The organism is Paenibacillus sp. GP183 (genome assembly GCF_900104695.1).
In the GTDB taxonomy this organism is placed as follows: Bacteria; Bacillota; Bacilli; order Paenibacillales; family NBRC-103111; genus Paenibacillus_AI.
Genome location: NZ_FNSW01000001.1, coordinates 57,672 through 173,014 on the forward strand (window position 1 = coordinate 57,672; position 115,343 = coordinate 173,014).

Annotated in this window: 112 protein-coding genes, 1 other RNA gene and 1 other annotated feature (2 of these 114 cut by a window edge); of the genes, 100 read left to right on the plus strand and 13 right to left on the minus strand. The window is 47.2% G+C overall.

All coding sequences use genetic code 11. The annotated features are described in order from the left end of the window. The 5 genes from yqeK to leuS form a co-directional block, all read left to right on the plus strand. Positions 1–46, plus strand: partial view of a bis(5'-nucleosyl)-tetraphosphatase (symmetrical) YqeK gene (yqeK, locus tag BLV33_RS00280; RefSeq protein ID WP_090786766.1) — the 3' portion only. Its footprint begins 548 nt before the window's first position; the window shows 46 of its 594 coding nt (coding positions 549–594); the start codon falls outside the window, past its left edge; it ends in the stop codon at positions 44–46. Positions 47–70: 24 nt separating this feature from the next. Then, positions 71–418, plus strand: a complete 348-nt coding sequence (gene rsfS / locus BLV33_RS00285; RefSeq protein ID WP_090786769.1) for a ribosome silencing factor — start codon at positions 71–73, stop codon at positions 416–418. Further along, positions 415–1,317 (plus strand): CvfB family protein, encoded by a 903-nt coding sequence (locus BLV33_RS00290; protein ID WP_090786773.1) that lies wholly within the window; start codon positions 415–417, stop codon positions 1,315–1,317. Before rsfS ends, BLV33_RS00290 begins: the two co-directional genes overlap by 4 nt. A 77-nt stretch (positions 1,318–1,394) precedes the next feature. Continuing rightward, positions 1,395–2,153 carry a class I SAM-dependent DNA methyltransferase gene (locus BLV33_RS00295; RefSeq protein WP_090786775.1) on the plus strand — a complete coding sequence of 253 codons (759 nt, stop codon included), beginning with the start codon at positions 1,395–1,397 and terminating at the stop codon, positions 2,151–2,153. A 63-nt stretch (positions 2,154–2,216) separates the two neighbouring features. Then, positions 2,217–2,482: a binding site (T-box leader), on the plus strand. A gap of 70 nt (positions 2,483–2,552) precedes the next feature. Further along, positions 2,553–5,012, plus strand: coding sequence for a leucine--tRNA ligase (leuS, locus tag BLV33_RS00300; protein ID WP_090786778.1), 2,460 nt, complete (start codon positions 2,553–2,555; stop codon positions 5,010–5,012). A gap of 4 nt (positions 5,013–5,016) precedes the next feature. Here the strand turns inward: leuS and comER are convergent, their stop codons facing one another. Next, complete coding sequence (gene comER / locus BLV33_RS00305; RefSeq protein WP_090786780.1) at positions 5,017–5,844, minus strand: late competence protein ComER; 828 nt, start codon at positions 5,842–5,844, stop codon at positions 5,017–5,019. A 114-nt stretch (positions 5,845–5,958) separates the two neighbouring features. Here comER and BLV33_RS00310 point away from each other — a divergent pair, with 114 nt between their 5' ends. The 7 genes from BLV33_RS00310 (at position 5,959) to holA (ending at position 13,473) form a co-directional block, all read left to right on the plus strand. Further along, positions 5,959–6,558: a ComEA family DNA-binding protein gene (locus BLV33_RS00310; RefSeq protein WP_090786783.1), complete on the plus strand. Its 600-nt coding sequence runs from the start codon at positions 5,959–5,961 to the stop codon at positions 6,556–6,558. A gap of 141 nt (positions 6,559–6,699) precedes the next feature. Next, entirely contained in the window at positions 6,700–7,212 is a 513-nt protein-coding gene (locus BLV33_RS00315; RefSeq protein ID WP_090786787.1) for a deoxycytidylate deaminase, read from the plus strand. A 456-nt stretch (positions 7,213–7,668) separates the two neighbouring features. Next, a complete protein-coding gene (locus BLV33_RS29755; RefSeq protein WP_253186923.1) occupies positions 7,669–8,982 on the plus strand; it encodes a ComEC/Rec2 family competence protein in 1,314 nt (437 codons plus the stop codon). Then, complete coding sequence (locus BLV33_RS29760; protein WP_253186924.1) at positions 8,921–10,192, plus strand: ComEC/Rec2 family competence protein; 1,272 nt, start codon at positions 8,921–8,923, stop codon at positions 10,190–10,192. The genes BLV33_RS29755 and BLV33_RS29760 overlap by 62 nt, the downstream gene beginning before the upstream one ends. A gap of 296 nt (positions 10,193–10,488) precedes the next feature. Next, positions 10,489–11,037, plus strand: coding sequence for an RNA polymerase sigma factor (locus tag BLV33_RS00330; protein WP_090786793.1), 549 nt, complete (start codon positions 10,489–10,491; stop codon positions 11,035–11,037). After that, positions 11,034–12,251: a zf-HC2 domain-containing protein gene (locus BLV33_RS00335; RefSeq protein ID WP_090786795.1), complete on the plus strand. Its 1,218-nt coding sequence runs from the start codon at positions 11,034–11,036 to the stop codon at positions 12,249–12,251. Before BLV33_RS00330 ends, BLV33_RS00335 begins: the two co-directional genes overlap by 4 nt. 202 nt (positions 12,252–12,453) lie before the next feature. Continuing rightward, positions 12,454–13,473, plus strand: a complete 1,020-nt coding sequence (gene holA / locus BLV33_RS00340; RefSeq protein WP_090786798.1) for a DNA polymerase III subunit delta — start codon at positions 12,454–12,456, stop codon at positions 13,471–13,473. Between the two features lie 74 nt (positions 13,474–13,547). On the opposite strand, the gene rpsT is transcribed toward holA, so the two are convergent. Further along, complete coding sequence (rpsT, locus tag BLV33_RS00345) at positions 13,548–13,820, minus strand: 30S ribosomal protein S20 (RefSeq protein ID WP_090786801.1); 273 nt, start codon at positions 13,818–13,820, stop codon at positions 13,548–13,550. 192 nt (positions 13,821–14,012) lie between these two features. Here rpsT and BLV33_RS00350 point away from each other — a divergent pair, with 192 nt between their 5' ends. From BLV33_RS00350 to BLV33_RS00435, 19 genes are all read left to right on the plus strand, one after another. Then, a complete protein-coding gene (locus BLV33_RS00350; RefSeq protein WP_090786804.1) occupies positions 14,013–14,603 on the plus strand; it encodes a TetR/AcrR family transcriptional regulator in 591 nt (196 codons plus the stop codon). 318 nt (positions 14,604–14,921) lie between these two features. Continuing rightward, a complete protein-coding gene (locus tag BLV33_RS00355; RefSeq protein WP_090786806.1) occupies positions 14,922–15,269 on the plus strand; it encodes a DoxX family protein in 348 nt (115 codons plus the stop codon). A 109-nt stretch (positions 15,270–15,378) separates the two neighbouring features. Then, positions 15,379–16,203: an SDR family oxidoreductase gene (locus BLV33_RS00360; RefSeq protein WP_171908960.1), complete on the plus strand. Its 825-nt coding sequence runs from the start codon at positions 15,379–15,381 to the stop codon at positions 16,201–16,203. Between the two features lie 78 nt (positions 16,204–16,281). Further along, positions 16,282–16,395 carry a DUF6526 family protein gene (locus tag BLV33_RS30370; RefSeq protein WP_290439068.1) on the plus strand — a complete coding sequence of 38 codons (114 nt, stop codon included), beginning with the start codon at positions 16,282–16,284 and terminating at the stop codon, positions 16,393–16,395. 85 nt (positions 16,396–16,480) lie between these two features. Beyond that, positions 16,481–17,485, plus strand: a complete 1,005-nt coding sequence (gpr, locus tag BLV33_RS00365; protein WP_090786811.1) for a GPR endopeptidase — start codon at positions 16,481–16,483, stop codon at positions 17,483–17,485. A gap of 256 nt (positions 17,486–17,741) precedes the next feature. Then, positions 17,742–18,152, plus strand: a complete 411-nt coding sequence (gene tnpA, locus BLV33_RS00370; protein WP_171909321.1) for an IS200/IS605 family transposase — start codon at positions 17,742–17,744, stop codon at positions 18,150–18,152. A 2-nt stretch (positions 18,153–18,154) separates the two neighbouring features. Beyond that, positions 18,155–19,240, plus strand: coding sequence for an RNA-guided endonuclease InsQ/TnpB family protein (locus tag BLV33_RS00375; protein WP_090786817.1), 1,086 nt, complete (start codon positions 18,155–18,157; stop codon positions 19,238–19,240). Between the two features lie 506 nt (positions 19,241–19,746). Beyond that, on the plus strand, positions 19,747–20,958 hold the full coding sequence (locus BLV33_RS00380) for a stage II sporulation protein P (protein WP_090786820.1): 1,212 nt from the start codon (positions 19,747–19,749) through the stop codon (positions 20,956–20,958). 11 nt (positions 20,959–20,969) lie between these two features. Continuing rightward, positions 20,970–21,347: a DUF3679 domain-containing protein gene (locus tag BLV33_RS00385; RefSeq protein ID WP_090786823.1), complete on the plus strand. Its 378-nt coding sequence runs from the start codon at positions 20,970–20,972 to the stop codon at positions 21,345–21,347. 92 nt (positions 21,348–21,439) lie between these two features. Further along, positions 21,440–23,254 carry a translation elongation factor 4 gene (gene lepA / locus BLV33_RS00390; RefSeq protein WP_090786826.1) on the plus strand — a complete coding sequence of 605 codons (1,815 nt, stop codon included), beginning with the start codon at positions 21,440–21,442 and terminating at the stop codon, positions 23,252–23,254. A 38-nt stretch (positions 23,255–23,292) separates the two neighbouring features. Beyond that, positions 23,293–24,444, plus strand: a complete 1,152-nt coding sequence (gene hemW / locus BLV33_RS00395) for a radical SAM family heme chaperone HemW (protein ID WP_090786829.1) — start codon at positions 23,293–23,295, stop codon at positions 24,442–24,444. A gap of 129 nt (positions 24,445–24,573) precedes the next feature. Then, positions 24,574–25,041, plus strand: coding sequence for an N-acetyltransferase (locus BLV33_RS00400; RefSeq protein ID WP_090786831.1), 468 nt, complete (start codon positions 24,574–24,576; stop codon positions 25,039–25,041). A 96-nt stretch (positions 25,042–25,137) separates the two neighbouring features. Continuing rightward, positions 25,138–26,166, plus strand: a complete 1,029-nt coding sequence (hrcA, locus tag BLV33_RS00405) for a heat-inducible transcriptional repressor HrcA (RefSeq protein ID WP_090786834.1) — start codon at positions 25,138–25,140, stop codon at positions 26,164–26,166. A gap of 32 nt (positions 26,167–26,198) precedes the next feature. Further along, on the plus strand, positions 26,199–27,740 hold the full coding sequence (locus BLV33_RS00410; RefSeq protein WP_090786837.1) for a TCP-1/cpn60 chaperonin family protein: 1,542 nt from the start codon (positions 26,199–26,201) through the stop codon (positions 27,738–27,740). A 93-nt stretch (positions 27,741–27,833) separates the two neighbouring features. After that, positions 27,834–28,451, plus strand: a complete 618-nt coding sequence (gene grpE, locus BLV33_RS00415; RefSeq protein ID WP_090786840.1) for a nucleotide exchange factor GrpE — start codon at positions 27,834–27,836, stop codon at positions 28,449–28,451. 49 nt (positions 28,452–28,500) lie between these two features. Next, positions 28,501–30,339: a molecular chaperone DnaK gene (dnaK, locus tag BLV33_RS00420; protein ID WP_090786843.1), complete on the plus strand. Its 1,839-nt coding sequence runs from the start codon at positions 28,501–28,503 to the stop codon at positions 30,337–30,339. A gap of 101 nt (positions 30,340–30,440) precedes the next feature. Next, positions 30,441–31,562 (plus strand): molecular chaperone DnaJ, encoded by a 1,122-nt coding sequence (dnaJ, locus tag BLV33_RS00425; RefSeq protein WP_090786846.1) that lies wholly within the window; start codon positions 30,441–30,443, stop codon positions 31,560–31,562. Positions 31,563–31,981: 419 nt separating this feature from the next. Next, positions 31,982–32,128, plus strand: a complete 147-nt coding sequence (locus tag BLV33_RS00430; protein WP_090786849.1) for a YfhD family protein — start codon at positions 31,982–31,984, stop codon at positions 32,126–32,128. A 12-nt stretch (positions 32,129–32,140) separates the two neighbouring features. Then, positions 32,141–32,521, plus strand: a complete 381-nt coding sequence (locus BLV33_RS00435; protein WP_090786852.1) for a hypothetical protein — start codon at positions 32,141–32,143, stop codon at positions 32,519–32,521. Between the two features lie 167 nt (positions 32,522–32,688). On the opposite strand, the gene BLV33_RS00440 is transcribed toward BLV33_RS00435, so the two are convergent. Both BLV33_RS00440 and BLV33_RS00445 read right to left on the minus strand, forming a co-directional pair. Then, entirely contained in the window at positions 32,689–33,270 is a 582-nt protein-coding gene (locus BLV33_RS00440; RefSeq protein ID WP_090786861.1) for a hypothetical protein, read from the minus strand. After that, a complete protein-coding gene (locus tag BLV33_RS00445; protein ID WP_253186925.1) occupies positions 33,251–34,354 on the minus strand; it encodes an ogr/Delta-like zinc finger family protein in 1,104 nt (367 codons plus the stop codon). Before BLV33_RS00445 ends, BLV33_RS00440 begins: the two co-directional genes overlap by 20 nt. Before the next feature lie 206 nt (positions 34,355–34,560). Here BLV33_RS00445 and prmA point away from each other — a divergent pair, with 206 nt between their 5' ends. From prmA to deoC, 6 genes are all read left to right on the plus strand, one after another. Further along, a complete protein-coding gene (prmA, locus tag BLV33_RS00450) occupies positions 34,561–35,535 on the plus strand; it encodes a 50S ribosomal protein L11 methyltransferase (RefSeq protein ID WP_090786864.1) in 975 nt (324 codons plus the stop codon). Between the two features lie 10 nt (positions 35,536–35,545). Beyond that, positions 35,546–36,223 carry a site-2 protease family protein gene (locus BLV33_RS00455; RefSeq protein ID WP_090786867.1) on the plus strand — a complete coding sequence of 226 codons (678 nt, stop codon included), beginning with the start codon at positions 35,546–35,548 and terminating at the stop codon, positions 36,221–36,223. A gap of 109 nt (positions 36,224–36,332) precedes the next feature. Then, positions 36,333–37,088 (plus strand): 16S rRNA (uracil(1498)-N(3))-methyltransferase, encoded by a 756-nt coding sequence (locus BLV33_RS00460; protein ID WP_090786870.1) that lies wholly within the window; start codon positions 36,333–36,335, stop codon positions 37,086–37,088. A 1-nt stretch (position 37,089) separates the two neighbouring features. Beyond that, complete coding sequence (gene mtaB / locus BLV33_RS00465) at positions 37,090–38,451, plus strand: tRNA (N(6)-L-threonylcarbamoyladenosine(37)-C(2))-methylthiotransferase MtaB (protein WP_090786873.1); 1,362 nt, start codon at positions 37,090–37,092, stop codon at positions 38,449–38,451. Between the two features lie 78 nt (positions 38,452–38,529). Beyond that, positions 38,530–38,958, plus strand: coding sequence for an NUDIX hydrolase (locus BLV33_RS00470; RefSeq protein WP_090786879.1), 429 nt, complete (start codon positions 38,530–38,532; stop codon positions 38,956–38,958). Between the two features lie 3 nt (positions 38,959–38,961). Then, positions 38,962–39,645, plus strand: coding sequence for a deoxyribose-phosphate aldolase (gene deoC / locus BLV33_RS00475; RefSeq protein WP_090786884.1), 684 nt, complete (start codon positions 38,962–38,964; stop codon positions 39,643–39,645). On the opposite strand, the gene BLV33_RS00480 is transcribed toward deoC, so the two are convergent. After that, complete coding sequence (locus BLV33_RS00480; protein WP_090786886.1) at positions 39,611–40,624, minus strand: Na/Pi cotransporter family protein; 1,014 nt, start codon at positions 40,622–40,624, stop codon at positions 39,611–39,613. The two genes, deoC and BLV33_RS00480, sit on opposite strands and share 35 nt — an antisense overlap. Positions 40,625–40,748: 124 nt before the next feature. Here BLV33_RS00480 and BLV33_RS00485 point away from each other — a divergent pair, with 124 nt between their 5' ends. The 5 genes from BLV33_RS00485 (at position 40,749) to addA (ending at position 50,915) form a co-directional block, all read left to right on the plus strand. Then, the gene (locus BLV33_RS00485; RefSeq protein ID WP_090798559.1) at positions 40,749–42,116 is read left to right on the plus strand and encodes a class I SAM-dependent rRNA methyltransferase; all 1,368 of its coding nucleotides are present in this window, start codon (positions 40,749–40,751) and stop codon (positions 42,114–42,116) included. Positions 42,117–42,266: 150 nt separating this feature from the next. Then, positions 42,267–42,320 carry a hypothetical protein gene (locus BLV33_RS29770; RefSeq protein ID WP_253187188.1) on the plus strand — a complete coding sequence of 18 codons (54 nt, stop codon included), beginning with the start codon at positions 42,267–42,269 and terminating at the stop codon, positions 42,318–42,320. A 181-nt stretch (positions 42,321–42,501) separates the two neighbouring features. Next, positions 42,502–43,221 (plus strand): HAD family hydrolase, encoded by a 720-nt coding sequence (locus BLV33_RS00490; RefSeq protein ID WP_090786889.1) that lies wholly within the window; start codon positions 42,502–42,504, stop codon positions 43,219–43,221. 90 nt (positions 43,222–43,311) lie between these two features. Next, positions 43,312–46,857 carry a helicase-exonuclease AddAB subunit AddB gene (gene addB, locus BLV33_RS00495; RefSeq protein ID WP_090786892.1) on the plus strand — a complete coding sequence of 1,182 codons (3,546 nt, stop codon included), beginning with the start codon at positions 43,312–43,314 and terminating at the stop codon, positions 46,855–46,857. A 122-nt stretch (positions 46,858–46,979) separates the two neighbouring features. Further along, the gene (gene addA, locus BLV33_RS00500) at positions 46,980–50,915 is read left to right on the plus strand and encodes a helicase-exonuclease AddAB subunit AddA (protein ID WP_090786895.1); all 3,936 of its coding nucleotides are present in this window, start codon (positions 46,980–46,982) and stop codon (positions 50,913–50,915) included. A gap of 286 nt (positions 50,916–51,201) precedes the next feature. Here the strand turns inward: addA and BLV33_RS00505 are convergent, their stop codons facing one another. Beyond that, complete coding sequence (locus BLV33_RS00505) at positions 51,202–52,326, minus strand: hypothetical protein (RefSeq protein ID WP_139305659.1); 1,125 nt, start codon at positions 52,324–52,326, stop codon at positions 51,202–51,204. An 87-nt stretch (positions 52,327–52,413) separates the two neighbouring features. Continuing rightward, on the minus strand, positions 52,414–54,336 hold the full coding sequence (locus tag BLV33_RS00510) for an FAD-dependent oxidoreductase (RefSeq protein WP_090786901.1): 1,923 nt from the start codon (positions 54,334–54,336) through the stop codon (positions 52,414–52,416). Between the two features lie 217 nt (positions 54,337–54,553). Here BLV33_RS00510 and rsgA point away from each other — a divergent pair, with 217 nt between their 5' ends. The 24 genes from rsgA (at position 54,554) to rnpB (ending at position 74,968) form a co-directional block, all read left to right on the plus strand. After that, positions 54,554–55,603 carry a ribosome small subunit-dependent GTPase A gene (rsgA, locus tag BLV33_RS00515; RefSeq protein WP_090798561.1) on the plus strand — a complete coding sequence of 350 codons (1,050 nt, stop codon included), beginning with the start codon at positions 54,554–54,556 and terminating at the stop codon, positions 55,601–55,603. An 81-nt stretch (positions 55,604–55,684) separates the two neighbouring features. After that, the gene (locus BLV33_RS00520) at positions 55,685–56,035 is read left to right on the plus strand and encodes a histidine triad nucleotide-binding protein (protein WP_090786904.1); all 351 of its coding nucleotides are present in this window, start codon (positions 55,685–55,687) and stop codon (positions 56,033–56,035) included. A gap of 110 nt (positions 56,036–56,145) precedes the next feature. After that, complete coding sequence (gene rpsU / locus BLV33_RS00525; protein WP_090786907.1) at positions 56,146–56,319, plus strand: 30S ribosomal protein S21; 174 nt, start codon at positions 56,146–56,148, stop codon at positions 56,317–56,319. A gap of 136 nt (positions 56,320–56,455) precedes the next feature. Further along, positions 56,456–56,899 carry a GatB/YqeY domain-containing protein gene (locus BLV33_RS00530; RefSeq protein ID WP_171908962.1) on the plus strand — a complete coding sequence of 148 codons (444 nt, stop codon included), beginning with the start codon at positions 56,456–56,458 and terminating at the stop codon, positions 56,897–56,899. Positions 56,900–57,034: 135 nt separating this feature from the next. Next, positions 57,035–57,697: an NfeD family protein gene (locus tag BLV33_RS00535; RefSeq protein WP_090786913.1), complete on the plus strand. Its 663-nt coding sequence runs from the start codon at positions 57,035–57,037 to the stop codon at positions 57,695–57,697. 21 nt (positions 57,698–57,718) lie between these two features. Further along, positions 57,719–58,705 (plus strand): flotillin-like protein FloA, encoded by a 987-nt coding sequence (gene floA / locus BLV33_RS00540; RefSeq protein ID WP_090786916.1) that lies wholly within the window; start codon positions 57,719–57,721, stop codon positions 58,703–58,705. Positions 58,706–58,719: 14 nt separating this feature from the next. After that, positions 58,720–59,190, plus strand: coding sequence for a hypothetical protein (locus BLV33_RS00545; RefSeq protein ID WP_090786919.1), 471 nt, complete (start codon positions 58,720–58,722; stop codon positions 59,188–59,190). Positions 59,191–59,349: 159 nt separating this feature from the next. Next, entirely contained in the window at positions 59,350–59,628 is a 279-nt protein-coding gene (gene yqfC / locus BLV33_RS00550) for a sporulation protein YqfC (RefSeq protein WP_090786922.1), read from the plus strand. An 88-nt stretch (positions 59,629–59,716) separates the two neighbouring features. Further along, positions 59,717–60,907: a sporulation protein YqfD gene (gene yqfD, locus BLV33_RS00555; RefSeq protein WP_090786925.1), complete on the plus strand. Its 1,191-nt coding sequence runs from the start codon at positions 59,717–59,719 to the stop codon at positions 60,905–60,907. A gap of 6 nt (positions 60,908–60,913) precedes the next feature. Continuing rightward, a complete protein-coding gene (locus BLV33_RS00560; RefSeq protein ID WP_090786928.1) occupies positions 60,914–61,879 on the plus strand; it encodes a PhoH family protein in 966 nt (321 codons plus the stop codon). 52 nt (positions 61,880–61,931) lie between these two features. Beyond that, entirely contained in the window at positions 61,932–64,175 is a 2,244-nt protein-coding gene (locus tag BLV33_RS00565) for an HD family phosphohydrolase (protein WP_090786931.1), read from the plus strand. Next, entirely contained in the window at positions 64,168–64,701 is a 534-nt protein-coding gene (ybeY, locus tag BLV33_RS00570) for an rRNA maturation RNase YbeY (RefSeq protein ID WP_090786934.1), read from the plus strand. The genes BLV33_RS00565 and ybeY overlap by 8 nt, the downstream gene beginning before the upstream one ends. Beyond that, positions 64,698–65,405, plus strand: coding sequence for a diacylglycerol kinase family protein (locus BLV33_RS00575; protein ID WP_253186926.1), 708 nt, complete (start codon positions 64,698–64,700; stop codon positions 65,403–65,405). Before ybeY ends, BLV33_RS00575 begins: the two co-directional genes overlap by 4 nt. A 22-nt stretch (positions 65,406–65,427) precedes the next feature. Continuing rightward, positions 65,428–65,844, plus strand: a complete 417-nt coding sequence (locus BLV33_RS00580; protein ID WP_090786937.1) for a cytidine deaminase — start codon at positions 65,428–65,430, stop codon at positions 65,842–65,844. Next, the gene (gene era, locus BLV33_RS00585; protein ID WP_090786940.1) at positions 65,841–66,746 is read left to right on the plus strand and encodes a GTPase Era; all 906 of its coding nucleotides are present in this window, start codon (positions 65,841–65,843) and stop codon (positions 66,744–66,746) included. The genes BLV33_RS00580 and era overlap by 4 nt, the downstream gene beginning before the upstream one ends. 86 nt (positions 66,747–66,832) lie before the next feature. Then, entirely contained in the window at positions 66,833–66,979 is a 147-nt protein-coding gene (locus BLV33_RS00590; protein WP_139305660.1) for a YqzL family protein, read from the plus strand. 35 nt (positions 66,980–67,014) lie between these two features. Continuing rightward, positions 67,015–67,764, plus strand: coding sequence for a DNA repair protein RecO (gene recO / locus BLV33_RS00595; protein WP_090786945.1), 750 nt, complete (start codon positions 67,015–67,017; stop codon positions 67,762–67,764). Positions 67,765–68,086: 322 nt separating this feature from the next. Then, a complete protein-coding gene (locus BLV33_RS00600) occupies positions 68,087–68,551 on the plus strand; it encodes a YaiI/YqxD family protein (RefSeq protein WP_090786947.1) in 465 nt (154 codons plus the stop codon). Between the two features lie 63 nt (positions 68,552–68,614). Further along, on the plus strand, positions 68,615–70,471 hold the full coding sequence (gene dnaG / locus BLV33_RS00605) for a DNA primase (protein ID WP_090786949.1): 1,857 nt from the start codon (positions 68,615–68,617) through the stop codon (positions 70,469–70,471). 39 nt (positions 70,472–70,510) lie between these two features. Beyond that, positions 70,511–71,629: an RNA polymerase sigma factor RpoD gene (gene rpoD, locus BLV33_RS00610; RefSeq protein ID WP_090786952.1), complete on the plus strand. Its 1,119-nt coding sequence runs from the start codon at positions 70,511–70,513 to the stop codon at positions 71,627–71,629. Between the two features lie 106 nt (positions 71,630–71,735). After that, the gene (locus tag BLV33_RS00615; protein ID WP_090786955.1) at positions 71,736–72,566 is read left to right on the plus strand and encodes a hypothetical protein; all 831 of its coding nucleotides are present in this window, start codon (positions 71,736–71,738) and stop codon (positions 72,564–72,566) included. Next, positions 72,567–73,346, plus strand: coding sequence for a tRNA (adenine(22)-N(1))-methyltransferase (locus tag BLV33_RS00620; protein ID WP_090786958.1), 780 nt, complete (start codon positions 72,567–72,569; stop codon positions 73,344–73,346). Beyond that, positions 73,322–74,431: a Nif3-like dinuclear metal center hexameric protein gene (locus BLV33_RS00625; RefSeq protein ID WP_090786960.1), complete on the plus strand. Its 1,110-nt coding sequence runs from the start codon at positions 73,322–73,324 to the stop codon at positions 74,429–74,431. The genes BLV33_RS00620 and BLV33_RS00625 overlap by 25 nt, the downstream gene beginning before the upstream one ends. A gap of 87 nt (positions 74,432–74,518) precedes the next feature. Further along, positions 74,519–74,968, plus strand: an RNA gene (gene rnpB / locus BLV33_RS00630) — RNase P RNA component class A. Positions 74,969–75,140: 172 nt separating this feature from the next. Here rnpB and BLV33_RS00635 read toward each other — a convergent pair. Beyond that, entirely contained in the window at positions 75,141–77,081 is a 1,941-nt protein-coding gene (locus tag BLV33_RS00635) for a S8 family peptidase (RefSeq protein ID WP_090786963.1), read from the minus strand. A gap of 139 nt (positions 77,082–77,220) precedes the next feature. Here BLV33_RS00635 and BLV33_RS00640 point away from each other — a divergent pair, with 139 nt between their 5' ends. The 14 genes from BLV33_RS00640 (at position 77,221) to BLV33_RS00705 (ending at position 88,351) form a co-directional block, all read left to right on the plus strand. After that, positions 77,221–77,721 (plus strand): DUF3907 family protein, encoded by a 501-nt coding sequence (locus tag BLV33_RS00640; RefSeq protein WP_090786967.1) that lies wholly within the window; start codon positions 77,221–77,223, stop codon positions 77,719–77,721. A 146-nt stretch (positions 77,722–77,867) separates the two neighbouring features. Then, entirely contained in the window at positions 77,868–78,077 is a 210-nt protein-coding gene (locus tag BLV33_RS00645) for a DUF1540 domain-containing protein (protein WP_090786970.1), read from the plus strand. Between the two features lie 29 nt (positions 78,078–78,106). Continuing rightward, positions 78,107–78,457 carry a UbiA prenyltransferase family protein gene (locus BLV33_RS00650; RefSeq protein WP_090786972.1) on the plus strand — a complete coding sequence of 117 codons (351 nt, stop codon included), beginning with the start codon at positions 78,107–78,109 and terminating at the stop codon, positions 78,455–78,457. 275 nt (positions 78,458–78,732) lie between these two features. Then, positions 78,733–80,067, plus strand: a complete 1,335-nt coding sequence (locus BLV33_RS00655) for a hemolysin family protein (RefSeq protein ID WP_253186927.1) — start codon at positions 78,733–78,735, stop codon at positions 80,065–80,067. Between the two features lie 82 nt (positions 80,068–80,149). Next, positions 80,150–80,824, plus strand: a complete 675-nt coding sequence (locus BLV33_RS00660) for a lytic transglycosylase domain-containing protein (protein WP_253186928.1) — start codon at positions 80,150–80,152, stop codon at positions 80,822–80,824. 122 nt (positions 80,825–80,946) lie between these two features. Then, entirely contained in the window at positions 80,947–82,131 is a 1,185-nt protein-coding gene (locus tag BLV33_RS00665) for a cysteine desulfurase family protein (RefSeq protein WP_090786981.1), read from the plus strand. Continuing rightward, positions 82,128–83,333, plus strand: coding sequence for a tRNA uracil 4-sulfurtransferase ThiI (gene thiI / locus BLV33_RS00670; RefSeq protein WP_090786983.1), 1,206 nt, complete (start codon positions 82,128–82,130; stop codon positions 83,331–83,333). The genes BLV33_RS00665 and thiI overlap by 4 nt, the downstream gene beginning before the upstream one ends. Before the next feature lie 53 nt (positions 83,334–83,386). Further along, entirely contained in the window at positions 83,387–84,049 is a 663-nt protein-coding gene (locus tag BLV33_RS00675; protein ID WP_090786986.1) for a TerC family protein, read from the plus strand. Between the two features lie 153 nt (positions 84,050–84,202). After that, entirely contained in the window at positions 84,203–84,685 is a 483-nt protein-coding gene (locus BLV33_RS00680; RefSeq protein ID WP_090786989.1) for a hypothetical protein, read from the plus strand. A 168-nt stretch (positions 84,686–84,853) separates the two neighbouring features. Further along, a complete protein-coding gene (typA, locus tag BLV33_RS00685) occupies positions 84,854–86,695 on the plus strand; it encodes a translational GTPase TypA (RefSeq protein ID WP_090798565.1) in 1,842 nt (613 codons plus the stop codon). Between the two features lie 96 nt (positions 86,696–86,791). Then, the gene (locus tag BLV33_RS00690) at positions 86,792–87,067 is read left to right on the plus strand and encodes a YlaH-like family protein (protein ID WP_366414700.1); all 276 of its coding nucleotides are present in this window, start codon (positions 86,792–86,794) and stop codon (positions 87,065–87,067) included. A gap of 14 nt (positions 87,068–87,081) precedes the next feature. Then, positions 87,082–87,516, plus strand: coding sequence for a hypothetical protein (locus BLV33_RS00695; protein WP_090786992.1), 435 nt, complete (start codon positions 87,082–87,084; stop codon positions 87,514–87,516). Between the two features lies 1 nt (position 87,517). Next, the gene (locus BLV33_RS00700; protein ID WP_090786995.1) at positions 87,518–87,796 is read left to right on the plus strand and encodes a hypothetical protein; all 279 of its coding nucleotides are present in this window, start codon (positions 87,518–87,520) and stop codon (positions 87,794–87,796) included. A 102-nt stretch (positions 87,797–87,898) separates the two neighbouring features. Beyond that, positions 87,899–88,351, plus strand: coding sequence for a pyridoxamine 5'-phosphate oxidase family protein (locus tag BLV33_RS00705; RefSeq protein WP_090786998.1), 453 nt, complete (start codon positions 87,899–87,901; stop codon positions 88,349–88,351). Positions 88,352–88,430: 79 nt separating this feature from the next. Here the strand turns inward: BLV33_RS00705 and BLV33_RS00710 are convergent, their stop codons facing one another. Beyond that, complete coding sequence (locus tag BLV33_RS00710) at positions 88,431–88,982, minus strand: YhcN/YlaJ family sporulation lipoprotein (RefSeq protein ID WP_253186929.1); 552 nt, start codon at positions 88,980–88,982, stop codon at positions 88,431–88,433. A gap of 107 nt (positions 88,983–89,089) precedes the next feature. Here BLV33_RS00710 and BLV33_RS00715 point away from each other — a divergent pair, with 107 nt between their 5' ends. Next, positions 89,090–90,421: a PhoH family protein gene (locus BLV33_RS00715; RefSeq protein ID WP_090787000.1), complete on the plus strand. Its 1,332-nt coding sequence runs from the start codon at positions 89,090–89,092 to the stop codon at positions 90,419–90,421. A 78-nt stretch (positions 90,422–90,499) separates the two neighbouring features. Here BLV33_RS00715 and BLV33_RS00720 read toward each other — a convergent pair whose 3' ends face one another. The 3 genes from BLV33_RS00720 to BLV33_RS00730 all read right to left on the minus strand — a co-directional run bounded on the left by BLV33_RS00720 (position 90,500) and on the right by BLV33_RS00730 (position 93,172). Further along, complete coding sequence (locus tag BLV33_RS00720) at positions 90,500–90,985, minus strand: hypothetical protein (RefSeq protein WP_090787003.1); 486 nt, start codon at positions 90,983–90,985, stop codon at positions 90,500–90,502. Between the two features lie 42 nt (positions 90,986–91,027). After that, a complete protein-coding gene (locus tag BLV33_RS00725) occupies positions 91,028–92,101 on the minus strand; it encodes a coiled-coil domain-containing protein (RefSeq protein WP_090787006.1) in 1,074 nt (357 codons plus the stop codon). Positions 92,102–92,200: 99 nt separating this feature from the next. After that, the gene (locus BLV33_RS00730) at positions 92,201–93,172 is read right to left on the minus strand and encodes a hypothetical protein (RefSeq protein ID WP_090787009.1); all 972 of its coding nucleotides are present in this window, start codon (positions 93,170–93,172) and stop codon (positions 92,201–92,203) included. Positions 93,173–93,274: 102 nt separating this feature from the next. Here BLV33_RS00730 and BLV33_RS00735 point away from each other — a divergent pair, with 102 nt between their 5' ends. Further along, positions 93,275–94,408, plus strand: coding sequence for a class I SAM-dependent methyltransferase (locus tag BLV33_RS00735; protein ID WP_090787012.1), 1,134 nt, complete (start codon positions 93,275–93,277; stop codon positions 94,406–94,408). 58 nt (positions 94,409–94,466) lie between these two features. Here BLV33_RS00735 and BLV33_RS00740 read toward each other — a convergent pair whose 3' ends face one another. After that, positions 94,467–94,697 (minus strand): DUF2626 domain-containing protein, encoded by a 231-nt coding sequence (locus BLV33_RS00740; protein ID WP_090787015.1) that lies wholly within the window; start codon positions 94,695–94,697, stop codon positions 94,467–94,469. A 271-nt stretch (positions 94,698–94,968) separates the two neighbouring features. Between BLV33_RS00740 and BLV33_RS00745 the strand changes: the two genes are divergently transcribed. From BLV33_RS00745 to BLV33_RS00830, 18 genes are all read left to right on the plus strand, one after another. Further along, a complete protein-coding gene (locus BLV33_RS00745; protein WP_090787018.1) occupies positions 94,969–95,619 on the plus strand; it encodes an RsfA family transcriptional regulator in 651 nt (216 codons plus the stop codon). A gap of 46 nt (positions 95,620–95,665) precedes the next feature. Continuing rightward, positions 95,666–96,691, plus strand: a complete 1,026-nt coding sequence (locus tag BLV33_RS00750; protein WP_090787021.1) for a ketopantoate reductase family protein — start codon at positions 95,666–95,668, stop codon at positions 96,689–96,691. Then, positions 96,681–97,073 (plus strand): DUF3397 domain-containing protein, encoded by a 393-nt coding sequence (locus BLV33_RS00755; protein ID WP_253187189.1) that lies wholly within the window; start codon positions 96,681–96,683, stop codon positions 97,071–97,073. The genes BLV33_RS00750 and BLV33_RS00755 overlap by 11 nt, the downstream gene beginning before the upstream one ends. Positions 97,074–97,094: 21 nt before the next feature. Then, a complete protein-coding gene (locus tag BLV33_RS00760; protein ID WP_090787027.1) occupies positions 97,095–97,373 on the plus strand; it encodes a late competence development ComFB family protein in 279 nt (92 codons plus the stop codon). A gap of 320 nt (positions 97,374–97,693) precedes the next feature. Beyond that, positions 97,694–99,391, plus strand: coding sequence for a peptide ABC transporter substrate-binding protein (locus tag BLV33_RS00765; protein WP_090787030.1), 1,698 nt, complete (start codon positions 97,694–97,696; stop codon positions 99,389–99,391). A 115-nt stretch (positions 99,392–99,506) separates the two neighbouring features. After that, a complete protein-coding gene (locus tag BLV33_RS00770; RefSeq protein ID WP_090787034.1) occupies positions 99,507–100,454 on the plus strand; it encodes an ABC transporter permease in 948 nt (315 codons plus the stop codon). Between the two features lie 3 nt (positions 100,455–100,457). Further along, the gene (locus BLV33_RS00775; RefSeq protein ID WP_090787037.1) at positions 100,458–101,390 is read left to right on the plus strand and encodes an ABC transporter permease; all 933 of its coding nucleotides are present in this window, start codon (positions 100,458–100,460) and stop codon (positions 101,388–101,390) included. 21 nt (positions 101,391–101,411) lie between these two features. Further along, complete coding sequence (locus BLV33_RS00780) at positions 101,412–102,446, plus strand: ABC transporter ATP-binding protein (RefSeq protein WP_090787040.1); 1,035 nt, start codon at positions 101,412–101,414, stop codon at positions 102,444–102,446. Then, a complete protein-coding gene (locus BLV33_RS00785; protein ID WP_090787044.1) occupies positions 102,439–103,395 on the plus strand; it encodes an ABC transporter ATP-binding protein in 957 nt (318 codons plus the stop codon). The genes BLV33_RS00780 and BLV33_RS00785 overlap by 8 nt, the downstream gene beginning before the upstream one ends. 142 nt (positions 103,396–103,537) lie before the next feature. Then, entirely contained in the window at positions 103,538–105,169 is a 1,632-nt protein-coding gene (bshC, locus tag BLV33_RS00790; RefSeq protein WP_090787047.1) for a bacillithiol biosynthesis cysteine-adding enzyme BshC, read from the plus strand. Positions 105,170–105,181: 12 nt separating this feature from the next. Next, entirely contained in the window at positions 105,182–106,444 is a 1,263-nt protein-coding gene (locus BLV33_RS00795) for an adenosylhomocysteinase (RefSeq protein ID WP_090787049.1), read from the plus strand. 225 nt (positions 106,445–106,669) lie between these two features. After that, a complete protein-coding gene (locus tag BLV33_RS00800) occupies positions 106,670–107,755 on the plus strand; it encodes a DUF4349 domain-containing protein (RefSeq protein WP_171908963.1) in 1,086 nt (361 codons plus the stop codon). A gap of 134 nt (positions 107,756–107,889) precedes the next feature. Then, the gene (mraZ, locus tag BLV33_RS00805) at positions 107,890–108,327 is read left to right on the plus strand and encodes a division/cell wall cluster transcriptional repressor MraZ (RefSeq protein WP_090787054.1); all 438 of its coding nucleotides are present in this window, start codon (positions 107,890–107,892) and stop codon (positions 108,325–108,327) included. A gap of 30 nt (positions 108,328–108,357) precedes the next feature. Continuing rightward, positions 108,358–109,308 (plus strand): 16S rRNA (cytosine(1402)-N(4))-methyltransferase RsmH, encoded by a 951-nt coding sequence (gene rsmH, locus BLV33_RS00810; RefSeq protein ID WP_090787056.1) that lies wholly within the window; start codon positions 108,358–108,360, stop codon positions 109,306–109,308. Between the two features lie 25 nt (positions 109,309–109,333). After that, positions 109,334–109,756, plus strand: coding sequence for a cell division protein FtsL (gene ftsL, locus BLV33_RS00815; protein WP_090787059.1), 423 nt, complete (start codon positions 109,334–109,336; stop codon positions 109,754–109,756). Positions 109,757–109,774: 18 nt separating this feature from the next. After that, on the plus strand, positions 109,775–112,069 hold the full coding sequence (locus BLV33_RS00820; protein WP_090787062.1) for a penicillin-binding transpeptidase domain-containing protein: 2,295 nt from the start codon (positions 109,775–109,777) through the stop codon (positions 112,067–112,069). A gap of 84 nt (positions 112,070–112,153) precedes the next feature. After that, positions 112,154–114,100, plus strand: coding sequence for a stage V sporulation protein D (locus BLV33_RS00825; protein ID WP_090787067.1), 1,947 nt, complete (start codon positions 112,154–112,156; stop codon positions 114,098–114,100). Positions 114,101–114,181: 81 nt separating this feature from the next. Beyond that, positions 114,182–115,343 carry the 5' portion of a UDP-N-acetylmuramoyl-L-alanyl-D-glutamate--2,6-diaminopimelate ligase gene (locus tag BLV33_RS00830; RefSeq protein ID WP_090787070.1) on the plus strand. 332 nt of this gene lie beyond the right edge of the window, so the window shows 1,162 of its 1,494 coding nt (coding positions 1–1,162); the start codon lies at positions 114,182–114,184; its stop codon lies beyond the right edge, outside the window.

The window sequence follows — 115,343 nt, forward strand, 5'->3', positions numbered from 1 at the left end:
GAGAGAAGGCAAAGCTGTAGATAAGACATTGCTGGAGAAGGAATGAGTAAAAAGGAGCTGGATGAGAAGCATGAGTTTAAACCCGGAAGAAGTTATGGCTTTGGTCGTTGATGCTGCAGAAGATAAAAAGGCCATGAATCTGATTACCTTGAATTTGCAAGGGATTTCCCTGATAGCCGATTACTTCGTGATTTGCCACGGAAACTCGGAAACTCAGGTACAAGCCATTGCCTCGGAGGCAAGAAAAAAAGCGCAAGAACATGGAGTTCATATCAGAGGGTATGAAGGCATTGATACGGCAAGGTGGGTACTGCTTGATCTAGGAGACGTCGTCATGCATGTTTTCCATCGGGATGACAGGGAGTATTACAATATTGAGCGGCTTTGGTCCGATGCCAAAATTGTGGAGCATGTATGAGTATGGAAGCGGGAACGCTTGTAAATCTTGAGATTGCCAGAGAAGTCCCGCCGAATGGGTTCTTTTTAACGGACGGTGAGGAGGATGTGCTCCTCCCCTATAGTGAAATCGTGAGTGAAGACCGGATTGCGGTCGGCGATCATGTGGAGGTATTCCTTTATTTTGATACGCTGGACCGATTGACGGCCACGATGAAGACCCCGCTGATTATTCTGGGCGAGGTAGGCCTGCTGGAAGTGGTCGATGTACATCCGCGGTTTGGTTATTTTCTGGAAATGGGGCTGGGCCGCCATCTTTTGCTGCCTTATAGACATGTTCCGGAAATGGAGGAGCTGCGGCCGCAAGTGGGTGACCGTCTTTATGTAACCTTGTCTCATGATAAGCAAGGTCGTTTAGTCGCTTTACTCGCAGGTGAAGAAGAGCTGGAGCAGCTGTGTATGAGAGCACCTGTCTCATGGAAAAACCTGTGGGTGGAGGCTCGAGTATACAAGCCGCTGCAAATGGGTTCTTTTGTCGTATGTGATGCTGGAGTGCTGGGGTTTGGGGTCATCGGCTTGATCCCATCCCATGAAAGAACAAGACTGCTGCGTGTAGGTGAACAAGTGAAGGTGCGGGTCACCTTTGTGCGTGAAGAAGACGGCAGGGTCAATCTATCTATGAGACTGCCCAAGGAGCTGGGGCTTGACGAAGATTCACAGCGCATTCTTGAGATGCTGAGGGAACGCCAGGATGGGGGAATGCCTTACTCGGACCAAACACCGGCAGATATCATCAATGACCGGTTCGGCATGAGCAAATCTGCATTCAAGAGAGCACTCGGCAAGCTTATGAAAGAAAATAAAATTGTTCAAAAAGAAAACTGGACTTATCTGAAGGAAGACGAAGAGGGGTCTCAATAAGGTTAAATAACCCAGAGGACCAAAGCATACCAAAGCAACCCGCAAAAAAAAGTTCAGGAAATGGAGCTGTCGCATCAATGAGCTACGAACGATTTGCCTATGCATATGACCGCTTGATGCGAGAAATGCCTTACAGTGATTGGCTTCGTTTCGCTGGAGAAGCCTGGAACCAGTACGGACTAAAGCCGAGAACTATCGTGGATCTGGGATGTGGAACTGGCAATATCGCTATTCCTCTGGGCTTGGCGGGGTTTGATGTAACGGGTATTGATCTGTCTGAAGATATGCTAGCTGTGGCCCGGCAGAAAGCAGAACAACGTTCATTGCTCAAAGGCGGCCTGCTAACGTGGGTTCATCAGGATATTCGAGAATGGCAGCTGGTGGAACGGGTAGATGCTGTTATCTCTTTTTGTGACTGTTTGAATTATTTGCTGGAGGAAACGGATATCGTTCAGGCATTTCAACATACGTATCGGGGCCTTAAGCCAGGTGGCTTGTTCCTCTTTGATGTCCATACCCCGAAACAATTGCAGAATTACGCGGATGATCAGCCTTTCTGCTTAAACGAGGAGGACATCGCTTATATCTGGACCTCCGAGTACGATGAGAAGCGGATGGAAATCGATCACGCACTGACCATTTTCGTCCAAGATGAAGAGAAGAAAGATTCGTTCCAGCGTATTGAAGAGCATCACTCGCAGCGGGCCTATCCGCTCAAATGGCTGGAGCAGCAGCTGCTTGCCGCTGGGTTTTCCGAAGTTCGGCAGGCCGCTGATTTTCGTTGGCAGCTGCCGATCCCTTCTACGGAACGTGCCTTTTTTGCGGCGCTGAAATAGCTATAGCCGATGACTTGACATCGCAGCCATTTTTTACATATAATCAAAAGAAAATCAAGCAGCAAAAAGGCAGCGAAGAGGAATAGTAGCTCTTGCAGCATCTTGCAGAGAATCGGGCAGTGGGTGGAAGCCGATAGATGCAGCTAAGTGAACTCGCCTCAGAGCCAAATGGTGAACACTGAATCGTTCATGGTCGCTCCGAGATCATCGAAAGATACGGGAATAACCGGATCGTTTCGCCCGCGTTAAGGGTTAGAGTGAACACAGGCAAAGTATGCCGCGTGTTAACTAGGGTGGTACCACGGGAATCCAAACCTCTCGTCCCTAGCGATATCCGCTAGAGATGGGAGGTTTTTTAGCGTCAATTAAAATGTGTGAAAAGCTCAGGAGGAGTCAAACATGTCACAGGAAACTAAAGAAACGAAAGAAAATCAGGGCTATAATCCACTGGTCGTAGAGCCGAAATGGCAAGCGTTTTGGGATAAAAATAAAACGTTCAAGGTGCTGGAAAATTCGGAAAAGCCGAAATTTTATGCGCTCGACATGTTTCCGTATCCATCAGGAGCAGGGCTGCATGTAGGCCATCCGGAGGGTTATACGGCTACCGACATCGTGTCGCGTTTTAAGAGGATGAGGGGCTACAACGTACTTCATCCCATGGGATGGGACGCGTTTGGGCTTCCTGCTGAGCAGCATGCCCTGAATACCGGTGAGCATCCGCGTGAATTTACAATCTTGAACATCGACAACTTCCGCCGCCAGATTAAGTCGTTCGGGTTTTCATACGACTGGGACCGTGAAATCAGTACGACGGATCCGGAGTATTACAAGTGGACTCAGTGGATTTTTATCCAGCTCTATAAGAAAGGCCTCGCCTATGTAGATGAAATCCCGGTAAATTGGTGTCCTGCTCTTGGAACTGTACTCGCTAATGAGGAAGTTATCAATGGCCTTAGTGAACGAGGTAATCATCCGGTTATCCGCAAACCGATGCGCCAGTGGATCTTGCGGATTACCGAATATGCAGAGCGGTTGCTGGAGGATTTGGAGGAGCTGGATTGGTCCGAAAGCATCAAGGATATGCAGCGCAACTGGATCGGCAAGTCTAAAGGCGCTGAGGTGCGATTTGACATCGAAGGATATGCGGGGAGCGGACTTACCGTATTTACAACGCGTCCGGATACGCTGTTTGGAGCTACTTACTGTGTGCTCGCGCCTGAGCGTGAGCTTGTCAGCAAGATAACTACTGCGGATCAAGTCGCGTCTGTCAGTGCCTATCAAGAAAAAGCATCCCATAAAAGTGATCTGGAACGGACGGATTTAGCCAAGGACAAGACGGGCGTATTTACTGGAGCATATGCCATTAATCCAGTAAATGGCGCTAAATTGCCAATCTGGATCGCCGATTATGTATTGGCTGGATACGGCACAGGGGCTATTATGGCCGTTCCGGGCCATGACCAGCGCGACTGGGAATTCGCCAAGCAATTCGATCTGCCCATTGTAGAAGTCGTGCAAGGCGGAAACATTGAGGAAGAGGCTTATACCGGAGATGGAGAGCATGTGAACTCCGAGCTGCTGAACGGTATGAAGAATGAAAAGGCAATAGCCGCGATGATTGAATGGCTGGAGCAAAACGGCAAAGGCCGTGGCAAAATCACCTACCGCTTAAGAGATTGGCTGTTCAGCCGTCAAAGATATTGGGGAGAGCCGATTCCGATTCTCCATTTGGAAGACGGAACCATGACTACCGTTCCAGAGGATCAGCTTCCACTCTTACTTCCGGATTTGCAGGAAATCAAACCGTCGGGTACGGGTGAATCACCGCTTGCCAATGCAGCAGACTGGGTCAACACCGTCGATCCGGTAACTGGTCTTAAAGCTCGCCGTGAAACGAATACGATGCCTCAATGGGCGGGAAGCTGCTGGTACTATCTGCGCTTTATCGATCCTCGCAATGACAAAGAGCTTTGCTCACAGGACAAACAGCAGCAGTGGCTTCCGGTTGATCTGTACATTGGCGGAGCCGAGCATGCGGTGCTTCATCTGTTGTATGCGCGTTTTTGGCATAAAGTGCTTTATGATCTTGGCATTGTTGCAACCAAAGAGCCTTTCCACAAGCTGGTCAACCAAGGCATGATCCTTGGCGAAAATATGGAGAAAATGAGCAAATCCCGCGGAAACGTGATCAATCCGGACGATATAGTCGGAGAGTTCGGAGCGGATACACTGCGCATGTATGAAATGTTCATGGGTCCGCTTGAAGCAACGAAACCATGGAATTCGACGGGTGTTGAAGGGATTTATCGTTTCCTCAACCGAGCCTGGAGATTGATTGTCAATGAAGAAGGCGGATTGCAGAGCAAAATCAGCCCGGATGAATTACTAGGCAGCGACGCCTTCAAGCGCACTTGGCACCGGACGGTCAAAAAATTGACCGAGGATTATGAAGCTCTTCGCTTTAATACCTCGATCAGTCAATTGATGATTTTTGTCAATGAGGCTTATAAAACCGAGCGTCTTCCGCTGGAAGCTATGAAGCATTTTGTCCAACTGCTTTCACCTATCGCTCCTCATTTGGCCGAAGAGCTGTGGCAGAAGCTTGGCGGAACAGACAGCATCACATATGTGCCTTGGCCAGCTTATGACGAAGCCTGGACAGTCGATAACGAAGTCGAGATCGTCGTTCAAGTGAACGGCAAGATTGTGGATCGCGCCTTGATTTCCAAGGATATGGAAGAATCCGCCATGCAGGAGCTTGCGCTTGGGCTTGATAAAGTCAAAGAGGCGAGCACTGGGAAAGCCGTTCGCAAAGTCATTGTGGTCAAAGGAAAATTGGTTAATATCGTAGTCGGTTAATCACTTATACCTTAAAGCCAAGTGAAATTTCGGACTTGTCCAGGTCCTCTTTGTATTTGGTGTGAGTGGCCTGCACAACACGGTTAAACACACCTTGCAGCTCACTCTGCAGAACGCTGATGCCTTCAGCGGTAACCCCGCCAGGAACGCTTACGCGCTGCTGGAGAGCTACAGGTGTAAAACCACCGGTTGTGAGGAGTTTTCCAGTACCCAGTATCATCTCACTGGCTAAAAGCCTGGCTTCAGCATAGGGAATCCCGGTTTCCTTCACAGCAGCATCAATAAAGCACTGAATCAAAAAGCTAAAAAAAGCAGGGCCGCAGCTCGACAAATCCGAGCATATGCGAGTGTTCTCTTCAGCTATACGGATAGGCGAGCTAATGTGCGCCAGGAGATGTTCCAGCAGCACTTGATCATCGTTGTCTATTCGGCTTCCGTACATGCACAGCGCGGCCCCGCTTAATACATAGTTCGTTATGCTTGGAATCACCTTGCTGATTTTGGCCGGCAGCAGCTGTTCCAATTGACTGATTGCTACCACGCTTGTAATCGAAACTACGATTTGACTGGGCAGCAATGCCAATTGAATCTCGTCAATCACCTTTTTGTATTCTCCGGGCTTGATGCAAAGGAAGATCAGGTCGCTTTTACTCACCACATCTATATTGGATTGTGCCCGCTCCAGCCCCGGATATAGCTTTGCAAGCTGATCCACCTTATCCGGAGTTCGATTGCTGGCGATAATTTGCTTCGGATCCAATGCTCCAGATTGAATGAAAGCCTCGATGAGTATACTCCCCATGCTCCCGGTACCAATGAATCCCGCTATCATCATGAAATCCCCCTCGAAAAAGTCAAACATTTTATCTCATTATCAAATGGGTCTGGCCTGTGACAATATATATGAAAAAGTTAATTTTTATATGCCAATGGAAGGAGGGAATTTGTGATTTTATTCCTAAAAAAGAGCAGGAATACGATGCTGGCATCGGCTGCAGTTTTATTTCTCATTGTACTTGTTTGGCGTTATGGACAGGGTAGGAATATTGCTTTACAGACGGGCTTTAAGCCTGTAAATGAACAGATGCAGCAGTTGATTGACCAGGGGAAAGAACAAGCCCCAGTGCGATCCAACAGTGATAAAACATTAAACACCCCAGGCGCATCAAAAAGTGAATCCAAGCCGACTTCTACCCCAATAGCATCCAAAAGTGAATCAGAGCAAGCTGCAATCCCAGACGCATCAAAAAGTAGATCAAAGCCAGCTGCCTCCCCAAAAGCGTCCAAATCGACAAGTCCATCGAGTGCTCCGTCATCCATTCCTAAAACAGCTGCCAAAACAACCGACAAGATAGACTTGAACTCGGCAACCTTGGAGCAACTGGATGCTCTCCCCGGAATAGGAGAAAGCAAGGCAAAAGCCATACTGGCCTACCGGAAGGAAAAAGGAAGCTTTACAAAAATCGAGCAGCTGCTTGAGATTAAAGGAATCAGCGAGAAAATGCTGGCTGCATTAAAATCCTCGATCTATATCGGTCCGCGTTGAGACAGCCTTTTCAATTCGAAGGTTTTATGAGAAAATAGCGAGGAAATGATTTGAATGTCAATCGGAATCTAGAACATGGACGACATCTGTTATGATCTGAATCAGGCCATTGCAGCAAGCCAAAAATAACGGAGGAAGTCAATGACAAACCGTAAAGATTGGGATACATATTTCATGGACATCGCCTACATGGCTTCCACCCGTTCGCAGTGCAACCGCAGGCATGTTGGAGCCGTATTGGTACAAGGCAAAAAGCTGTTGGGAACCGCCTATAACGGCGCACCCATGGGCATCCCGGACTGCTCGGAAGCAGGCTGCATGCTGGTCGAGGAAATCGAGCTCAAAATAGTGGACGGCCAGGAAGAAGTTATTCGCAAGCAGCGCTGTATCCGCACGATTCATGCTGAGCAGAATTTGCTGCTTTTTACAGATCGAGAGGACCGCGAGGGCTCCACTGTTTACGTCACGGACCAACCGTGCTGGACCTGTGGCAATATGCTGGCCAACAGCGGAGTGACGGAAATAGTGTATCACCGCCCCTACCTCAAAGACAGCGACAAGGTCATTTACCTCATGAAGCACCGCGACATTTCTTTTCGCCGCATGGATGCCTATGTGCCGCCTCCAGGAGTTATAGAGCAAGTTAGCAAATAGATTATGGGAGTAGAAAAAGTAACAGAAACAAGACACAAAAGCAATAAAACATGAGGAAGAACCTCTTTCAGCACGGTGTTGCCGTGAGGAAAGGGGTTCTTTTATTTTGTCTCATGCTGGAACGATGAAAAATATACTTCTTCCAGCATGAGATTTAGAGAGGAGGAATCTCTGGAAAGATCTTTTTCATCGTTCCAGAGGCCAATATGCCTCCAATAAAGCCCAACCAGGGGCTGCAAAGATGGTTTTCATTCTTGTGGAGAGATTGGCGATGTAGCTCCAATGTGGAAGAATGTTTTTCATGCTTCCACAAATTCTCACGATGCTGCTTTTGCAAAACTAACTAGTTTGAGGTCGTTAAATTGAAATTACAAATTTGTGAAATGAAGGGACTTACGTAATGTATAAGATAAGCGCAGCGTCTGAATGGAGTTACCTGAGTGGAGGGGGAGCAGCATGAAGCGTCCAATCGTGCTTTTCGTGTGCCTGTGGATAACAGGCTACGTGCTAGCGATCTACACGACAATCCCGTGGCTGTCGCTGCCCTCGAGCCTGCTTCTGGCCGGAGCCGCAGCAGCCTGGTTCCTGCTCCGGCTGCCCGCCGGGCTGCCGGTCTGCGCCCTCCTGCTGGTCGCCGTATCCTGCGGATACTGGCAATGGGCCGACCAGCGTAACGTCACCGCTCTGCCACAGCAGCAGCAGCGGCAGAGCGAGCCCGCGGCCGCCGCGCTGAGCGGCCGGATAGCCGGCCCTGTCACTGTCGATGGCGACAGGGCCAGCTTCGCTGTGGAAGCGGAATCCATCCGCTTCCCGGAAGAGAACGCGCTCCCCATGCGGGGAGAGCGCGTTCAGGTGTCGCTGCGCCTGCTCCGCCCGGAGACCGCCCGCAACTTCGGCGGCTTCGATTACCGCCGCTACCTGCGCCTGCACCATACCCATTGGCTGATGACAGCCAAAGGTACGGACCAGGCTCAGGTCGAGCCCGCCGCGCTGCGCTTCGGAGTCGCCTTGCTGCTGCGCTGGAACGACGAGCTGCGCCTGGCTTTGGACGGGCGCATGAACAGCATCTTCCCCGAGCGGCAGGCGGGGATGATGAAGGCGATGCTGATCGGCCTGCAGGACGATCAGAACCCGGATCGCTTCCAGCAATTTTCCGAACGGGGCTTAACGCACATCCTGGCGATTTCGGGACTCAATGTAGCCGTGTTTTTGGCGGTATTCATAGGAATCATGCGCAAACTCGGATTGGCCAAAGAAACTTACCTGCTGTACGCCATGCTGCTGCTGCCATTTTACATTCTGATTACCGGAGCTTCGCCCTCCATCGTTCGTGCCGGACTCATGGCCATGATTGCCCTTTATGCGGCCAGGCGGGGGCTGCTAAAGGATGCCTTCCACATAACCGCGCTGGTCGCATGGCTGATGCTCCTTTGGAATCCATATTACTTACTCGATGTCAGCTTTCAGCTGTCCTTTCTGGTTACGCTTGGCCTCATCCTCGGTGTTACCCGAGTGAGTAATTTGCTTCCCGTCTCATCCCCGGTCATCAGGAATGCTTTAGCGATAACGATCGTTTCACAGCTCATTTCTTTTCCGATTTCGATTTATTACTTCAATCAATTTTCATTGCTCTCCTGGGCAGCCAATACGGTTCTCGTTCCCCTGATCAGCCTTGTGGTTTTTCCGATGGGATTTAGCAGCCTTAGCTTTGGGCCTCGTTTATGTGCCGCTTGGGAAAGCAATCGCCTTTCTTTTATCCTTTTTGAATGACGGGATCTTCGCTGTTACTGATTTTCTGCAAAGTCTTCGCTCCCTTCAAACTATTTGGCCTTCCCCGGACATAACCTGGATCGCGGCTTATTACACTTTTCTGGCTCTTCTGTACCTCCTATGGAAAAAAATAAAACAGGCTAAGGCAGCCAAGCTATACCTTGACTTTTTACATGGAGATTCCGCCCCATCAGAGCCAGCCGCTCCTTTTGACCCGAATCAAATTTCATTAACCGCTGATCCGATCCGGCAGCTGTTCAGGCTACGGATCTTTCTTCTCTTCACAATATCCGGCTTTGCTTTGCTCCTGTTTATCGGCTACACTCCGGACCGCTTCAGCAGGAATGGACTCGTCCAGTTTATGGATGTAGGGCAAGGGGACAGCATATTGATCCGCACACCCGAAGGGAAGCATATCCTGATCGATGGCGGCGGTACGCTCAGCTTTCACAAACCAGGCGAAGATTGGAAAATCCGCAGAGATCCTTATGAGGTAGGCCGCAAGCTGCTGGTTCCATTATTGAAAAAGCGCGGTGTCCACCAGCTCGATACGCTGATCCTTACACACCAGGATGCCGACCACAGCGGCGGGCTGCAGGCCGTATTGGAACAAATACCCGTCAAGCAATGTTTATTTAACGGAACGCTTAAACCGAATGAGGGTCTAAAGAAATTATTCAGAACGGCATTAAAACGAAATATCCCTTTGATAGCCGCTGATCCAAGCCACATTATGTCCATGGATGCAGGAACCCAAATACAGTTTCTATATCCGTTTCTAGCCGAGAACAATCAAATCCGGGTTGAAGCTCAGCAAAACAATCAATCCCTTGTTTTTCTTTTGCAAATGGAGGCTACAAGGTGGTTGTTTACAGGAGATATGGAGATGAGCGCGGAGGCGCTTTTATTAAAAGCATGGAAAGGAGAGACTGAAAGGCCACCCTCAGTTGCTGCGAATGTTTCTATTGATGTATTAAAAGTAGCGCATCATGGAAGTAAAACCTCAAGCACTGAAGAATGGCTTAAATACTGGAATCCACGTTATGCGGTTATCTCAGTTGGAGCTATAAACAGCTATGGTCATCCTTCACTCGAGGTGATCGAACGCCTCAGAGAACATCAGATAGGTGTATTTCGTACGGATCAAATGGGAGAGGTTCAAATTGGGGTTCGAAAGGGTTCTCTGTTTCAACGCATAAAACTGCAGTGAAGAACAGTACTATAAAAACATAGTACTAGGTGACAAAGCTATCCATGTCTACAATGGTAGTTAGTCGGGAGGCCCGCTTTCGAAGAGGCCGCTTATATGGAGCTGATTCATTTGAAACTTTTTGAATCGTCATTCGTCTACTTACAAAGGAGCTGTGACGGTGGATTTGGCATGCTTGCATGTATACCTATGTCAGGTTTTTTGCTATTCTTATATAGCATCCACAGTTTTACTATAAATGTGCAACATTATGAGCGGCAAGGCCGTCTATATGGTTGCAAGAGGGAGGGATCCCAATGATAGCGCCCGAACTGGTCAGGAATGCCAAATCCGGTGATCGAGAAGCTCTCATTACCCTGTTGCGCGAAATGGAAACACATGTTTATCGAACCGCCTATTATATCTTGGGGAATGAACAGGATGCCATGGACGCTTCTCAAGAGGCGCTTATCCGCATCTATACAAAAATTGATTCCTACGAAGAAAAGGCGCTTTTTAAAACATGGGTACAACGCATTGTAACTAATATTTGTATAGATAAATTTCGCAAAGCCAAACCGACAATTTCCATAGACGAGCTTGAGATGAGTTTTACTTCGCACTCGAATGTCGAAGATGAAATTATGGGTGATTATTTGGCGAAGGATATCCGTGAGGCGATCGACAAGCTGCCGGAGCATCATCGTTCCGTAGTTGTGCTTCGCTATATGCAGGATTTTTCTTACCACGAAATCGCGGAGTCCCTTAATTTACCCTTAAACACGGTTAAGTCATATCTTTTCAGAGCAAGGCAGCAGTTGCAAACCTTACTCCAAGAATATCAGAAAGGAGGTGTTCGGGGATGAATTGTCAAGAGGTGATCGAGTTCATGCAAAGACAACTGGACGGAGATTTGGATGCTCAGGAAGAAGCGCAGTTAGCTGACCACCTGAAGCTTTGTTCAGAATGCGCGGAAATGCATCAACGGCTTAAGCAATTATCCAGCGAGCTGACAAATTTGCCTAAAGTAGTACCTGCCTACAGCTTGGTTGATGCCATTTTGCCCAAGCTCGTTGAAATCGATATGCAAAATTCGGTTAACAGCCCAAGTAATCCAAATACAAATTACATACCAACTGCTGCTCAGGCGCCTCATTCAATCCCTAGGACACGTCGTTTCGGTTCGAGTTTTTCTTGGAGAGTAGCAGGGGGCGTAATTGCTGCTGGATTGGTGCTGGGTATCTTTTTATTCCAAACCAACCATTCAAGCTCCGATCAAGCTGACGGGTTGCTTGCTCCGCGCAACAAAGACCAAACGGCTTCCAGTGCTGCCGGCACTCAAAGTGCAGACAGCAAGAATCCGGAAACCAAAGGGAAACTTAACGCGGACTCACCCAAAGCGTATGGGCCTGCTGCTTCCGCGTCAAATAAATTGGATAACTCCGCGCAAAGCGGGTCGAATTCAGCGGCACCCCATGCAACTGAAAAATCAGTTCAGCCTTCACAGAATCCGACTGCTAATAATGCTGCTAAACCTGATCAAAAAAGTACAGGGACAACAGGAGCCTCAGGAACTACAGGAGCTACTGAAACCTCGGGAGTTGCAGGAGCTGACAAGTCATCAGCAACTCCAACGGCATCGGCACCTGCCAAAGGTCAAGAAAGCTCAGGTACCCAAGCAACTGCATCGCCGGCAATCGCCGTCGATCCGAAGGTTACGGATAAGCGAGGATCGACAGTCCAGCCTTCTCCTTTGCCTGCAGCTGCGGCAATCGCCTCACCAACTCCTGACCCAACAGGAAACCGAACGATGTCTATAGCTTCGCTTATGCCTGAAGAGACACTCCAATCGAAGGACGGCAAATATTTGGCAGCTATCGAGCAGCATAAAGTGACAATTAAGAATCAAGATTCACAGGAAATCATTTTCACCTCCGAACGAGTTTGGAGAGAAACGGACAAGGTTACTTTAATGGTATGGTCCGAAGACGGAAAACTGACCTATCAGGTTACTAATGATACCAGTACACAGAATTTTGAGATCGATGCTGTTCATAAATCGGAAGCTTTACTGAAATAATTCAGCAACACCCAGGCACCATTTGTAATCCTTAGCGTATGCTAAGATATGGATGAGGAAAGCTCGGTGTTACGGTCACTTGGCACACGGTTTCTAGAGCCTTGCTGCCGGTGTTTAAATAAAGCAAAGGGATTGCGGCCAAAATCGGAATGATTTTGACGGAATCCCTTTGTTGTTGGTAAGATGTAGTTGAGGTGGAATCATGGATCCGAAGAAAGCATTAAAAGACATCAAGGCCGGTAAGCCAGAGCCTGTTTATTTGTGTTTTGGACCGGAAAAATATAGAAGACAGGGCTTTGTTCAAGATTTAACCGAGGCTATGTTCGAGCCTGGAGACAAAGAATTTGCGGTCAGCAAATTCGATTTGAATGAAACCAGTCTTGCAACTGTACTGCAGGATGCCGAGACCCTGCCTTTTATGGTGCCTCGGAAGCTGGTTATCGCTTCCAATGCCACGTTTTTTACAGGTGCCAAAGACAGCAGCAAAGTAGAACACAATCTGGACAAATTGCTTGAATACATGGCCTCTCCGGTGGACTATACAGTGATTGTTTTTACAGTTGACGCTGATAAGCTTGATGAACGAAAAAAAGTAGTAAAGGCGCTCAAGGAGCGCGATGCAGCCCTTCCGTTTCTTTCCTTGAATCCGGACGAGCTGAAAGAGTGGGTTCAGCGGCGGGCTGATCAAGCAGGCTTTGTCTTTCAAAAAGAGGCCGTGGATCAAATCATTCTTTACACAAGCGGCCATTTGCAGGCACTTTCTGCGGAAATTGAAAAGATTTCCCTGTATGTTGGGCAAGGCGGAACAGCCACTACGGATGTGATTGATCAACTGGTAGCCCGCAGTACAGAGCAAAATGTGTTTATCCTTATCGAGGATATCGTGCAGTTGCGGCTCGACCGCGCATTTGTCATTCTGGAAGAGCTGCTTAAACAAAAGGAAGAACCGATTAAAATTGTTGTTCTGATCGCCAGACAGTTTCGCATCATGCTGCAAGTCAAGGAGCTCAGTAAGCAAGGGTATTCCCATCCGCAGATGGCCTCCCAAATCGGTCTGCATCCCTTTGCCGTTAAGGTCGCTGAAGGGCAGGCCAAAAAATATGATACGGCCAAGCTTGGGCAGATTTTGTCGCAGCTGGCGGATCTCGATTATCAGATGAAAAGCGGACGGATCGATAAGGTGCTGGGACTTGAGCTCTTTTTGCTGAAGCTTGGCGCATAAAGCCTGGAGCATGAAAAAAAGTCCATCCTCTGCACAAGAGAGTGGACTTTTGTCGTTTATGTTTGGGGTTTAAATTAAGCTTGAGCCGAAAGTGCGTTCAACCTTTTGGCTAAACGAGACTTTTTGCGGTTAGCGGTATTTTTATGGATTAAACCTTTGGAAGCTGCTTTATCCAATTTCTTGGATGCCACAACTAGAGCTTCCTTGGCGGAATCAGCATTTTGACCTGCAACCGTAGTTTCAAAAGCTTTCACGGCTGTACGCAGTGCGGACTTTTGAGAAGCGTTACGAAGACGGCGCTTTTCGCTGACCTTTACTCTTTTGATAGCGGATTTAATATTTGGCATTGACGTTCACCTCCTACTTCATAAAACACGTTCAACGTTACTTTCGCTGACAACTTTAAGTATTCTACCATGATGGATGTGAAATTGCAAGAACAATGCATCATCCTCTATGTTGACATTGAGTGCGTCCACACTCATAATGAATGCATAGCTGGCGACCAATATTGTCAATAATGCGAGGGAAAAAAATAAATGGAACTCCGCGATAAAATAATCGAAGCAGCCGAGCAGGTCATCCGAACCAATGGGCTTTCCAAGACGACAACCAAAGAAATTGCCCGAATCGCCGGTTGTTCTGAAGGATCTTTGTATAACCATTTTCAAAGTAAAGAGGATCTTTTCATACAGATCATGAAAAGGCATTTGCAAGTTTATCTTGCCGTCTTACTCAAGCTTCCCGGCAGAAAAGGAACCAGAACCGTTAAAGAAAATCTGGAAGAAATAGCACTTGCCGCGCTCAATTTTTTTCATTTGTCAATCGTAATGACAGCATCCATGTTCACAGAGCCCGATTTTCTCGCCCGCCATAGGCAGGACTTCCAGCAGCGGAATGAAGGCCCTCACCGATCTAACGAAATCGTAACGATTTATGTTCTTGCCGAACAGAAGATTGGCAGGGTGAACTCCGACATTAATCCTCGCAGCATGGCCGATCTTCTGCTTGGAGCTTGTTTTCAACACGCCTTTCACCTGCAATTTTTAGGTGAGGACGAGCCTGAAGAGGCGAGGAAACAATTTGTTGAAAATATTTTGAAGGGGCTCATGAAAGGACTTTTGCCTTGAACGCTTTCGTTCTTGACAAAAACAAATCATGCTTTTATAGTAGTAAGTGAGCACACACTCAGAATGATATTTATGTGCTTTAATGAAATAATTGTATTTATAATGTATTATGGGTGAGTACCCACTCATAATACATTAAATCCAAATGAAGAGGTGAAGAATGGTGGTTTTCATTACAGGTTTAACTGGTACGGCGGGTAATCATGAGGTATCATCTATCTATTGGAAAGCAGAGACTTACATTAACACACAACAGCTGAAGGTATGGCCACTACTCAAATGTTGTGGCATTATGCGAAGCAGAAGGAGATGTCTATAATGTATATCGCATATATCGTTATCACTGTCCTGAATATCGCCTATAACGTATTCGGAGCCGTATGTGACTTAATTCGCTATAAGCCGATCGTCACAGCCATGGAGAAGGCGAAAGTACCGATATCTTGGTTGCCTACTCTAGGCTGGCTCAAAGCAGCGGGAGCGCTCGGACTGCTGGTAGGCTTCGTCTTACCAATGATCGGGACGGCGGCAGCAGTTGGAATTGTTCTGTTCTATGTCTGTGCTATCATCACTCACTTGCGCGTAAGAGACTACTCGTTCGGTTTAGCAGCTGTGTTCCTTCTGCTGTCCGTGGGGGCGCTGACATTGAGATTAGTCAACGTCTGAAAGAATATTCGATTCCGCTATGGCACCGAGTTCGGCGATGCTTATCAGTATGTTATGGGTGCGTACTCACTCAAAAATGGAAATCCAATCTAATGAAGAGGTGAAGAACATGATTTTAGTTACAGGTGCTGCGGGAACAGTTGGCAGTGAGGTTGTTCGGCTGCTGCACATGGCCGGCTGCGAGGTGCGGGCTTTGAGCCGCAATCCGGAGAAGTTGAGTTTACCTGAAGGTATAGATGCAGTATATGGGGACCTGGCGAAGCTGGAGAATATTGGTGCGGTTCTGGATGGAGTGGAAAAAGTATTTTGGATGCTGCCGATGGACGCCGACTTTAATTTCCCGCAGCTGGCCCGGCAGTCCGGGGTTCGGCATATCGTGCTGCTCTCTTCGCAAGCGGTCGATATTGGCCAGGAAAACGCCATAGCGCGCCTCCACTTGAACGCCGAGCAAGCAGTCCGGGAATCGGGCGTGTCCTGGACATTCCTGCGCCCCGGAGGCTTCATGACCAATTCACTGCAATGGGCAGATTCGATCCGATCCGAGGGTATTGTCCGGATACCCTTTGGCGATATCAGCAGTCCAGCGATTGATTCACGGGATATTGCCGCCGTTGCCGCTAAAGCTCTAAGTTCAGATGGGCATGAAGGAAGGATTTATACATTATCCGGACCGGAAAAGGTTACTCCCAGACAACAAGTGGGCATCATCGGCGACATTTTGGGCCGCAATCTCGGTTTTGAAACGATCCCGGACGACATCGCTCGTGAATTCATGCTCAAGCGAATGCCTGTGGAAATTGTCAATGCTCTCTTTGACCTGAGTAGTCGAAGTCAAGAATTTTCGGCTGTACTTCCTTCGGTTGAAGAAGTAACAGGTCGTGCTCCTTACACCTTCAAGAAATGGTCGGTCGACCATATTGACGCTTTCCGGTGAGCTCCGGAATTGAATCTGTTTTATGATCATTTAGCAAAAGGATTTAGGAGGATTTGCTCATGAAACTGAAATCACAAAATTACGCTAACCACGTTTCCCGTTTTATGCGAAAAAGCGCTTCGGGAACAGCTGTCGCCTAATGCCATCAAGCGTGCGATCAATAATTGGAAAGCCGATTACGACCGTGTATAACGTTAGATTTTAAGTGAATATGTTTGTTTGGTATAAGACGTCTGTAATCTTTGCACACTAAGCCAATGAGTACCATGAAAGGGGCTTGTGCATGGATTTAACTTTATATGAATTGAGAACCGACCTTGCTTTGGAAGCGCGCGACATTGCGACGGCTGCTAATAAGGGGCAGGAAATTCCCGGAGTTCACTCTGAAACCACAAGAGACAATGGAGTCAGAATAACCAAGATACATGTCATGAATGAGGAAGGCTCGCGTGCGATTAACAAGCTTCCGGGTCGTTATATCACCATTGAAGTACCGGCACTCAGACAAAAGGATTCCACTTTGCAGGATCGGGTTGCCACGAAAATGGCTCAGGAATTCGAGAAATTTTTAACGGAAGCGGGCATACCCAAAGACGCCAAAGCGCTCATCATCGGGCTGGGCAACTGGAATGTCACTCCGGATGCGTTGGGGCCTTTGGTGGTTGAAAATGTGATGGTGACGAGACATTATTTTGAGCTGATGCCTGATGATGTGGGCCCGGGGTATCGTGCTGTCAGTGCGGTAGCGCCGGGTGTCCTGGGAACAACAGGGATCGAAAGCAGCGAGATTGTGCTGGGCATTGTCGAGAAATCAAAGCCGGACTTTGTGATTGCTATTGATGCTTTAGCCTCCAGATCACTGGAGCGGGTCAACACAACGATACAAATTTCGGACACCGGCATTCATCCCGGTTCCGGGATAGGCAATAAGCGTAAGGGCTTGACACAGGAAGTTTTGGGCATACCCGTAATTGCCATAGGCGTTCCGACTGTGGTGTATGCCTCGACGATCGTCAACAACAGCATAGATTTGATGCACAAGCATTTCAAGCAGCAGACGAGCAATACCGGACAAATTCTCGGGCTTTTGGACAGCATGGGAGAAGAAGAACGGCTGATGCTGGTTCGAGAGGTACTGAGCCCGGTCGGTTATGATCTACTGGTCACTCCCAAAGAGATTGACGAATTCATTGAAGACATTGCCAATATTATTGCAAGCGGCTTGAATGCAGCACTGCACGAAGCAGTTGATTTGAATAATGTGGCAGCTTACACACATTAGAAACGAATGCTCCTTCCATCCTGGCCTTCCATAGGAAGGCTTTTTTGCACGTCCATCGACAGCATCATCTATTGATAAAATTAGAATAAGGATTTGATAGAGAAGACATTTGTGGCCAACAAATTATCAAATTCGCCGTAAAACCCCTTGCTTTAGCCATGGGGATATAAGGCACTTTGCTCTGCATCCCTTTAGGGATGACATGTTAGATAAACTATATTAAATTAACTTTTTGTGGTACAATTTACTGTAGGTGATGACATTGAGTAGAAAAGTAGAAAGTAATCATAATATCGTTTTTGATTGTAAATATCATGTTGTTTTTTGTCCTAAGTATCGAAAAAAGGTACTCAAAGAACCAATTGATACAAGGCTAAAAAGTTTGTTTTTAGAGAAGTCTAAAGCGTTAAACACAGAAATCGTTGAAATGGAAATCATGCCCGATCATGTTCATTTGCTCATCAAATGCGATCCACAGTTTGGAATCCACAAAGTAGTGAAACATTTGAAAGGGTACACGTCAAGAGTGCTAAGACTAGAGTTTAGCCATCTAAAAAGTAGACTCCCTTCCCTATGGACAAACTCGTATTTTGTTGCAACCGTAGGTACAGTTCAACTGGATGTAATCAAAAAATATATTGAAAGCCAAAAAGAACGAGGTGAATAGTATTGCTTGTTGCCTACAAATACCGAATATACCCAACAAAAGAGCAAAAACAGAAGATACAATTTACTCTTGAACGCTGCCGTTTGTTGTATAACCGGTTACTAGAAGAACGTATTCTTGCCTACAAACAAGAAGGGAAAACACCGAACTACTACGATCAAGCAAACACGTTCAGCGAGCGTAAACAACACATTCCGGCATTAAAGCAAGTGCATTCGCAAGTGTTACAGGATGTTGCGAAACGATTGGATAAGGCGTATCAAGCATTTTTTAGACGAGTGAAGCAAGCCGAGACTCCAGGGTTCCCACGTTTCAAACCACAATCGAGGTACGATTCGTTTACCTATCCGCAAGGCGGGTACACAATCCATGGCAATAAAATAAAGCTATCCAAGATCGGTGAAGTGAAAATAAAACTACATCGAGAACTGCAAGGCAAGATGAAAACCTGTTCCATCATTATCAAAAACGGAAAATACTATGCTTGTTTTTCGTGTGAAGTTGAAGCCAAACCTTTGCCTATAACAAACATGAAGGTTGGTATAGACTTAGGACTCAAACACCTTGCAATACCATCTGAAGGAGAACCGATAGAATCACCCAAATATCTTCGTCTAAGTGAACAACGATTGAAACATCTACAACGTGCCGTATCCAAAAAGAAGAAAGGTTCGAAACGTAGAAGCAAAGCTGTACATCAATTGGCGAAATTGCATGAGCATGTAGCCAATCAGCGAAAAGATCATGCGCACAAAGTTTCTCGTAAACTCGTAAACCAGTACCAATTGATTGCTTTTGAAGATTTAAACGTATTAGGGTTGGTTAAGAACCATCATCTTGCAAAAAGCATTGTCGATGCAGGATGGCAGCAACTCGTACAATTCGTGATGTACAAGGCTGAAAGTGCCGGTCGTCAAGTAGTGCAAGTGAATCCATACAACACATCTCAACAATGCTCCAACTGTGGTGAAATCGTCAAAAAAACACTATCCGAACGAACGCATCAATGTTCTTGCGGATACGTTGCAGATCGGGACGTAAATGCGGCGATTAACATACTAAACCTAGCTTTGAAAAACGTATCGTAACCTAAAAAAGACTAGGCTTGGATAGAGCCTCCAAGGAGGGGAAAGGATACGATCCCCGATGATCTGAGAAGCCCCTGCCTTTAGGCATGGGAGCATGTCACGGTTTCTAGCATCAACATGTACGAAGGTAAAAATAAAGCCCATTAAGCTATGATCCGACTCTGGAACAATGAAAAACATCATTCCAACACTGGTTTTCTTCATCTAATATATCTAGTAGAATGAAAAACATCCTTCCAGAGCTAAAAAGAAGCCCAGCGGGCCATGACCGGACGCTGGAACGATGAAAAACATCTTTCCAGCTCTGTTTTTCTTCATCGTAATCTGCTAGAAGAATGTAAAACATCCTTCCAGCAAAGTACATGGGATTCAGACACGACGTTACAAGGAACTTTTCAGAGGGGTTCCTTTTTCTTTTTCTTTTACTTCAATCTCCTACTATTTATGGTTCTATGGAACGCTCCAAATTCATAGAGTTAAGTAAGATAGATTAGGAGGAATCATAAATGAAATGGACATCCGCAACGCTGAACCTGAGCCCGATTCGCAAAACCTTCCAAAGCGCCGGAGCAGTTGGGAAAACCTTCTTCTTACTTAGTATGGCTTCTGTTTTGTTTTTTGTTTTACTCTCCGTTGGCAGCTATTTGCAAGCGGCTAAAGTGACAACCTCTCCAGTATCTTCAATGAAGGGACTGGCCGCTTCGGTTTCCAACCTGTTTTTTATCGATATGCTGGGTATGGAAGTCCCCCATTTGAATCGCGATTTTCAAAAGTCTACTTTTTCACAAGGGAATGTGGTTCATTTCGCTTTTCGGTTTTTGACGGATATTAATCCGCGTGACCCTCAAAGTCTGATCGCGAGCGAGGTTCCCGGCTTGGAGCTCGACAAAACTACTGTGCTGAGAACGAGCAAAGCGACGAATCCGAGTGAACCGGTCGACTATGTACCCAGTCCTCAGGTTTTGCAAATTAACAACAGTCCCAGCGAGACTCCCGTGTCTACCCCAAATCCAACGAAGGAGCCTGCTTCGACCCCTCAGCCGCTCAAATCAGCGGGCAATAATGTAGCTTTTATTTATCAAACACATAGCAATGAGTCCTTTTTGCCAGAGCTAAAAGGGGTGACCAATCCGGATGAGGCCTACAGCGACAAGATCAATGTCATTCAAGTCGGTGAGAGGCTTGCCCAAAATTTAGAAAAAGTAGGCATCGGAGCTGTTCATTCTACGACTGTATATCCGGGTGTTGTGAAGGACTTCAAATATCCATATTCCTATAAATATTCGTTAAAAACACTTCAGGAAGCCGTATCCGCTCATCCCGATCTGGACTACTACTTCGACATTCATCGCGATTCAGCAGCCCGCAGCCGGACTACGGTAACGATTGATAACAAGGATTATGCGCAGGTGTATTTTATTATAGGCGGCAAAAATCCCAACTGGAAAAAGAACGAGGAGTTCGCCAATCAAATTCATCAAATCCTCGAAGCCAAGCATCCAGGCATATCCAAAGGGATTCATGCCAAAACGGAGAACGAAGGAAACGGTCTGTACAATCAAAATTTCTCTCCGAACAACATTCTTATTGAAGTAGGCGGCCCGTTCAATACGTTAGAAGAATGCTACAGGACGACCGATTGGCTGGCTGAAGCCATCTCTGAAGTCATTCTCAATGCGAAAAAAGTAAATGCCCCGGCAGTTGCTTTAAAGAAATAGAAGGGAGCAGGATGGATGTGGCACGATTTTATATGAAAATGGTGTGGTTTGGCCTCATGCTGATATTCTGCATATTCTTTGGCGTCAGTTTGGCTACATCCGGAATTGAACGCATCCAAGGACCTATCTCTTCTCCGGCGGCCCAAAAGAGCACGATTAAGCCAGTGACAGCCGCAGTTGCCGCTTTACCTTCACCCTCCCCTTCTTCCATCAAGAAGGAACAATCGATAGCCAAGGCACCCCCGGTAAAGGAAAAAAATCCGGAAGACATCGAAGGCAGATCGTTAAATTTGGTTGGAAATAAACTGGGCGACCTGCTGCAAATTGTATCCCACCACGGCATCAAATGGTTTGTTTCGATCTTTGATACCGTACTTGGCCGGGGATGACGCAAGGTCAAGGCGGCAACCAGCATTGATGCTGCTTCCTACAACTGCTATAATGAAACTTATTTGCAAGTTGTGGGGGTAAACAGGAAGCAATGACGGACATTCGAGCCAGACAAGAAAAAATACGTAACTTTTCCATCATCGCTCATATCGACCATGGTAAATCTACCTTGGCTGACCGCATATTGGAATTTACCGGTGCCCTATCCTCAAGGGAAATGCAGGAGCAGGTGCTCGATCAAATGGATTTGGAACGCGAACGCGGGATCACGATCAAGCTGCAAGCCGTTCGCTTAGGTTATAAGGCTGATAACGGAGAGGAATATATCCTTAATCTGATTGATACTCCCGGACATGTCGATTTCACATATGAAGTATCGCGAAGCCTGGCTGCTTGTGAAGGCGCTTTGCTGGTTGTAGACGCTGCTCAGGGGATCGAGGCGCAAACGCTGGCCAATGTATATTTGGCTTTGGACAATAATCTGGAAATTCTACCTGTCATTAATAAAATAGATCTTCCCAGTGCAGATCCGGAGAGAGTGCGGCAGGAGATTGAAGACGTGATCGGGCTGGATGCCAGTGAAGCGGTGCTCGCTTCGGCAAAGGCCGGGATCGGGATCAAGGAAATTCTTGAACAGATTTGCGAGAAGGTGCCTGCTCCTAAGGGTGAACCTGATCAGCCGCTGAAGGCGCTTATTTTTGACTCCCATTATGATCCTTATAAAGGAGTAATCGTGTACGTCAGGGTCATGGATGGCATGATCAAGGCCGGCTCCAAAATTAAAATGATGGCCACAGGCAAAACCTTTGAGGTGATTGAAGTAGGTGCGTTCATGCCGAGAATGTCGATAGTGAATGCGCTGAATGTTGGAGATGTAGGCTTTGTTGTTGCCGGAATCAAGACAGTTGGCGATACGCGTGTAGGCGATACGGTTACAGATGCCTTAAAGCCAGCTGCTGAAGCATTACCGGGATACCGGAGAATCAATCCGATGGTTTTTTGCGGGCTGTATCCGATTGAAACTACGGATTACAATGATTTACGCGACGCACTGGACAAGTTGGAGCTCAATGATGCATCGCTCCGTTATGAGCCTGAGACCTCTACCGCATTAGGATTTGGCTTTCGCTGCGGCTTCCTCGGTCTCCTGCATATGGAAATCATCCAGGAGCGCATTGAACGTGAATTTAACATTCCGTTAATTACGACAGCGCCAAGCGTTATCTATCGCATTACCCTGACTAATGGCGATGTGATGGACATTGACAATCCTTCCAATTATCCGGAGCAGCAGCGGATTGATTTTGTGGAGGAGCCTTATGTAAAGGCGTCAGTCATTGTTCCCAATGATTACGTCGGAACGATCATGGACCTTTGCCAAGGCAAGCGCGGCGAGTTCATCAACATGGAGTATCTCGACACGAACCGTGTTACGCTCAGCTATGATATTCCATTATCGGAAATCGTCTACGATTTCTTCGATATGTTGAAGTCCAGAACGAAGGGCTACGCCTCCTTCGATTATGAGATTTCCGGCTACAAGAAATCCAATTTGGTTAAAATGGACATTTTGCTCAACTCTGAGCAGGTGGATGCACTTTCCTTCATCGTCCACCGCGATACGGCTTATCATCGCGGCAAAATCATTTGCGATAAGCTCAAGGAGCTTATCCCGCGGCAAATGTTCGAGGTTCCGATCCAAGCCGCAATCGGACAGAAAATCGTCGCCCGCGAAACCGTCAAAGCGATGCGCAAGAACGTTCTCGCCAAGTGCTACGGAGGTGACATTTCCCGTAAGCGTAAGCTGCTGGAAAAGCAAAAGGAAGGCAAAAAGCGCATGAAGCAGGTCGGCAGCGTCGAAGTGCCGCAAGAAGCCTTCATGGCCGTCTTGAAAATCGACGACTAAAATCGTTGATGCAGCTTTATTTGGAAAGGAATTTCCCGATGATCACAACTTCTGCGGCTCCAAGAGCCGTTTATCTGCATATACCATTCTGTACAAATAAATGTCATTACTGCGATTTTAACTCCTATGTACTCAAAGGCCAGCCAGTGATGGACTATCTCGATGCGCTCGAAAGAGAAATGGAGCAGACCGTCAAGCTGCACCCGCCTGCGGAGGTGGAAACGATCTTCGTTGGCGGGGGAACGCCAACCGTGTTATTGCCAAAGCAGATGGAGCATTTCCTCAAGCTGGTTGCCGCTTATTTTCCTTCGACCCATCAGCAGTTGGAGTTTACGATGGAAGCTAATCCGGGTACGACCGACGAAGATAAGCTTGCCGTTATGAAATCAGGCGGAGTGAACCGCATCAGCTTCGGTGTGCAATCCTTTAACAACGAGCTGCTGGCCGCCATCGGACGAATTCACAATACGGATGATGTGTATCGCAGCATCGAAAACGCGAAGAAGCTTGGCTTTCGCAATCTTTCGATTGATCTGATGTTCGGATTGCCGAAGCAAACCATCTCGATCATGGAAGAAACACTGAATGCGGCGCTGGCTCTTGATTTGCAGCATTATTCAATCTACGGCTTGAAGGTTGAAGAGAACACGCTGTTTCACACCTTGTATAGCAAAAACCAGCTTCCCCTCCCGACCGAGGAAGAAGAAGTAGACATGTATGCTTTAATTATGAAGAGCCTCAAGGATTCGGGTTACACGCAGTATGAAATCAGCAACTTCGCTAAGCCGGGCTATGACAGCAAGCACAACTCGATGTATTGGCGCAATCAGTTTTATTATGGTCTGGGAGCCGGTGCTCACGGTTATATGAGTAACCACCGCCATGTCAATGTCAAAGGAATCGAGCCTTACATCAACAGCGCCCGTACAGGGCTGCCTGTTACGGAACGTTTTGAAGTATCGCAGAAAGAAGCGATGGAAGATTTTATGATGGTAGGCTTGCGGCTTTTGAAGGGTGTTAAAGAAGTAGATTTCATGGAGCAATTCGGTGTAACGATGGAATCCATATTCAAACCTCAGCTCGATAGACTGCTAAGAATGAAGTTGTTAGATCGTATCAATGGAGGATACCGCTTGTCTGATCAGGGTGTGTTCCTGGGAAATGAGGTTTTTGGAGCTTTTATTGAGTAAAATAACCCTTGTGCAAATATACGGTTTGTTGTATATTTATTCATAAATTCACTCGTGCATGGGCGGAAAATCCTGCTGTGGCATATGTGGATTTTATGCTTTTATGTACGTGAATGGTGGGATCAGCAGATGGAAGCAACAGTAACTGTCAGAAAAGCATCCGCAGATGATGTGGAGAAGCTCTATCATATTATACACGGCTATGCGCAGCAGGGAATAATGCTGCCGAGATCGCGCGAAACACTTCATGAGCAAATCGACACCTTTGTGGTTGCCGAGATGGACCATGAGTTAATTGGATGCGGGGCGCTCACAAGGCTGGGATCGGAATTGGTGGAGATTCGCTCGCTTGGCATGACCGATGGCCACAAGGGTCAAGGTATTGGTCGGAAGCTTGTCCAATTTCTTCTGGAAGAAGCGCGTATGATGAACGTAAGCAAGGTGATGGCGCTCACCTATGAGGTTGCTTTTTTCCTCAAAAATGGTTTTGCCATCGTGCCCAAAGAGGTTTTTCCCGAGAAGGTTTGGAAAGATTGCATGCACTGCAAAAAACAGTATTGCTGCGACGAAATCGCCGTGCTTAAACGACTGGATTGACTTGACAACAGACCTTCGGGTCTGTTATTTTTGTATTAGAGTTTAGCACTCATCAAATAAGAGTGCTAACGAAATCATTAGCGGGAGGGCTTATATATGCTTTCTGAACGTCAGCGCATGATTCTTAGCGCCATTATTGATGATTATGTTCGCTCTGCAGAGCCCATCGGTTCCCGCAGCATTTCCAAACGGGGCAATGTAAGCTTCAGCCCTGCGACTATTCGCAACGAGATGTCTGACCTGGAAGAGATGGGCTATTTGGAGCAGCCTCATACTTCTGCGGGCCGGATACCCTCGCATAAAGGCTACCGATATTATGTCGATCATTTGCTGCAGCAAGAAAGCTTGGGCAGTCAAGATCTGGATGCGATGAAGATTACTTTTGCCCAAAGAATTCAGGAGATGGAAGATGTCATTCAGCACGTTGCGGGAATGCTCTCGAGTCTTACCAATTATACATCGGTTGTTCTTGGCCCGGAGGTTTTCAGCACGACGCTGAAGCACCTGCAGATCGTTCCATTGAACGAAACCACTGCCGTGGCTATCATTGTCACGAATACGGGACATGTTGAAAATAAGACGGTCACGATTCCCGAGGGCATGGCTATGTCCGAGATTGAAAAGGTCGTCAACATTTTAAATGCGCGGCTGAAGAATGTGCCATTACTGCAGTTTAAAAGTAAATTGTATAACGAGATTTCCACTGAGCTCAGCAAGTATGTGAGCGGGTATCAGGATTTGATTTCCGTTGTGGAAAGCGTGCTTCAAAATGATGAGAAAGATCGCATTTTTCTAAGCGGTACATCGAATATGCTGATTCAACCTGAATTCAAGGATGTGGATAAAATCAAAAACATCCTCGATCTGCTCGATGAGTCGCCAACACTCATCCGGTTATTTACTCCTTCTATAGAAGGAGTGGAGGTCAAGATCGGATCGGAGAACAGCATTGCAGCCATCCATAACTGCAGCTTGATTACAGCTTCCTATTCAATAGGAGATAGTCCGATAGGTACGATAGGAATCATAGGCCCGACTCGAATGGAATATGCAAGGGTGATCAACTTGCTGAATGTTGTGTCCAAGCATCTGGAGGTATCCCTCAGCCGTTGGTACGGCAAATAAAACTTATGCTTAGCGAAGAAGGTGCTTGATCGATGAGTGGAGCAGGGCAGGGAAGCAGCGACGGAGAAGAACGATACTCTACGCTCGTCAATAACGCATCGGCGGTTCGGGCGATTTGTTCAGCCGTCGAAGGCACACTCGGTCCCAAGGGTCTCGATACGATGCTCGTTGGTTTACAGGGAGAAGTCATCATCACGAATGATGGAGTCACGATTTTGGAGAAGATGGATGTCACCCATCCGGCAGCCAGGCTGCTGATTCAGGTGGCTCGATCCCAGCAAAAGCAGATCGGTGACGGTACTACAACTGCAACCGTGCTGGCAGGGGCTCTGGTGGGCGAGGGGGTTGCGCAAGTAACCCGTGGTGTTCCGGTTGCCAAGGTCGTAAGCGGGATGCAGGAGGGAATAGAGCTTGCCATCCAGAGCTTGCGATCGCGAAGCAGAGCGATTCAAGGGTTGGATGATCCCAATCTTCGGCGGATCGCCTTCACGGCCGGCCGCGAGCAAAGCGAGATCGCTGATCTGGTGATTGCGGCGGCCCGGCAGCTGGGTGAAGATAAGCTCCGGGAGCCGGGCAGCCGTTTCTCGGACTGCATCATCTCCCATGATGAAGCGGACAACGAGGTGTGGCCCGGCATCATATTGAATCAAAAACCAATAAATCTGCATATGGTTACAGAAATTCACGCAGCCAACGTTTTGGTGCTGCAGGATGCTTTTGAGCCCGAGTCGGTCAGCGAGGAATCGCTGGTTACGGAGGCCGGCTTTCAGCGCTACATGCAGCTGAAAGAGCAGTTCCGCAACAGCCTTGGCAAGCTGCTGGAGCTGCGGATCGGCCTCATTGCGGTAGATCGCGGAGCCGATCCGGAGGCCGAGCAGTTTTGCTCCGATCATGGCATCCTGATCGTACAGCGGGTACCCCGCAAGGATTTGCAGCTGCTCTGCGAGCATACTGGAGCCAAGCCGCTAAGAAGAACCGCGCTCAAGAAGAGCGCGCATGAATTGGAAGCGGCCCTGGGCCATGCCGGCCAAGCCGTCTACGATGAGAAGCTGGCTCGAATCCGCATCTCCAAAGGACGCGGCGAGCCGTTCGTCACGGTCATTGTCGGCGCAGCTACGCGCGAGGTCATCGGCGAGCGGGCACGCATTGCCATGGACGCCGCGGCGGCAGTGCAGGCCGCCATCCGCGGCGGGTATTTGCCCGGCGGCGGCGCGGTGGAGATGGCCGTAGCCCATGAGCTTGAGCGGCATCGCGAAACGCTCAAAGGGCTGGAAGGCTTCGGCGTTGCTGCTGTAGCCGGGGCGCTGCGCAGGCCGCTTTCGCAAATCGTCATCAATGCGGGATATAATCCGCTGGAGAAGGTTGAGGAGCTGAGGGCCGCTCAGCTTGCCGAAGACAATGATGCCATGGGTATCGATTGCGACACCGGCAAAGTGACCAACTTCCTTGAGGCTGGCATTCTGGATCCAACGGATGTGAAGATCCATGCCCTTCGGGCAGCCGGTGAAGTGGCCGCTGCCGTGCTCAGAATTCATACCGTGATCAAAATGAAGCAGCCTTTTGAAGAAGTATAAAGATGGGCAAACTTACGCCTAAAGAGATGGATGCGCGGCCATTTGTAACAGGCTGCGTAATACCTGCGGACTACGTTAAGGAGGTGAAGGAGATTGAATACTGGAAATAACAAATCGGAGGGTACATATACAGCCGCCGAAGAAAAAAATGATCAGCAAGATGTACCGATTCAATCGGAAGAGCAGTTTGAAGAAGCGGTTATCATTGACGAGCAGGCTGAACCCATCCAATCCGAGGAACAGTTTGAAGAAGCTGCGGCAGACACCCAGCTCGAAGAGCTGCGTAAGCAAGCAGAAGAGAACCAACAACGTTATCTGCGGGTTCAAGCGGATTTTGATAATTTTCGGCGCCGCTCGAGACTGGAGAAAGAGGAATTTGCCAAATACGCTTCATTGAAGCTGATTGAGCAGCTTTTACCGGTAGTCGATAACTTCGAACGCGCATTATCATCCAGCAAGGATACGAAGGATTTTGAAGCATTGGTGAAAGGACTGGATATGACCTTCCGCCAGCTGGATCAACTGCTTGCACAGGAAGGCTTGACCCCTATTGAAGCGGTCGGCCAGCCTTTTAACCCGGAATTCCATCAAGCCATTATGCAGGTTGAATCTGAAGAGCATGAGGAAGGCATCGTGGTTGAGGAGATCCAAAAGGGGTATCTATTGAAAGACAAGGTCGTTCGCCCCGCTATGGTGAAAGTAAGTGTATAAACGTGGACAAACGAAATGATAAAACACATAAAAGGAGGCTCATCATATCATGAGTAAAGTAATCGGAATTGACTTAGGTACAACCAACTCTTGCGTTGCCGTTATGGAAGGCGGAGAAGCCGTTGTTATCCCTAACGCGGAAGGCAATCGTACAACCCCTTCTGTTGTAGGCTTCAAAAAGGACGGCGAGCGCGTAATCGGAGAAACGGCAAAGCGTCAATCCATCACGAATCCGGATAAAACAATCAGCTCCATCAAGCGCCACATGGGGACCAATCATAAAGTGAAAATTGACAATGCGGAATACACTCCGCAAGAAATTTCCGCCATGATTCTGCAAAAGCTTAAAGCTGATGCGGAAGCTTATCTAGGTACCACAGTTACACAAGCGGTTATTACTGTTCCTGCATATTTCAATGACAGTCAGCGTCAGGCGACTAAAGATGCGGGTAAAGTGGCAGGTCTTGAAGTACTGCGTATTGTCAACGAACCAACGGCAGCGGCCCTGGCATATGGCTTGGAAAAAACAGAAGATCAAACGATCCTCGTTTTTGACCTTGGCGGCGGTACCTTCGACGTATCGATTCTTGAGCTTGGCGACGGATTTTTTGAAGTCAAAGCAACAAGCGGGGACAACCGTTTGGGCGGTGACGATTTTGACCAATTGATCATAGATTATTTGGTAGCTGAATTCAAAAAAGAACAGGGCATCGACCTGAGTAAAGATAAAGCTGCGGTACAGCGTCTGAAGGATGCAGCAGAAAAAGCTAAAAAAGAGCTTTCCAGCGTGCTGACTACAACCGTATCCTTGCCGTTCATTACCGTTTCTGATGGAGTTCCCCAGCATTTGGAGATCAATCTGACTCGCGCCAAATTTGAAGAAATTACCGCTCCATTGGTTGATAGAACACTGGGACCCACACGTCAAGCATTGAGTGATTCCGGTCTTTCGGCTAGCGACATTGATAAAGTTGTATTGGTAGGCGGATCGACTCGTATTCCGGCGGTTGTGGAAGCTATTAAGAAATTGATCGGCAAAGAACCCCATAAAGGCGTTAACCCGGATGAGGTTGTTGCTCTTGGAGCAGCCGTGCAAGCAGGTGTCTTAACAGGTGATGTGAAGGACGTAGTTCTTCTTGACGTAACTCCACTGTCCCTGGGTATCGAAACAGCCGGTGGTGTGTTTACGAAGATGATAGACCGCAATACAACCATTCCTACAAGTAAATCTCAGGTGTACACCACTTATGCGGACAGTCAAACAAGTGTTGAAATTCACGTGCTTCAAGGTGAGCGCGCCATGGCTAACGATAACAAGACGCTCGGTCGCTTTATGCTTGGAGATATTCCTCCGGCTCCGCGCGGGATCCCGCAAATCGAAGTTACCTTCGATATCGATGCGAACGGGATCGTGAATGTGTCTGCACTCGATAAAGGCACAGGCAAAAGCCAAAAAATCACGATCACTTCCTCCAGCGGTTTGACCGATGCGGAAATCGATCAAATGATGAAGGACGCTGAAGCGCACGCTGAAGAAGACCGTAAGCGTAAAGAGCTTGTAGAAGCTCGCAACAATGCGGATCAGTTGGTCTACTCCGTGGGTAAAACGATCAAAGATCTAGGAGACAAGGCCGACCAAAGCGAGGTCGAAAAAGCCAACGCAGCCAAGGAGAAAGTGAAAACAGCACTTGAAGGCAATGATCTGGAAGCTATTCAATCAGCTACGGCTGAGCTGACTGAGATCATTCAACAGCTTTCTGTGAAGCTGTATGAGCAAGCTGCTCAAGCCCAAGGCGGTAATGGTGCTGAGGGCACTGCTGATGCTGGGAGAGCCAAAGACAAAGTGGTCGACGCAGACTATGAAGTGGTTGACGAACCCAAGAAGTAAGCTTATTCTGATAGAAGCAATAGGACAGGGAAGTCAAAGCCAAAAGGGGTTACCCTTGGCTTTGACTTTCCCTATGTAGTCTTGAGCATGGGAGTGGAACAATGAGTAAACGTGATTATTATGAGGTGTTGGGGGTAGGCAAGGGGGCATCCGCGGATGAGATCAAGAAAGCTTACCGAGGCATGGCTCGTCAATATCACCCAGACGTGAATAAAGCTCCTGACGCTGAAACGAAATTTAAAGAAGCGAAAGAAGCCTACGATGTTCTAAGCGACGACCAGAAAAAAGCCCAGTATGACCGTTTTGGCCACGTTGATCCGAACCAGGGAATGGGTGGCGGCGGCGCTGATTTTGGCGGCGGCTTTGGGGACTTGTTCGATATGTTTTTTGGCGGCGGCGGAAGCGGTGGCAGACGTAATCCGAATGCGCCGCAGCGCGGTAATGATCTGCAGTATACAATGACGATCGAGTTTAAGGAAGCGGTCTTCGGCAAAGAAACCGATATTCACATTCCGCGGACTGAAACCTGCGACAGGTGTGATGGATCTGGGGCGAAACCCGGAACCAAACCGGAAACCTGTTCCGTTTGTCATGGCAGCGGACAGCAGGAAGTGATTCAAAACACAGCATTCGGCCGCATTGTCAACCGTCGGGTTTGCTCGGCTTGTAATGGGCAGGGGCAAATCATCAAAGATAAATGCCCGACCTGCCACGGTGCAGGGAAAGTGAAGAAACAACGCACGATTCATGTTAAAATTCCGGCTGGTGTCGACGATGGCGCTCAGCTTCGTGTATCTGGAGAAGGTGAAGGCGGCACAAAGGGCGGCCCTTCAGGAGATTTGTATGTCGTCATTCGCGTTAAAGCTCATGAATTTTTCGAGCGCGAAGGTGATGATGTTTACTGTGAGGTGCCGTTAACCTTTGCCCAGGCTGCTCTGGGTGATGAAATCGAGATACCGACGCTTACGGAAAAAGTTAAGCTGAAGATCCCACCTGGCACTCAAACGGACACTTATTTCCGTCTCAAAGGAAAAGGAGTACCCCGGCTGCGCGGCCATGGACAGGGAGACCAGCATGTCAAGGTGGTCATCGTAACTCCGACCAATATGACGGACGAGCAAAAAGATTTGCTTCGTCAATTCTCCAAGCTGAACGGAGAGGACACGCACGAGCAGCAGCAATCGATTTTTGAGCGTATGAAAAAAGCTTTCTTGGGTGATTAAGATTGGAACCGAACTGAACTGAGCACACTTTGCGAAAGCAGGGTGTGCTTTTTTTTCCTTCGATTCTGGTTTAATAAGACCATTTAAGGAGTAATCAACGAGGAGATGAGTTAGTGAACTTTGTCTTACTATTAGTAAGTCTGGTATCTCTAATCCTTGGAAGTAAAAAATAAAATGTGAGATAGTGAGCCAAAGTTCAGTAATAGCGAATATAAGTTCGCGAGTAAGGAGTTTTGCTTTACTAAATTGAAAACTGGGCAGATTTCAGGATAAATTAGGAGTTTGTCCTTACTTTTAGTGTGTTTTGACTCATTAATTTTCATTATGGCAAATAGGGAAAGGTTATACATCTCAGGTGGGAATGAGTGGGCTCCATTGTGAGAACAATAGGGGTAGATCAAGCCCGAGGAGGAAATTACATGACATCGAACCAAAAGAAAGAAGAGCGCAAGCTGCCCATTGCCAAAAATGAGCAGGTGGAATTCTCGTCAGAAGCAGCAGACGTTGATGATATCGAAGCGGTGATCCGGGCAGATGAAGCGGATAACCGTCAGGAGAATTCATAGGAGGACAATCAAATGGCAGAGAAAGGCATTCTTGCTAGTTTCAACGATCCGGCAAAAGCGGAAGCTATTGCTTCCAAGCTTAAAGCCCTGCGAGCCGTCGATGTTCAGATAGACCGTATCAGTCGCTTCCCGGAAGAGATTGTAGAAGATACGCCATTTACGCCCACTGACAGGATAAACAGTTTGGCTGCGCTAAACCAGAATGCCAGTATTCCCAGAATTGATGCTGGAATTCTCGTTTCCGCAGATTCTGCCGCAAGCGGACTAAGTGATGGTGTAAGCGGGCCGGTAGCAGGGGTAACCGGAAAGGATATTTTACTTTCAGCAGTCGTCGACGAATCGATTTATGAGCAGGCGCTTCGCGTGATCCAAGATGGCGGCGGGGAGATTTAGCAAGTGGATGACCTCTGAGATTCAATAATTAACGATGATGACGAATGGGTTGGGGATGGCAACGAATATTTGACTTAGAGATAATCGCGTAAGTTCCAAAAAGCATCTGCTGACCTGGCTGCCTTGAGGCCCTGGTTGACAGATGTTTTTTTTCTACGACGGCACAATCAACAAACTAACACTTGATCCCATTGATTCTCCAGTTGTTGCAGAAAATTGTGGGGATTGCGATTAAACCGTCTTCGTTGAACGCTTTCGGATAGTCGTTCGCTCCATTGTGCTTTGCGCTTTGTATAGGTTTCATAGCTCACGGTTCGTAAACGGGCGACGACGTGCTTCTGACGAAGCGCATCATCAACAAGTACAATCATTTCTCCGTTACGTATGATGTAACTATTCCAATTCCGAAGACCTGTGATCCGACGATGGCAAGATTTCGTCCGCCGAAAAAATTGCTCCAGATCGTTGTTCGTTCGCGGGAGGTAATAATGGTCGTAGCAGGTAAACAACCCTTTCCAGAACCCGCGAGAGTAGCGGATCACATTGTCGACCATGGGAGCATCGGTCTCGTCGGAATACGTCTGTTTGAGCCAGTTCAGCACATGAGTCATTTCCCATTCAGCCGTTTCGCTGGTCTTGTCTACTTCCGGCTCCAACGCCGCCGCTATATGTGAAATCGGCTTTGCCCAGCGACATACGGTTTCATAAAGGACCCCAAGTTCGTCTAGTTTACTGAAAATTCTGACCATACCCTGAAGAAGATGAGGCTCTTTTTTTAGTCAAGCATCGCTGTAGCGACGCCTGTATGGCCTGGGCTCGTTCATAGATCAGCATACCGGGCAAATCAAGTGGTGGTTCGCCATCTTCCAGGAGTAAAGCGCGCACTGCAGCGGCATAACCCTTTGCCACCTGGACCTCCTTGTACGAGGGCGCTTCTGGTGCATCGCTCAATGCAAGGGGACTCGCTTTTGCGCTTGCCTGTGCTTCCGTGATTGCTTTTTTCTCGGTTTGCTCGATTTTTCGCTCTATATCCCGCAGGCCGCGCATGCTCTTTTTCAGTTCCATTTTGAGTTTGCGATCGGCATCCACAACAGGCTTTGCGATGTCTTTCAGATAATGATATTGGCAGTACTGATACGGTACATCAGGCAAGAGCGATTCGAAAGCCTGCCGGATGGAAACCTGCCCGTCGCTGACAATCCCTACGATGGGATAACCCAGTTCAATAATCGGATCGATAAGTGTCCGTAATTCGGCGGCGGCTCCGCTCTTCATGTTCTGAGCCGCTAGAATCGTGCCGCTAAATACTTCTCGGATGACGTATAACATCTCGTTTCCTTTTTCGGGTTGGACGCCATCCATGGAAAGGATGATGCCGCCATTCTGTGCTGTGGTTTCCGCCAAGATTTGTTTGACGTAATCGTCAAGGCTTGCAGCTAGCAGTGTTTGATACCGTTCATATAAGGTTTGTGCGTATCTTTCACTCGTCACTATACCGCGCTCATTTAGCGTATCCGCAATCTCCTTGCAGGTGCGATGCTGTTTGAAGCGCAGTTCGCCGACGAGACAGAGCACATCGTAACTGTATGAGGAGTGCTTCATACTCAGCGCTTCCGCTTCAGCTGATTTGTACGTGACACCAGCGTGCGGACAGTCTACGTTGGGACAGGCATAAGCCATGCTCCAAGCGTGAATGACGCCGCTGAGTGTTGAAATTTTCTTGTTCCATGCAGTGTGGGAACGCTTTAATCTGATCCCGCAATGCGGGCAGTTTTTCATTTCGGGTCTGAAGTAAATTTTCGGCGCGGCGCCGAGGCGATTTTTCGAAAGCAAAAGGGTCAACTCCTACAAAAATTGTTGTCCCTTATGTATTCGACAAAAGAAAGGAAAATCCTGTTTGTTAATTGTGCTATCGTAGTTTTTTTTGCCGGACCTGATTTTACCCACAAAGAGAAGTATAGTACAATAGGCTTTGTGCGATTGCATAGTAACTGGTAAAAGCAGTTTGCCGCTGCAAACGACTGGAGGAAGATAACGCGATGCGTTGGCATGAAATAACCGTACATACAACTGAGGAAGCAATCGAAATGATCTCTAATTTCATTCATGAGCTGGGAGCCGGAGGCGTTTCAATTGAGGAATCAGGCACTTTGAATAAAAAGCGGGATACATCCCTGGGTCAATGGTATGAGCTGCCGATCAATGATATACCCGAAGGGCGAGCTGTCATAAAGGGATATTTTTCCGAAGGCAGTGATCTGCATACGATCATGGATCATCTCCAAGCATCTGTCGTTCAATTAAGCGAGTACGATATCGACACAGGAAACCCGACTTATGAGCTTAAAGAAGTAGATGATGAGGACTGGGCGAACGCTTGGAAGCAGTATTTTAAACCGATCCGCATTTCCGAGCGACTGACAATTAAGCCGACGTGGGAGGAATACACGCCTACAGCCGGCGAGTTGATCCTGGAATTGGATCCCGGTATGGCTTTTGGTACGGGAACGCATGCAACAACATCCCTTTGTTTACGTACATTGGAAAAGGTTGTTCAGCCGGGTGATGATGTGATTGATGTTGGAACAGGTTCAGGCATTCTTGCCATAGCTGCTGCCAAGCTCGGAGCGAACCATGTGTTAGCTTTGGACCTCGACCCCGTAGCCATATCAAGCTCAATGGAAAATGTAAGATTAAACGGACAAGAGCAGCAGGTTACAATTAAGCTAAGCGATTTGCTTGGTGTCCTCAATGCGAGTGAGACGGGAGCAAACTCTGAGTTTGGAATTTCGATCCCTGTACAGGTCGTGGTAGCAAATATTTTGGCCGATATCATCATCATGTTCGTTGAAGATGTTTATGAGGTGCTCAAAACGGGCGGCTACTATCTAGCATCCGGAATTATTACCAGTAAGGAAGCAGATGTAGAAAAAGCGCTGTTAGCGGCCGGATTCACGATCATAGACAAGAGCTATGATTCGGATTGGGTTGTGATCATAGCCAGAAAGCTGTAGGTGACGCTCATTGAGTGGACTATTATTTTATGATTGGAACATTCTTCCCTTTTATATTCTTGTATTGATTATTTCACTTACCCTTCATGAATTCGCCCATGCGTACAGCGCTTATAAATTTGGAGATCCCACAGCTGAACAAATGGGCAGAGTCACTTTGAATCCGATGGTTCATTTGGATCTTTTCGGAACCATCTTGCTGCTGATTGCCGGATTCGGTTGGGCAAAGCCTGTACCCGTAAATCGCGGAAATTTCAAAAATCCAAGATTGATGGGGATCGTCGTATCAGCGGCCGGACCTGTAAGCAACTTGATTTTGGCCTTTATCAGTGTATTCTTCATCTGCCTGATTAATTATTCGGGATCGTTGACTCACATGACCCATGGAAGTCAGGAAGCGATCCAGATCTTTCTCGGACTTCTTCTTCGCACAAATTTAATGTTGTTTATATTCAATTTAATCCCCATTCCGCCGTTGGACGGTTATCGGATTCTGCAGGACATTCTGCCATTTAGAGCCAGTCTAAGCCTGCAAAAATTTGAGCAGTACGCAGCCTTGGCTTTTTTGTTGATTGTCTTTCTGCCGCCGCTGCGAAAGGTAACTCTGGACCCTCTTTTCGGATTGGGCGTCCATATCGTAGAGCTATTCAACATTCCTATGAGATGGATTTTTGGATTCGGAGTATAAAGGAGTTCCAGTTGCTGGACAGGGTAGCTTTTCACCGATTTTAGAGGTATGATGAAATGTGCAAGATTTATAGTAAATTGCTTAAATTGATTTTAGAGGGGCATGCCGCATGCAGCGTTATTTTTTACGTCCCGACCAGTTTCAGGGTCAAATCGTGACCATCGAAGGCGATGACGCACACCACCTGCAAAGAGTGATGCGAGCGGAAGTCGGAGATGAAGTGATCTGCAGCAATGGCAAGGATCGCGAAGCAAGGGTACGCATTACATCTTTGGACAAAAGCTCGATAACGGGAGAAGCCGTTGAAGAACTTCCGATGAATGCGGAGCCGGCAGTTAAAGTATGGATCGCACAGAGCTTGCCCAAGGGCGATAAGATGGAAATTGTGATTCAAAAAGGGACCGAGATCGGGGCAGCCCGGTTTCTTCCTTTTTTATCGGAAAGAACAGTTGTGCAGTATGATGCCAAGAAGGAAGCGAAACGCACGGAGCGCTGGCAGAAAATAGCCAAGGAAGCCGCCGAGCAAGCGCACCGCAACCGGGTGCCGGAGGTCGAATCGGTGCTCTCCTGGAAGCAGTTGCTGAGGCAAGCTGATCAAGTGGATGCAGCCTGGATTTGTTACGAGAAGGAAGACGGCAAGCAGCTGAGAACGGCGATACAGGAAGCTTTGGAAACTGAAAAAGCAATGAGCTTTTTATTTGCTGTAGGTCCGGAAGGCGGCTTTACGGAGCAGGAAATTCAGCAAGCTGAAGCGGCCGGATTTATATCCGTGTCCTTAGGAAAACGAATATTACGCACAGAAACCGCCGCCATGGTGGGATTGACGTGTCTTTTATATGAAACCGGAGAAATGGGGGGCAGCTAGGATGCCAACAATAGGATTTCACACGCTGGGTTGTAAAGTGAATTTTTATGATACGGAGGCCATCTGGCAGCTATTTAAGAATGAAGGGTATGAACAGGTGGATTTTGAGCAGACCGCCGACATTTATGTAATCAATACGTGCACGGTTACGAATACAGGCGACAAAAAAAGCCGCCAAATGATCCGCCGAGCCATACGCCGCAATCCTGAAGCGATTGTAGCCGTTACTGGATGTTACGCGCAAACTTCACCTGCGGAAATTATGGCTATACCCGGTGTGGACCTGGTGATCGGAACACAGGATCGGGACAAGATTATTCCGCTTATAAAACAATTTGAACAGGAGCGCCAGCCGATTAACGCCGTGCGCAACATTATGAAGACACGCCAATTTGAGGAGCTGGATGTGCCTGATTTTGCTGATCATACGAGAGCTTTTCTGAAAATACAGGAGGGCTGCAATAACTTTTGCACCTTTTGTATCATCCCGTGGTCCCGCGGTCTTATGCGCAGTCGGGATCCAGAAAGCGTCATTGGGCAAGCTCAGGGGCTTGTCCATGCGGGCTATCAGGAGATCGTCTTGACCGGCATTCATACCGGCGGCTATGGCGAAGATATCGAAGATTATAACTTTGCCCGCTTGCTGAGGGATTTGGATAAGGTGGAGGGCCTGAAGCGGATTCGCATCAGCTCGATTGAAGCCAGCCAGATTACCGATGAGGTGCTGGAAGTGCTGAACAGCTCGGATAAATTTTGCCGTCATCTGCATATACCACTGCAGGCGGGCGATGATGAAGTGCTCGCGCGGATGCGGAGGAAATATACGACAGCTGAATTCGCAAGCAAAATCGAGAAGATTCATGCGATTATGCCGGGTGTCGCGATCACCACCGATGTGATTGTCGGGTTCCCGGGTGAAACCGAAGAAATGTTCCGGGCCGGCTACAGCTTCATGGAGCAGATGAAATTTTCGGAGATGCATGTATTCCCTTATTCCAAGCGAACAGGGACGCCTGCAGCCCGGATGCTGGATCAAGTGGACGAGGAAATCAAAAACGCTCGCGTTCACGAATTGATCGATTTATCGGAAAAGATGCAGCTGACTTATGCTCAAAAGTTCGTTGGCCAGGTTCTGGAGGTTATTCCGGAGGGGAATTTCAAAGGTGCGGATGAACTTGGAACGCTTATGGGTTACTCGGATAACTATTTGCAGCTTGTTTTTGAAGGGGACCGGAGTCAGATCGGTGAAATTTGCCGAGTGAAGGTAATGGAAGCCGGCGTTAATGAAAACAAAGGCATTCAAGTGGAAGCAGCGGAAGCTGATGTAAATAAACACAAGGCCAGCCAAGCGGTCGTGGTATGAGAAGCAGCAGGAATTTCATTCCGTCATCATGCGGAGTGAAATTCTTTGTTTCACCCTTAAAGGGAAGGAGCGAATGATGTGAAGGAAATCTCGGCAGGCGGTGTCGTTTACTGCAAAAAGGATAATCAACTGCTTATCCAGATGATTCAAGACCGATATGGAAAAATGACGTTAGCTAAAGGTAAAATGGAGCCGGGAGAAACGATTGAACAGACGGCGCTGCGTGAAGTTTGGGAAGAGACGGGAATTACAGGCACCATCAAAGAGCCGATAGAAATCATCAAGTATCAGTACAGCAAGTTAAATTCAGGGGTCATTGATAAAGAGGTGCACTATTATTTGATTGAAGCTGCCAGCGGTGAGCTGCAAGCACAAATTGAAGAAATTCGCGGGGTAGAATGGCTGAATCCCATAGATGCCTGGAAGCAGCAAAAGCTAGGCGGTTATCACAATAACCACAGTGTGCTGCTCAAAGCTTTAGACAAATTGGGAATTAAGGTGGAATAATCGATGAGTGATTTTGATTTGAAAGAGCTTCCGAAATATATCGATCATACGCTGCTTAAGCCGGACGCTCTTAGTCCGGCAATAGATAATCTGTGTCAGGAAGCTATGAAGTACGGATTTTACAGTGTTTGTGTGAACAGCAGCTGGGTTGCTCATTGCCGTAAGGTATTGGCAGGCACACCTGTTAAGATTGCTGCTGTTGTTGGATTTCCATTAGGTGCCATGCTAAGTGAAGTAAAGGCGTTCGAAGCAGTCAAAGCTGTGGAGCATGGAGCTTCCGAGATTGATATGGTGCTGCCTGTCGGACTCTTGCTGGAAGGCAATCACGATGCAGTTCGCTCAGATATCAAACAGGTAGTAGATGCTGTCAAAGGCAAAGCCATAGTGAAGGTTATTATGGAAACCGGATTCTTGAATGAAGAGCAAAAGATTGCTGCTTGCAAGCTGTCTGAAGAAGCGGGCGCGCATTTTGTTAAGACCTCGACTGGCTTTGGACCGGGTGGCGCATCTGTTTCAGATGTGTCTTTAATGCGCCAACATGTATCGCCTTCGATTGGTGTAAAAGCTTCCGGCGGTGTAAGAGATCTGGAAACTGCGCTTCGCATGATTGAGGCGGGTGCGACTAGATTGGGCACAAGCTCGGGCGTGTCAATTATGAACGGTGTTGAAGGTGCTTCCAGCTACTGAGGTAACAGAGCGGGAGCGCCAGCAGGGAGCTGATCACATTGAAGATCGTTTGGGATCTGGCAATTTGCGAAGCTGCTTCTCCGGTTGTGACGTCCGACAATTGGACAAGCTGGTGGATGAAGGGGTAAAAGAGCACAGCTCCTCCGACATTGAGGAGCACATGCGCCCACGCGACGAAGCGTCCGGCGCGCGTGCTCCCGAGCCCGGCGATGATCGCCGTTACGCAGGTGCCGACATTGGCCCCTATCGTGATGGCGACTCCGAGCTCGACGGAGATGCTCTGCACCGCGGCGAGGCCCATGGCCATCGCGATCACGGCAGAGCTGCTGTGCACCAGAGCCGTCACGGCCGCTCCGGCGAGTACGCCCCACAGCAGGCTTTGCTGCGCTTGGTGCACGAACCAAACGAACAGTCCCCGGGACTGCAGGGCAGGCCCGATGGTTTGCATGATCTCGATGCCGAGCATCACGAGAGCAAAGCCTGTCACCGCAAGCGCGCCGAAGCGCACGCTGCGCAGCCAGTCCGGCCGCGCCGGAGAGACCGCCAACTCCAGCCGAGGTAACGGCTGCAGGTGCGGTTGTTCCGGCTCAGCCGGGACGAGCGAGGACGCCGTGAGCCACACGGCGGCACTCGCGAGCAGCAGCGGCACAGCGAAGCCGCCGCTGTAGAGGCCGAGCAGCTCGGTCGTGAGGCACGTGCCGATGTTCGTGCCGAGGATGATCCCGAGCGTGCGAGGAAAGCTGAGAGCGCCGGCGTTGACGAGGCCGATGGCGATCACGGTGATGGCGGTGCTGCTCTGCAGCAGCGCAGTTAGAGCCGTGCCTGCGACCATGCCGCGCATGGGGGTTCGCGTGAACCTGTCGAGCCACAGGTGAAGATAGGGACCGGCCCAGCGGTGAAGCGCGGATTCCATGAGCTTCATGCCGAAGAGAAAAATAATTAATCCCGCCAGCAATGGCAGGATGATGGAATGAATCATGATTGGAGGGCTCCTTTCGGTCCGAAAGCTTGTTCCATCCAATATATGTATTCATGCTGACAGGCATGACAAGCAAGGAAGAGCCTCCGAGCCAAATTCGGTTTTAGAGAAGGAAGATCACGCGATGGCAGCTGTATTTTTACATAAAAAACGCAAAGCAAGGCTGGAAGCCGGCCACCCCTGGGTATTCCGCGGCGAGATTGAGAAGATGGAAGGCGAAATAACGCCGGGCCAGGTCGTTTCGGTGCATAATCACCTGGGTCAATATTTGGCTACTGGTTATTTTAACGAAAAATCGCAGATAACCGTGCGCATCGTTTCCTATCAACCCCTTGAGGAGTTGACGGCTGATTTTTTCAAAATCAGATTAACCCGCTGTGCCGAGCATCGCCGCAGGTTTCTGAATAGCGCGGATGCTTATCGGCTGGTTTATGGCGAAGCTGACTTTCTGCCTGGGCTTATCGTGGATAAGTTCGGGGATGTACTGGTTGTTCAATTCCTGACGCTGGGAATGGACCGCTGCAAGGATATCATCGTCCAAGCGCTCGCGGAGCAATTCTCGCCAGCTGGTATTTATGAGCGAAGCGATGTTTCCGTGCGTGAGCTGGAGGGCTTGGAGCAAACGACCGGTGTTCTTTATGGGAAATGTCCGAGGCATGTAGATATTATCGAAAATGGTCTTCTCATTCGTGTAGATATCATGGAGGGCCAGAAGACGGGATATTTCTTCGATCAGAGAGAGAATCGTGCGGCGATTGAACCGTTAATAACCGGTTGGGGTAAGCGCGGCGGGATTGAGATCAAGGAAGTGGATCACGAAGGTACGGTGCAGCGTCTGCCTGTAAACGCCAATGGCAAGGTGGTGTCCTTTCCTTATTGGGATGGCGCCAACGTGCTGGAATGCTTTTCGCATACGGGAAGCTTTACCCTTCATGCCTGCAAATACGGAGCCAAAAAAGTAACTTGTCTGGATATTTCCGAGCATGCCATTGAAAGCGCAAGGGTAAACGTTCAGCTGAACGGCTTTGAGGATCGTGTGGAATTTGTCGTTGCGGATGCGTTTAACTATCTCAGAGAACAAGTCAAGGGCTTGGACGAGCGCAAAATGCGTGCATCCGCAGGACAAGGCCAAACCAAAGTAGATACCTCCAAGCCGGTTAGCGAAGCTCGCACATGGGATGTCGTCATCCTTGACCCACCTGCCTTTGCCAAAAACAAAAGCGCCGTAGAGGGTGCCTGCCGAGGCTACAAGGATATCAACCTTCAAGGCATGAAGCTGGTCAATGAAGGCGGCTACCTGGTTACTGCAAGCTGCTCGTATCATATCCATCCAGAGCTTTTCCTGAATACGATTCATGAAGCTGCGAAAGACGCGGGTAGAATATTGCGGCTGGTCGAATTCCGTGAAGCGGGCAAAGACCATCCCCGCATTCTCGGCGTCGATGAGGGCCATTATCTCAAATTTGCCATTTTCGAAGTGCGCAGCCGGTAACTGTTATTTGAATAACAGAACACTTGTACGTATTTAAAATAGCAGGTATAATATACCTACAATTGAATCTTGGGTGGGCGTGGTTTCCCTTCGAAAGGAGGTGATGCCATGGAAGTAAAAGACGCATTATCAATCATGTTTCTTTTTGGCATGTTTATTATTGCTCAATTGACATACATCAGCAGTACCCATAAGAAAAAGTAAAAACCCACCCCAAGGTTGACCGCCAAAGGTGGGTTTTTGTCCTTTTGTAAGCTCAGAAGGGAAATCCCATCCAAGCCAATTGTCGTGGCCAAGTGTTAGTCGCACTTGGTCTTTTGTTAAATAATAATACCATAAGAACAATAACGAGGCAATTATCAACTTATAATACCAGGAGAAATCAATGAGACACAAGATTAAATACATTTTCTTTGATTGTATGGAAACCATTGTGGATTTACATGAGCTTCCATGTGAGAGTGATTATGCATTCTGGTCATTCTCCGGGTCCGGCGTGGAAACATACTGGGCGGATTTTAATGAATTTTTATTGTTGTATCTGGACTCAAAGAGAGAGCTTAACCATCGGATGAAACCGAATCAAGAATATGAATGGATAAAAAGGATGGAAGGTGTCGTTGAAAAAACTGCAACCATCCCGAGCAGCTCCAAACATGAGGCAGCGAAGCATTTATATGACCATTTTTGGCATACCTACAAGTCCAAGTGCTTCATTAAGGAGGATGTATTGGCTGTCTTATCTGATCTTGCAAAGCATTATAAGCTGGCCGTTGTCTCGAACTTCATGGTACAGGATGGGATTGAAGAGCTCTTGCAGTTGAACAAAGCCGATCATTTTTTTGAATTTATAGTTACTTCGATTAACAGCGGTTGGAGGAAGCCGTCTCCATTTATTTACCAAACAGCGCTGCAACATGCTGGATGCCAACCGGAAGAAATCCTGTTTGTCGGCGATGATTATGAGAATGATTATGTGCTTCCTTGGCGAGTAGGAATGAAGGCCATTTTTCTTGAGAAGGATTACAAAAACGCAGATATTCGAGTAAACGTGGATAAAATAAACAATTTCAGCGAATTAAAGGATATTTTATTAAGCAAGTAACTTTTATGCTTCTGAATCTGTCGAAAAAAGAGAGATCGAACTATGATAGAATTAAAGAATAGAAAAGATGATTGAGCAAGGAGGAACTCCATGTCCATTCGATATATAATCGGCAGAGCAGGAAGCGGTAAAAGCAAGCAATGCTTGGATGAAATCAGCTCCAAACTGATGGAGCAGCCGGATGGCTCACCGCTCATCCTGCTTGTGCCCGAGCAGGCCACCTTTCAAGCGGAGCATGTACTAGTTTCTTCACCAGAGCTGAGAGGGATGATTCGCGCGCAGGTACTCAGTTTTCACCGTCTTGCCTGGCGCGTTATGCAGGAGCAGGGAGGTACCGCGAGACTGCCCATAGACGATATTGGAAAGAAACTGCTTTTGTACGGCATTTTACATAAACGAAAAGATGAACTCCGCTTGTTTCACAGCTCCACGGAACAGCTCGGCTTTGTGGATCGAGTCAACGAGCTGTTCACAGAGCTTAAGCGATATTGTGTAAGTGCGGATCGGCTTGAGGAGCATGAATTTAGAAAGGCTGAACTGTTAGGGGAAAGCAGACTCTTAACTGACAAGCTGCATGATCTCCGGCTGGTTTATAAGGAGTATGAGCAAGAGCTTTCACGCCAATATTTGGATGGCGAGGATTACTTGACGCTTCTGGCCGAGCAGCTCCAAGCATCCGACTATTTGCAAAATGCGGCGATTTGGATCGATGGCTTTCATGGCTTTACTCCTCAGGAGTTTGCAGTTTTGGAGCAGCTAATGCAGCATTGCAAGCAGGTCACAATTACTTTGTGTCTGGATCGTGCTTGGGAAGCGGGGGATGAGCCTGACGAGCTGGATGTTTTTCATCCAACGGCAAGAACACTGATTCAGCTTAAAGAGATCGCCGCCAGGCTGGGATCCGATGCACCGGAGATCCTGTTATTGGATGCGCCAATGGCTCCGAGATTTGTAGATAGTCCCGCATTGCTTCATTTGGAGCAGGCATTTGAGCACAGAATCGGCGGGAGTAAGCATACATTTGAGATATCCAATACGGAACATCGCGCTCTGGCGGATCAGTTGGTCCTGAAGGAAGCCGTCAACCGCAGGGCGGAAGTGGATGGAGCCGTCAGGGATATCATGCGATTAGTCCAAAATGAAGGCGTTCGTTATCGCGATATTGCCATTATGGTAAGAAACATGGAAAGCTATAATGATTTGCTTCACTCGACTTTGACGGATTATGAAATTCCGCATTTCTTTGACGAAAAGCGAACCGTACTGCATCATCCTCTGGTCGAATTTATTCGCTCTGCAATTGAGGTTGTGCAGCATAATTGGCATTATGATGCTGTTTTTCGCTGTGTGAAAACGGACTTGCTGGCGCCACTCACCGCAGCAGATAAGCTGGATGAACAACGAGCCATGTTTGACCAACTGGAAAACTATGTGCTGGCTTTTGGGATTAGAGGTTCCAGATGGACGAATGGCAAGCCATGGACTTATCGATTAAAGGCAGGGCTGGATTCGTCTGCAGACCAGACCTCCAATGTAGAGGACATCTATTTGCAGCAAATCCAGATTAGCCGTGACTGGGTTGTGAAGCCCATCCATGCCTTTGCGCTCGGATTGAAGCAATCCGAGACTGTGAAGCAGCAGGTAGAGTCACTCTTTCAGCTTTTGCAGGATGTTCAGGCAGCAGACAAGCTGGATGCATGGAGTCTTGCCGCACTTGTGGCAGGGAAGCCCGGTAAAGCCCGCGAACACGGACAATTGTGGAACAATGTCATGGATATGCTGGATCAGCTTGTGGAGACCATGGGGGAGCAAAAGGTCAGCTTCGAGTTATTTGCCGGTCTCCTGGATACAGGACTGGAAAGCATGAAACTGGGCTTGGTTCCGCCTTCAATGGATCAGGTTTTGATCGGAAGTATGGACCGCACTCGTTCAAGCGGGATCAAGTATGCATATTTGCTTGGCGTCAATGATGGTGTTATACCGGCTCAGATGCAGGAGAACGGTGTCCTGACGGAAGGGGAACGGGAGCTGCTGCAGCAGTCCGGACTGCCGATGGCGCATGGCAGCGAGCGCAAGCTGCTTGATGAGGCGTTTATCATTTACACCTCGCTCACCGTACCCAGCCAGCGTTTATGGCTCAGCTATCCGCTTGCCGATGAGGAAGGCAAGATGCTTTTGCCTTCGGAGCTCATCCGGCAAATTCGCTCGCTTTTTCCAACAATGAAACCTGATTTGCTCTATGCCGATCCTTCACCGGACATGGATGCCAGCGAACAATTTGACTATATCGCTCACCCCTCACAAGCTCTATCCTATATGGCTGTGCGCATGAAGCATTGGATGCAGGGCGGCCGAATGAACGAATTGTGGTGGGATGCGTACAATTGGTTTGCAGAGCGGCCGGAGTGGGCGCCAAGGCTGCAATCGATGGTAACAAGCCTGGTTTACACCAATCGTGAAACAAGCCTCAGTCCGAAGTCGAGCCAACTGCTGTACGGAACCCATTTACGGGCCAGTGTTTCCAGAATGGAAAGATTTGTGGCCTGTCCGTTTTCTCATTTTGTTTCCCATGGCCTCAGGCTGCAGGAAAGACGGGTCTACAGACTGGATGCGCCGGATATTGGCCAATTGTTCCACGCCGCAATCAGTGAGTTTGCCTTGCAACTTGGGCAGCAGCAGGTGGAATGGGGGTCCTTGTCCGAGGAAGCCATCATGGAGCGTTCTTCAGGCATCGTGGATGTTCTGGCTCCCAAGCTGCAGGGCGAGATCCTGCTTAGCTCCAGCCGGTTTCAGTATATAGCCCGAAAATTAAAACAGGTTGTCGGGAAGACAGCCGTCATGCTTAGCGAACATGCGCGCCGCGGAGAATTTGTTCCACTGCGCCTCGAGATCGATTTCGGCCCGGGCAAAGAACTGCCGGCACTTGATTTGCAGCTGGATAATGGCTGTACGATGGAGATCATCGGCCGCATAGACCGTTTGGATTGTGCGGAAGGGGAACAAGGGATTTTACTTCGAGTTATTGATTACAAATCCAGACAAACGAACCTGATCTTGTCCGATGTATACTATGGACTTTCGCTGCAAATGCTCACTTATTTGGACGTAGTCCTGACGCATGCGGAAAAATGGCTCGGTATTGAGGCATTCCCCGCCGGTGTGCTCTATTTTCATGTGCATAATCCGATGCTGCATTTAACTAACGCAATTAATGCCGAAGAGGTCGAAAAAGCGCTGCGCAAGCGGTTCAAAATGAGAGGCCTCATTACAGCGGATGCGGATATTGTCCACCGCATGGATAATCATTTAAAACATACTCCAGGCCATTCCCAGTTATTACCGGTCGCGATGAAAAAAGACGGCAGCTTCTACAGCAGCTCATCTGTAGCCACAGCAGTGCAATGGGATTCTCTTCGCAAGTATGTAAGATCGCAAATTATACAAATCGGAACAGGGATTACTGAAGGCCATGTGGAGATAGCTCCATATCGCATCGGGAAAAAGGCTGCTTGCCAGCAATGCTCGTACCGGTCCGTCTGCCAATTTGATCCGCTGTACGAGGGGAACGAAATGCGGGCATGGAAACAGCGCGGCAAGGAACAGGTTTGGACCGAGATAGAAGCTGTTGTTCGTTGATAAGAAGTATAATTTTTTTAAATTTATCTTGCTTAGCATCAACCTTGATAAACACGCTCGTCATGTAGGACGGTGTAGACGTTTATCCTTGAATAAACAACAGGAAGGAGGAACAAAGCAAAATGGCAAAGCATGAACAGCAAACAAAACCAATAGGCAGCACGTGGACAGATGAACAGTGGGATGCCATTTCGCTTAGCGGCAGGGATATGCTGGTTGCCGCTGCAGCAGGCTCGGGAAAGACAGCCGTGCTCGTTGAACGAATCATACGGCGCATTTCGGATGAGTCGGAGCCGGTTGATGTGGACAGGCTTCTGGTAGCCACATTCACCAAGGCGGCGGCTTCCGAGATGAAGCACCGGATTCGTGAAGCCTTTGAAAAAGAGCTCACCCGGCAACCCAAATCGCATCATCTGCGCAAGCAGCTGGCCATGATGGGACGAGCCTCCATTACCACGCTGCATTCTTTTTGCTTGGAAGTTATCCAGCGATATTTTAGCTTGATTCGTCTGGACCCGGGTTTTCGCATTGCCAATGAAACGGAAGCCGAGCTGCTAAGACAGGATCTGCTTGAGGAGCTTCTAGAGGAATATTATGCGGGCAGCGAAGCGGAAAGCAGCTTCTGGCGGCTCGTTGATTCCTTCAGTGGAGATCGGAGCGATGATGCGTTAATGCTGCTTGTGCAAAAGCTGTATGACGTTTCACGCAGTCACCCATGGCCAGAACAATGGCTCAGACTGATGGCATCCATGTTTGGACCTCCTGGGCAGACACAGACATCAACTATCGACGGAGTAGAAGCACAAAGGCTTGTTGCGGCGGGCTCGGAAGCGGCGGTTAAAGAAATCTGGGAAAAAAGTCTGATCCAGGATTGCCGCCTCGAGCTCAATGGTGCTGCTGATTTACTCCGTCAAGCCCGTGATTTGGCTGAGGAGCCGGGGGGGCCAGCTCCTTATCTGGATAATTTACAAGAAGATCTTCGGCTGGTAGAAGCCTTGATTTTTGCAGCAAAGGGCTCTTGGAATGAGATGTTTCTCGCTTTCCAGGGGGCTTCATTCGGGAAGCTAAAGCCCTGTAAAGGGGACGGTTTCGATAAAGAGCTGCAGGAGCAGGTTAAAGAGCTGCGGAATCAAGCCAAGGAGAGAGTGGGCAAAATCGGTGAGGAGCTGTTTGGGCGAGCTCCCGAGCAGTTTGATGCAGAGATTCGTCAGCTTGCTCCCGTTCTACATACTTTGGTGGACCTTGTACTGGATTTTGGCCGCCGTTATCAGTCCGCGAAAGCAGAGAAGGGCTTAATTGATTTTGCGGATCTGGAGCATTATTGCCTGCAAATCTTAAGTGATCCGTCATCTGTGCCGGATGGGCTTATTCCGTCGCAAGCGGCTATTGAATATCGCCGCCAGTTTGTTGAAGTGTTGCTGGACGAGTATCAAGATACGAACCGTGTTCAGGAAGCTATCGTTGAGATGATTTCTCACCCAAAGCCGGGAAACCGATTCATGGTGGGAGATGTGAAACAAAGCATATACCGGTTTCGGCTTGCCGATCCGGGACTGTTCCTGGAGAAGTATAAAGCTTATAAATCGGAGCCAGCATCCGGTGAAGGGCTGCGGATCGATTTAGCGCGCAATTTCCGGAGCCGGACACAGGTTGTGGACGCCGTCAATTTTCTATTCAAACAGATGATGAACGAATCTGTGGGAGAAATCGATTATGATGATCGTGCAGAGCTGATTTATGGAGCAGGATATCCGGCTCCCTCTGGAGACTGCTCGGTGGAAATGGTGATTGTGGATCGAGCCTCGGATTCGCCTGACACGGAAGAAATGGATGCTCTTTCGGATGAGCATACCGATGTTGAGGATCAGATCACAGATACAGAAGAAGGAATGGCAGAAGGGTCTGATCCTGTCATGCAAGCCATGGAGCTGGAAACCGCACAGCTGGAGGCAAGAGCCATTGCCAAGCAAATCAGGAGCGTGATGGATCAAGCTGCTCCCTTTGAGGTGTTTGACAAAAGGACCGGAGGAACGAGGCCGGTTACTTATCGTGATATAGTTGTACTGCTGCGTGCTACTTCGGCATGGGCGCCTGTTTTCATCGAAGAGCTCAAGCAGCAGGGAATTCCGGCCTATGCAGATCTTAGCACAGGGTATTTTTCTGCAACGGAAGTTGAAGTCATGCTGTCGCTGCTTAAAGTGATCGACAATCCTTATCAGGATGTGCCGCTTGCTGCGGTTCTCCGCTCGCCCATCGTCGGCTTAACCGCTGATGAATTAGCCCAAATTCGTGCGGGATCGCGGACTTCCGCCTTTTATGATGCTGTTGTGGATTATGGGGCCAGTATTCATAACAGTGAACCCACTATTCACAAGCTGCCGCTTTTTTTAAACCGTTTGAAGCAGTGGCGCACCGATGCCAGACAAGGGTCATTGGCTGATCTTATCTGGAGCATTTACCGACAAACGGGTTATTATGATTTTGCCGGAGGGCTGCCAGGCGGTCTTCAGCGTCAAGCCAACTTAAGGGCCCTTTATGATCGCTCCAGACAATACGAAAGCACATCCCTTCGCGGACTGTTTCGCTTCCTCCGATTTGTTGAACGGATGAAAGACAGCGGGGGAGATCTTGGAACCGCCCGAGCGCTCGGGGAACAAGAGGATGTCGTTCGTATCATGTCGATCCATAAAAGCAAGGGGCTCGAATTTCCCGTTGTTTTTGCGGCCGGAATGGCCAAGCTGTTCAATCAGCGGGATCTGAATGACACCTTTTTACTTCACAAGGAGCTGGGCTTCGGACCTCGATTCGTCGATACGGCTCTGCGCATCAGCTATCCGACACTGCCCTCACTCGCGATCAAAAGACGCATGAGGCTGGAAATGCTCGCCGAAGAAATGCGTATTCTCTATGTAGCCCTTACCAGAGCAAGAGAGAAGCTGGTATTGCTGGGGACGGTCAAATCCTTGGACAAGCTGCTTCGGGCCTGGTCCCGCCATGTACATGCACCGGATTTTCTGCTTCCCGATTATGAACTGGCTAAAGCACGCTGTTACCTGGATTGGATAGGTCCTGCGCTTTTGCGTCATCCCGACGCGGAGCTTTGGAGAGGCCGCTTGGGGATGGGGGACATCCCAGCAGACCGATTGCTCAAGGATCCATCCCAGTGGAAGCTCACAATAGTGAATCCTGCCGAGCTCATGGCTTCAGGTGAAGCTGCCCAGTCGATTCCTATGGAAGTAAGCCGAATTGAAGCGTTACGTCATCTGGACATCGTTCCAACTCAGGAAAAATGGAAAGAAGCATTAGAGCGCAAGCTGTCTTGGCAATATGCGTACCCGAACGCGCAAAAATGGTTCGCCAAAACTACCGTTTCGGAGCTGAAGCGACTCTCGGAATCGAACCGAATGCCGCAGGATTTGGAATATCCGACGGGAAGGGCATTTGGCACAGCTTCATTTGGATCTTCTTCCGGTCATCAAACATATCGCACAACTGTATTACGCAGGCCTCGATTTATGGAAGAAAAGAAGCTGACGGCTGCCGAAAAAGGAACCGTGGTTCACGCGGTGATGCAGAATCTGTCCCTGGATCAACAGCCAACCGCAGAAAGTGTACGAGCCCATCTTGACCATATGCTGGAGCGAAATCTCTTAACCAAAGCTCAGTTTGAAGTCGTCGACATTAAGCCCGTGCTGACCTTTTTTGCGACGGACATCGGCCAAAGAATGATACAAGCCCGCAAGGTGGAACGCGAAGTCCCTTTCAGCTTTGGACTTCCTGCTCAGGAGGTTTACACGGATGCGGAAACGGACATGACACTAAGTAAAGAAACCGTTCTAATCCAAGGGGTTATCGACTGCTTTTTTGAAGACGACCAAGGTCTCGTTATGGTCGACTACAAAACAGATTCGACCGAAGGTCGAAGCATCGACGAACTAAGCGAGCGCTATCGTTTGCAGATCGACCTGTATGCCCGCGCTGTGGAGTATATTTGGAATCGGCCCTTGGCCGGAAAGTATGTGTACTACTTTGACGGCGATATGCTTATTCAGATGTAGCTAATACAGGGCTGTACCATCAGAGCCATGAAAATGGCTCTGATGGTACAGCCCTGTCGTCATTCAGTTAATTAGGCAATGAGAGTGTAAAACCTACATCTAATTTCAGAGTTTCTTGTCCAACGGGGTGCTCAGATGTAGAACATACATTTATTTTTATGAAATAAGCTGGGTTTGAGCAAAAACTGACTTTTTAGATGCAGGTTATACATTTGACGCTCCTAAAAGTAGACTAGCCAGAGTTTTTAGATGTACAAATTGCAGTTAGTCTTTTTGAGATCTAAATTTAATAATATCCAATTGTATAGACCCCAATTTTCCATTGGCTGTCGACTGGTACAAGCTGGCAGTTCAGATAAGCATCCTGAGTACCATGTAGAACGTACGTTACTTTATAAGTAACGGTTCCGTCTTTTTCATTGACGAATTTCTGGTCTTTAAGCTCCCTGACCTCTGAGCTTGCACGAAGACCGGATAACCCGCCGCCCATTATGTTGCCGCCTTCCGATGCCGGCACCAAAATATCCAGCAATTGAAACGCCTTTTGATCTGTAAAAGCCTGAGATAACCAAATCCGAATCCGTTCTCTTTGGTCGACGCTGATTCTCTTGCCACTATGCGCCAGTCCAATGAGGAGGGAATGATCTACATTGTAAATCCAATCCTGAACTTTCCGCAAAGTTTCTATATCGGATGTCAGTTCCAATTGCTTCAAAACCGGGAAATCTTTCAAAGCACCATCCAATTCGGAATTAGAAATTTGTGTTATCGGAGGAAGTGTAACCTGCACATCGGAAACCGTTTGAACGGCTGCAATATCTGATGTTCCCTCCAGTATCCCTGCATAAACAGAGGCATATGAAGTTATAATCAGGGCAGCGCTTCCCATTGATCCGGGCGGCCCGAATTTCTGTTTATCTTCAGCTTTAGTGAAATGAAGCACAAACCGCATCGATTGCCCTTCAAAAGCCTTAGGCTGAGGCAGCTTGGCGGCAGAAGCGGCATCTGGAATGAAGATCACTTGCCCTGAATTGTAGGCAGCTTCTTGATATAAATATTCATAAGTACCGCTAAGCTGCAGCTCACCATCCCAAACGGATACAATGGAGCCTTTACCGTACGTCCCGGATTCAATCTTGATCAACTTCAATCCCGTCAGATGATCCCCGACTTTTATTGCGGAAGGGTCGTAATGCATGGAAACCGGTGCCAGACTTGGTTCGGCTGTGCGAACGGAGGCCGCAGTTGGAACTTTCGGGGAAGCACCAGAGTTTTGAGCGTCGGGTTCTACATCAGCAAAGACAGGCTTCGTTGCCTCATTTTGATTCAAGCTCATACTGCCTAATGCAGCAAGCAGCAAAACTGCAGCCACGACAGTAATCAACCGAACATTCCTATTACGCGTTCGCACACAAATCCCCCCAAACACTAGGATCGTTTCCCTTTCCTATATTAGACAGATACCAGAAAGAATTGTTGCATGCATACCCCAATTGATTTACTTATTTTGCAGAAGGTGATTCGCTTCTTCGATGATCGCTTGTGCCGCTGTACGAGCGCTGGAAAAAGCGCGTTCAGCCAGCTCGCCCTTGCCCATGCAGCCGTCTCCGCAGAAATAAAAGGGCACATTCTCCACGCGCACCGGCAGCAGCGAATTGGAGGCAATATTTTTCACGCTCGCCACCATCGCTTTTTTCGAAACACGTTTCACTGCTGTGGCGTCCCGCCAGCCCGGGTAATGCTTGTCGAATAAGGCTTCCATTTGCATTGTTTTCTTTTCCAGGTACGCCTTTCTATCCTCATCATTTTGGAAATCATCGCTAAAGTAGGCAATTCCCTGCAGCAGCTGCCCGCCTTCCGGCACAAGTGTATGATCAGTTGCCGAAACATCGCTGATAAACAGCTTGTTATCCATATCGCTGATATAACTGAACGGACGCGCCACCACCTGGCTAAGCCCGACATCATAAACCATAACCTCGGTAGCGGTATTGGATTCATAAGGGGATAGAAACGGCTCCCAGGCGGTTCCTTTCAAAAGCTTTACGACCTGCTGCACCGGCATCGCAAAAATAACTTTATCAAAAGTTTCTTCCCGGGTCTTGGTCTGCAAAATAAATTTTTTGTCCGCATAACGGATGCTTTCCACACCTTCTTGCAAAGCTATATCCCAACGGCCGGAGGTTTGGATTTTTTGTTTCAACTGGTTGGTAATCACCGCCCAGCTGCCCAGAATGTAGTTTACAGGCTTGCTGGAGAGGAACAGATTGTGGTAATACTCACTGATCACTGCGCCTGAAACCTTGCGAGCGTCCTCGGGTGTGATGAAGAAATTGGAGCAAACCAGATGCTCCCACAGCTCTTTTACTTCCTCGTCGGCAGCTGATTCGGCTAAATAATCGCCGAGCGTTGCATAGTTTTTGAGGTTATGAATGTTGGCGATGATCGCTGTGATTTCTCCGGCAAAACGTACCTTTTGCATCGTGCTGAGCAGATTCGTTTTAAGCAGATTCACAAAATCGAGCGGAGCCTCCGTAAGCCGATTATGCTTTGCGTACATCACTCTTCGTTTATCCACTTGCTTGGAGCTAAAAGACAGCCCGAGCTCTTTTTCCATCAAGCTCAGCTTGTGGCGGTCAATCCCGTAAATTGCATGGGCTCCATAATTGAGCGTAAACCCGGATTTTTCATAAGTAAAAGCTCTTCCACCGAGCTGTGGACTTCGTTCAAATAAAACGCCCTCAATATGAGGGTTTTCCGATAAATAAGCTGCTGCGGTAAGACCCGCGAGTCCGCCTCCAATAATGGCTGTTTTCATGTTAATTTCCTCCTGGGAATGGGATTCAATTTGCAGTGGAGAGAAGGGGTTGCTGGAGCGAATGCCGGTCCATGCATAGGCCAGATTGCTGCGAACCATTGAGATCAAATCGGCTCCATCCTGAGAACACCAAAGCATCACGCTCCCCCAATACGAAGAGACCAACAGCTGGGCCTTGCCAGGCTCCGGAAGCCAGCGCAAAACACTCTCAAATAACACCTTGACCTGCTCCTGCTGAACGCTTCGTATCGTTTCATTATGCAGGGATAAAGCCGTAAGGCTTCGAATCAGCCGCGATGAATGCGCAATATTAGACGATAAGTCCAAAAAGAGCCGATTGATATGTCCTTCAAGTGACTGCACCTTGGATGGAGGCTGTTTGACCCATTCTTGAATCCGTTCAATTTGCTTCCTGTATAACTCGGAAATGATCTCATCCTTACTTTTAAAATAATGATAAAAAGTTCCTTTGGATGTTCCTGTGGCGGCAATAATATCATCTACGGACACGTTTTCGTAGCCTTCTTCCATAAACATCGCCAAAGAGACTTCCATGACGACATCACGTTTCTTGCGCGTTGCAGCTCGCATGAATGGACTCATTTTCTCACCTCATCCTCAGAGTTCCATCTCCCTCCATTATATGCATTATCCAAGGTTCGGTCTACAGAAAAATAGACTATCAGTCTAATATTTCAGGATTTTTTGATTATCAATTAAGTTTTCCAGTGTAACCGATATCTTATTCCCATATACTAGAAACAGGAATGTCAACATGACATCAGAGGAAGGAAGCGAAATTGAATTGGATTTGCAATCGATGGGGTGGACCCCCTTTTTTGAACAAGCTTTTGAGCCTTATCAAAAAGAAGGATACAGCGCAGGGAGAGTCGCGCTTGAGCATAAACACATTTATCGCGTTTATTCCGAACATGGAGATTTGCTGGCGGAAGTTTCCGGTAAGCTTCGTCATCTGGCTTCAGCCCGAGGCGATTATCCGGCAGTTGGCGATTGGGTTGTCCTTACGGCCCGTCCGGAGGAGCAGCGGGCTACGATTCATGCCATATTACCGAGGAAAAGTAAATTTTCCCGCAAAGTGGCAGGCGATGTGACGGAGGAACAAATTGTAGCCACTAATGTGGATACCATATTCCTGGTAATGGCCATGAATCAGGATTTCAATGTGCGTCGCATGGAGCGCTATCTGGTGCTCGCGTGGGAGAGCGGTGCCGAGCCTGTAATTGTCCTCAGCAAAGCAGATCTTTGTGAGGAACCCGACGAACTGCTTGCCCAATTGGAAGCCGTGGCCATCGGCGTTCCCATCTATATGATAAGCTCCACGGAAAATCGCGGTATCGATCAACTGACAGCTTATGTATCCGCAGGGCAAACTGCAGCTTTGCTGGGATCATCGGGTGTCGGCAAATCCACGCTGATCAATCGAATGTACGGTGTTGATATATTGGACACAGGAGGGATCCGCGAAGACGATGATAAAGGAAAGCATACTACTACTCATCGCGAGCTGGTCGCCTTGCCCGGCGGCGGATTGTTAATCGATACACCGGGAATGCGCGAACTGCAGCTTTGGGAAGCTTCGGAAGGGCTGAGCTCATCCTTTCAGGAAATCGAAGATTTAGCCTCGGCATGCTTTTATCAGGACTGCAAACATCAGAAAGAGCCGAATTGTGCGGTCAAGCAAGCATTATCGGATGGATCTCTGGATGCAGACCGTTACAACAGTTTTGTCAAGCTGCAAAAAGAACTGGCCTATCTGGCAAGAAAAGAAGATAAGAGCCTCCAGGCTGCGGAAAAAGAAAAGTGGAAAAAGATTCACCAAGCCAACAAAAAACGAATGAATCGCATCTAAAAAGCATAGTTGGATTTTTCCCTTTATTTTCGATAAAATATTTACAGGATAGTAGCATTTATGATCAAGGAGTGTTCACTCATGCAGGATTGTCTTTTTTGTAAAATTGTCGCGGGTTCGATTCCTTCCAGCAAAGTCTACGAAGACGAGGATATACTCGCCTTTCGTGATATTCAACCGGCAGCGCCCATACATATTTTGATCATCCCCAAGAAGCACTATGCCTCCATGAACGATGCAGGGGAAGAAGACTGGACACAGATTGGACAATTACATAAGGCGGCTAAGCAAATCGCTATGGAGCAAGGTGTTGCGGAGACAGGCTATCGACTGGTTAATAACTGCGGACCGGATTCAGGCCAAGTCATTTTTCATCTTCATTTTCACCTGCTCGCGGGTGAAAAACTGGCGCCTTTAGGTCATGTCAGATAAGTGTTATATAGGATTTGGGCTTCTGGTTGACACCCCCTTTCCATATATCATATAATGAAATTTGATGAAACGTTTTTTACGCGCGTTCTGTTCGGAGGGAGGGATTACAGGTGTCAGAAACTCGAGTTCGCAAGAATGAAACTATAGATGCTGCTCTTCGTCGGTTTAAGCGATCCATCGCTAAGGATGGCGTTTTAGCAGAGGTTAAAAAACGCAAGCATTATGAGAAGCCAAGCGTTAAGAAAAAGCTAAAGTCGGAGGCTGCTCGCAAGAGAAAGTTCTAGGACAAGTCCTTTCTTTCCTAATTCCGAATGTTTTTTGCATATTTCAACTAATTAAATGATGATGAATGAGCTACTTAATTCTTTATTAAGTAGCTTTTTCGTTAAATATTACGAACGAAGGAGCTCGAAATTACATATGTCTATTAAGCAGCAGCTGACGGAAGATATGAAAACCGCAATGAAAGCAAAAGATAAAGTTCGTTTGTCGATCATTCGAATGATCAAGAACGAAATTGATAAGCGTGAAATTGATACGCGAAAAGAGTTAACCGAGGCTGAAGCGATTGAAGCCGTTACCAGCTACAAAAAAGTGGTTTCCCAACAACTGGAATATGCTGTAACTGCTAATGAACAAGAACGAATTGACGAATTTAATTATGAGCTTCAAGTAGTCAATCAATACTTGCCTAAGCAGCTATCCGAAGATGAAGTGAGACATATTGTCCAATCTCTGATTGACTCAAACGGATTTGCCGGAGTTAAAGATAAAGGTGCATTGATGAAACTGTTAATGCCGGAAGTAAAGGGCAAGGCGGATGGTAAATTAGTAAGTGATGTTGTGACTGAATTGCTTGGATAAATCTCATACCCCAAAAACATCCTATACATAAAACTTTATGCACGGGATGTTTTTTTGTTGTCTTCTTGAAACAGTTTGCTTGAGCAAACGTACATATGATTAGAAGCTGATTGATGAGGGAGGAGGAAGCACACGATGTGGGAAACATTATCAGCATTTCTTACCCATCCGGTTACAGCGACCATATTACTGCTTGTGGGGATTGTCGGTATTGCAATGGAATTGTTGTTTTTTAGCGGAGGCTTGCTGGCTTTAGGTGGAATCCTGGGATTTGGGCTTTATTTCCTGGGCTATTACCTGGCAGGATTTGCGAGTTTCGGAGATTTGGCCATTTTTGGAATTGGAATCGTTCTCTTGATTTTGGAAATGGTTATACCCAGCTTTGGGATCTTAAGTGTTCTGGGAGCCATATGCTTATTTGGCGGCGTCATGCTGGCCTCATCCGATCCACAGCAAGCTTCGATTTCACTAGGCATCGCGTTTTTTCTTGCCATTGTCATTGTGGCCATTTCGTTTAAATATTTGCAGCATCGCGGCACCTGGAATCGATTTATTTTGCGCGAGCAGTTGACCACGGATAAAGGGTTTACCTCCAATCCGAACAAGATGAATTATCTGGGCAAACAAGGAGAGGCTCTGACTCCGCTTCGACCAGCAGGTACGGCTCAAATCGATGGACAGAGGATTGATGTTGTCACGGACGGAAGCTTTATCAGCCGCGGCAAGCCTGTGGAAGTTGTCCAGGTGGAGGGAACAAGGGTTGTAGTGAGAGAAATAATAATCAAAACCGAAGTTTAATAAAATTATGGAGGAACTCAGATGGATCCGAATTTGTATTTGCTGCTTCTCGCGGCCCTTATCATCGTGGCACTTTCAGTGCTGTTAAGTGTTGTCCCCGTTATGCTATGGATTTCCGCACTTGCTTCTGGAGTGAGAGTGAGTATTATCACATTGATTGCGATGAGGCTGCGCCGCGTTATTCCGAGCCGGATCGTCAATCCGATGATCAAAGCCACCAAAGCCGGTATAGATCTCAGTATGAATCATTTGGAAAGCCATTATCTCGCAGGAGGTAACGTAGACCGGGTTGTAAATGCATTGATTGCAGCGCATCGGGCCAATATTCATCTGGAATTCGAGAGAGCCGCAGCGATTGACCTGGCAGGTCGTGATGTCCTCTTGGCCGTTCAAATGAGCGTTAATCCTCGTGTTATTGAAACGCCTATTGTGTCTGCTGTCGCAAAGAACGGAATTGAAGTTAAGGTTATCGCTCGTGTAACTGTGCGTGCAAACATCGACCGCTTGGTCGGGGGTGCCGGTGAAGAGACGATTATAGCCCGTGTAGGTGAAGGTATCGTTACAACCGTCGGCAGCAGCGAGTCCCATAAAGATGTGTTGGAAAATCCGGACATGATTTCACGGACTGTACTTGGCAAAGGTCTGGATGCCGGCACAGCGTTTGAAATCTTATCGATTGATATTGCCGATGTTGATGTAGGCAAAAATATAGGGGCGCATTTACAAACCGAGCAAGCTGAAGCGGATAAACGAATTGCCCAAGCCAAGGCTGAAGAGCGACGGGCTATGGCTGTCGCCGTTGAGCAGGAGATGAAAGCCCGCGTTGTCGAAATGCGTGCAAAAGTCGTCGAATCCGAGTCGCAAGTGCCCATCGCTATGGCGGATGCGCTTCGCAGCGGAAAGCTTGGCGTGATGGACTATATGAATTTAAAAAACATTGAATCCGACACCCAGATGCGTTCCTCGCTCGGAAAAATGAACGATTCCGGCAAAACCGAGAAAGAATAAGGGAGGAGATCGCTTTGGCGCTGATTGAATTCCTGCTTAAAAATTGGATTTTTGTGATTATTGCACTTGCTTTACTCTCCCAGTTTAGAAAAAAAGCTTCTACTCGAAGAGATCAGTCCCAGAGCAGTGAAAAGAGCGGTATGCCCGCCTTTGGCGGCAGCCCGACCATACCCGGCAGCCTGGCAGGCAAAACGATCAATAAGCCTGCAGCAGTGAAACAGCAAGCATCCGGCTCCGGCTTTAATCCCCCTCCTAAATCTTCGAAGGGAACATTGATGGATAACAAACGAACTTTAATGGATTCAGGAGCTTCATCCCCGTTATTAAGGGAAAGCTCACAGCCAGATAATCTTTATCGTGATGCTTACGCTGATTCCTCGACAACAAATACCATGCAGACTAGCAAACAGCAGCTGGCACAAGGCATCATTTGGGCAGAAATTCTCGGCCCTCCCAGAGCCAAGAAGCCATTTCGCCGAAGATAAATGGCCAATGTCTGAATATATCGAACTATTTGACCGTCCGGAATTTTCCTGACGGTTTTTCTCTGCTCATAAATGGTGGCTGGGCAGCATAATTTGTAAAGAGCTCTGTGCTTTGGGCCGCTATCATATCATTCTATCTAAAGGGGGTACAGCCAAGCTATGCGTCGCTTTACCCGCAAATGGAGCCAATTAACAGCTAAAGTGCTGGACCTACCGCAGGATGTGGTACAAGATCTGCCGCGCATGACGATGATCGGCAATGTGCAGCTTTATATTGAAAACCATCGGGGCGTGCTGCATTTTACCAGCAATGAGCTGCAGCTTCAGCTAACGAAAGGGAAGCTGGAAATTCAAGGGAAGCAATTGGTGATTCGTGCCATTTTGCCCGACGAAGTTTTCATTGAAGGGGTCATAGACGGCATTAAATATACACCTTAATTTATGCTTACGAAGCAAGTTTACTTCGAAAACTCTAAGATAATGCTTACGAAGTAAGTTTTCTTCGAAAACTTTAAGGAGGCTCTTTATGCAATCCACATTCTTCTCTTGGCTGAGCGGATATGTTCGAATTGAGCTTAGAGGCAGCGGGTGTGAAGCGTTGCTCAATGAATTGATTGTAAACCGGTTTCAGGTTTGGGATATTCAGGTCGATTCAAATAATCGCATGAAGCTGCAGATCTCGATCCGTGATTTCTTCAGGCTGCGCCCTATTTGCAAGCGGACAGGCTGTCGGCTGCATGTCCAGGAGAGGCGTGGACTTCCTTTTTTTATGGACAAATTAGCCCATCGCAAGTTTTTTATATCGGGAGCAGCCGGTTTTATTATCGGACTCTATTTGCTGACCTCATTGGTATGGCAGGTCAGTGTGGAAGGAAATGAAAAGATCACGACAGATACTATTTTACAAGTGGCTTCACAGCAAGGCATTCAACGCTTTCAATGGAAATTTCGGCTGCCTGAAGCAGATGCGTTATCGCGTAATTTACAAGGCCATCTGCCCGGTACGGCATGGGTTGGTGTGAACATTCGAGGCACCCATATCACAATCAAAATTGTGGAATCCACGGTCCCCGACAAACCGCCGCTGATGAACCCAAGAAATCTGATAGCTTCCAAAAACGCATTGGTTACGGAAATCATGGCAGTTAAGGGCAGACCTGTTGTCAAACCGAATATGTATGTGCGAAAAGGGGACTTGCTTATTTCCGGTATCATTGGCATGGAGCCGAATACGCAAATTGTCGTAGCGACAGGAACTGTCAAAGGACTGATCTGGTATACCTCCAATATTGAGGTTCCGCTGGTCAAAACCTATAAAGTGTACTCCGGTGAAAGCTATAATCGCAGGTATTTGGTGATGGGAACGAGAGCTCTGCAGCTGACGGGTTACCGCAAGCCATCTTATGCGGAATCGGAGACCATTCCTGAACGCAAAACCTTGCAGTGGCGAAGCTATTCGCTGCCGATAGGCTGGCTCTATGAAAAAGTCATGGAAATGCATCATGTTAACCAGCCCATCAGCTACGAAGAGGCAAAATCAAACGGTTTGGAGCAAGCGAAGCTTGATCTTTTGTCAAGCTTGGGCAAGGAATCTCGCATCGTGAGTGAAAAAATTTTGCATCAAAAAACAGACAATGGTAAAGTTTATATGGAAGTGCTTTTTGAAGTGGAAGAATCGATTATAGAAGAGCAGCCTATTGTGATAAGAGGAGAATGAGGCCTTTTGGCAGAAAACGCAAAAACTGTGAAATTTGCTTTGAAAAACCCGGCGGAAGGGCTCGCATTATTTGGCCCACAGGATAAATTCTTGCGTTTGATTGAGCAGGAGATCAGCGCCCAGATTTTCACTCGTGAAGCAGAGTTGACGATTCAAGGCGCATCTGCGGAAGTGGATTCGCTTCAGCAGCTTTTCGACGTATTGCTGCAATTGATTCGCAATAACTATACACTTACGGAACGTGACATCCATTATGCCATTGAACTGGCCAAGCAGATGAAAGCAGATCAATTGCTGGATCTGTTCAAGGGTGAAATCACAACAACGCATAAAGGCAAACCGATTCGCGTCAAGACTATTGGACAGAAGCAGTATGTCGCCACAATCAAGAAAAAAGACATCGTTTTCGGTATTGGACCAGCAGGTACGGGAAAAACCTACTTGGCTGTCGTTCTTGCCGTCACTGCTTTAAAAGAAGGGCGTGTCAAAAGAATCGTGCTGACAAGGCCGGCCGTGGAGGCCGGTGAAAGTCTCGGTTTCTTGCCCGGGGACCTGCAGGAAAAGGTTGACCCTTATTTGCGACCGTTGTATGATGCTCTTAATGACGTGCTTGGCCCCGATCAAGTAGCCAAGTCGCTCGAACGGGGTCTTATTGAAATCGCTCCCCTGGCATATATGCGCGGACGCACACTCGATGATTCATTTATCATTCTCGACGAAGCACAGAATACAACGCCGGAGCAAATGAAAATGTTCTTGACCCGGCTGGGCTTTGGTTCGAAGATGGTGATTACGGGAGATGTGACCCAAATTGACCTGCCTCGCGGCAAATCGTCCGGCTTGGTTGAGGTAAACCGGATTCTTCGCGGTATTGAGGAACTGGGTTTCATTTATTTTGACGAGCAGGATGTGGTCCGTCATTCTTTGGTGCAAAAAATTATCGTGGCCTATAACGAACAAGCAGATAAATGACGAATCCTGATCGATGGCAGACGGCTTTTTGTGAAGAGAGGAATGACCTTCCATGAGCAAGACTGAAATGCAAGCTAAAAGCAAAATTCATGATCAGCTGATTGGATGGAAATATAGCGGTTGGACCCGTATCCTGCTCTTTTTGATGCTTATGCTGCTTTTTTATTTTTCATTATCCCCAAAATTGATCCCCCAGGTTTATGATATTAAGCTTGGAGCGGCAAGCGCCAAAACGATTTATGCGCCGAGTCAGACGGAGAATTTTATCGCCACCGAAAAAGCCAAGGAAGATGCGGTCAAAAAGGTTCAGCCGGTATATCGGATCGTGAATCTCAGGAATGATGTGCTCGTTGATTCCATTTTTGATAGAATGCTGCAAATTAATAGTGATGCCGAAGTCAAATTCGACGACAAGGTCAGTATATACCGAAATGTGATTCCACAGCTTGTGCTGGATATGGAAAATAAATCGATCAAGACTTTTCGCGACAGTGGTCAATACAATGATACATTGCTCCAGGAAATGCAAAATCGGCTGGTTGAACAGCAGTACCGACTTCCGGAGGAAGTGTTTTTTAAAATTCCGAGGCTGACCAAGGAAGATTTGGCAGCTATGCTCCCGGTTACGAAGTCCATTGTTTCCAAAATCATGAGTGATGCCATTCCGGAAGCACAAGAGTCGAGATCCAAGGTAGCAGAGCTGGTCAACACATCCGAATTGACGAAGAATACGACACGTGAAATGGTTCAGGAGTTAGTGAGAACCGTTATTACACCCAATAAATTTTTTGATCAAAAAGGCACCGAGGACGCCAAAGGGCAGGCAAGAGAGAATGTGAAGCCTGTCTATATTAATAAAAATGATGTTTTGGTGAATCAAGGCGAAATCATTACGGATGAGATTTACCAGCGTTTAAATAAGCTTGAGCTGCTGAAGGATAAAGCGAATTATCTTCCAGAGCTTGGCCTCATCATTCTGACACTGTTATTTTCTTTTTTTATTTACATGTTTGTTCGCCAGAGCAGCCTGCCGATAGCCACAAGCAATACCCAATTGGTGATGCTGGTGCTTATATTTACCTTGAATGTCATCGGAATGAAGATCATAACTTTGGGACAAAATTTAGCTTATCCTTATATTGGATATTTGGCGCCTGTTGCGATGGGCAGCATTTTAATCGCGATTCTGCTCAATGCGTCGCTGGCTTTCAATTCTTCGGTTATGTTTGCGCTTTTATCCAGTATTATTTTCAATACAGACAATGTGCAGCTATTTGATTTCCGGTATGGATTAGTTACACTTGTCGTATGCTTTACGGCTGTGTTTACCATCCAGCGCGCGAGCCAGCGTTCCGCCATACTCAAAGCCGGGCTCCTGATATCTCTGATTTCCATGGTCACCATAACGGCTATGCTGCTGCTGAACGATCATTACTCGCAAAGGGATATTCTGTTTTCGCTTGCTTTTGCAGCTGCAGGCGGGCTGCTGACTGTGGTCTTCGTCATTGGACTCCTTCCCTTCTTTGAGCTCGCGTTCGGAATCCTTTCCCCACTTAAGATGGTCGAGCTGTCCAATCCGAATCATCCCCTGCTGCGTAAGCTGCTCACGGAAACACCGGGCACATATCATCACAGCATCATGGTCGGCAACTTATCGGAAACGGCGGCTGAATCGATTGGAGCGGACGGGCTGCTCTGCCGTGTCGGTTCCTATTACCACGATATCGGCAAGACCAAGCGGCCTATGTATTTTATCGAAAATCAAACGAATATGGAAAATCCGCACGATCGGATCGACCCGAATCTAAGCAAATCCATCATTACAGCCCATCCGCGGGATGGGGTAGAGATGTTGAAGGATTATAAAATCCCCAAACCGATCCGCGATATCGCGCAGCAGCATCATGGAACGACACTGCTGCATTACTTTTATCAGAAGGCTATTAAGCTTAATAAGCTTGCTGAAAGTGCAGAGGTCGACAAAGAAATACTGGAAGAGGACTTTCGTTATCCGGGGCCAAAGGCGCAGAGTAAGGAAGCGGCTATTGTGGGCATCGCGGACAGCGTGGAGGCAGCGGTTCGTTCCTTGAGGAAACCGACGCTGGAGCAAATTGATACGATGGTACATAAAATCATCAAGTCCCGCCTGGATGACGGACAGTTCAACGAATGTGACCTGACGCTCAAGGAGCTCGATACCATCGAGAAAACGCTCAATGAAACGCTGCTGGGAATTTTCCATTCCCGTATCGATTACCCGAGCGAGCAAGATAAAAAGGAGGCGGCAAATGGCTAATTCTGATTTGACCCTTGAATGGAACAGCGAGCAGGATCATATAGAAATCACGCCCGAATTGATTGCCAAGCTTGAGGAGCTGCTGCGCCTGGCTGGAGAAATGGAAGGCGTTACGGAAGGCGAGGTTGCTCTTTCTTTTGTGGATGATGAAGCCATTCACGAGCTGAATAAGCAGTATCGCGGTATCAACAAGCCAACGGATGTGCTTTCCTTCGCCATGTCGGAAGCCGGTGAAGAAGAAATCGAAATTCATTACGATCAGGCTGGGGAAGATGAGCCGGATGAACAACCGGGAGAAGGTGAAGAAGATTCGTTCATTGAGCCCCTTGGAGATATAATTATTTCAGTACCAAGAGCTATGGAACAGGCTGAAGATTACGGCCATTCCGTGGAACGCGAGCTAGGATTTTTGTTCGTGCACGGCTTTTTGCATTTAATCGGTTATGATCATCAGAGCGAGGAAGATGAAATTAGCATGTTTGCCAAACAGGAAGACATCCTGCAAAAGGCCGGGCTTTCGCGGTGAGTAAGCACAGTTTTAGCAGGTGGCGGCGGAGCTTTCGATTTGCTTACGAAGGAATCAAATACGCGCTGGATACGCAAGGCAACATGAAATTCCATTTCTTTGTTGCTTTTCTTGTTTTGTTTGCGGCGTTATTTGTTCACTTGAATAAAATCGACATCCTATTTATTTTGCTCGCTGTAACTCTTATGATTGTAACCGAGCTCATCAATACAGCGGTTGAAAAAACGGTGGACCTTGCAATGCCTGAACGCCATCCAATGGCCAAAATCGCCAAAGATGTCGCGGCCGCTTCCGTTTTGGTATCCGCTGTATTTGCAGTTGTTGTCGGGATGGTCGTGTTTTACGAACCGATCAACCAGCTGTTTCAACAGACGAAGCAGCAGGATTATCGAACTTCGGCCGGGATGATCTGGGTGCTGCTCGGCCTCGTCGTTTTGTCGGTGATTGTCATCGAAACCCGATTTTCCGATAAGGGCAAGTTTGTGCGGCCCAGCCTGCTGAGCGCTGTCGCTTTTGCAATCTCGACCGTCATTGCCATTTTTGTGGACTATACGATTGTTGCTTTGCTAGCCTATTTATTATCCGCACTTATCTTTATTATCCTGTATGATAAAAAGACGCGGCCTTTCCCGGCCTTGATCCTTGGCGGTATCATCGGAGCCGCCGTTACCATTTTCGCTTTTATATTCATAAACCTTCATTAACGGCTTGAGAGGATGATTTTCATTGGAAGACAAACAATTGATAGAGCTTGCTTTAGAGGCCAGAACGAGAGCTTATACTCCATATTCGCATTTCAATGTTGGAGCGGCCCTTTTAGGGAATGATGGTAAGGTGCATCTGGGCTGCAATATCGAAAATGCCGCCTACGGTCCTACCAATTGTGCGGAACGTACGGCCGCTTTTCGGGCAATTGCCGATGGACATGCTCCCCGGTCCTTTCAGGCCATCGCAGTCATTGCAGATACAGAAGGTCCTATTGCACCCTGTGGTATATGCAGACAAGTGCTGATTGAGCTATGCGGACCGGATATGCCGGTCATCTTAAGCAACCTGAAAGGTGATGTCGTGCGAACAACGGTTTCTGAGCTGCTGCCCGGAGCTTTTACACAAAAGGATTTAAACCAGGAGGATAACCAGTGAGCCAAAAGGCAAAATCGTTCAAATCCGGATTTGTATCGATCATCGGCAGGCCGAATGTGGGAAAATCCACGCTGATGAATCAAATCATCGGCCAGAAGATTGCCATCATGTCAGATAAACCGCAGACGACCCGCAATAAGATTCATGGGGTATACTCAAGGGAACAAGGGCAGATCGTTTTTCTGGACACGCCCGGGATACATAAACCGACCTCAAAGCTCGGCGATTACATGATGAAGGTGGCGCAGGGCACCCTCGGTGAAGTCGACGCGATTTTATTTCTGATCGATGTGGCAGAAGGCATTGGCGGCGGTGACCGTTTTATTATTGAACAATTAAAAAATGTTAAAACTCCCGTCATCCTAGTTTTAAACAAAATCGATCAGGTGCATCCGGAGGCGCTGCTGCCGATCATTGTGAAGTATAAAGATCTATACGACTTTGCCGAAATCGTACCCATATCCGCATTAAGCGGCAACAATGTGACAACTCTGCTGGATCAAATTATTCGTTATTTACCGGAAGGTCCGCAGTATTACCCGGCCGATCAAGTGACTGATCATCCAGAGCAGTTTGTATGTGCGGAGCTGATCCGGGAGAAAATTCTCCATTTGACTCGAGAAGAGATCCCGCACTCCATAGCCGTGCAAATTGAAGACATGAAGGTTCAGGAAAATGGACTTGTCCGCATTTCGGCGGTTATTTTTGTGGAGCGTGATTCTCAAAAAGGGATCATTATAGGCAAGCAAGGTGCGCTGCTGAAAGAAATTGGGCAGAAAGCAAGACATGATATCGAGGCGCTGCTGGGTTCCAAAACGTTCCTGGAATTGTGGGTCAAGGTTAAAAAAGATTGGCGAAATCAGGAAAGAGTATTGAAGGAACTTGGCTTCCGTAACGACTAACGAAGCTGTAACCAGTTATTGCTTTACATATATCCTGCTTGAGAGACCCAAACTAAAGTCATCATGTTCAGTGGGAGATGTTCTGCATGAGAGATTTTACGTGGGAATTTTTTTCTAAAACGGGTGACCTGGATGCCTATTTACTGTATAAGCAGGTTTCGGGAGTGATCCGCATGGAGCCGGAAGGGCTCAAGGATGAGCAGGAAATCGAAGATCAGCCGGGCGGGACATAAACCGTTTCTCCCTGCAGATCGCTGGGGGAAACGATATGCTGCGCAATGTTCAGGGGATCGTGCTCCGCAGCACGGACTACGGCGAAGGAAATAAAATCATCAGCTTGCTGACCGCGGAGCTTGGAAAGGTCAGTGTCATGGCCCGCGGCGCCAAAAAATCAAAGAGCCGCCATGCAGCAGTCACTCAGGTTTTCACCCATGCCGATTTTGTTTTTTTTAAACAAAAGGGGCATATGGGAACGCTGAATCATGCTGATATCATAGAGGGACATCACGCTCTGCGGGAAGACTTGAGCAAATCCGCTTATTCGGCTTATTTAGTTGAAATGACGGACCGCATGCTTGGTGATGAGGAAGGCAGCGCCTACATATTCGGGCAGCTTAAAGCGGGATTAAGCGCAATTGAAGACAATAAAGATATGCAAATTGTGATACATCTCTACGAGATGAAAATGTTTGAACTGGCGGGGTATTTGCCGGTCACTTCCAGCTGTGTCTCCTGCGGTGCCGAGGCTGATCTCGTCTCATTCAGTCCTTCCATGGGCGGGGTACTGTGTATTCGCTGCAAGCATAAAGATCCTGTGAGCATTCCGGTTTCCGAAGGGACACTAAAGCTGCTTAAGCTTTTTCCCGTAATGGACATGAACCGTCTTGGAGCTGTTCAGGTCAAAACAGAGACTAAGGAACAACTTAAAGCTAGCATGAAAGCTTATATGGATACGCATATCGGGATTAACTGGAAATCAAGAGGTTTCATTGAACAAATGGACAAATACGGCATGTAACGTATCTCGCTTTTATGTGTTTTTTGCATATCAGCGGGTTTTTTTATGCGTTCGATTCAAGAGCAGCGCACATACTTATGTCATATATGGAATCAGCCGATCATATTTTAAAAAGGTTAAAACTACAGGATTTGCGGGTAAATAAAAGGAAAGTCATGATTTCAGGACATTCCTGTATGCGTTCAGGCTAAATTTATGCAACCTATGCCAAATTCCTGCGTATTAATTTAGAATCAATCGTCACTTCTGAAGCAGGATTTTTTATAACTTCATCGTATATAATAGTACGGCAGGAATTTGGGGAACTCGGGGGCTTTGGAAGATGCAAGCAAGTAAAATTGTTGTAGACGCCGATGCCTGTCCTGTAAAAGCTGAAATCGTCAAAGCTGCCGGACAATATGGCGTTCAAGTACTCATGGTTGCTTCCTTTGACCATCGATTGAACGAAAGCGAAGGAGTAACCGTCGTACAAGTAGACCGCAGCGACCAATCCGTGGATCTGTACATTGCGAACCATCTCAAGGCAGGTGATATTCTGGTTACCCAGGATTTTGGTCTCGCTGCTATCGGACTTGGCAAACGGGCTATCGCTTTATCGAACCGCGGACAAACCTATACCGACAGGACGATAGATTTCTTGCTTGAAAAAAGGCATGAGTCAGCGAAGCAGCGGCGAAACGGCAAGCATAGTAAGGGACCAAAGCCATTCACCGATGAAGACCGCACCAACTTTCTGCAAACTTTGTCAAAAGTTTTAGCAAATTTGCAGGATTATGGCTCCGGGTAGCGAATAGTTATACGTCGGAAACGGCGGCGTCCAATGGGCGTTACTGAATTGAAGGTGGTTAGATTGAGCTACGGACGTATACCGGAAGAAGTCATTGAAGCGGTTCTGGCTCGTCACGATATCGTGGAGGTCATTGGCAAATACGTTCATTTAACTAAACAGGGCCATTACATGAAGGGCCTCTGTCCATTTCATTCCGAGAAGAGTCCGTCCTTTACAGTCACGCCGGAGAAGCAGATCTACCATTGCTTCGGCTGCGGGGTCGGAGGCAATTCCATTCACTTTTTGATGGAAAAGGAAGGATACAGTTTTGCCGAAGCGGTTCGAATTTTGGCAGATGAAGCAGGTATTCCGATCAGTTGGGAGGAATCGACAGCGGAGCAAACCGAGCAGCAAAAAGAGAAGGCATCCCTTCTTCAAGCTCATGAGTTTGCTGCAAAGTTGTACCAATATATTCTAGGCAACACGGAGCAAGGCAAAAAGGCATTGGTCTATCTTCGTTCCCGCGGTATGTCGGATAAGCTGATTGAAACATTTCAGATTGGTTATGCCCCTGTAATGTGGGATACACTTGTCCTGCAGCTGGAAAAGCGCGGATACGACATGCAGCTTATGGAAAAAGGCGGTCTGATCTCGGCAAGATCCGAAGGCAGCGGCTACGTAGATAAATTCCGGGAACGCATCATGTTCCCTATTTGTGACTCTACGGGCAAAGTGATTGCTTTCGGCGGCAGGGCAACGGGCGATGTGCAGCCCAAATACCTGAACAGTCCGGAGACGATGCTCTTCAATAAGAGCCGCACTTTGTATAACATGCACTTGGCCAGGCCTAATATTCGCAAGGCGGAAAAGGCCGTTTTGTTCGAAGGATATGTGGATGTTATTAAAGCCTGGGAAGCGGGAGTTCATAATGGGATAGCAACCATGGGCACTGCGCTTACCAAGGAGCATGCGGGTATATTGAACCGAAACAGCGAAAGAATCGTATTATGTTATGACGGGGATAACGCCGGGCAATCCGCTGCATTCAAAAGCATTCCAATTCTTGAGGAAGCCGGTTGCAAAGTTTCGGTAGCGATGCTGCCGGATAACCAGGACCCTGATGAATATGTAACCGCCCATGGTTCCGAGCGATTTGTGCGGGAGATTGTGGAGCCTTCCGTACCGTCGATGAAATATAAACTTCTTTACATTCGAAAAAACTTCAAGCTGCACGAGGACGGCGATCGAGTCCGATATTTGCAAGCTGCGGTAAAAATGATCGCTGATCTATCTTCACCTATTGAAAGAGAACATTATCTCAAGCAATTATCTTCAGAATTTCCGGATTCTTCTTATGAAGCTTTAAAGCAGGATTTGACGGAGCACCTGCTGTTATCGGAAAAAAACAGAAATACTGGGGATAATAAACCATTTCTGTGGAATAATGTTATGAATAATAGGAGAGCAGCGGGGGCGAAGCACCTCACTGGGTTTAGTGATGTGTATAACGCTGAAAGCGAATTAATTTTTTTTATGATTCATGATAAAGACATCACGCATTATGTCCAGGAAAAGCTGGGGGCTCAATTTATAGAAGATAAGTTCGCGGCGTTGTCTGCCTATCTGTATTCCTTTTATTCAGAGAATGATACGAATCCGGGACTTTTTATTTCCAAGATCCAGGACGCGAAATTAAGGGAGCTGGCCACGTCCCTTGTGATGAAAGACGCAAGGCCCATTCATATTGAACAGATTCAGGAAGCGGATTACAGGATACAAACCATCCTGAGCCATTATATTCGTTTGGAAATTGAAGAAAAAAAAGCCGAGGCGAATCGACTTGTTCTTTTGAAAGATAACCTATCGGCAGCAAAAATTCTTAGTGAAATAAGATCCCTAGAAGATAGAAGAAAAGTGATGAAAAGTTCTTCTAGCTAATTCAGATGTTCGACTGACTAGGGAGGAGGGAGTACGAATATGGCGAACGATCAGCGCACAGAACTGGATACAGATTTAACCTTGGAGCAGGTAAAAGAACAGCTCATGGAGCAGGGCAAAAAACGTTCTTCACTCACTTACAAGGATATTATGGAGAAACTGGCTCCATTCGATCAGGATCCCGAGCAAATCGATGAATTTTTCGAGCATCTTTCGGAAATGGGGATTGACGTGGGAAATGAGTCGGATGACGAGACGTCGGTTAATCCGGAAGACAGAGAGCATGACGAATTTAATTTCGACGATGATCTTACCCTGCCTCCGGGCATTAAGATTAACGATCCGGTTCGCATGTATTTGAAAGAAATCGGCCGTGTTCCCTTATTGTCGGCAGAAGATGAAGTCGATCTGGCCAAACGTATAGAGAATGGCGACGAAGAAGCCAAACGCCGCTTGGCCGAAGCGAATCTGCGTCTCGTAGTCAGCATTGCCAAACGCTATGTAGGCCGGGGTATGTTGTTCCTTGATTTGATTCAAGAGGGGAACATGGGACTGATCAAAGCAGTGGAGAAATTTGATCACACCAAAGGATATAAGTTCAGTACCTATGCTACCTGGTGGATTCGCCAAGCCATTACTCGCGCAATAGCGGACCAAGCAAGGACCATTCGAATTCCGGTACATATGGTAGAGACGATTAACAAGCTTATTCGTGTCTCCCGCCAGCTGCTTCAAGAGCTTGGGAGAGAACCTACACCGGAAGAAATTGCCAAGGAAATGGATTTGAGCACCGATAAAGTGCGTGAGATTATGAAAATTGCGCAAGAGCCGGTCTCCCTCGAAACTCCGATCGGAGAAGAGGATGATTCACATCTCGGCGATTTCATAGAGGATCAAGAGGCATTGGCGCCCGCGGATGCGGCGGCCTATGAACTGCTCAAGGAGCAATTGGAAGATGTGCTGGATACGTTGACCGAGAGGGAAGAAAACGTGCTTCGGCTCCGTTTTGGACTCGATGACGGGCGTACGCGCACCTTGGAAGAAGTTGGCAAAGTATTCGGCGTCACTCGTGAACGGATTCGCCAGATTGAAGCAAAGGCGCTTCGCAAGCTGAGACATCCGAGCCGGAGCAAGAGATTAAAGGATTTTTTGGAATAAACGCGTAACTGATGACCCTGCCACAATCCGGCGGGGTATTTTTTTGCAAAAACTTCTAAATCGATAAGTCTTTACGGCCGATAAAGTAGCTAGGAAGGTGAAAACGATGGAAGATGAAAAAAGAAGATTGATTGTAAAAGAAATTGATCATTGGCGCAGAAGCCGACTATTACCCGAGCAGTATTGTGATTTCCTGATGAATTTGTATCTGGAGGACGGAAAGGATAAGCCCAAATCATTCCTCGGTGTTTCTGCGGAGTCCATCATAGCCAGCAGTTGGAAGATCTGGGTGCTTGTTCTGGTGATTATTGGATGTATTTCCTTTTCTGCTCTTAATTTTAACTCTTTTGGAATTGCAATGCAAATCGTGATTTTGGCTTTGTTGGTGCTTGGTGGTTACACCTACGGTTTCAAAAAAAGGAATGACGCTCCGCTTGCCACTCATTTGCTTTTCGGAATCGCTTCGATCTCGCTGCTCTTTATAGGTTTATACATAATGAAATTACATGGATGGAATTCCCCTGGTCAAAATGTGGGATACATAGCTTTTTGCAGTATCATATGGCTGCTGGCCGGAATATCGGCAAAGATGAAAGCCTTGCAATTCAGCGGTTGGGTTGTACTGCTGGGCACCTATGGGTGGCTGCTGGTTCATAAGCTGAGAGAGCCTATTTGGTGGCCGCTCGAGCTTAGCTGGCTGCCGGTGGCTGTTCTATTTATTTGGTTGGCTTGGCTGGTGCATCATACGAGCAAAGAGGTATCGGGCAGCCTCTTTTTTATCGGGTTTCTTGCTCTCTTCGCCCCGGAAGTGATAAGCTTTTTAACAGACGTGCATACATCTTCGCAAGCGATACAGCTATCTTTTATGATAAAACTGATCGCAGCGGGTATCGCGCTGTACTTATTACGAAAAAAATGGATAGAGTGGGTTATGTAAATGACAGTCAAATTATCAAAACGGCTGCAGCGGATCGCGGATAAGGTTCCGTCCTTCAGCCGTTTGGCCGATATCGGATCGGATCACGCCTTGCTGCCCGCTTATCTGGTGCAAGCTGGAATCGTAACATGGGCCATAGCCGGAGAAGTCAACCCAGGTCCCCTTGCAGCCGCTGCTAAGCAAGTGAAAGAATCCGGCCTAACCGGTAAAATTGAAGTTCGTGAAGGAAATGGTCTGGAGGTGCTGTGTTCTGGGGAAGTCGATGTCATTTCGATTGCCGGAATGGGAGGCAGCTTGATCGCTTCGATTCTGGAGGGAGGCCAAGATAAGCTGAGCAGCGTAAACATGCTGGTCCTTCAGCCTAATGTTGGGGAAGATCAGGTCCGCCGCTGGCTGGACAGGCATCAATGGCTTTTGGAATCCGAAGACATCCTGGAAGAGGACGGCAAGATCTATGAAATATTGACAGCTGTTCCTGCGGGGAGTCATGCAAAAAACAGATCAGAGATGTTAGAAGCTCTTTATCAAGTCCGCAAGCTTGGTCCTGATAAGGAAATCGGGAAAGAAAGACAGCTTCAGATGGGACCTTACCTGCTGCAGGAGGCTGGAGAAGTATGGCACCGCAAATGGCAAGGCGAGCTCGACAAGCTGGAAATGATCCGCGAGCAGCTGTCGCTGTCCGATGCTGATGCTTCCAAACTCAAAGCTGAAACCCTGCGCAAGGAAATTCAGGACATCCGGGAGGTGCTTGCCCTTTGCTTGCAAAAGGACAAACCGTAATTCAAATCTTCGAGCAGTTTTCTCCCAAGCATTTGGCTGTGCATGATGATAAAATCGGCTTGCAGCTCGGAACCCTTCAAAAAGACATTCGCAAAGTGCTCATCACGCTTGACGTCACCTGCGCCGTTGTAGAAGAAGCCATTCAAGAGCAGGTTGATCTGATTATTGCTCATCATGCGATCATCTACCGTCCGCTCTCGCACCTGCAAACGGATACTCCTGCAGGACGGCTTTATGAGAGGCTTATCAAGCATGATATTGCTGTGTATATCGCGCATACGAATCTGGATGTCGCCGAAGGCGGCGTGAATGATATGATGGCTGAGGCGCTGGGGCTGTTTGATCTAAGTTATCTCGAGGCTGTGTACACAGACAAGCTGAAGAAGCTCGTCTGCTATGTTCCGCAGACGCATCACCAGCAGGTGCTGGATGCCCTGTTCGCCGCCGGAGCCGGCTCGATCGGGCCCTACAGCAACTGCAGCTTCAGCTCCCCCGGTACCGGCACATTCCTTCCGCAGGAAGGAACGCACCCGTTTATCGGGGAGCCGGGCCAGCTGGAACGCGTACAGGAGGTACGCGTCGAAACGATCGTGCCTGAAAGCTTGCAGCGCAAAGCTGTTCAGGCCATGATCAAGGCCCACCCCTACGAGGAGGTGGCCTATGACCTGTACCCGCTGGAGCAGGCGGGTCGGGTTCACGGGCTCGGCCGCGTCGGCAAGCTGCCGGCCGCCGTCACTCTGCGCGAGCTGGCCGAGCTCGCGAAGAGTGCCTTCGACGTGCCCGCGGTGCGCGTCGTCGGCGATTTGGAACGGCCCATCCGCAAGGTGGCCGTTCTGGGGGGATCAGGCGGGCGCTATGTGCGCCACGCCATCTTTGCCGGCGCCGATGTGCTCGTCACCGGCGACATCGATTACCACACCGCGCACGATGCGGACGCGGCGGGGATTGCTCTGCTCGACGTGGGACATAACGTCGAGAAGATCTTGAAGCGCGGCGTAGCGGCATACCTTGCCGCGCAGCTCGCGAACACTGCAACGCAGGTGCTGGCGTCGCAGGTGGATACGGAGCCGTTTAAGTTTCTATAACGGCTGATTTCTTGCCGGCGCCATCCTATGGAAAAGAGTTGCGGTTGAATTCCTTAGCAAATCGCTGTATACTAGCAGTTGCATTGGAAAGTTTGACAGACAATCGCTGGCTGAGGATTACTCCGAGGCGAGAGGAAAGTCCGGGCTCCAAAGGGCAGGGTGCTGGATAATGTCCAGTCGGCGCGAGCTGAAGGATAGTGCCACAGAAATGGACCGCCGATGGCACCGCCGTCTAACGACAGCGGATGTCGCAGCCTTAAGGCTGTGACCGCACAGGCAAGGATGGAACCGTGGTGTAAGAGACCACGAGGATGTAAGGTGACTTATGTCCTGGTAAACCCCACTTGGAGCAAGACCTAGAGGGACGCAGGCCGCTCTTGAGCGGCAGCCTTTGCCCGAGGCGCGTTCGGGTTGGTCGCTTGAGCCGTGCAGCAATGTACGGCCTAGATAGATGATTGTCACTTCAATGGTGGGAGGGCGCTAGACACCCGATGGACCACCGGAAGTACAGAACCCGGCTTACGGCAAACTTTCCATTAGTCTTTTACCAGGATCATCAAAAAACAAAAGGATAGCCGACAGCGGCTACCCTGAGACCGTCGAGACATTCTCGACGGTCTTTTTTATTGGAAAATGACCAAACATCATCAGCTTTTTCATGCTCCTTGTTTCTAATTGTCCCTAAGGGTCCTCTGCCCAGCCATATGTTTCAACGCTTATTAAAAAACCAATTCAGAGTCTGCTGCAGCCTGCCAAGCGGATCTGTAAAAAATGAAGGTGAAGCAGGAGCTGCTTGTCCGTTGTTCGTTTTATTGTTTACATTTCTTCCATTTGCGGTATTAACAGCCTGCATGACATTGATGAGGCCGTAGCCGAAATATTTATCTTTCCCGGGGTCGCCCAAATCTTGCGCGCTTTTACGCATGATTTCGTACACCTCCGTGTTTTTCAACGATGGATTAGTTGAGCGAATGAGAGCAGCCAGAGCTGTCACATGGGGGCTGGCCATCGACGTGCCGGAAAGTGCGGCATACTGATTGTTCGGATAGGTGCTTGCAATGCTTACGCCTGGGGCGGTTACATCAATGTAATCCCCGTAATTGGAGAAAGGCGCCTTTTTATTGCTGGAATCGCTGGCTGCGACCGCAAAAACCTCCGGATAAGCGGCAGGATAGCCGGGCTGCTCGGTATTATCATTGCCGCTTGCTGCGATCAGTGCAACATCATGATTGAATGCATAGGTTACCGCATCATGCAGGAAGCTCGAATCCGCATAATTACCCAGGCTCATATTGATCACTTTTGCCCCATGGTCGGTTGCCCAAATGATGCCCTGTGATACGGAATAGGTGTTTCCCGCACCGGTTTTATCCAACACTTTTACCGGCATAACCTTGTTGTACCAAGTCATGCCAGCGACACCGAGGTTATTGTTCACCAGAGCAGAGATGACTCCCGCGACATGCGTACCATGGCCGACATCATCATTGGGACTAGCGTTTTGATCGACAATGTTCGTACCAGCAACCAAATGGTCCTTTAAATCCGGATGATTAAGGTCCACTCCAGTATCTACAACAGCAACGACGATGTCCGAGGCACCACGATTAACCTGCCAGCCCTTAGGGGTCTCAATGATTGGCAAATTCCATTGGTACTTGCTGTACAAGTTATCATTGGGAATAAAATCAGGAGTGATAACTGCAGGTGAGTCACTGGAAAAGGGCTTCGGCTGGGCCGAGGCGCCGTTAACTGTTTCGCTCATCCGTTCATTAGTCATGTAAAGGTAATGAGGCTCTGCATACTCGACATCCCATTTTGAAAAATAAGACATCAACTGTTTGGCTTCCATCGAGCCAGCTTCAAAAACGTAAGTATATCCGAGCTTCTTTGACCCGCTGGCCCCAATTTCTTTATGAATTTGCGCTAGCTGAGCCTGGGTCGGGTCCTGTTTAAAGCGCACCGCCACTTCGTTTTTATGGTAATGGCTTGTATTCTGATTATCTTCTGGGTGATTGACTTTTTTATCCCGTAAAGTTCCTGTTTCAACGGATTCGATTTTCCATTTATTCTCGTTCGGGTAGGGCTCCAGCCGCAAGTTTTTACGTTGATGATCGGCAACTTTAGATAAAATATCTTGATGAATGACACCAATCAGAGAGCTCGTCCCATCGGATGAGGGTACCCCAAGCACAAAATAAGATTGGCTGCCCTGGCCGATATTTGGGGACTGGTAACTCGTTCCGGTCTTAACCTTCTGTTTTGCAGTTTCCATATAATTAGCCGCGGGCTTCTGTATCTCTTGCTTGAGGGTTCCGATTTTGGTTCCGGACATCAGTGGCTCAGCATGCTTGGACCAGACCAGGTAATCCATTTTCTCATGCATCGCTTTCATCTCGGATAATATTTCTGCAGCAGATTTACGGTCATGAATGCCATTGATCATTTGATGAAAATCGACCGAGCACTGAGTCCGGCATAAATCATCCGTCAGCTTTACATCCTGGTTCAGCAGTGTCTGTTTTGCACTTAATTCATAAGCTGTGCTGTAAACTTCAGGCGTCGGCGGTGGTTCCGTCCCTCGATGCCCGGCAATCACAAATATCCCTAAACCGACGATGACCATAAATGATAATACATAACGCCACATGGTATAGCCTCCTTTTGCATGTATCTTAGGTTGAGGTGAGGAGGGATGTTTTATGCACCGAATTGAACGTTTTGATATACCTTTTAATGTGATTTTATGGTACGATAGAACAAGCGCAAATAGAGGAGGTCACTGAGGCATGGCTGTTTTCAATGTAAAAAATGTTTGTGATTCAACCCGTACCAAGCTTAAAGAAGCAACCGCAAAATTGGAGCTGTTCTTGAACCATAGCTCACTAAACCAGCTAAATGCGGAAAATGATCCGGCCATGGACGAATTTTACCGGGGGTATCTGCAGGATACTCGAAATCTATTGGTGTTCTGTGAAGTCGCTTATGAAAAACTGGGGGTGTGCTTGCGCCGCCCAACTTTTAATGTAGAGTTTTCCGAGAAGGTTTTATATGAGGTTTATCATACTTGTGTGAATACATTCTTTTACCCGAAAAATGAATGCTACTCTGAAGACGGCCGTTATGCATATACGGGGCAGGATGCGATTCGCTTTCGCAAAAAACCAACCCGCGAGGTTCGCGATTTGACTGTAGAGATGTCCAAAATATTTGAGCAGCTGCGCGAAGACTTGTCTTATTATGAAACAGATTATATTACGCAGCGCCGAATGCAGGGTGAGAAAATATAGCAAGTGCAATCATGAGAATCATTTGCACGATACAGAGGGATGCGGCTTGAGGCGCATCTTTTTTGTTTGCTTTGGTGTTATCTAACAAACTCCGATAGCGAATATCCGCTCCTGTCCGTGCCGATGCTAAGGGAGGGGTGATAACGATGCCGGATGTGAAATGTTCTGTGGCAAACTGCGAATATTGGTCAGTGGGAAACAATTGTCACGCAAAATCGATCATGATCGAAATTGATAAACACGCTAGTGTAAGCTTTAACGAGGAATTTGCAGCTGAAGCCTACCGTACAGAGCATAAGGATGCCGCAAGAAATGCGGCGAATACGTGCTGTCAAACGTTTGAACTGAAAAAATAAAAATAGCTTTCCGGACGGGAGGTTATACAATGTTTTACGAGGAGTCGGATTGGGACAAAGAACAATCTGAGAAGCTGAAAAGAGACGCACGCTTCAAGGGCCATGTGATCATAGGTTCCGAAGAGGAATTTGCAGAGGAAATCGCGGTTCCATCCGTAGACAAATCTGCCAATTTGTCCAGATCCAAAAGGATCGGCTATGCAGCCTTGATCTTGGCGCTTCTGTCCATGTTTATCTGGCCCGTAATTCTTGGCCCCGCTGCCATAATCCTTGGTTTTATGGCCTATAGCGGAGGAAAACGCGGCCTCGGCAGTTGGTCCATTGCTTTAGGACTGCTATCCTTCGCCGCCTATTTCTTGCTCATGCGTATGCATTCTTGAATAAAAATAAAGAAACAAGCCTCATTCGGGCTTGTTTCTTTATTTTTATTTGAAAAAAGGGCTGAGAATGGACTGTGGCCGGATTATGACCGCTGACAGTCCGTTTTGAGCCATTAATACCCCTGTAGTTGATCATTTTGGCTTGTGGAGTCATAATGGAAGATTTGACTGTATAGGGTAGTAATATATAATAAAAAGTGATATCTGAAATAAATTTATTTTCAAGGGAGGTGCACCCATTCTCCTCGGCGTTATTGTAGGGGATGGGTAAGGTATTGGATAGTGATCCGTTACCGCTTTTATTAAAGTTAGGCTTGGTTTTATTATTGGTTTTATTAAACGGTTTTTTCGTGGCAGTTGAATTTGCCATGGTCAAGGCAAGAGGAAGCCGCATCGATACAATGGCAGAAGAAGGCCGCAGGAATGCGAAGTTCGCCAGAGGCATCATGAATAATTTGAATGCCTATCTATCGGCGTGTCAGCTCGGGATTACACTGACGTCCTTATTACTTGGTTATGTGGGTGAGCCAGCCTTTGCCTTATTGCTGGAACCGGTGCTTAAACCGCTTGGATTATCGGATGGACTTTTTCATACCATTACATTTATCATAGCATTTACGTTGATGACCATCTTCCATATTACACTGGGTGAACAGTTCCCCAAAACCTATGCAATCCGTAAAGCGGAGAGCATTACTTTGCTTGCCGCGCTGCCTATTGTTCTCTTTTACAAGCTCATGTACCCTTTTATCTGGTTGTTAAACGGGATATCCAACTGGATGCTGCGACGCGTCGGGATTGAACCGGAAAATGAGCATGATACAGCTCATACGGAAGATGAAATCAGGGTATTGATGAAGGAAAGCCACAAAAACGGCCTTATTGATAATACAGAGCTTACGCTTGTCGATAATATATTTGAGTTTGCAGAAACAACAGCCAAAGAAATCATGATTCCAAGAACGGAAATGGAATGCTTGTATGCCAATCTCTCTTTTGGCGAAAATCTAGCTTTTGCTGTCAAGGATATGCGGACTCGTTACCCTGTTTGTGATCCCGATAAAGATAATATCATCGGTTTCGTCCACATTAAGGATTTATTGAAACCCGATGCCAATCTCAAAGGGATTAAGAAAATAATGCGTCCTATTACGACTGTGCCGGATTCTATCCAAATCAGTGATTTGCTGAAAATTTTACAGAAAAAGCGCAGCCAAATGGCGCTGCTTATTGATGAATACGGCGGTACTTCAGGCCTCGTGACCCTGGAAGATATCATGGAGGAAATTGTCGGAGAAATTCAGGACGAATTCGATGAAGAGCGCCCAACCATAGAGATGAAGGATGAGAATACATTCTCTATTGATGGATTGCTTCATATTGACGAAGTGAATGATTATTTCGGCCTTGAAATTGCTTCGGATGATTATGACACCATCGGTGGCTGGATTTACTCCCAGATTGAAATACCTCCAAGCAAAAATCAGCAGGTCATCTACAATGATGAATTTGAGTTTATGGTGGAAGAAACCGATCACCTTCGCATTTCTCGGGTTAAAGTTCGCAGAATCGCCGAGCAGGATGATGTGCTCGAGCAAAATATATCTTAAGCTGAGGCAGCCGCCTCTGATCGCAGAATGGTCTGGGGCGGCTAATCTAAGAAATAACCATTGTTTAGAAGCGAGGATGCAAATGAACATTGACCCAAGAGTCATGAGCCAGCTACTTAAGCTCCAGATGCTGAACAGCAGCACGTTAATCTCGGGAGGGACTCCTGATCCCGAACAGTCAGGCTCTGATTTCAGTGCTATTTTGCAAAGCTATTTGGGACAGGCATCGGCGAATCCCGGGTCTGTATCTACAGATCCATTAGCAAGCTCATTTCTCCCTGCCAATCTCTTGGGTATAAACCAATCCTATTCTCCATTGCAATCTTTATCCAGACAATCGGCGCCGGGTAATTATGAGGCATTAATCAATCAAGCCAGCAGTCGATTTGGTGTGGATTCAAGCTTGATCAAAGCAGTCATTGATCAGGAATCCTCATTTAACAAGAGCGCGGTTTCATCCGCTGGCGCCAAGGGGCTGATGCAGCTAATGGACGACACCGGAAGCGGCCTAGGAGTCACTGACCCTTTTGATCCTCAGCAAAATGTTCATGCTGGCACGCTTTTTTTATCCTCTCTGCTAAAAAAGTATAACGGCAACGAAGGAACGGCTCTAGCCGCTTATAATGCAGGCCCGGGACGTGTAGACCGGCTTGGCATCCGTAATGATCTGGATTTGCAGCAAAAGCTGCATTTATTGCCAAAGGAAACTCAAGATTATGTAACTAAGGTACTTGGATTGAAGCAAAAATACGAATAGCTTGGAAGAAAAGCCGAACCAATTTAATTGGTCTCGGCTTTGTTTGTTCTTGAGTTCTTTTTTAATTTAAGTTTAAATAAGGATGTAGATTTGTATTTCAGCAGTGGAAAGGAAATACGATTATGTTGTATCTGGATTACGCTGCTACGACACCTGTTTTCGATGAAGTGATTGAATCGGTTGCGGAAGTGATGAAGCAGCATTTCGGCAATCCATCCTCGATCCATCGATTAGGTATGCAGGCGGAGAGCCTTGTGCATAGATCCAGGGGAGTTATCGCTGAAGCTTTCCATGCAGATCCCACTCGGGAAATTATATTTACATCGGGGGGTACCGAGAGCAACAATTTAGCAATCAAAGGCTTCGCTTTGCGCAATCGAAAGAAAGGCAATCATTTGATCACCACTCAAATTGAGCATGCCTCTGTTTCGGAAGTGTTCGCACAATTGGAGGAACAGGGCTTTCGGGTCACCTATTTGCCCGTAGATCATACCGGGGTCGTATCATTGATGAAGCTAAAGGAAGCAATTACCGAGGATACAATTTTGGTGAGCATCATGTATATCAATAATGAAACAGGACGAATTCAGCCGATCAGCGAAATCGGCAAGGTGCTCTCCCAATATCCGCGAATCCAATTTCATGTGGATGCCATTCAAGCGGTAGGCAAGCTGCCCATTCGGCCAAAGAAGATGGGCATTGATCTGCTCAGCGCCTCCGCGCATAAATTCGGCGGTCCCAAGGGAGTCGGCTTTCTGTATTGCCGACATGGCATTCAATTGGAACCGCTGCTGGCTGGCGGCGGACAGGAGCACGGCATTCGTTCCGGCACGGAAAATGTGCCGTTGATTGTCGGAATGGCCAAAGCGTTCCGCATGTCGATGGATAGCCTTTCCGCCAATGAAGAACACATGCGCCGCATGCGCAGATTGCTTGTCAGCGGCATCACTGCGATTCCCGAGCTAGCCATAACGGGTTCTTCACTTGAACCAGATATGGCGCCCCATATCGTGCATTTCATTTTTCCCGGGATGAAAGCGGAAGTCGTCGTCCATGCCTTGGAGCAATCAGACATTTATATTTCAACGAAATCCGCATGCTCCGGAGCAAATGATGCCCCGAGTCATGTCCTGCTGGCCATGGGGTTTGATCGAAGCCAATCATCCAGCGGCCTCAGGGTCAGCTATTCGGGCCGGCAAACCGAAGATGAGGCGCATCAATTTATCACTGCACTGAAAAGGGTCGTTGGAGAATTAGCGCATGCCCGCCGCAAATACACAGCAGGAAGGGGAGATCGCGTTACATGAATCCCGATTGGTTGATTCTTCGGCTCGGCGAGCTTACCCTGAAAGGCAAAAATAGAGGTCGATTCGAGAAACGTGTCATGGCTCAAATTCATAACGTGCTGTCTGCCTTTCCTATTTTACAAATTAAACCTGAATTCGGCCGCGTATATGTGGAGCTGGGAGCAGCCTACTACCAGGATGTGTTAGCTGCTCTAAACAAAATATTCGGGCTGACTTCCTATAGTCCAGCATATCAGGCTCCATTGGAGCTGGAACGGATTCGTGAACAAGCGCTAAGGATTATGAAATCATTGCCGAAGCTTCCTGATACGTTTAAAATTAGCGTTCGCAGGGTGAACAAAGACTTTCCTTACGATACACAGCAAATGAATAATCTGGTCGGAGGCTTTGTTCTGGAAGGCTGTCCCGGACTGAAAGTGGACGTGCACCATCCGCAGGTCGAGCTTCGGGTGGAAATAAGGGAGGAGACGGCTTACCTGTTTACGGAGGTTATGGAGGGCGCAGGCGGATTCCCGGAAGGGAGCAGCGGCAAAGCGCTCTTGCTGTTATCAGGAGGCATTGACAGTCCTGTTGCAGGATGGTTGGCGATGCGCAAGGGGTTAGAGCTGGAAGCTATCCACTTTTACAGCTTTCCATATACAAGCGAACGGGCTAAGCAAAAAGTTATTGATCTGACTCGCAAGCTGTCCGAGTATACGGACTCCATCAAGCTTCACCTCGTCCCCTTTACGGAGGTTCAGACCTCCATTCATAAAGTATACAATGACAATCTACTAGTGACTTTAATGAGAAGAGCCATGTATCGGATCGCGGAAAAAGTTGCAGACAGGGAGCAGCTTTCTGCATTGGTGACTGGGGAAAGCCTGGGTCAGGTTGCGAGCCAGACCCTTCCCAGCTTGAATGCCATTGGCCGAGTGAGTTCAATTCCGATTCTGCAGCCTGTAATCATGATGGACAAGAAAGAGATTGTTCGCATCGCGGAGATGATTGAAACCCTTCCGATTTCAATTCTTCCTTACGAGGACTGCTGCACGCTGTTTATGCCGAATTCACCAAGCACCAACCCCAATTTAAGGGTCTTGGAGACACTGGAACAAAAAATGGATTTTTTACCTGGTCTATTGGATGAAGCCGTGGAACATATCGAAACAGTCGTGATACGTTTCGACGATGCGGCTCATAAAATCGAACATTTCTTTTGAAAAATTGAAACCATTAAGGATTTGCTTCGTATGGTTAACGGGGGGTCGAGGACATGCTGGAACAGTTTATATTATTTTTGCAAATTATGTTGATAAATATTGTGCTTAGCGGTGATAACGCCGTAGTTATCGCTCTAGCCAGTAAAAATCTTCCACTCGAACAAAGGAAAAAAGCAATTTGGTGGGGAGCCTTTGGTGCCATAGCGCTGCGTCTTGTTCTTACTCTGGTGGCAGTAAGTCTACTGGATATTCCTTATATTCAAGCCGCAGGTTCATTGTTGTTGTTTTGGATAGCCGTTAAACTGCTTACCGACGATGACAGTCATGCCAATATCAAGGAAGCATCGACACTTGGAAAAGCGATTTGGACGATTGTTGTAGCGGATTTTGTCATGAGTCTGGATAATGTACTGGCGATTGCAGCCAAAGGCAATGGGAATAATGCCATCATCATACTGGGTATCGGCTTGAGTATCCCGATCATTATTTGGGGAAGTACAATGGTCGTAAATCTTTTGAACAAGTACCCGATTCTCGTTTTTCTAGGGGCAGCCATCCTGGGGTACACGGCAGGGGAAATGTTTGTGAATGACGCCAAAATGGAAGAATGGTTCGTACATAATAATCCGATTTTGCATGCTTCCATTCCTATTGGTGCAACTATATTGGTCCTCGTAGCCGGATTGATCAGCAAAGCCAGAAAGTCTAACGCATAACCATGGAAAATAGCCGTTCACCTTCACAGGGTGGGCGGCTTTTCATTTAAATGACAGGCCATAGTGGATTCTTATGGTTTTTTTGCTTAAGTTGAGATAAACTATCTGTAAAAGCTTGTCGAATTGATCTTCATTTTTTTAGGAGGAATTCGGATGTCCAGAAATAATTATTCGATCGGTATGATACTGATCGCAGTAGCTGTTGTTTTGCTGCTTGGCAAGCTGGGCGTTTTTCATTTTCTGGGCTTCTTACTGTGGCCGCTCCTTATTCTGGTTCCCGGTCTGCTTCTGCACTTTCTATTTTTTAATCGTGTGCTTCCCGCCGGTGTTCTCGTTCCGGGAGGGATGCTGATTACGTATTCCCTGATGTTTTTCTTTTGCAACCTGTTTGGGTGGCATGCGATGGGGTATATATGGCCAGGGTTTATTTTTGGAGTTGCGGTCGGTCTTTATGAGTTCTACATCTTTAATAGGGACAGCGACAGAAATATCCGAACAGTCTCAATTGTCCTTGCTGTGCTTGCTGCGGCACTGTTTCTGATGATGATCTTGTTTAAAGTTGGTATTTACTTGATCGCGCTTTTGCTGGTGTTGGCAGGGATTCTGATCATTATGCGTAAACCCAGGGTGTGGTAAGCGTTTGCAGTGTTAAAAGAATGTTAAAGTTTTTGGAAACCGCTAAATAACCTTGCTATTTGTCTGAATTGAGCATATACTAAAAATAAATGTCAAGCGTCGGCGGCTTATGTCCGGCGCTTTTTTATGGACAGAGAAGAAATTAACGGATGGAAAGGGTTTGAAATCATGCACGCAAGAGACAAAATTCGCAATATTGCCATCATCGCGCACGTTGACCATGGGAAAACGACGCTTGTGGATAAACTGTTACAACAATCGGGGACTTTCCGTGAAAATGAAGCCATACAAGAAAGAGCCATGGACTCCAATGATTTGGAGAGAGAACGCGGGATTACCATTTTGGCTAAAAACACAGCCATTAACTATAAGGACTATCTGATCAATATCGTGGATACTCCCGGGCATGCCGACTTTGGCGGCGAAGTGGAGCGGATCATGAAAATGGTCGACGGCGTTCTGCTTGTCGTTGACGCCTTTGAAGGAACCATGCCGCAAACGAAATTCGTTCTGCGCAAAGCATTGGAGCAAAACCTGAGCCCGGTCGTTGTTTTGAACAAAATTGACCGTCCAAATGCACGTCCGACTGAAGTCGTCGACGAAGTGCTGGATCTGTTTATTGAACTCGGTGCAACCGACGAGCAGCTTGATTTCCATGTAGTGTTTGCTTCCGCACTTCAAGGAACATCCAGTTTGGATCCGGACCATCAAGATGAGAACATGGGCGCCATCTATGAAACCATTGTTGAGCATATTCCTGCTCCAACGGAAAGTGTGGAAGAGCCGCTGCAATTCCTGGTTACATTGATGGATTACAATGAATATTTGGGCCGTATCGGGGTTGGACGTGTGAACCGTGGTAAAATTCGTCAGGGCCAATCCGTGGCTGTTATGACACGTGAAGGCGGTATGAAGCAAGCCAGAATTGAGAAGCTGTTTGGTTTTCAAGGGCTTAAGCGGATCGAGATCGAAGAAGCGGGTGCAGGAGATATTATAGCCATCGCCGGAATCAAGGATATCAACATTGGCGAGACTATTGCAGATCCAAATCATCCCGAAGCATTGCCGGTATTGAAGATTGATGAGCCTACTCTGCAGATGACGTTCTCAGTGAACAACAGCCCTTTCGCCGGACGTGAAGGTAAATGGGTAACTTCCAGGAAGCTGCGCGAGCGTCTGTACAAAGAGCTGGAAACGGACGTTAGTCTTCGCGTTGAAGATACCGATAGTCCGGATGCTTTTATCGTGTCAGGCCGCGGTGAATTGCACTTGGGCATCCTGATTGAAAACATGCGCCGCGAAGGATTTGAGATGCAGGTATCCAAGCCAGAAGTGATCATCCGTATGGTGGACGGTCAAAAAATGGAGCCCATCGAGCATTTGATCATCGACGTCCCTGAAGAAAACATGGGATCGGTTATGGAGAGCCTTGGAACACGTAAAGCGGAAATGTTCAATATGATCAACAATGGCAGCGGCAATGTTAGGCTGGAGTTCAAGATTCCGGCAAGAGGCCTTATCGGATACAGAACGAATTTCTTGACGCTGACACGCGGTTATGGAATCATGAACCATGCGTTTGACAGCTATGGTCCTTATCAAGGAGCAGGCGTTGGCGGGCGTCATGAGGGTGTACTTATCTCCAGTGAGACTGGCTCATGTACACTGTATGGGATTCTATCCGTTGAAGATCGCGGGATTATGTTCCTTTACCCGGGTGCAGAAGTTTACGAAGGCATGGTGGTGGGTGAGCATAATCGCGACAACGACATCATCGTGAACATTTGCAAGGAGAAACAAGTCAATAATATACGTTCCGCGAATAAAGAAGAAACCGTAAAAATGAAGACACCTCGCACATACTCATTGGAGGGCGCGCTTGAATATTTGAATGATGATGAATTATGCGAGATTACCCCTAAATCGGTACGTATCCGCAAAAAGATTCTTAACAAGAGTGAGCGCGAACGTGCCGAGAAACACCGCAAAACCGCTGAAGCAGGCGTATAAGCTGTCCAAAGGGGAAATGCAGTCAAGCTGCATTTCCCTTTCCCTGTATTCAGGGCAAAGCCCTTAGATTAGAATCTTTGGAGGTGAAGCTGTTTCATGATGAACGAATGGTTTTACAATCATATGATTCTTACATATATCTTGATCTTCATTCTCCTCTCCTTTGTTTATAACAGAGTATTTCGTACTCGAAAGCTTCCTGTTCTGAAAGCGCTCATTATTTATCTGCTGATAGGTATTGGTGCCATTCTGCTGTTGTTTTTCCAATTAGTAGGCTTGCCGATTATATTGTGCCTATGTGCCGCAATATTGATGATGCTGATACTGAGGATTCGTTATTTCATTGAAAAACGAAGCGGGCGCAGGTCCTGACGGAGGCGAATGAGATGTCACGTTATTGGATGACACCGATTCTAAATAGGCTTCCTTTAAAGCTGGGTGCTGATCGAATAAGCTGTGGGGCGACAGCTGAACTCGATACTTTTCGGGCAAAGCTTCATCTTTTGCATCCATGGCTGCTCCCTATGTTTAAGACCAGTTTATTGCTGAGCGAGGATGATGAAGCTTGTGGATCGATGACAACGGAGATCGAGTGGAGCCATGCGCAAGAGCTTGTATTCGACGGTGAGCCGTTTCATTTATCGCATTGTGCAGAGGCATTCTTTGACCGATTGCTCGGTGCCGAGCAGGTATATTCTCTATTAAATTTTGAAGTTGAAAGGCATGATTGGACCCCGATTCAAGTGAATTGGTTGGAGCATATGTCTAACTGGCTCCGCAAAGGCCAGGAGGTCATCTTACTAAGAGAGGACGGCGTGTAGAATGACTTTGCAGGATGCGCTTTTCAATTGGGTCCAAATGGCTATTGTTGCAGACGCTAGACCGGATGATCAAGCAGCAAGGGATACGAGAGATTTTTTTGAGCAGATTCTTCGGGAGGATCACGGATTGACCACTTTTCATATCGAACAAAAAGACGAGACCATGCTTTATATCAGATATGAGCTTGAGGGAAAGAGCAAGAAGCAAATGTTCGATCGGGAGTCCTCGGAAAAACTGCTGGATGATATTCTTTCCAATCCGAAATATAACGAGCAATAGAGGATATAACTGGATACAATTGCGATGGATTAACCGCTATTTCATATGATATACTGAAAGAGGAAGATAATTTCATACAACCTTGTAGGAGGTGCAAACGTCATGGCTGAACTCGTTACGGCATTATCAGAGCCGTTGTTCTCAGTCCTGCAAAGAGAGAAGTTCTTACTTCTGAGCACCATTGATCATGAATCGGGTGTACCTAGTGTTCATGCGATCTCTTGGGTTTACGCCAAGGATCCCGGAACGATTCGCTTCGCAATCGACCAACGCTCGCGAATTTTAACCAACCTTACCAACAACCCTTCAGCTACACTGAGCTTTATTGGAGCCGGTTCGGTCTACGCCATTTATGGCTCTGCCCGAGTTGTTTCTCAAACTCTGGAAGGGGTGCCTCTTAAATTGACTTGTATCGATGTAGACATTCAATCAGTGCGAGACGCCATGTTTTACGGATCCCGAATAGTAACTGAGCCTGAATATGAGAAAACGTATGACAAACGTGCGGCCGACAAACTCGACGGACAAGTTTTCGAGGCCATGAAAAAAGCCTAACAGCCTGTTGCTGTTAAGGCTTTCTTTGGTTGATAAGAATTTCTAAACTTATCTTGCTTCGCAACGTCTCAAAGAGTGCTTACAGTCTAGGCCTGCCCGCTTTATTGGCATCCGTAGATCCCGGAGGAGTTGATGGCTGAGTGCCAACATCTCGCGGCAGCTGAGGCATGGTGCGCCCGATAATATCAGCCATCTGGTCGGCAAAGCCGGCGATAGGTCGGCCGTTACGAACCTGGCTCCTGATTTCAATAAGCCTTTGATCCAAATCCATATCGGCGGTCACAATGGCATTAGCGCCGTATGGATCCTTACGCAGAGTCTCGGCCACCGCGTATTTTACGGTCCCAACTCTTGAGCGATCAAGCTCGGGACGAACATTGATTCCCACTACAGCCGTATTGCCAAAAACAACGCAATGCGCGCTTTGTACCAAGGGAATACTTGTAGCCAGTTTTTCCAGATGGTCCGCCACAGCCCGAGGATCATTGATTTGCGGCTTGGGTGGAGCCGCTTGCTGAGCTTTGATTCCGCTCTGAGTAGAGCTTGGAGAGGAGGCAGCTCCTTGTTTCGGCGCTTGACTGCAACCGATGAGTAATGACAGGATTAACAGCATCAAGCCAAATATTTTCACAATGATTCGTTCCTTTCTAATGTCTAACGGTTACCCATAGTTTATCCAAGCAGTTAAAGTTTATGTATCGCCGAATTTCCTAACACCAACCCTGGGAGGGAACTGCTATGAAGAAAAAATATGTGCTGGATACGAATGTCCTGCTTCAAGACCCCAATGCGCTGTTCTCTTTCGAAGATAATGAAGTGGTGATTCCGGCAGTGGTGTTAGAAGAGATTGACTCCAAGAAGCGTAATGCGGATGAATTGGGACGAAATGCAAGACAGGTATCAAGGCTTCTGGACGGTCTTCGGACCAAAGGGAATTTATCGAATGGGATTCAGCTGGAAACCGGTGGCTCCATCAAAGTGGAGTTGAACCATAAAAGCTTTTCGAAGCTTCAGGAAGCATTTGCTGAAATTACTAACGATAACCGAATCCTTGCTGTGGCTTTAAACTACCATCTTGAAGAGCAGGGTACAGCTGAACCCAGACCGGTTATTATAGTCAGTAAGGATACTCTGGTTCGTATAAAAGCCGATGTGCTCGGTCTGACGGCTCAGGATTATTTAACGGACCGGATTGTAACCCAATCGGATATGTACAACGGCTGCTTGACGCTCCATGTTCATCCTTCCGTGATCGATGAGTTTTATTCCTATCGTTTTTTGAGTGTTAGCACGCTGAATTTGAACTATGCGCTGAATCCGCATGAATTTGTGATTTTGAAGGATGAGCTGGGCTCTTCGAAATCGGCGCTTTTGAAAGTAAACGCAGAAGCCAAGAAGCTGGAGCCCTTGTTCATCAGCAATGAGCCCATTTGGGGAATTGCAGCGCGCAATGCCCAACAAAGAATGGCACTGGAGCTGCTGCTGAATGACGATATTCCGCTTGTTACGCTGACAGGCAAGGCGGGTACGGGCAAAACGCTGCTAACCTTGGCAGCAGGGCTGATGAAGATCGAGGATGAACATAAGTACAAGAAGCTGTTGATTGCACGTCCGGTTGTGCCAATGGGCAAAGACATCGGCTACCTGCCGGGGGAAAAGGAAGAGAAGCTTCGTCCCTGGATGCAGCCGATTTATGATAACCTTGAGTTCCTGTTCGATACGAAAAAAGCGGGGGATATCGATAAAATACTGGCCGGTCTCGGCAGTATACAGGTAGAAGCGCTCACCTATATTCGCGGACGTTCCATTCCCGGTCAGTTTATCATTATCGATGAAGCGCAAAATCTATCCAAGCATGAAGTAAAAACTATTGTTTCCCGTGTAGGAGAAGGAAGCAAGATAGTTCTTCTCGGTGATCCGGAGCAAATTGACCATCCTTATCTGGATGCTTCCAGCAATGGATTGACCTACGTGGTAGAAAGGTTTAAGCAGGAAAGTGTAAGTGGGCATATCACATTGGAACGTGGTGAGCGTTCACATCTTGCTCAGCTGGCAGCTGATTTACTCTAATAGATCAAACTCCAACTAAAAGACCCCATGCCATTGCTTGTCTTATAGAGACAGCACGGCATGGGGTCTTAGCGATTTTTACAAGATGGATACTTGACAATGATAAGCTTTGGCGATTCCGTGAACGAGCTCTTCGAGTTGATTATCCACCATATAAACGGGCTTTCCGTGCTCGGTGAATTGTGCGATTAGATGCTCATCCAACTGCTCTAAGACTTGCTCACGTTCTGAACCCGGTTCCTCCGAGAGAAGATGAAAGGAGCAAATCAGCTTACCGTATAAATATGTATGATCCGCTCGACTGATAAATCCATAGTCGCTGAATGCGCCTGACAGCACTGCATCCTCAGGGAGCAGCAGAAGCTCAATGGGTTCCGTTGGAATCTTATAACGCTTCATGACCTCGAGAACGGATTCTCGTTCTTCCTCTGTACTTACAATAAACATCTCCTTATCCCGGTCGAAAATCATCACCTTGTCGGCAAGCGCCTTAATGATCTGGGCGTAAAATCCAGGGAGCTTACCGTCCGGCAAATCCATGAGCAATGCTAATTTGGTTTCCATGTGACGATTCCTCTCTTTATCTGAAAGTAGTTGTCAATGAGATTAGAATTTTAGTCTGATAACCAGCTTGCCTTCTTGATTTACCACTTCAGTAACCTCAACTTTTGCTGATTTTTTCGGGAAGAAGCCCAGCCCAAACTCCGCCTGCAAGGAGGCAATGGTCGTATCCGGCAGCTGGAAGCCATTGAATACGAGCTGGTCTACGGTAAACCGAACTTCATTCATGTCCTGGCCTGGAATCAGCAAGAAATTCCCCTTGATTTGGATATCGGCGTCATCCTTCTTGCCCGATACCAACACCTTGCCTTCAGTGAAACGGAAAGCCAATTGGTTAAAAAGTTCATTCTTGCTTTGCAGGAAGCTGTTCAAGTTTTGGTCCGTTAAAGTGAATACAGCGCCTTTTGTGCCTTCGAAGACCAGGTTTTTGCCGGCATCCTTTGTAAACAGCTCAGGCAGGTCCACAAAGGCGATGGAAAGTTTTTCGAAAAATTGTCTGAACAAAGGCAGGCCTTTTTGCTTCCATTCATCGTTCAAAATCTTGATTTGAGCCTCCACCACTTTTCCTTGGACGCTTACAGCCAATTGTTTATCCAGCTCAGCTTGCAGATCGACAAGCCGGACACGCTGTTTTAAATAATTATCCTTTGTTTTCTGCAATTCTATACGAGAGGCTTCAAGCTGAGTCTTCAGCTTTTGAAGCTGCGTGTAGGATGCTGTGAATGTTTTTAACGCACGGTTGTCATTTTGAACGATCATATTCAAGTATTCGAAGGTATGTAAGGCGTCAGTAAAAGATCTTACGGTAAATAAAAGCAGCCAGATGTTATCGCGGTCACCGCTGTAGTATGCTCTTAGAACCCGTCCGGCATGTTTTCTGGATGCTTGTACATTTTTGTCCTGCTTCACCATATCGATTCCGGTAGTTTGTATTTGATCGGATATTTTCTTATCCTGTTCATTCAGCCTTTCGATTTCTCGGTCGATTTCATAAATCGTCAAGCCTTTTTGTAGAAGATCCTGCGCTTCCTTGGTATCATTCGAATTCTCTGCATGGGCTGGAGAAGCGGAAAGCAGCAGCAAAAAAGCCAGTAAAACACGAACGGTTTTCATTTTCATTCCTGACCTCTCCCCCTACAAACAGATTACCATAATTCTATGATTAAATGCATAAAAAATACTTATCCCAAGAGCAGGATAAGCATGAGATCAAGCTGATTACTTTGCTTTGGGCGCCGTTCCGAGCAGCTTAAGGACATCATTAAAGCTCTTCACATTTTTCGGAATTTCTTTTTTGAAAGCCGGCGTTTGATTAATGCCGTCTACAGATTGATGCAGGTTGACTTTGCTGGAAACTGTATTGCCAGTCGCATTAGCGATGGAAAAGCTTAAGTCCATCACCTGATCTCGGATATAGCCTTGATCATCAATAGCGAAAGTCAGCATCCCCGGAGCATCGATCTTCAAGCTTTTGGAGGAACCGTTTTTGAATTGATCGGCTTGTGCTGCGGTCATCAGACCGTTTGTTTGTAAGGTTTGAATGAATTCAGGAAGCTTGCTTTGCACCCATGTATTGAGGGCTTGCTCATTTTTCTTTGATATTTCAATGCTGATGGATTTGGCTGATGCGCCGTCTTTGAGCTTTAGAGGGTCTTTCGCTTCTTTGTACCATTTGGCATCGATCCCGTCTAACAGTAATTTAGCAAGCGCGGTGGTTACTTGGGATGTGTTTTTAAGGCTGTCCACGTTCAGGGCGCTTTTGCTGTCCTTGCTTATTTGCTGTAAATCAACACTGTAGTATTCGTCAGGTTTATTAATGGCTGGCATATTGAAATACAATTTGCTATCTTTAATAAGAACTGGAATCGACGTGCCTGTACTCGATCCTTTGGGCGTAAACGTGAGATCGGTCTCTAGCTGCAACGGCTCTTTATTCACAGCGCCATTCCAATCCAAATTGCTCTCTTTGGCCATACCAAGCAGTCCATTCATCAAAGGATTGGTCGCTGCGAGCAGCCCGTCACCAAGGCTTAACGTTAGGCTTCCGTTATAAGATGAGCTTTTGATCTCATTTTGCTTGACTAGCGCCTGATCTACTGCTTGTTTAATCTTCGTACTATCCGTACACCCGGTGAGCGTAGTCATGCTTACGACGGCAGCAATGGATAATGCAAACCATTTTTTATTCATTATATCTGTCTCACCTCCCGTGAATCCTTTACTATTATAATGCTTTCTATGTCGTTTGTCACAAGTAAACCTATTACATTTATTTACAAAATGAGGTAAAAGATGACACATGCTGCAGGCAATCAACAGCTTATTGAAGTGATTAAAGCCCAGATCCGCAAGCATCCTTTACGAGTCATCTCATTTCGAGATTATATGGACTTGGTCTTATATCATGAGACTTTAGGCTATTACCGAAATGAGAAGATCAAAATTGGCCGGGAAGGCGACTTTTATACCAGCTCATCCGTAGGATCAGTCATGGGAGAATTAATTGCTTCCTATATTCTTAAAGAGTCCCTGGTTGAATCACCCTCAATGAGAAAGATTCAAATCGTCGAGTGGGGCGGCGGAAATGGCAGATTGGCCCTGCATATCCTGGATGAGCTGCAAAAGCAGGATCCCGCCATCTACGACAACTTGACTTATATCATGATAGAATCGAGCAGTTATCATAGCCGTTTGCAAAGAGAAAACCTGCAGTCCCATCGGATGAAAATTGTGCATATGAAAGAATCGGAATGGTTGGCTAGCGATCCGCACCAGGGCGTGTTTGTTCTAGCAAATGAGCTGCTTGATGCATTTCCCGTTCACCGGATTCGCCGCAGCGGCAGTTCATGGCAAGAAAGCCATGTAGCCTGGAACGATAACACCTCCAGCTTCGAGGAGCAGTGGCTTCCCCTGCAGATGGACAGCCCGTTATCCGCCTATCTGGAGCAAGCGGACTTGACTTTCAAGGAGGGCCAAGTGGCAGAAATCAATCTTCATGCGTCTCAGTGGATTCGAACGGTAGCGAATGCCATGCATGACGGCAGGATGATCATCATCGATTATGGCACGGAAGCCAGTGAGCTGTATGCCGCTCATCGTATGCGAGGGACCTTGATGTGTTATCGGAAGCATCAGGCTTATGATAATCCATTCATCCATTCAGGGGAGCAGGATATCACCGCACATGTTGATTTCACCGCTTGTATTGAAGCCGCTTCTACAGCTGGTTTCACCCGTTCCAAGCTGCAAACCCAGCGAGACTTTATGGTGGAGCAAGGGATATTGGAAAAGCTGCAAAATCATTTGGATCTCGATCCGTTTAGTGAAGCCGCCAAAAAGAACAGAGCCATCCGACAGCTTCTGCTGAGCGATCAAATGAGCGAGCTGTTCAAAGTGCTGATTCTAACCAAGGATAAATCTGTCTAACTCAACGAAAAAAAGGTGACCCGGTTCAAGCATCCGGATCACCTTTTTGCTTTTTGGTTTAAACAGACATTTTGAAGAAGGACCAATACGTAAATCCGCCAAACGAGAGGATCATATATCCCCAGAACAGCAGCATGTAAGTGCGTTCAGAAAGGCGCATGTAGCCCAAAATCACGAATACGGCTGTTTGGAAAAAGAAAATCAGAGCCATCGGAATCATACCGCCGGCTAGACTCATCAAGCCGATTGCGAGCGTCCAAAACCCAAGAACTCTAAACATGCGATCCATTGTGACCAACCTCCTTCAGCAAAACGTGCACATTTTCTAAGTCACATTATACCTTTTTTGTCTTATCGGTGTAAACCTTCAAACCGTGACGAATTTTAAAACTTTGCTGCAATATTCGATAGTATACCTTTTTCTCCCGAAAGCATGTATGAGGGTACGAAAAAATGGCAATACCAAATAGTATGAAATAGATTCTATGAACTCTACTACGGGCATAGGAATAGTAATAATGGCATCGAACCATTTATACCGTTTAGGAGGATTGACCGTTATGTCGGCAATTAGGCAAGATGCTTGGAGCGATGAGGACGATTTGATTCTCGCAGAGGTAACTTTGCGGCATATTCGCGATGGAAGCACCCAATTATCCGCCTTCGAAGAAGTGGGAGAGCGAATCGGGCGCACCGCAGCTGCTTGCGGCTTTCGCTGGAACAGCTTTGTCAGGAAAAAATACGAAGCCGCTATCCAGATCGCAAAAGCTCAGCGGCAAAAAAGAACACAGCTTCGCAAGCATGCGGTAGTCAGTATGGCAGGCTCATCGGTTGCCGTTCTGGATTCTGTTGATCTTGGTCAAGGCAAGCATGATACATTCACGGAAGAAACGTTATCCATTGATGCGGTTATCCGGTTTCTTCGCCAATGGAGGAATACGTACCAGGACATGAACCGTCATTTCAAGAGCTTGGAGAAAGAGCTGCATGACAAGGAAGAGGAACTTCTCCGGCTGCGAAGAGAGAATGATAAGCTGAACAAGCAAGTGAATGAAGTTGAAACCGATTATCGAGTGGTCAATGATGATTACAAGGCTTTGATTCAAATCATGGACCGCGCACGCAAGATGGCATTCTTAGTTGAGGAAGAGGAAGAAACCCGATCTCGATTTAAAATGGATGCCAACGGAAATTTGGAAAGAATAGAGTAGGTAATAGAAGTTAGGACAGCGAGCCCCGGTTAAGGAGAAGTTCCTTATGACGGGGCTTGTTTTGTTGTATAATTTACTTATTGAGCAAGAAGGAGACCAGATCATGCATATTGCCGTTATGGGGGCAGGCTCCATTGGACTTCTGTTGGCAGCTAGACTCTCGGCTGTCACTGATACACTTGAAATTATTACGAGAACAGAAGAGCAAGCCGATGCAATCCGCAGAGAAGGTATTTCTGTAGAAGAAGAATCCATCATTTCGGCAGATAAGTTCGAAGTCATTTCTTATGAAACCAAGATTGCTAAGCGGAAGGCAAGCCATGATCTTCAATTTTTAGTCCTTGCCGTCAAGCAATTCGCTATTAACAATGAGCTGGTTGCATTCATACTGAGGTATATTACACCCCATACAACCATCATATGCTTTCAAAACGGGATGGGACATGTTGATAAACTGCTCGCTCATCTGGATAAAGAACGTATTTTACTGGCGGTTACGACGGAAGGGGCAAGGAAAACAGGGCTATATCAAGTTAGTCATACTGGCAGCGGCATTACGGACTTGGGATATAGCTTCCAAGATATTGGGGAGAATGCTGAAAACGCACAAAAAATATTTGCCGGCCTCATGAAGAGAGCAGGATTCGAGGTGTCTTTGTCGAAAAACATGGGTATAAAGGTATGGAGCAAACTGATCATCAATGCTGTCATCAATCCTTTGACCGCAATACTGAAGATTCGCAATGGAGAATTACTGCAAACTCCTTCAAGCAAGGCCCTAATGTTAGCTTTATTTAGTGAAGGGATCGCTGTTGCCAGAGCGAATCAGCTGGATTTGCCAGACGAACTTTGGGAAACGGTTCTTCAGGTATGCAAGCTCACAGCCGATAATCAATCTTCGATGCTGCAAGATATCATTCATAGCAGAAGTACAGAAATCGACAGCATCAACGGCACCCTGCTTCGCATAGCGGAACAACATAAGCTTGTGCTGCCTGTTAATCAGGTGGTATTTCATATGATAAAAGCTCTAGAGAACAAGAAGGTGAGCGATATTGTCGGTGATTGTTGAGATTTTATTAAATCTGTACTCTTGGTTAGCCGCTTTACCCTTTGTTACTTTTATTGTCATCTGGTTTGGGGTCTATTTGTTTTTGAAAAACAAGAAGCTGACTACCAGGCTTTCCATGGATATTACGATGCTATTCTTGATTGGCTCTGTCTCAGTGATCTGGAATCAGTTGTTCCAAGCCAAATTCGGATTTTGGCTGATCATTTTAGTGCTTTTGATCTCATTTGGCTTAATCGGAGGCTATCAGAACCAAGCCAAAGGTAAGACAGATCTGCTGAAAGTATTTCGCGTCGTCTGGCGATTGGGCTTTTTGACACTTTCAGTATTGTATATTGTGCTTCTGCTGGCAAATATACTTAAAAACATGATCATTCCTACATAATTAAAGGAGAGGTTCCAGTTGATGGTGCATAACTTAATGGAGGAAGTCGTTAGACAGTGCTTGAAGGAGCTCATTCAAACTCAAAAGCTGCAGGATTGCGATGTAAAAACTCAAAGCGATATTATGGCTATTGCACTTAATAACCTCCAGCCGAAATATGTTTCTTCCACACAAGGCGAAATGTTTGTAAAGACCCAGGTTCGTCAGCTGGAGCCGGATGTTTATAAGGAGCTTTCCTATGCGATTGAAAAGGTGCAGAATACACGGAGAAAAACGGACTTTCAAACAGACGAATTGTAAAATTAATCCAGCCGAAATCTTATAAATTCAAGTAGATTTTATTGACCGATGGTTGTATAATAAATAATTGGTGAGTAGTGTTTTTTTTACAATAATATAACAATGGTAAATTAGCACTAGACTTTATAAAGCTATTTGTTATAATTGGTTACATGGAAACGAGTAAATTAATTTACTAGCGAAATAATGTTAGGTTTTCTAACACATAGCCGATCTCACCTGTTTTATCTTGTTTTGGGTTTCCGGCGCCCGGGTTGATGAATTTTATTATGCTGAGCGCCATAACCATAGAGATTTACATATTTTAAAGGAGGAGTTTTATGAAAGCGTCGAAGTGGGTCTCAACAGCGGTAGCCCTGACATTGGTCGGAAGTGTAGCTATCGGTTGTACAAGTAAACCAGCAGCACCAACTACATCACCAGCAGCATCCGGGGGTGCGACAGCCACAGCATCAACAGCGCCAGCAGCACCAAGCAAACCGCAAGAAATCAAAATCAACTTTTCGGCTGAGCCGCCTGTTCTGGACAGCTCGAAAACAACAGCATCAGCTTCGTTCACGCTTATTGGTGCATTTAATGAAGGTCTATATCGTCTTGATAAGGACGGTAAACCAACACCTGCTCTTGCCAAAGACATGCCTAAGAAATCTGCAGACGGCCTAACTTACACGATCGAAATCCGCGACAATGCGGTATGGGCCGATGGTACCCCTGTAAAAGCCTCCGATTTCGTATATTCCTACAAACGTACTTTGGACCCTGCTACAAAAGCGCAATACAGCTTCATTGTTGCATGGATTAAAGGCGGAACGGCTGTAACTAAAGCTGACACTCCAGAAAAACTAAAAGCGGCTCAAGATGCTCTTGGCGTTAAGGCGCTTAGTGACAAGCAACTTGAAATTACGTTGGAGAAGCCAGTGACTTTCTTCACAAGCTTGCTTGCTTTTGCCACATTCTTCCCGCAAAAAGAAGATTTCGTGAAAGCTCAAGGAGATAAATACGGAGCTGAAGCAGACAAAGTTATCGGTGCAGGACCTTTTATTTTGAAGCAATGGGATCACAGCCAAACCCTAGTTCTTGAGAAAAATCCCAAGTACTGGGATGCTGCCAATGTGAAGCTTACAAAAGCCACAATCAACATTATAAAAGATACCAACACTGGTCTTAACCTTTATGAAACTAACGCTGCTGATCTTACTGAGATCAAAGGCGATCAACTCAAGCTTTACCAAGGCAAGCCTGATGTGACTCCTAAGCCTGAGCTTACTAACTCATATATCATGTATCAAGTGAAGAAAGTGCCTGCACTTGCTAATAAGAAAATTCGTCAAGCTTTGGGTATGGCTATCGATCGTCAAGCTTACGTTGATACAGTTATTGCTAACGGTTCCGTTCCTTCCATAGGTCTTGTACCAACCGGTACACTTGATGGTAACGGCGGTGACTTCCGTAAAACAGCTGGCGATGTTCAACCTAAATTTGACGCTGCAAAAGCAAAGCAGCTGTTCCAAGAAGGCTTAAAGGAGCTAAATCTTACTGCATTGCCGCCGCTGAAGATGACTGCTGACGATACAGAAACCGCTAAAAAATCTCTTGAGTTCATTCAAGCTCAATGGAAGCAAAACCTTGGCTATGATATGATAGCTGAACCGGTTCCGCACGCATTGCGCATAGAAAAACAATCTAAGCATGATTTCGAACTGTGTCTTGCTCTTTGGGGAGCTGACTACAATGATCCGATGACATTCCTTGACATGTGGGTAACTGGTGGAGAGTTCGACGAAGGCGACTACAGCAACCCGCAATACGACGCTTTGATCAAAACTGCTCAAAACGAAGCCGATCCTGCGAAACGCGTAAAAGCAATGGTTGATGCAGAGAAGCTTCTGATGGACGATCAAGGTGTATCACCACTTTATTTCCGTGCTCGTGCTTACCTGAAAAAAACAAATGTTGATGGGTTGTTCCTTGCTCCTTATGGTCCTGAATGGGAACTGAAATGGACAACTGTAAAGTAATCAAATAATAAATTAATATGTTACATGCAGGAAGGGGCCGTTCGCACCTCGTGAGAACGGTCCTTTCTGAATTTCATTTTACCAATATTTTCAATTTCCAATAAGGAGGGGCATCATGCTTAAGTATATTCTGCGCCGTTTCGTATATACGCTTGTTACGTTATGGCTCATCGTCACGTTTACATTCGTGCTGATGAAAAATTTGCCCGGAGATCCGCTTGGTGAAGGCTCCGAGAAGATCCCAAAAGCGACTAAAGAAATGCTGCTCAGGCAGTATGGCTTGGACAAGCCTCTGTGGGAACAATATTTAACTTATATGAACAGGATCGCTCATTTTGACCTCGGATATTCCTTTCAATTCCCTGCTCACAAAGTGACTGATATTATTAAACAAGCCTTTCCTTCCTCGTTGGAGCTTGGGTTAGTCGCTCTGTTTTTTGCTATTGTGGTTGGTTTGCTGCTTGGTATTATCGCTTCGTTAAACCACAATAAAGCGGGTGATTATACTGCCATGTTCGTTGCTATTATCGGGATTTCGGTGCCCTCCTTCGTGCTTGGGCCGTTCTTATCCTATTTTATTGGCGTTAAACTGCATTGGCTGCCTGCAGGATTATGGAAGGACACACTCTTTACAGGTTTTCAATACCGAATATTGCCTGCCTTGACTTTATCCTTTGGTACGTTGGCCATTCTGGCCAGATTAATGCGTACATCCATGCTGGACGTACTTAATCAGGATTATATCAAGACAGCCAAGGCCAAAGGACTTGCTGCCTTCTCCGTAATTTCGAAACATACGATAAGAAATGCCATTTTACCCGTTGTTACCATAATTGGACCAATATTTGTAAACGTCATCACCGGAACATTGGTCGTTGAGCAAATTTTTGGAATACCCGGTTTGGGTAAGCATTTTGTTTCTTCTGTATATTCCAATGATTACACCATGATTGCAGGGTTAACCATTTTCTACTCCGCCATTTTGATTTTTGTTATTTTTTTAACAGATATTTTATATGGCTTTATCGACCCTCGAATTCGTCTTGGGAAAGGCGGTAAATAATCGATGCAGCCATCTGAACAAAGACAAGTAACGAACAACAAGTTTATCCGAGTTGAAAGTGCGAGTTTAACGAGTGAAGCCATCGTTCGGCCGTCACAAAATTATTGGCAGGACGCTTGGAGACGACTTAAGAAAAACAGACTGGCAATGGCCGGCTTAATTATACTTTTGGTACTTATTTTACTAGCTCTGATCGCTCCAATAGTTTCTCATTTTGACTATAGTACGCAGGACTTAAAAATTAAAAATCAAGCTCCTAACGACTTGCATTGGTTTGGAACAGATGATTTTGGACGAGATTTGTGGACACGAATATGGTGGGGGACTCGAATTTCCTTATTTATCGGGATTACCGCAGCCTTAATTGATTTGGTGATCGGCGTATTATATGGAGGAATTTCTGCTTACTATGGTGGAAAAGTCGATGATGCGATGCAGCGGGTTATCGAAATTGTTGTTTCGATCCCTTACTTGATTATTGCTGTTCTTATGATAATGGTTATTGGACCAGGTATCCCCACCATTATATTAGCCTATGCAATTACGGGTTGGGTTCCGATGGCAAGACTGGTTCGGGCACAGATGCTTACTCTCAAAGAGCAGGAATTCGTTTTGGCGGCACGCACTTTGGGTGCAGGGCCTTGGCGCATTATTTTACGCCACCTGGTTCCTAATGCTCTGGGTATCATCATTGTTCAAATCACTTTCGTTGTACCGACGGCCATATTTGTAGAGGCATTCTTAAGCTTTATCGGGTTGGGAATTCGTCCGCCTCTGGCATCATTAGGAAATCTATTGTCAGATGGAGCCAACTATTTACGATTCTATCCGCACCGGTTGATCTATCCGACTGTTGTGTTCAGTTTAATTTTATTAAGCTTTAACCTTTTGGGAGACGGGCTGCGCGATGCGCTGGATCCAAAAATGCGCAAGTAACATGAGGAAAGGGTGAGATCGATGACCGCGAATAACAACCTGCTGGAGGTTAAGGATTTAAAGGTTTCTTTTCATACCTATGCAGGAGAAGTACAAGCCGTGCGCGGCATTTCCTTTACATTAAAAAAAGGTGAGGTTTTGGCGATTGTAGGAGAGTCCGGCTGCGGGAAGTCCGTAACGGCACAAACCCTGATGCGATTAGTTCCAAGCCCGCCCAGCTATATAAAAAGCGGATCGATACTATTTGAAGGCGATATTGATATCGTAAAGCTGTCGAACAAGCAAATGGAAAAAATCCGCGGCTCCGAGATGGGGATGATTTTCCAGGATCCGATGACCTCGCTCAATCCGACCATGAAAATCGGAGACCAGATTTCAGAAGGTCTCATCAAGCATCAAAAGATGGATCGCAGAACTGCGCTGTCCAGAGCTGTTGAGATTCTGAAGCTCGTCGGGATCAATAACCCTGAAGGCCGGATTCACCAATATCCGCACGAATTATCCGGAGGAATGCGTCAACGGGTGATGATTGCTATCGCTTTGTCTTGTTCTCCCAAGCTGCTTATTGCCGATGAGCCTACAACGGCTTTGGATGTGACCATCCAGGCCCAGATCATCGCCTTAATGAAGAAGCTTTCCGAACAAACGGATGCCTCGATTATATTAATTACCCATGACCTCGGCGTTGTGGCTGAAATGGCTCAAAGAGTCATTGTTATGTATGCTGGTAAAGTAGTGGAACAAGGGACAGTCGATGATATTTATTATAAGCCGGCGCATCCTTATACATGGGGCTTGCTGAGATCTATCCCAAGGCTTGATAACGACGCCAAAGCGGAGCTGGTTCCTATTCCCGGGACACCTCCTGACTTATTTGCACCACCCAAGGGGTGCGCGTTTGCAGCAAGATGTCCTTATGCCATGGACATTTGCATAGAGCAGGATCCAGAGCATACTAAGATTTCACAGGAGCATAGTGCGGCTTGCTGGCTGCTGCATCCGGATGCTCCGAAAGTTGAGCGTCCCGTCGGAGAAGGAGGTACCGTTCATGTCTGAAAAACCAATTCTTGAAGTTCGCAACATGAAAAAGCACTTTCATCTGAGTGGAGGCAAGGTCCTTAAAGCGGTAGACAGCTTCTCGATTGCGATCAATCGTGGAGAAACTTTCGGTCTTGTCGGGGAATCCGGATGCGGGAAATCAACAGCTGGCCGAACCATAATCAAATTGTATGATGCCACTCAGGGCGAAGTCATATTTAACGGTGAAAATATTCATAAATTGCAGGGCAAGAAATTAAAGGAATTCAACCGCAATATGCAAATGGTATTTCAGGATCCGTATGCTTCACTGAACCCTCGTATGACGGTTGGCAATATCATTGCCGAAGGTATCGATATTCATGGCTTATATACAGGAGCTAAGCGGAAAGCACGGGTGTTCGAACTCCTGCATTCCGTAGGATTGAACGAAGAGCATGCGAATCGTTTCCCTCATGAATTCTCCGGCGGCCAGCGGCAGCGGATCGGTATTGCCCGTGCGCTCGCGATTGAACCTCAGTTCATCATTGCAGATGAGCCGATCTCTGCTTTGGACGTATCCGTTCAAGCGCAGGTGGTTAACCTGTTTAAAAGGCTGCAAAAGGAAATGGGCTTGACCTATTTATTTATCGCGCATGATCTGGCGATGGTCAAGCATATCTCCGATCGGATCGGGGTTATGTATTTGGGCAATCTGGTTGAGGTCACCACCTCAGAGCATTTGTATGCAAAGCCGTTGCATCCTTATACACAATCCTTGTTATCCGCGATACCGATTCCAGATCCTGAAATCGAGCGCACACGCGAGAGAATCATCCTGCAAGGCGAGGTGCCAAGCCCGCTCAATCCGCCAAGCGGATGCCCTTTCCGTACGCGTTGTCCGAAGGCAATGCCTCATTGCGCGGACTCGATGCCGCTGATCAAAGAAGTTGAGCCTAGCCATTTTGTAGCTTGCCATTTATATTGAAGATTGACGCCGTCCCTTCACGGGGCGGCATTCTTGTTCTAAGTGTAAATAAGGAAAATACAGTTTTGACGATTTCCCTTTGTACGTGTACAATCAAGTAAGACACTTATACTTTTGTACTGATGAGGGAGTGGCCGGAAGCATGCAAGTTGAAGCATTACACTGGAAGAAAAGTCAGCCGCTGGCTGAGGATTACATACAGGTATCGGATCAGGCATCCGACTTATTTGATACACACTTCAAGGATGCCAAAGGATGGCAAGAAAGGGCTGCGTGGCTTCTCGAATCCGGGGCGCCTAAGGCGAATAGACAACAATTGATTCAAGTACTGAAGACTTTTAATGAAGGCGTGGGGAATTCTCCTGAGGCGCTTAAAGCGATTGATACTCTGGCCCAATCCAATGCACTCACTGTAGTGGGTGGGCAGCAATCCGGCTTATTCGGCGGTCCTCTTCACAGTATTTATAAAGCAATAACCCTGCTCCAGCTCGCCAGAGAATGGAGTGATAAACTGGCATGTCCCATAATACCCGTTTTTTGGATTGCCGGTGAAGATCATGACTTTGATGAAGTGAATCATATTTTTTATTTATCAAGCCAGATGCAAGTTGAGAAATTGAAGGTAGAGCATCCCTCCGGACACAGGACCTCAGTCAGCAGACTGCCTCTGCAGCCGGAAGCTTGGCGCGAAGCGATAGAAGCGCTTGATGTTTCCTTGATGGACACTGAGTTCAAAGGGGAAATTCTCTCCAGACTGAGAGAACTGCCGCTCGAATGTTTAACGCTTACAGGTGCCTTTGCCCGTATTATGGCTAATTTGTTTGGTGAATTCGGACTTGTTCTGATAGATTCCGATGATCCGGCTCTGCGCCAATTGGAAGCTCCCATGTTTGAGCAATTGGTGAATCGGAATGAAGAACTGTGTGCGGCCCTGCTCGAAGGAAAAGCCATGGTCGAGCATGCGGGTTATGTTCCACAAGCTGATGTTCATGATCAAGCCGCGAACCTCTTTGTTTTTGAGGCGAGTGGGCGCTTGCTGCTGCAGCGGGAAGGTGAGCTCTTTACCGATAAGAAGAAGGACTATACGTACACCAAAAGCCAACTGCTCGATATCATTCATACATCACCGGAGAGATTGAGCAACAATGTAATGACCCGGCCCCTTATGCAGGAGTTCTTATTTCCTGTACTGGCCACGGTTCTCGGAGCGGGAGAGATCTCATACTGGGGATTGACGAAGCAAGCATTCCATGTTTTTGGAATGAAAATGCCGATTGTCACCCCTCGACTGGAGTTTACTTTGCTGGAGGGTGCCGTCCAAAAGAATATGGCGAAATACTGTTTGACCTGGGACGATATTTTGCATCATTTTGAAGAGAAACAGCAAGACTGGCTGAAGGCTCAAGATACTTTGCAGCTTGCCGGCCGTTTTGGCGCGGTTAAGGAAGACTTTCAGCGCAGATATGAACCGCTTGTGGAGCTGCTGGGTTCCATCAATCCGGGTATAAAGAAGCTCGGTGAAACAAATCTGGCGAAAATAATCGAGCAGATTGATTTTCTGGAGGGCAAAGCTCACGACGCTCATAAAAGCCAGTTCGATTCAGCCCTCAGACAATGGGAGCGAATTCGCTTATCGATCCTTCCATTTGCCAAGCCGCAAGAGCGAGTTTATAATGTTCATACTTATTTAAATCGTTACGGTGACGGATGGATCAAGCAATTAATTGAAAATCCGATTCCCGTTGACGGCTTGCATCGTGTATATTATTTATAGGAGGGGATTCATTTGAATATAATTGAAAAAAGTATCGTGGCTGATATGTCGTTAGCCGCGGAAGGGCATTTGAAGATCGATTGGGTAAAGGCGCACATGCCTGTATTGAACCGCATTCGCGAGCAGTTTGAGAAAGAACAGCCCTTCGCAGGATTGAAAGTGGCGATCTCCCTTCATCTGGAAGCCAAAACCGCATATTTGGCCAAAGTCGTCAAAGCCGGGGGCGCTGAAGTGACGATCACGGGAAGCAATCCGCTGTCGACTCAAGATGATGTGTGCGCGGCATTAGTCGAAGACGGGATTACCGTTTTTGCGAAATATAATCCCAGCCCTGAAGAATACAAACAGCATTTGATCAAAGCGCTCGAAACAAAGCCGGACCTGATCATTGACGATGGCGGCGACTTAGTTTCCATTTTGCATAGTGAGCGCAAGGATCTGCTGACGCAAGTCCGCGGTGGTGCCGAGGAGACAACAACCGGCATTCTTCGCTTGAAAGCGATGGAGAAAGATCATCAGCTGCAATTCCCCATGATCGCCGTCAACGATGCGTTCTGCAAGTATTTATTCGATAATCGTTACGGAACAGGTCAGTCCGTTTGGGACGGCATCGATCGGACAACCAACCTGGTGGTTGCCGGCAAGACGGTTGTTGTAGCCGGCTACGGCTGGTGCGGCAAAGGTGTGGCCATGCGGGCCAAAGGCTTGGGAGCAAATGTGGTCGTTACTGAAATTGATGCGATCCGAGCGGTTGAAGCTTATATGGATGGTTTTAGAGTAATGTCGATGGAAGAAGCTGCAAAAATCGCAGATTACATTGTAACAGTAACAGGCAACCGCGATATTATTCGTAAAGAGCATTATGCAGTCATGAAAGACGGCGCTATTCTTTCGAATGCAGGTCACTTTGATGTAGAAGTGAACAAAGTGGATCTGGATGCCATAGCGGTGTCCAAGAGAACAGTTCGACGCAATATCGAAGAGTACCAGCTTGCCGATGGACGCAAGTTCTACCTGCTGGCCGAAGGCCGTCTGGTCAACCTCGCTGCAGGCGACGGGCATCCTGCGGAAATTATGGATATGACATTCGCGCTGCAAGCCATGTCCCTGAAGTATGTCAACGAGCAATATAAGAATATCGGCAAGAAAGTGGCTAACGTGCCTTACGAGCTCGACGAGCAAGTGGCAAGGTTCAAATTGCAATCGCTGGGTATGAGCATTGATTCTCTGTCGCAAGCGCAGCGCGACTATTTGGACAGCTGGAAAGAACATTAGAACACTGTGATAATATTTAAAGTTATAGGGGTTCTTCCTAAAGCCATGGAAATGGCTGTGGAAGAACCCTTTTTACGTTCTGAAAATATAGCTGTGGCGATTACATCTTCTACACCTGCTAATATTTCCACAATAATAAATTTTCCAAGACTCCTTGCAACATACCATACGTGCAATCCGTTAATAGGATGTGATACCTAAAAATGGAATATGGGGGCTAAAAAGATGATGGTCTTACGAGGGAAGAAATGGTTGCACAGAAAAGTCATGATTGCGGGCATTCTGGCGTTGCTCTTGATGGGTTCAATTGTGGGCTGCAGTGCATCCAGGGATGCTAAATCCAGCGGATCTGCCACGAGTGCAGATACTGCTGCAGCACCTGCCGCGGCCGATATGAAGAATCAGAGCAGCACGGAGTCATTAAAATTAAAATCTGTCGATCAAAACGCAAGTGCGGCAAATACTGCTGCCAGCTCCAAAATGGCTGCTCCGGCAGCAAGCTCGGCTCCAATAACGGTAACACCGGCTATAGGCAATGACGGTTCTGAGGGCTTTAACCGAAAGCTTATTTATAAAGCTAATCTGGTAATGCCTGTTAAGGATTATTCAGCTGCGCAAACCCAGCTCAGAGATTTGGTGGCACTAAGCGGCGCTTATATCCTGCAATTTTCCGAGAGCACCAATTCAGGCGAGAAAGGTGGCAGCTTTACCATTAAGGTCGCGGCGAACGGCTTCGTACCCTTATTAGATGGTTTGGAGAAAATAAGCCCTTCGTACCAGCGCAATGTGCAAGGCCAGGACGTCACGGAGGAATATGTCGATTTGTCCTCCAGGCTTAAAGCCAAGCAGGTGGTAGAAACCAGGCTGCTTGCCTTTATGGATAAAGCGACCAAGACCGATGAGCTGCTGGCTTTCTCCAATGAGCTGGCTAAGGTACAAGGCGAGATCGAGCAGATCAAGGGCCGGATGCGATATCTGGATCAAAATGTATCGTATTCTACGGTTGAGCTTCGGATGTATCAACAAACCGGGAGCAAGCCGCCATTTGATCCGAATAAAGGCATTGCGTTAAGCGACCGCTTGCAAAATGCATGGATTGCAAGCCTGAATGTGCTCACGGTTGTCCTGCAAGGAATTCTTGTTTTCATGGCGGCTGCGTTTCCAATCTTGTTGTTGGCGGCCATTGTCCTGATACCGGCTTATTATTACAAACGCCGAAGAAATCAAAGACTGGCTGATACCCGAAACCAGTTAAAACAGCAAAATAAATCGGAGTCTTCTACACTGAACGAGCCAACTGACACCATTTAACCATGAATATTTCACATAATTAAAAAAATTTTTTAATCCTGCTAACTTTAGCAGGATTTCTTGTTGTTGCGGCGAATTTATATTAAAAATGGTGGAAAGTGGCACAAAGTGGAGGGAAAGGGGGGTGATGTGCTATGTTTATGGGTGAATATCAGCATAGCATAGACGAAAAGGGCCGAATGATTATTCCGGCCAAGTTTCGCGAATCCCTTGGAGACTCCTTTGTCGTTACCCGCGGTTTGGATCAATGCTTATTCGTCTATCCAAAGTCGGAATGGGCTGTGCTGGAGCAAAAGCTTAAAGCACTGCCTCTCATGAAGTCGGACGCTCGTGCGTTCACCCGTTTTTTCTTCTCCGGAGCTACTGAGTGCGAGCTGGATAAGCAGGGAAGAGCGAATATTCCCGGTACTCTGATCGATCATGCCAAGCTTGAGAAAGATTGTGTCGTGCTTGGCGTATCCAATCGGGTAGAGATTTGGAGCAAGCCAATATGGGAAGGCTATTTCCATGAATCGGAGCAATCCTTTAATGAAATAGCCGAGAAGCTCACTGACTTCAATTTTGACTTATAAAGCTGACTAACAAGCAGGAGGACAATCCAATTGTTTCATCACATCACGGTACTAAAGGAAGAAGCGGTTGAAGGCTTACATATACAACCTGGTGGCATTTATGTGGACTGCACCCTGGGCGGTGCCGGTCACAGCTCACTAATAGCCTCAAAGCTTGGTCCTGGCGGGCTTCTCATCGCGCTAGATCAGGATGAGACGGCTTTAGCTAACGCGGCCAAGGTACTGGCCCCTTATGAAGACCGTGTACACACGGTAAAAAGTAACTTTCGAGAGATTGAAGAGGTTTTGCAAGGGATTCCCCAAGCATTACGTGAAGGCAAACCGCAGGTCGACGGCATTTTGTTTGATCTGGGTGTCTCCTCGCCGCAGCTGGATGAAGCGGATCGCGGCTTCAGCTATAATCACGATGCCGAGCTCGATATGCGAATGGATCGTACAACTGAATTAACTGCGAAAGTCATTGTAAATGAGTGGACACCAGAGCGTATTGCGCGAATTTTGTTTGAATATGGCGAAGAAAAGTTTTCCAGACGTATCGCTTCAGTTATCGAAGCAGCACGAGCCAAACGTACCATTGAGACCACCGGCGAGCTGGTGGAGTTGATTAAGGAAGGCATACCCGCCGCAGCCAGAAGAACGGGTCCGCATCCTGCCAAACGCAGCTTTCAGGCGCTGCGCATTGCGGTAAATGATGAACTGGGCGCGTTTGAAGAAGCGCTTGAACAATCCATACGCTGTCTCGCTCCGGGCGGAAGGGTAGCTGTTATTACGTTCCATTCCCTCGAAGACAGAATTTGTAAGCAAACTTTTGCGAAATATGTTGAAAAATGCACATGCCCGCCGGATTTTCCAATCTGTGTTTGTCAAAAATCGGGAGTTTTAAAATTAGTAAACAGGAAACCGATCGTGCCAAGCCGCGAGGAATTGGAAACCAATCAAAGAGCCCGATCATCCAAACTGCGAATAGCAGAAAAATATTAAGATAAAAAGGGGAGGACTTTCATTCATGCCTGCATACATCCAAGGGAATCTGGCTGTCGATAAGAAGCCGACTCAAAAAGTAACGATCAAGGAAACCAAAAAAGTCGTTTATCGCAATAAATCATTGCCTGCTCAGGAGAAGATGCTCTATCTTTTTACTGTTGCTCTTTGCGTCATTGTTGCAGGTGTGATCATTTGGCGGTATTCGCAAATTTACCAAATGAATGCCGATATGCTGAAAATTAAGCATGATATTAGTCAAATTCAAGCGGAAAACAGTGCGCTGAAGCAAGAGGTGGAAAAGCTGCAAAGCCCGGAGCGTCTTGGTAAATTGGCGAAAGAATACGGATTTGTTCCTCAAGACGACAAGCAGGTTACTCAAGTACCAGCTGGTAAAGCGACTGCCAAGACAAGCGGCAGCAATAATAAAGTAGCATACACTCCATAAAACAGGCAGGTACGCAAAATGAACAAAAAAATAAGGGCTCGCTCTTTGTTGATCGGAGGGGTATTTACCCTTTTTTTTGTGTTGCTATTGGCAAAAGTATATGTTATTCAAGTGGTAGAAGCGTCGTTTCTGTTAGGACAAGCGGAGCAGGTCTGGCAAACGGATAAAATTTTAACTCCGGAACGCGGTTCCATCCTTGACCGCACGGACAAAGTTCTCGCCCTCGACTCGGCAGCTTACACTGTATCTTTGAATCCAAAGCTGCTTAATGAGAATCAAATTGTGCAAGAAGCGGTGCAAGGTTTGACTGCTATATTAGCAGGGCCGGATCAAGATAAGACTGCATTGGCAGCTAAAATTCTCGATAAGGCCACAAAGAAGAAAGACGATGGTAAATTCGCCGTTTCAGTGGAAATTCGCAATGAAGGCTGGAAAATTGATAAAGATAAAGCAGACCAGGTCAAAGCCCTCACAGCAGATTTGCAGAAAAAGCTCAATACCAAGCAAAACATCGGCATCTTTTTATTAGAAGATAAAAAACGTTTTTATCCAGGCGGTTCATTGGCTGCGCAGCTGCTTGGATATACCAATAAGGAAGGCGTGCCGACGCTGGGTCTGGAAGCAAAGCTGGATGATATTTTGAAAGGTGTTCCAGGCAAGCTGAACTATGAGACCGATGCAAGGGGAGTAGAGCTGCCGAACTCCAAGGTGGATTTTAAAGCAGCGGAGAATGGCAAGAATGTGCGCCTGACGATCGACAAAAACATTCAATTCTATATAGAAAATGCTCTCGCGAAGGTTAACGATAAGTTCCATCCGCAGAGCATGACAGCTATTGCTGTAGATCCGAAGACGATGGAAATCCTGGGGATGGCGAGTACGCCGACTTTTAACCCCAATCAATACTGGAACATTAACAGCACCAGCGATTTTATCAATCATTCGGTGGCATCTCAGTACGAGCCCGGATCCACGTTCAAGCTTGTAACTTTGGCTGGCACCGTAGAAGAGGGATTGTTCAATCCGAGTGAAAAGTATCAATCTGGTTCGATCAATGTTCCCGGAAGAACTCTCCATGACCATAATTACGTAGGGTGGGGGCAAATTGATTTTCTTGAAGGCTTGAAGCGTTCAAGCAACGTTGCCTTTGTTAAATTGGGATATGAGAAGCTGGGCAAACAAAAGCTGGAAAGCTATATCCATAAATTCGGTTTCGGTGAAAAAACGAATGTCGATCTACCCGGAGAGGTTCCGGGATTGGTGAGTCTGAAATATGAATCGGATTACGCCACAGCCACCTACGGGCAAGGAGGCGTAGTTGTAACTGCAATGCAGCAGACGGCGGCATATGGAGCTATCGCAAACGGCGGCAAGTTGATGTGGCCGCACGTCGTGGAAGATATTTTGGATCCTGCTACAGGAAAGGTCGTTCAGCATTTTGACCCGAAAGTAGTACGCCAGGTCGTTTCCGAAAGCACGGCCAAGAAAGTAACCGAGCTTCTGGAGCAGGTTGTGTCCGATCAAGAAATAGGCACCGGAAAAAATGCCTTTATCGATGGTTATCGGGTAGCCGGCAAAACGGGTACTGCGAATATCGTAGTGCCGGGGGAGAAAGTGTACTCTACCACTCAATGGGTCGTTTCCTTCATCGGGTATGCGCCTGCAGATGATCCCAAAATTCTGGTCAGCGTTATTGTTGACAGGCCGGATATTGGAGGCAACTATCATCGTGGCGGCGAGGTGGCTGCTCCGGCTTTTAAAGAAATCGTAACTCAGACACTGCAGTATATGGGAGTTGCATCGAGTAAACAACAAGCCAAAACAGTTTCAACCAGTTCTGTAAAAATAACAGTACCTGACTTTTCCAACCTGACTCTAAAAGCTGCCAAGGATACCGCTGCACAATTTAACCTCAACCTGGAAACACTCGGAAAAGGTGCAAATGTCATTGAACAATATCCAAAGGCAGGCTCTGAAATTGGGCAGACACAGAGGGTTTATGTTGCCATGCAGCAGCCCGACGCGCTGTCTCTGCCGGATTTCACAGGAAAATCGCTTCGTGATGCGATGGAAGTTTGCTCGTTCTTAAAAGTAAACTGCCAAGCGGCTGGAGAGGGTTATGTCAACAGTCAGAGCGTTACCGGTGATGGCACAAGCAAGGTTGTTATGCTGCAGCTCCGTCCATTAAGCGCTCCTGCGGATACAGCTCAGCAGCCTGTTCAGCAGCTTGATACTGCAGTAGCCACGGATAAAAAGAATTCCAATCTTGCAGCGAAACCGAAGGACCAAGCAACTGCGAAAAAAGCTCCCTAATGGGCAGCTTGTTCTATCCCCTGGTTGTCCCGAATAGTCATACAAATAAAGATACTGACTAATTGAGAAGGGGAGCGGGCAACCATGCGGGCTTCTAATGCTTTGCTGAGGCGAAGGCTATTTTTGGCGCTGATCATAGGCACTGTAATTTTTGCAGCATTGATTGTACGTCTGGGCTATGTTCAGCTGTGGAAAGGCTCGGAGCTTGCTCAAAGGGCCGAGGACAACTGGCGGAGAAATATTCCTTTTGCGCCTAAAAGGGGAGAAATTCTTGACCGTAACGGTGTACAATTGACTTACAATATAAGCACACCTTCTGTGATGGCTATACCTGCGCAAATCCAGGACGCGAAGAAGGTTTCGGCTCAGCTTGCAGGTGTACTGCAAACTACAGAAGACGTGATTTATAAACAAATCACCAAAAAATCATTGATCAACCGGATCCAACCGGCCGGGCGTAAAATCACGCAGGAGAAAGCGCAGGAAATCCGCCAGCTGCAAATACCCGGCATTGTCGTTGCGGAGGATAATCTTCGATATTATCCATTCGGCTCGCTGGCAGCGCATGTTTTGGGTTTTACTGGGATTGATAATCAGGGGCTTTCCGGAGTCGAAGCCAAATACGACAAAGAACTGACAGGCTTGCCCGGCAGCATTTCATTCATGGCGGATGCAGCAGGCAGGAGCTTGGCAGGAACCTCTGAGGAGTACATAAAACCAAGAGACGGACTCAGCCTGAAATTAACCATCGACAGTCATTTGCAGTCGGTAATGGAGCGAGAGCTCGATCAAGCGTTACTGCAGTATCAAGCGAAGAGTGTCAATGCGATCATGATGGATCCGAACAACGGCGAGATCCTTGCCATGGCTGGAAGGCCGAATTATGAGCCAAGCCATTTTAGAGATTATCCGGTGGAAACCTACAATCGAAATTTGCCTATTTGGATGACTTATGAGCCAGGCTCTACGTTTAAGATCATTACTTTGGCGGCAGCGATTGAAGAGAAAAAGATAGATTTGAATAATGAAAGGTTTTATGATCCCGGCTTTATTGAAGTGGCAGGAGCCCGGCTTCGTTGCTGGAAACGAGGCGGACACGGCAGCGAAACCTTTCTTGAGGTTGTCCAAAACTCCTGTAACCCCGGATTTGTGGTCATGGGGCAGCGGCTTGGAAAGGAAAAATTATTCGATTACATCTATAGATTCGGCTTCGGCAAAAAAACGGGAATTGACCTCGGCGGCGAAGAAAACGGCATCATGTTCAGGCCCGCTCAAATAGGTCCGGTTGAGCTTGCTACAACAGCCTTCGGGCAGGGTGTTTCCGTCACGCCCATTCAGCAGATAACAGCCGTTTCAGCAGCTATTAATGGGGGTAAGTTATTTAAGCCGCACATTGCGAAAGCTTGGGTACAGCCCGAAACGGGAGAAGTGATCGATACTGTCAAGCCTGAGCTCGTACGGAATGTTATTTCCGAAGCTACATCCCAAACCGTTCGGGAAACGCTGGAAAGTGTGGTTGCCAAAGGTACCGGGAGAAACGCTTTTATCGACGGTTTTCGTGTAGGCGGCAAGACAGGAACCGCTCAAAAAGTCATCAATGGCCGCTATTCAGCCGATGAGCATATTGTGTCCTTTGTTGGGTTTGCCCCTGCAGACAATCCCAAAATCGTCATCTACGCCGCAGTGGATGATCCGCAAGGGTTGCAATTTGGCGGCTTGATCGCTGCGCCGCTGGTGAAAAACATGATGGAGGATGCTCTCCGTTACATGAAGGTGGAACCAAGCAGTAAACAGATTGAGCGCGATTACCGATATGGAGAGATTCCCTTAGTGGAAGTACCGAACTTGGTCGGTGCCTCGGTCACGGATATTTATGAGGACATGAATGATAACTTCACGCTGGCCAAATCCGGCAATGGAAAGTATGTGCTTAGTCAGGCGCCTAAACCAGGTACGAAGATGAATCGCGGGTCGACCATTCGCATATTTTTAAATGATACACCGCCTGCCGAAAGCGGGGCTCCCAAATAAAATAAATTTTTGCTTTTCTATATGCATAAAATTGTCCATAATAGAATCATTGTGAAATTAATGCGAAAGGGGCAGATGTCCATGCAGTTACAAGAACTCGCATCCGTGCTTTTGATCAGCCGTATTCATGGAGATGCTGCTGTAAGCATTAAAGGCATTCAAACCGATTCGCGAAAAGTTAAGCAGGGGGATTTATTCATTTGTGTCCCTGGTCTTGTGACAGACGGCCATGCTTATGCGGACAAAGCCGTTGAGCTCGGAGCATCGGCGCTTGTGGTCGAGCATCAGCTTGATCTTTTCCTACCTGTTCCTCAATTAATTGTTAAAGATTCAAGGCATGCCATGACGGCTCTATCGAGCCATTTTTACGGATACGCCAGCAAAGAAATGAAAGTCATCGGGATTACCGGAACCAACGGGAAAACGACAACCACCTATCTGATTGAAAAAATATTAAGCGATCAGGGTTTAGTAACCGGATTGATGGGCACGATTCAAATGAAAATCGGATCTGCATATACCGAAATGGAACGTACCACCATGGAAGCGGCGGACATTCAGCGTTATTTCCGGGCCATGAGAGAGCAGGGAACGGATTACTGCATCATGGAGGTTTCCAGTCATGCACTGGAGCTTGGCCGTGTGAAGGGCATACATTTTCGCACAGGAATATTCACGAATTTAACGCAGGATCACCTGGATTATCATAAGACCATGGATAACTATAAGGCAGCTAAAGGACTCCTATTTTCAAGGCTGGGCAATGACTTTGCATCCGATCCGACTGAGCGCAGCTATGCTGTACTCAACGCAGATGATCCAGCATCGGAAACCTTCAGCAAGCTTACCTCGGCGGAGGTTATCACCTATGGGATTCATCGCGAATGCGATGTCCAGGCCTCCGATATTCGAATCACGGCAGATGGAACCGAATTTCGAGTAACTTCGTTTGCGGGTGATGCTCATTTTCGCATGAAACTGGTTGGCACCTTCAATGTTTACAATGCGCTCGGGGCAATTGCCTCAACTTTGGCGGAAGGAGTACCGCTTGAACAGATCAAGAATAGCTTGGAGGGAATAGCTGTTGTTGATGGACGCATGGAGGTTGTCAGCGAAGGACAAGACTTTCTCGTATTGGTCGATTATGCCCATACTCCGGATGGGCTGGAAAACGCACTGACGGCGATACGGGAATTTGCCCAAGGAAAAGTGTATACGGTCTTTGGCTGCGGAGGAGATCGTG

Coding starts and splice junctions, on each gene's coding strand:
- rsfS (WP_090786769.1), top strand. CDS start 71: ATGAGTTTAAACCCGGAAGAAGTTATGGCTTTGGTCGTTGATGCTGCA.
- BLV33_RS00290 (WP_090786773.1), top strand. CDS start 415: ATGAGTATGGAAGCGGGAACGCTTGTAAATCTTGAGATTGCCAGAGAA.
- BLV33_RS00295 (WP_090786775.1), top strand. CDS start 1,395: ATGAGCTACGAACGATTTGCCTATGCATATGACCGCTTGATGCGAGAA.
- leuS (WP_090786778.1), top strand. CDS start 2,553: ATGTCACAGGAAACTAAAGAAACGAAAGAAAATCAGGGCTATAATCCA.
- comER (WP_090786780.1), bottom strand. CDS start 5,844: ATGATAGCGGGATTCATTGGTACCGGGAGCATGGGGAGTATACTCATC.
- BLV33_RS00315 (WP_090786787.1), top strand. CDS start 6,700: ATGACAAACCGTAAAGATTGGGATACATATTTCATGGACATCGCCTAC.
- BLV33_RS29755 (WP_253186923.1), top strand. CDS start 7,669: ATGAAGCGTCCAATCGTGCTTTTCGTGTGCCTGTGGATAACAGGCTAC.
- BLV33_RS00330 (WP_090786793.1), top strand. CDS start 10,489: ATGATAGCGCCCGAACTGGTCAGGAATGCCAAATCCGGTGATCGAGAA.
- BLV33_RS00335 (WP_090786795.1), top strand. CDS start 11,034: ATGAATTGTCAAGAGGTGATCGAGTTCATGCAAAGACAACTGGACGGA.
- holA (WP_090786798.1), top strand. CDS start 12,454: ATGGATCCGAAGAAAGCATTAAAAGACATCAAGGCCGGTAAGCCAGAG.
- rpsT (WP_090786801.1), bottom strand. CDS start 13,820: ATGCCAAATATTAAATCCGCTATCAAAAGAGTAAAGGTCAGCGAAAAG.
- BLV33_RS00350 (WP_090786804.1), top strand. CDS start 14,013: ATGGAACTCCGCGATAAAATAATCGAAGCAGCCGAGCAGGTCATCCGA.
- BLV33_RS00355 (WP_090786806.1), top strand. CDS start 14,922: ATGTATATCGCATATATCGTTATCACTGTCCTGAATATCGCCTATAAC.
- BLV33_RS00360 (WP_171908960.1), top strand. CDS start 15,379: ATGATTTTAGTTACAGGTGCTGCGGGAACAGTTGGCAGTGAGGTTGTT.
- tnpA (WP_171909321.1), top strand. CDS start 17,742: ATGACATTGAGTAGAAAAGTAGAAAGTAATCATAATATCGTTTTTGAT.
- BLV33_RS00380 (WP_090786820.1), top strand. CDS start 19,747: ATGAAATGGACATCCGCAACGCTGAACCTGAGCCCGATTCGCAAAACC.
- BLV33_RS00385 (WP_090786823.1), top strand. CDS start 20,970: ATGGATGTGGCACGATTTTATATGAAAATGGTGTGGTTTGGCCTCATG.
- lepA (WP_090786826.1), top strand. CDS start 21,440: ATGACGGACATTCGAGCCAGACAAGAAAAAATACGTAACTTTTCCATC.
- hemW (WP_090786829.1), top strand. CDS start 23,293: ATGATCACAACTTCTGCGGCTCCAAGAGCCGTTTATCTGCATATACCA.
- BLV33_RS00400 (WP_090786831.1), top strand. CDS start 24,574: ATGGAAGCAACAGTAACTGTCAGAAAAGCATCCGCAGATGATGTGGAG.
- hrcA (WP_090786834.1), top strand. CDS start 25,138: ATGCTTTCTGAACGTCAGCGCATGATTCTTAGCGCCATTATTGATGAT.
- BLV33_RS00410 (WP_090786837.1), top strand. CDS start 26,199: ATGAGTGGAGCAGGGCAGGGAAGCAGCGACGGAGAAGAACGATACTCT.
- dnaK (WP_090786843.1), top strand. CDS start 28,501: ATGAGTAAAGTAATCGGAATTGACTTAGGTACAACCAACTCTTGCGTT.
- dnaJ (WP_090786846.1), top strand. CDS start 30,441: ATGAGTAAACGTGATTATTATGAGGTGTTGGGGGTAGGCAAGGGGGCA.
- BLV33_RS00430 (WP_090786849.1), top strand. CDS start 31,982: ATGACATCGAACCAAAAGAAAGAAGAGCGCAAGCTGCCCATTGCCAAA.
- BLV33_RS00435 (WP_090786852.1), top strand. CDS start 32,141: ATGGCAGAGAAAGGCATTCTTGCTAGTTTCAACGATCCGGCAAAAGCG.
- BLV33_RS00440 (WP_090786861.1), bottom strand. CDS start 33,270: ATGGTCAGAATTTTCAGTAAACTAGACGAACTTGGGGTCCTTTATGAA.
- prmA (WP_090786864.1), top strand. CDS start 34,561: ATGCGTTGGCATGAAATAACCGTACATACAACTGAGGAAGCAATCGAA.
- BLV33_RS00460 (WP_090786870.1), top strand. CDS start 36,333: ATGCAGCGTTATTTTTTACGTCCCGACCAGTTTCAGGGTCAAATCGTG.
- mtaB (WP_090786873.1), top strand. CDS start 37,090: ATGCCAACAATAGGATTTCACACGCTGGGTTGTAAAGTGAATTTTTAT.
- deoC (WP_090786884.1), top strand. CDS start 38,962: ATGAGTGATTTTGATTTGAAAGAGCTTCCGAAATATATCGATCATACG.
- BLV33_RS00480 (WP_090786886.1), bottom strand. CDS start 40,624: ATGATTCATTCCATCATCCTGCCATTGCTGGCGGGATTAATTATTTTT.
- BLV33_RS00485 (WP_090798559.1), top strand. CDS start 40,749: ATGGCAGCTGTATTTTTACATAAAAAACGCAAAGCAAGGCTGGAAGCC.
- BLV33_RS00490 (WP_090786889.1), top strand. CDS start 42,502: ATGAGACACAAGATTAAATACATTTTCTTTGATTGTATGGAAACCATT.
- addB (WP_090786892.1), top strand. CDS start 43,312: ATGTCCATTCGATATATAATCGGCAGAGCAGGAAGCGGTAAAAGCAAG.
- addA (WP_090786895.1), top strand. CDS start 46,980: ATGGCAAAGCATGAACAGCAAACAAAACCAATAGGCAGCACGTGGACA.
- BLV33_RS00510 (WP_090786901.1), bottom strand. CDS start 54,336: ATGAGTCCATTCATGCGAGCTGCAACGCGCAAGAAACGTGATGTCGTC.
- rsgA (WP_090798561.1), top strand. CDS start 54,554: ATGGGGTGGACCCCCTTTTTTGAACAAGCTTTTGAGCCTTATCAAAAA.
- BLV33_RS00520 (WP_090786904.1), top strand. CDS start 55,685: ATGCAGGATTGTCTTTTTTGTAAAATTGTCGCGGGTTCGATTCCTTCC.
- BLV33_RS00530 (WP_171908962.1), top strand. CDS start 56,456: ATGTCTATTAAGCAGCAGCTGACGGAAGATATGAAAACCGCAATGAAA.
- BLV33_RS00535 (WP_090786913.1), top strand. CDS start 57,035: ATGTGGGAAACATTATCAGCATTTCTTACCCATCCGGTTACAGCGACC.
- floA (WP_090786916.1), top strand. CDS start 57,719: ATGGATCCGAATTTGTATTTGCTGCTTCTCGCGGCCCTTATCATCGTG.
- yqfC (WP_090786922.1), top strand. CDS start 59,350: ATGCGTCGCTTTACCCGCAAATGGAGCCAATTAACAGCTAAAGTGCTG.
- yqfD (WP_090786925.1), top strand. CDS start 59,717: ATGCAATCCACATTCTTCTCTTGGCTGAGCGGATATGTTCGAATTGAG.
- BLV33_RS00565 (WP_090786931.1), top strand. CDS start 61,932: ATGAGCAAGACTGAAATGCAAGCTAAAAGCAAAATTCATGATCAGCTG.
- ybeY (WP_090786934.1), top strand. CDS start 64,168: ATGGCTAATTCTGATTTGACCCTTGAATGGAACAGCGAGCAGGATCAT.
- BLV33_RS00590 (WP_139305660.1), top strand. CDS start 66,833: ATGAGAGATTTTACGTGGGAATTTTTTTCTAAAACGGGTGACCTGGAT.
- recO (WP_090786945.1), top strand. CDS start 67,015: ATGCTGCGCAATGTTCAGGGGATCGTGCTCCGCAGCACGGACTACGGC.
- BLV33_RS00600 (WP_090786947.1), top strand. CDS start 68,087: ATGCAAGCAAGTAAAATTGTTGTAGACGCCGATGCCTGTCCTGTAAAA.
- rpoD (WP_090786952.1), top strand. CDS start 70,511: ATGGCGAACGATCAGCGCACAGAACTGGATACAGATTTAACCTTGGAG.
- BLV33_RS00615 (WP_090786955.1), top strand. CDS start 71,736: ATGGAAGATGAAAAAAGAAGATTGATTGTAAAAGAAATTGATCATTGG.
- BLV33_RS00620 (WP_090786958.1), top strand. CDS start 72,567: ATGACAGTCAAATTATCAAAACGGCTGCAGCGGATCGCGGATAAGGTT.
- BLV33_RS00635 (WP_090786963.1), bottom strand. CDS start 77,081: ATGTGGCGTTATGTATTATCATTTATGGTCATCGTCGGTTTAGGGATA.
- BLV33_RS00640 (WP_090786967.1), top strand. CDS start 77,221: ATGGCTGTTTTCAATGTAAAAAATGTTTGTGATTCAACCCGTACCAAG.
- BLV33_RS00645 (WP_090786970.1), top strand. CDS start 77,868: ATGCCGGATGTGAAATGTTCTGTGGCAAACTGCGAATATTGGTCAGTG.
- BLV33_RS00650 (WP_090786972.1), top strand. CDS start 78,107: ATGTTTTACGAGGAGTCGGATTGGGACAAAGAACAATCTGAGAAGCTG.
- BLV33_RS00660 (WP_253186928.1), top strand. CDS start 80,150: ATGAACATTGACCCAAGAGTCATGAGCCAGCTACTTAAGCTCCAGATG.
- BLV33_RS00665 (WP_090786981.1), top strand. CDS start 80,947: ATGTTGTATCTGGATTACGCTGCTACGACACCTGTTTTCGATGAAGTG.
- thiI (WP_090786983.1), top strand. CDS start 82,128: ATGAATCCCGATTGGTTGATTCTTCGGCTCGGCGAGCTTACCCTGAAA.
- BLV33_RS00675 (WP_090786986.1), top strand. CDS start 83,387: ATGCTGGAACAGTTTATATTATTTTTGCAAATTATGTTGATAAATATT.
- BLV33_RS00680 (WP_090786989.1), top strand. CDS start 84,203: ATGTCCAGAAATAATTATTCGATCGGTATGATACTGATCGCAGTAGCT.
- typA (WP_090798565.1), top strand. CDS start 84,854: ATGCACGCAAGAGACAAAATTCGCAATATTGCCATCATCGCGCACGTT.
- BLV33_RS00690 (WP_366414700.1), top strand. CDS start 86,792: ATGATGAACGAATGGTTTTACAATCATATGATTCTTACATATATCTTG.
- BLV33_RS00695 (WP_090786992.1), top strand. CDS start 87,082: ATGTCACGTTATTGGATGACACCGATTCTAAATAGGCTTCCTTTAAAG.
- BLV33_RS00700 (WP_090786995.1), top strand. CDS start 87,518: ATGACTTTGCAGGATGCGCTTTTCAATTGGGTCCAAATGGCTATTGTT.
- BLV33_RS00705 (WP_090786998.1), top strand. CDS start 87,899: ATGGCTGAACTCGTTACGGCATTATCAGAGCCGTTGTTCTCAGTCCTG.
- BLV33_RS00715 (WP_090787000.1), top strand. CDS start 89,090: ATGAAGAAAAAATATGTGCTGGATACGAATGTCCTGCTTCAAGACCCC.
- BLV33_RS00720 (WP_090787003.1), bottom strand. CDS start 90,985: ATGGAAACCAAATTAGCATTGCTCATGGATTTGCCGGACGGTAAGCTC.
- BLV33_RS00725 (WP_090787006.1), bottom strand. CDS start 92,101: ATGAAAATGAAAACCGTTCGTGTTTTACTGGCTTTTTTGCTGCTGCTT.
- BLV33_RS00730 (WP_090787009.1), bottom strand. CDS start 93,172: ATGAATAAAAAATGGTTTGCATTATCCATTGCTGCCGTCGTAAGCATG.
- BLV33_RS00735 (WP_090787012.1), top strand. CDS start 93,275: ATGACACATGCTGCAGGCAATCAACAGCTTATTGAAGTGATTAAAGCC.
- BLV33_RS00740 (WP_090787015.1), bottom strand. CDS start 94,697: ATGGATCGCATGTTTAGAGTTCTTGGGTTTTGGACGCTCGCAATCGGC.
- BLV33_RS00745 (WP_090787018.1), top strand. CDS start 94,969: ATGTCGGCAATTAGGCAAGATGCTTGGAGCGATGAGGACGATTTGATT.
- BLV33_RS00750 (WP_090787021.1), top strand. CDS start 95,666: ATGACGGGGCTTGTTTTGTTGTATAATTTACTTATTGAGCAAGAAGGA.
- BLV33_RS00760 (WP_090787027.1), top strand. CDS start 97,095: ATGGTGCATAACTTAATGGAGGAAGTCGTTAGACAGTGCTTGAAGGAG.
- BLV33_RS00765 (WP_090787030.1), top strand. CDS start 97,694: ATGAAAGCGTCGAAGTGGGTCTCAACAGCGGTAGCCCTGACATTGGTC.
- BLV33_RS00770 (WP_090787034.1), top strand. CDS start 99,507: ATGCTTAAGTATATTCTGCGCCGTTTCGTATATACGCTTGTTACGTTA.
- BLV33_RS00775 (WP_090787037.1), top strand. CDS start 100,458: ATGCAGCCATCTGAACAAAGACAAGTAACGAACAACAAGTTTATCCGA.
- BLV33_RS00780 (WP_090787040.1), top strand. CDS start 101,412: ATGACCGCGAATAACAACCTGCTGGAGGTTAAGGATTTAAAGGTTTCT.
- BLV33_RS00785 (WP_090787044.1), top strand. CDS start 102,439: ATGTCTGAAAAACCAATTCTTGAAGTTCGCAACATGAAAAAGCACTTT.
- bshC (WP_090787047.1), top strand. CDS start 103,538: ATGCAAGTTGAAGCATTACACTGGAAGAAAAGTCAGCCGCTGGCTGAG.
- BLV33_RS00800 (WP_171908963.1), top strand. CDS start 106,670: ATGATGGTCTTACGAGGGAAGAAATGGTTGCACAGAAAAGTCATGATT.
- mraZ (WP_090787054.1), top strand. CDS start 107,890: ATGTTTATGGGTGAATATCAGCATAGCATAGACGAAAAGGGCCGAATG.
- ftsL (WP_090787059.1), top strand. CDS start 109,334: ATGCCTGCATACATCCAAGGGAATCTGGCTGTCGATAAGAAGCCGACT.
- BLV33_RS00820 (WP_090787062.1), top strand. CDS start 109,775: ATGAACAAAAAAATAAGGGCTCGCTCTTTGTTGATCGGAGGGGTATTT.
- BLV33_RS00825 (WP_090787067.1), top strand. CDS start 112,154: ATGCGGGCTTCTAATGCTTTGCTGAGGCGAAGGCTATTTTTGGCGCTG.